103 protein-coding genes, 4 pseudogenes, 1 CRISPR repeat array and 1 riboswitch (2 of these 109 running past the window's edge) are annotated in these 115343 nt (G+C 42.7%); of the genes and pseudogenes, 22 read left to right on the plus strand and 85 right to left on the minus strand.

The features are described from left to right. The 7 genes from recR to CHF41_RS08915 all read right to left on the minus strand — a co-directional run. Positions 1 to 304 carry the 5' portion of a recombination mediator RecR gene (gene recR, locus CHF41_RS08885; protein WP_119876935.1) on the minus strand. The gene continues 293 nt to the left of window position 1, outside the view, so only the first 304 of its 597 coding nucleotides appear in the window; it begins with the start codon at positions 302 to 304; its stop codon lies beyond the left edge, outside the window. Positions 305 to 650: 346 nt separating this feature from the next. Further along, a complete protein-coding gene (gene pbp2b / locus CHF41_RS08890; RefSeq protein WP_162911940.1) occupies positions 651 to 2726 on the minus strand; it encodes a penicillin-binding protein PBP2B in 2076 nt (691 codons plus the stop codon). Between the two features lie 75 nt (positions 2727 to 2801). Next, on the minus strand, positions 2802 to 4196 hold the full coding sequence (gene abc-f, locus CHF41_RS08895; protein ID WP_119876936.1) for a ribosomal protection-like ABC-F family protein: 1395 nt from the start codon (positions 4194 to 4196) through the stop codon (positions 2802 to 2804). A 583-nt stretch (positions 4197 to 4779) separates the two neighbouring features. Continuing rightward, the gene (locus tag CHF41_RS08900; protein WP_119876937.1) at positions 4780 to 5583 is read right to left on the minus strand and encodes an MBL fold metallo-hydrolase; all 804 of its coding nucleotides are present in this window, start codon (positions 5581 to 5583) and stop codon (positions 4780 to 4782) included. A gap of 6 nt (positions 5584 to 5589) precedes the next feature. Beyond that, on the minus strand, positions 5590 to 6942 hold the full coding sequence (gene vicK / locus CHF41_RS08905) for a cell wall metabolism sensor histidine kinase VicK (protein WP_119876938.1): 1353 nt from the start codon (positions 6940 to 6942) through the stop codon (positions 5590 to 5592). Beyond that, positions 6935 to 7639 carry a response regulator YycF gene (gene yycF, locus CHF41_RS08910; protein WP_119876939.1) on the minus strand — a complete coding sequence of 235 codons (705 nt, stop codon included), beginning with the start codon at positions 7637 to 7639 and terminating at the stop codon, positions 6935 to 6937. Before yycF ends, vicK begins: the two co-directional genes overlap by 8 nt. A gap of 627 nt (positions 7640 to 8266) precedes the next feature. Then, positions 8267 to 8890 carry a TetR/AcrR family transcriptional regulator gene (locus CHF41_RS08915; RefSeq protein ID WP_119876940.1) on the minus strand — a complete coding sequence of 208 codons (624 nt, stop codon included), beginning with the start codon at positions 8888 to 8890 and terminating at the stop codon, positions 8267 to 8269. Positions 8891 to 8990: 100 nt separating this feature from the next. Between CHF41_RS08915 and CHF41_RS08920 the strand changes: the two genes are divergently transcribed. After that, positions 8991 to 9623, plus strand: coding sequence for an HXXEE domain-containing protein (locus tag CHF41_RS08920; protein WP_119876941.1), 633 nt, complete (start codon positions 8991 to 8993; stop codon positions 9621 to 9623). A gap of 1083 nt (positions 9624 to 10706) precedes the next feature. Then, positions 10707 to 11723, plus strand: a complete 1017-nt coding sequence (adhP, locus tag CHF41_RS08925; RefSeq protein ID WP_119876942.1) for an alcohol dehydrogenase AdhP — start codon at positions 10707 to 10709, stop codon at positions 11721 to 11723. Positions 11724 to 11782: 59 nt separating this feature from the next. On the opposite strand, the gene CHF41_RS08930 is transcribed toward adhP, so the two are convergent. The 9 genes from CHF41_RS08930 to ccpA all read right to left on the minus strand — a co-directional run bounded on the left by CHF41_RS08930 (position 11783) and on the right by ccpA (position 20761). Further along, positions 11783 to 12151 (minus strand): nuclear transport factor 2 family protein, encoded by a 369-nt coding sequence (locus tag CHF41_RS08930; protein ID WP_119876943.1) that lies wholly within the window; start codon positions 12149 to 12151, stop codon positions 11783 to 11785. A gap of 70 nt (positions 12152 to 12221) precedes the next feature. Continuing rightward, the gene (locus CHF41_RS08935) at positions 12222 to 13226 is read right to left on the minus strand and encodes a DUF3114 domain-containing protein (RefSeq protein ID WP_119876944.1); all 1005 of its coding nucleotides are present in this window, start codon (positions 13224 to 13226) and stop codon (positions 12222 to 12224) included. 292 nt (positions 13227 to 13518) lie between these two features. Then, complete coding sequence (thrS, locus tag CHF41_RS08940) at positions 13519 to 15468, minus strand: threonine--tRNA ligase (protein ID WP_119876945.1); 1950 nt, start codon at positions 15466 to 15468, stop codon at positions 13519 to 13521. A gap of 28 nt (positions 15469 to 15496) precedes the next feature. Beyond that, entirely contained in the window at positions 15497 to 16111 is a 615-nt protein-coding gene (locus tag CHF41_RS08945; RefSeq protein ID WP_119876946.1) for a DUF1349 domain-containing protein, read from the minus strand. Positions 16112 to 16176: 65 nt separating this feature from the next. After that, entirely contained in the window at positions 16177 to 16542 is a 366-nt protein-coding gene (locus CHF41_RS08950) for a hypothetical protein (RefSeq protein ID WP_119876947.1), read from the minus strand. A gap of 417 nt (positions 16543 to 16959) precedes the next feature. Continuing rightward, positions 16960 to 17307 carry a hypothetical protein gene (locus tag CHF41_RS08955; RefSeq protein WP_119876948.1) on the minus strand — a complete coding sequence of 116 codons (348 nt, stop codon included), beginning with the start codon at positions 17305 to 17307 and terminating at the stop codon, positions 16960 to 16962. Positions 17308 to 17342: 35 nt separating this feature from the next. Continuing rightward, the gene (locus tag CHF41_RS08960) at positions 17343 to 18659 is read right to left on the minus strand and encodes a glycosyltransferase family 4 protein (RefSeq protein WP_119876949.1); all 1317 of its coding nucleotides are present in this window, start codon (positions 18657 to 18659) and stop codon (positions 17343 to 17345) included. Next, complete coding sequence (locus CHF41_RS08965) at positions 18660 to 19658, minus strand: LTA glycolipid anchor biosynthesis glycosyltransferase, IagA/BgsA family (RefSeq protein ID WP_119876950.1); 999 nt, start codon at positions 19656 to 19658, stop codon at positions 18660 to 18662. It lies immediately after the preceding gene. A 101-nt stretch (positions 19659 to 19759) separates the two neighbouring features. Next, the gene (ccpA, locus tag CHF41_RS08970) at positions 19760 to 20761 is read right to left on the minus strand and encodes a catabolite control protein A (RefSeq protein ID WP_162911963.1); all 1002 of its coding nucleotides are present in this window, start codon (positions 20759 to 20761) and stop codon (positions 19760 to 19762) included. Between the two features lie 299 nt (positions 20762 to 21060). Between ccpA and CHF41_RS08975 the strand changes: the two genes are divergently transcribed. Together CHF41_RS08975 and CHF41_RS08980 are read left to right on the plus strand one after the other, a co-directional pair. Further along, the gene (locus tag CHF41_RS08975) at positions 21061 to 22143 is read left to right on the plus strand and encodes a M24 family metallopeptidase (protein ID WP_119876952.1); all 1083 of its coding nucleotides are present in this window, start codon (positions 21061 to 21063) and stop codon (positions 22141 to 22143) included. Next, positions 22136 to 22660 carry a GNAT family N-acetyltransferase gene (locus tag CHF41_RS08980; protein ID WP_162911941.1) on the plus strand — a complete coding sequence of 175 codons (525 nt, stop codon included), beginning with the start codon at positions 22136 to 22138 and terminating at the stop codon, positions 22658 to 22660. The genes CHF41_RS08975 and CHF41_RS08980 overlap by 8 nt, the downstream gene beginning before the upstream one ends. A gap of 100 nt (positions 22661 to 22760) precedes the next feature. Here CHF41_RS08980 and CHF41_RS08985 read toward each other — a convergent pair whose 3' ends face one another. The 7 genes from CHF41_RS08985 to CHF41_RS09015 form a co-directional block, all read right to left on the minus strand. Continuing rightward, positions 22761 to 23597 (minus strand): alpha/beta fold hydrolase, encoded by an 837-nt coding sequence (locus CHF41_RS08985; RefSeq protein WP_119876954.1) that lies wholly within the window; start codon positions 23595 to 23597, stop codon positions 22761 to 22763. A gap of 59 nt (positions 23598 to 23656) precedes the next feature. Continuing rightward, positions 23657 to 24670 (minus strand): NADP-dependent oxidoreductase, encoded by a 1014-nt coding sequence (locus CHF41_RS08990; protein ID WP_119876955.1) that lies wholly within the window; start codon positions 24668 to 24670, stop codon positions 23657 to 23659. A 196-nt stretch (positions 24671 to 24866) separates the two neighbouring features. Then, positions 24867 to 25286: an Rrf2 family transcriptional regulator gene (locus tag CHF41_RS08995; RefSeq protein ID WP_119876956.1), complete on the minus strand. Its 420-nt coding sequence runs from the start codon at positions 25284 to 25286 to the stop codon at positions 24867 to 24869. 213 nt (positions 25287 to 25499) lie between these two features. Further along, positions 25500 to 26345 (minus strand): VOC family protein, encoded by an 846-nt coding sequence (locus CHF41_RS09000; protein ID WP_119876957.1) that lies wholly within the window; start codon positions 26343 to 26345, stop codon positions 25500 to 25502. A gap of 6 nt (positions 26346 to 26351) precedes the next feature. Further along, a complete protein-coding gene (locus CHF41_RS09005; RefSeq protein ID WP_119876958.1) occupies positions 26352 to 26981 on the minus strand; it encodes an NAD(P)-dependent oxidoreductase in 630 nt (209 codons plus the stop codon). A 302-nt stretch (positions 26982 to 27283) separates the two neighbouring features. Beyond that, on the minus strand, positions 27284 to 27493 hold the full coding sequence (locus CHF41_RS09010; protein ID WP_119876959.1) for a glycine zipper domain-containing protein: 210 nt from the start codon (positions 27491 to 27493) through the stop codon (positions 27284 to 27286). Then, complete coding sequence (locus CHF41_RS09015) at positions 27490 to 27942, minus strand: Rrf2 family transcriptional regulator (protein WP_119876960.1); 453 nt, start codon at positions 27940 to 27942, stop codon at positions 27490 to 27492. Before CHF41_RS09015 ends, CHF41_RS09010 begins: the two co-directional genes overlap by 4 nt. Before the next feature lie 246 nt (positions 27943 to 28188). Here CHF41_RS09015 and acnA point away from each other — a divergent pair, with 246 nt between their 5' ends. From acnA to CHF41_RS09035, 4 genes are all read left to right on the plus strand, one after another. Then, positions 28189 to 30855 (plus strand): aconitate hydratase AcnA, encoded by a 2667-nt coding sequence (acnA, locus tag CHF41_RS09020; RefSeq protein WP_119876961.1) that lies wholly within the window; start codon positions 28189 to 28191, stop codon positions 30853 to 30855. A gap of 16 nt (positions 30856 to 30871) precedes the next feature. Then, complete coding sequence (locus CHF41_RS09025) at positions 30872 to 31999, plus strand: citrate synthase (protein ID WP_119876962.1); 1128 nt, start codon at positions 30872 to 30874, stop codon at positions 31997 to 31999. After that, positions 31992 to 33173: an NADP-dependent isocitrate dehydrogenase gene (gene icd, locus CHF41_RS09030; protein WP_119876963.1), complete on the plus strand. Its 1182-nt coding sequence runs from the start codon at positions 31992 to 31994 to the stop codon at positions 33171 to 33173. The genes CHF41_RS09025 and icd overlap by 8 nt, the downstream gene beginning before the upstream one ends. 172 nt (positions 33174 to 33345) lie before the next feature. Next, positions 33346 to 34113: a MerR family transcriptional regulator gene (locus CHF41_RS09035; protein WP_119876964.1), complete on the plus strand. Its 768-nt coding sequence runs from the start codon at positions 33346 to 33348 to the stop codon at positions 34111 to 34113. 171 nt (positions 34114 to 34284) lie between these two features. Here CHF41_RS09035 and tgt read toward each other — a convergent pair whose 3' ends face one another. Continuing rightward, the gene (gene tgt / locus CHF41_RS09040) at positions 34285 to 35424 is read right to left on the minus strand and encodes a tRNA guanosine(34) transglycosylase Tgt (protein WP_119876965.1); all 1140 of its coding nucleotides are present in this window, start codon (positions 35422 to 35424) and stop codon (positions 34285 to 34287) included. A 233-nt stretch (positions 35425 to 35657) separates the two neighbouring features. Between tgt and CHF41_RS09045 the strand changes: the two genes are divergently transcribed. Beyond that, entirely contained in the window at positions 35658 to 36506 is an 849-nt protein-coding gene (locus CHF41_RS09045; protein WP_162911942.1) for a DUF975 family protein, read from the plus strand. A 62-nt stretch (positions 36507 to 36568) separates the two neighbouring features. On the opposite strand, the gene CHF41_RS09050 is transcribed toward CHF41_RS09045, so the two are convergent. Beyond that, positions 36569 to 37603: a M42 family metallopeptidase gene (locus CHF41_RS09050; protein ID WP_119876967.1), complete on the minus strand. Its 1035-nt coding sequence runs from the start codon at positions 37601 to 37603 to the stop codon at positions 36569 to 36571. 79 nt (positions 37604 to 37682) lie between these two features. Here CHF41_RS09050 and birA point away from each other — a divergent pair, with 79 nt between their 5' ends. Beyond that, entirely contained in the window at positions 37683 to 38618 is a 936-nt protein-coding gene (birA, locus tag CHF41_RS09055) for a bifunctional biotin--[acetyl-CoA-carboxylase] ligase/biotin operon repressor BirA (protein WP_119876968.1), read from the plus strand. Here birA and CHF41_RS09060 read toward each other — a convergent pair. The 10 genes from CHF41_RS09060 to udk form a co-directional block, all read right to left on the minus strand. Beyond that, entirely contained in the window at positions 38599 to 38793 is a 195-nt protein-coding gene (locus CHF41_RS09060) for a DUF3272 family protein (RefSeq protein ID WP_119876969.1), read from the minus strand. The genes birA and CHF41_RS09060 overlap by 20 nt on opposite strands. Before the next feature lie 64 nt (positions 38794 to 38857). Beyond that, the gene (locus tag CHF41_RS09065; protein ID WP_119876970.1) at positions 38858 to 39535 is read right to left on the minus strand and encodes an MgtC/SapB family protein; all 678 of its coding nucleotides are present in this window, start codon (positions 39533 to 39535) and stop codon (positions 38858 to 38860) included. An 88-nt stretch (positions 39536 to 39623) separates the two neighbouring features. Beyond that, entirely contained in the window at positions 39624 to 41303 is a 1680-nt protein-coding gene (dnaX, locus tag CHF41_RS09070; protein ID WP_119876971.1) for a DNA polymerase III subunit gamma/tau, read from the minus strand. Beyond that, the gene (locus CHF41_RS09075) at positions 41303 to 41800 is read right to left on the minus strand and encodes a GAF domain-containing protein (RefSeq protein ID WP_119876972.1); all 498 of its coding nucleotides are present in this window, start codon (positions 41798 to 41800) and stop codon (positions 41303 to 41305) included. Before CHF41_RS09075 ends, dnaX begins: the two co-directional genes overlap by 1 nt. Before the next feature lie 85 nt (positions 41801 to 41885). Continuing rightward, the gene (gene leuD / locus CHF41_RS09080; RefSeq protein WP_119876973.1) at positions 41886 to 42491 is read right to left on the minus strand and encodes a 3-isopropylmalate dehydratase small subunit; all 606 of its coding nucleotides are present in this window, start codon (positions 42489 to 42491) and stop codon (positions 41886 to 41888) included. A 2-nt stretch (positions 42492 to 42493) separates the two neighbouring features. Further along, positions 42494 to 43876 carry a 3-isopropylmalate dehydratase large subunit gene (leuC, locus tag CHF41_RS09085; protein ID WP_119876974.1) on the minus strand — a complete coding sequence of 461 codons (1383 nt, stop codon included), beginning with the start codon at positions 43874 to 43876 and terminating at the stop codon, positions 42494 to 42496. A 1-nt stretch (position 43877) separates the two neighbouring features. Continuing rightward, a complete protein-coding gene (locus tag CHF41_RS09090) occupies positions 43878 to 44147 on the minus strand; it encodes a DUF1294 domain-containing protein (RefSeq protein ID WP_119876975.1) in 270 nt (89 codons plus the stop codon). After that, a complete protein-coding gene (gene leuB / locus CHF41_RS09095; protein WP_119876976.1) occupies positions 44144 to 45178 on the minus strand; it encodes a 3-isopropylmalate dehydrogenase in 1035 nt (344 codons plus the stop codon). The genes CHF41_RS09090 and leuB overlap by 4 nt, the downstream gene beginning before the upstream one ends. A gap of 10 nt (positions 45179 to 45188) precedes the next feature. Then, positions 45189 to 46748 (minus strand): 2-isopropylmalate synthase, encoded by a 1560-nt coding sequence (locus CHF41_RS09100; RefSeq protein WP_119876977.1) that lies wholly within the window; start codon positions 46746 to 46748, stop codon positions 45189 to 45191. Positions 46749 to 47035: 287 nt separating this feature from the next. Further along, the gene (gene udk, locus CHF41_RS09110; protein WP_119876979.1) at positions 47036 to 47665 is read right to left on the minus strand and encodes a uridine kinase; all 630 of its coding nucleotides are present in this window, start codon (positions 47663 to 47665) and stop codon (positions 47036 to 47038) included. A gap of 224 nt (positions 47666 to 47889) precedes the next feature. On the opposite strand from udk, the gene CHF41_RS09115 reads away from it, so the two are divergent. After that, positions 47890 to 48891: a Gfo/Idh/MocA family protein gene (locus CHF41_RS09115; protein WP_119876980.1), complete on the plus strand. Its 1002-nt coding sequence runs from the start codon at positions 47890 to 47892 to the stop codon at positions 48889 to 48891. Further along, positions 48869 to 49951, plus strand: coding sequence for a DEAD/DEAH box helicase (locus CHF41_RS09120; RefSeq protein WP_119876981.1), 1083 nt, complete (start codon positions 48869 to 48871; stop codon positions 49949 to 49951). Before CHF41_RS09115 ends, CHF41_RS09120 begins: the two co-directional genes overlap by 23 nt. A 144-nt stretch (positions 49952 to 50095) precedes the next feature. On the opposite strand, the pseudogene CHF41_RS10350 reads toward CHF41_RS09120, so the two are convergent. From CHF41_RS10350 to CHF41_RS09170, 9 genes and pseudogenes are all read right to left on the minus strand, one after another. Then, positions 50096 to 50320, minus strand: a pseudogene (locus CHF41_RS10350) (transposase); the annotation flags it as partial. A 56-nt stretch (positions 50321 to 50376) separates the two neighbouring features. Next, positions 50377 to 51633, minus strand: a pseudogene (locus CHF41_RS09130) (ISL3 family transposase). A 152-nt stretch (positions 51634 to 51785) separates the two neighbouring features. Next, entirely contained in the window at positions 51786 to 53138 is a 1353-nt protein-coding gene (tnpC, locus tag CHF41_RS09140; protein WP_119876983.1) for an IS66 family transposase, read from the minus strand. Next, entirely contained in the window at positions 53092 to 53298 is a 207-nt protein-coding gene (locus CHF41_RS09145; protein ID WP_119876984.1) for an IS66 family transposase, read from the minus strand. The genes tnpC and CHF41_RS09145 overlap by 47 nt, the downstream gene beginning before the upstream one ends. A 53-nt stretch (positions 53299 to 53351) precedes the next feature. Continuing rightward, entirely contained in the window at positions 53352 to 53702 is a 351-nt protein-coding gene (gene tnpB / locus CHF41_RS09150; RefSeq protein ID WP_119876985.1) for an IS66 family insertion sequence element accessory protein TnpB, read from the minus strand. Next, positions 53683 to 53868 carry a hypothetical protein gene (locus tag CHF41_RS09155; protein WP_119876986.1) on the minus strand — a complete coding sequence of 62 codons (186 nt, stop codon included), beginning with the start codon at positions 53866 to 53868 and terminating at the stop codon, positions 53683 to 53685. The genes tnpB and CHF41_RS09155 overlap by 20 nt, the downstream gene beginning before the upstream one ends. A 112-nt stretch (positions 53869 to 53980) precedes the next feature. Continuing rightward, on the minus strand, positions 53981 to 54307 hold the full coding sequence (locus CHF41_RS09160) for a hypothetical protein (protein WP_119876987.1): 327 nt from the start codon (positions 54305 to 54307) through the stop codon (positions 53981 to 53983). A 2-nt stretch (positions 54308 to 54309) separates the two neighbouring features. Further along, positions 54310 to 54990: a PoNe immunity protein domain-containing protein gene (locus CHF41_RS09165; RefSeq protein WP_162911943.1), complete on the minus strand. Its 681-nt coding sequence runs from the start codon at positions 54988 to 54990 to the stop codon at positions 54310 to 54312. Positions 54991 to 55001: 11 nt separating this feature from the next. Next, positions 55002 to 58082 (minus strand): RHS repeat-associated core domain-containing protein, encoded by a 3081-nt coding sequence (locus CHF41_RS09170; protein ID WP_240622955.1) that lies wholly within the window; start codon positions 58080 to 58082, stop codon positions 55002 to 55004. A 61-nt stretch (positions 58083 to 58143) separates the two neighbouring features. Between CHF41_RS09170 and CHF41_RS10240 the strand changes: the two are divergent. Then, a pseudogene (locus CHF41_RS10240) lies at positions 58144 to 58907 on the plus strand (transposase); the annotation flags it as partial. 150 nt (positions 58908 to 59057) lie between these two features. On the opposite strand, the gene CHF41_RS10110 reads toward CHF41_RS10240, so the two are convergent. From CHF41_RS10110 to CHF41_RS09230, 12 genes are all read right to left on the minus strand, one after another. Next, a complete protein-coding gene (locus CHF41_RS10110; protein WP_162911944.1) occupies positions 59058 to 59204 on the minus strand; it encodes a hypothetical protein in 147 nt (48 codons plus the stop codon). After that, entirely contained in the window at positions 59204 to 59704 is a 501-nt protein-coding gene (locus CHF41_RS09185; protein ID WP_119876991.1) for a hypothetical protein, read from the minus strand. Before CHF41_RS09185 ends, CHF41_RS10110 begins: the two co-directional genes overlap by 1 nt. A gap of 122 nt (positions 59705 to 59826) precedes the next feature. Beyond that, a complete protein-coding gene (locus CHF41_RS09190; protein WP_119876992.1) occupies positions 59827 to 60180 on the minus strand; it encodes a hypothetical protein in 354 nt (117 codons plus the stop codon). 12 nt (positions 60181 to 60192) lie between these two features. Continuing rightward, a complete protein-coding gene (locus CHF41_RS09195; protein WP_119876993.1) occupies positions 60193 to 69483 on the minus strand; it encodes a DNRLRE domain-containing protein in 9291 nt (3096 codons plus the stop codon). 47 nt (positions 69484 to 69530) lie between these two features. Beyond that, positions 69531 to 70136: a hypothetical protein gene (locus CHF41_RS09200; protein WP_119876994.1), complete on the minus strand. Its 606-nt coding sequence runs from the start codon at positions 70134 to 70136 to the stop codon at positions 69531 to 69533. Next, a complete protein-coding gene (gene srtB / locus CHF41_RS09205) occupies positions 70133 to 70804 on the minus strand; it encodes a class B sortase (RefSeq protein ID WP_119876995.1) in 672 nt (223 codons plus the stop codon). The genes CHF41_RS09200 and srtB overlap by 4 nt, the downstream gene beginning before the upstream one ends. Next, on the minus strand, positions 70782 to 72038 hold the full coding sequence (locus CHF41_RS09210) for an ISL3 family transposase (RefSeq protein ID WP_119875513.1): 1257 nt from the start codon (positions 72036 to 72038) through the stop codon (positions 70782 to 70784). The genes srtB and CHF41_RS09210 overlap by 23 nt, the downstream gene beginning before the upstream one ends. A gap of 451 nt (positions 72039 to 72489) precedes the next feature. Next, positions 72490 to 73692 carry an IS110 family RNA-guided transposase gene (locus CHF41_RS09215; protein WP_119876996.1) on the minus strand — a complete coding sequence of 401 codons (1203 nt, stop codon included), beginning with the start codon at positions 73690 to 73692 and terminating at the stop codon, positions 72490 to 72492. Between the two features lie 244 nt (positions 73693 to 73936). After that, entirely contained in the window at positions 73937 to 75334 is a 1398-nt protein-coding gene (locus tag CHF41_RS09220; RefSeq protein WP_119876997.1) for a polysaccharide deacetylase family protein, read from the minus strand. 92 nt (positions 75335 to 75426) lie between these two features. Then, the gene (gene gloA, locus CHF41_RS09225) at positions 75427 to 75810 is read right to left on the minus strand and encodes a lactoylglutathione lyase (protein ID WP_119876998.1); all 384 of its coding nucleotides are present in this window, start codon (positions 75808 to 75810) and stop codon (positions 75427 to 75429) included. Between the two features lie 229 nt (positions 75811 to 76039). After that, positions 76040 to 76120 carry a putative holin-like toxin gene (locus CHF41_RS10335; protein WP_420852862.1) on the minus strand — a complete coding sequence of 27 codons (81 nt, stop codon included), beginning with the start codon at positions 76118 to 76120 and terminating at the stop codon, positions 76040 to 76042. 227 nt (positions 76121 to 76347) lie between these two features. Further along, positions 76348 to 77040: a phosphoglycerate mutase gene (locus CHF41_RS09230; RefSeq protein ID WP_119876999.1), complete on the minus strand. Its 693-nt coding sequence runs from the start codon at positions 77038 to 77040 to the stop codon at positions 76348 to 76350. A gap of 299 nt (positions 77041 to 77339) precedes the next feature. Here CHF41_RS09230 and CHF41_RS09235 point away from each other — a divergent pair, with 299 nt between their 5' ends. Genes CHF41_RS09235 through CHF41_RS09245 form a run of 3 tightly spaced genes read left to right on the plus strand, consistent with a single transcriptional unit; the run spans position 77340 to position 81034 of the window. Further along, positions 77340 to 78524 (plus strand): acetyl-CoA C-acetyltransferase, encoded by a 1185-nt coding sequence (locus CHF41_RS09235; protein ID WP_119877000.1) that lies wholly within the window; start codon positions 77340 to 77342, stop codon positions 78522 to 78524. Positions 78525 to 78527: 3 nt separating this feature from the next. Next, positions 78528 to 79688, plus strand: a complete 1161-nt coding sequence (locus tag CHF41_RS09240) for a hydroxymethylglutaryl-CoA synthase (RefSeq protein WP_119877001.1) — start codon at positions 78528 to 78530, stop codon at positions 79686 to 79688. Between the two features lie 56 nt (positions 79689 to 79744). Then, positions 79745 to 81034 carry a hydroxymethylglutaryl-CoA reductase, degradative gene (locus CHF41_RS09245; protein WP_119877002.1) on the plus strand — a complete coding sequence of 430 codons (1290 nt, stop codon included), beginning with the start codon at positions 79745 to 79747 and terminating at the stop codon, positions 81032 to 81034. 200 nt (positions 81035 to 81234) lie between these two features. On the opposite strand, the gene CHF41_RS09250 is transcribed toward CHF41_RS09245, so the two are convergent. After that, positions 81235 to 81696, minus strand: coding sequence for a GNAT family N-acetyltransferase (locus CHF41_RS09250; RefSeq protein WP_119877003.1), 462 nt, complete (start codon positions 81694 to 81696; stop codon positions 81235 to 81237). A gap of 198 nt (positions 81697 to 81894) precedes the next feature. Here CHF41_RS09250 and CHF41_RS09255 point away from each other — a divergent pair, with 198 nt between their 5' ends. Beyond that, positions 81895 to 82167, plus strand: coding sequence for a YiaA/YiaB family inner membrane protein (locus CHF41_RS09255; RefSeq protein ID WP_119877004.1), 273 nt, complete (start codon positions 81895 to 81897; stop codon positions 82165 to 82167). 144 nt (positions 82168 to 82311) lie between these two features. Here the strand turns inward: CHF41_RS09255 and CHF41_RS09260 are convergent, their stop codons facing one another. The 17 genes from CHF41_RS09260 to CHF41_RS09340 form a co-directional block, all read right to left on the minus strand. Next, positions 82312 to 82587, minus strand: a complete 276-nt coding sequence (locus CHF41_RS09260) for an HU family DNA-binding protein (RefSeq protein ID WP_067086181.1) — start codon at positions 82585 to 82587, stop codon at positions 82312 to 82314. Between the two features lie 93 nt (positions 82588 to 82680). After that, positions 82681 to 83280, minus strand: a complete 600-nt coding sequence (locus CHF41_RS09265) for a YpmS family protein (RefSeq protein ID WP_119877005.1) — start codon at positions 83278 to 83280, stop codon at positions 82681 to 82683. After that, positions 83249 to 84091 (minus strand): SGNH/GDSL hydrolase family protein, encoded by an 843-nt coding sequence (locus CHF41_RS09270; RefSeq protein ID WP_119877006.1) that lies wholly within the window; start codon positions 84089 to 84091, stop codon positions 83249 to 83251. Before CHF41_RS09270 ends, CHF41_RS09265 begins: the two co-directional genes overlap by 32 nt. Continuing rightward, positions 84084 to 84917: a DegV family protein gene (locus CHF41_RS09275; protein WP_119877007.1), complete on the minus strand. Its 834-nt coding sequence runs from the start codon at positions 84915 to 84917 to the stop codon at positions 84084 to 84086. Before CHF41_RS09275 ends, CHF41_RS09270 begins: the two co-directional genes overlap by 8 nt. Before the next feature lie 124 nt (positions 84918 to 85041). Continuing rightward, positions 85042 to 85773: a metallophosphoesterase gene (locus tag CHF41_RS09280; protein WP_119877008.1), complete on the minus strand. Its 732-nt coding sequence runs from the start codon at positions 85771 to 85773 to the stop codon at positions 85042 to 85044. Between the two features lie 8 nt (positions 85774 to 85781). Further along, positions 85782 to 87443, minus strand: a complete 1662-nt coding sequence (gene recN, locus CHF41_RS09285) for a DNA repair protein RecN (RefSeq protein WP_119877009.1) — start codon at positions 87441 to 87443, stop codon at positions 85782 to 85784. A gap of 6 nt (positions 87444 to 87449) precedes the next feature. Beyond that, entirely contained in the window at positions 87450 to 87881 is a 432-nt protein-coding gene (locus tag CHF41_RS09290) for an arginine repressor (protein WP_119877010.1), read from the minus strand. Further along, positions 87874 to 88689 (minus strand): TlyA family RNA methyltransferase, encoded by an 816-nt coding sequence (locus CHF41_RS09295; RefSeq protein ID WP_119877011.1) that lies wholly within the window; start codon positions 88687 to 88689, stop codon positions 87874 to 87876. Before CHF41_RS09295 ends, CHF41_RS09290 begins: the two co-directional genes overlap by 8 nt. Next, the gene (locus CHF41_RS09300; RefSeq protein WP_119877012.1) at positions 88682 to 89557 is read right to left on the minus strand and encodes a polyprenyl synthetase family protein; all 876 of its coding nucleotides are present in this window, start codon (positions 89555 to 89557) and stop codon (positions 88682 to 88684) included. Before CHF41_RS09300 ends, CHF41_RS09295 begins: the two co-directional genes overlap by 8 nt. Next, on the minus strand, positions 89554 to 89766 hold the full coding sequence (locus CHF41_RS09305) for an exodeoxyribonuclease VII small subunit (protein WP_119877013.1): 213 nt from the start codon (positions 89764 to 89766) through the stop codon (positions 89554 to 89556). Before CHF41_RS09305 ends, CHF41_RS09300 begins: the two co-directional genes overlap by 4 nt. Beyond that, entirely contained in the window at positions 89744 to 91084 is a 1341-nt protein-coding gene (gene xseA / locus CHF41_RS09310) for an exodeoxyribonuclease VII large subunit (RefSeq protein WP_119877014.1), read from the minus strand. The genes CHF41_RS09305 and xseA overlap by 23 nt, the downstream gene beginning before the upstream one ends. Positions 91085 to 91560: 476 nt before the next feature. Beyond that, the gene (locus CHF41_RS09315) at positions 91561 to 92160 is read right to left on the minus strand and encodes a response regulator transcription factor (RefSeq protein WP_119877015.1); all 600 of its coding nucleotides are present in this window, start codon (positions 92158 to 92160) and stop codon (positions 91561 to 91563) included. After that, entirely contained in the window at positions 92141 to 93247 is a 1107-nt protein-coding gene (locus CHF41_RS09320; protein WP_162911945.1) for a sensor histidine kinase, read from the minus strand. The genes CHF41_RS09315 and CHF41_RS09320 overlap by 20 nt, the downstream gene beginning before the upstream one ends. Before the next feature lies 1 nt (position 93248). Beyond that, entirely contained in the window at positions 93249 to 93977 is a 729-nt protein-coding gene (locus tag CHF41_RS09325) for an ABC transporter permease (protein WP_119877017.1), read from the minus strand. Continuing rightward, positions 93977 to 94858: an ABC transporter ATP-binding protein gene (locus tag CHF41_RS09330; RefSeq protein ID WP_119877018.1), complete on the minus strand. Its 882-nt coding sequence runs from the start codon at positions 94856 to 94858 to the stop codon at positions 93977 to 93979. The genes CHF41_RS09325 and CHF41_RS09330 overlap by 1 nt, the downstream gene beginning before the upstream one ends. Then, positions 94855 to 95049, minus strand: coding sequence for a hypothetical protein (locus tag CHF41_RS09335; protein ID WP_119877019.1), 195 nt, complete (start codon positions 95047 to 95049; stop codon positions 94855 to 94857). The genes CHF41_RS09330 and CHF41_RS09335 overlap by 4 nt, the downstream gene beginning before the upstream one ends. Before the next feature lie 344 nt (positions 95050 to 95393). Continuing rightward, positions 95394 to 95906 carry a Dps family protein gene (locus tag CHF41_RS09340; protein WP_420852863.1) on the minus strand — a complete coding sequence of 171 codons (513 nt, stop codon included), beginning with the start codon at positions 95904 to 95906 and terminating at the stop codon, positions 95394 to 95396. 171 nt (positions 95907 to 96077) lie between these two features. On the opposite strand from CHF41_RS09340, the gene CHF41_RS09345 reads away from it, so the two are divergent. The 3 genes from CHF41_RS09345 (at position 96078) to CHF41_RS09355 (ending at position 98801) form a co-directional block, all read left to right on the plus strand. Further along, positions 96078 to 96497 carry a low molecular weight protein-tyrosine-phosphatase gene (locus CHF41_RS09345; protein WP_119877021.1) on the plus strand — a complete coding sequence of 140 codons (420 nt, stop codon included), beginning with the start codon at positions 96078 to 96080 and terminating at the stop codon, positions 96495 to 96497. Between the two features lie 83 nt (positions 96498 to 96580). Continuing rightward, complete coding sequence (locus CHF41_RS09350) at positions 96581 to 97009, plus strand: MORN repeat-containing protein (protein ID WP_119877181.1); 429 nt, start codon at positions 96581 to 96583, stop codon at positions 97007 to 97009. Further along, a complete protein-coding gene (locus CHF41_RS09355; protein WP_119877022.1) occupies positions 96999 to 98801 on the plus strand; it encodes an acyltransferase family protein in 1803 nt (600 codons plus the stop codon). The genes CHF41_RS09350 and CHF41_RS09355 overlap by 11 nt, the downstream gene beginning before the upstream one ends. 39 nt (positions 98802 to 98840) lie before the next feature. On the opposite strand, the gene CHF41_RS09360 is transcribed toward CHF41_RS09355, so the two are convergent. Then, positions 98841 to 99491 (minus strand): phosphatase PAP2 family protein, encoded by a 651-nt coding sequence (locus tag CHF41_RS09360; protein WP_119877023.1) that lies wholly within the window; start codon positions 99489 to 99491, stop codon positions 98841 to 98843. Between the two features lie 21 nt (positions 99492 to 99512). Then, a pseudogene (locus tag CHF41_RS09365) lies at positions 99513 to 100079 on the minus strand (ECF transporter S component); the annotation flags it as partial. Positions 100080 to 100185: 106 nt separating this feature from the next. Then, a riboswitch (FMN riboswitch) is annotated at positions 100186 to 100299 on the minus strand. 287 nt (positions 100300 to 100586) lie between these two features. Here CHF41_RS09365 and CHF41_RS09370 point away from each other — a divergent pair. Beyond that, positions 100587 to 101552, plus strand: a complete 966-nt coding sequence (locus CHF41_RS09370; RefSeq protein WP_119875892.1) for a DDE-type integrase/transposase/recombinase — start codon at positions 100587 to 100589, stop codon at positions 101550 to 101552. An 84-nt stretch (positions 101553 to 101636) separates the two neighbouring features. On the opposite strand, the gene CHF41_RS09375 is transcribed toward CHF41_RS09370, so the two are convergent. The 9 genes from CHF41_RS09375 to CHF41_RS09420 form a co-directional block, all read right to left on the minus strand. Further along, the gene (locus tag CHF41_RS09375) at positions 101637 to 102179 is read right to left on the minus strand and encodes a tRNA (cytidine(34)-2'-O)-methyltransferase (RefSeq protein WP_119877025.1); all 543 of its coding nucleotides are present in this window, start codon (positions 102177 to 102179) and stop codon (positions 101637 to 101639) included. Positions 102180 to 102586: 407 nt separating this feature from the next. Next, complete coding sequence (gene csn2, locus CHF41_RS09385) at positions 102587 to 103252, minus strand: type II-A CRISPR-associated protein Csn2 (RefSeq protein WP_119877027.1); 666 nt, start codon at positions 103250 to 103252, stop codon at positions 102587 to 102589. After that, on the minus strand, positions 103239 to 103583 hold the full coding sequence (gene cas2 / locus CHF41_RS09390; protein WP_119877028.1) for a CRISPR-associated endonuclease Cas2: 345 nt from the start codon (positions 103581 to 103583) through the stop codon (positions 103239 to 103241). The genes csn2 and cas2 overlap by 14 nt, the downstream gene beginning before the upstream one ends. Next, entirely contained in the window at positions 103580 to 104446 is an 867-nt protein-coding gene (gene cas1 / locus CHF41_RS09395; RefSeq protein ID WP_119877029.1) for a type II CRISPR-associated endonuclease Cas1, read from the minus strand. Before cas1 ends, cas2 begins: the two co-directional genes overlap by 4 nt. Further along, positions 104446 to 108558, minus strand: a complete 4113-nt coding sequence (gene cas9 / locus CHF41_RS09400; protein ID WP_119877030.1) for a type II CRISPR RNA-guided endonuclease Cas9 — start codon at positions 108556 to 108558, stop codon at positions 104446 to 104448. The genes cas1 and cas9 overlap by 1 nt, the downstream gene beginning before the upstream one ends. A gap of 713 nt (positions 108559 to 109271) precedes the next feature. Next, positions 109272 to 110431: a CRISPR direct-repeat array (repeat unit 36 nt; unit sequence GTTTTAGAGCTGTGCTGTTTCAACTGATTCCAAAAC). Positions 110432 to 110599: 168 nt separating this feature from the next. Beyond that, positions 110600 to 111466 (minus strand): bifunctional methylenetetrahydrofolate dehydrogenase/methenyltetrahydrofolate cyclohydrolase, encoded by an 867-nt coding sequence (locus tag CHF41_RS09405; protein WP_420852852.1) that lies wholly within the window; start codon positions 111464 to 111466, stop codon positions 110600 to 110602. A 229-nt stretch (positions 111467 to 111695) separates the two neighbouring features. Next, complete coding sequence (locus CHF41_RS09410; RefSeq protein WP_119877032.1) at positions 111696 to 112430, minus strand: amino acid ABC transporter ATP-binding protein; 735 nt, start codon at positions 112428 to 112430, stop codon at positions 111696 to 111698. Then, on the minus strand, positions 112423 to 113112 hold the full coding sequence (locus CHF41_RS09415) for an amino acid ABC transporter permease (RefSeq protein ID WP_119877033.1): 690 nt from the start codon (positions 113110 to 113112) through the stop codon (positions 112423 to 112425). Before CHF41_RS09415 ends, CHF41_RS09410 begins: the two co-directional genes overlap by 8 nt. 136 nt (positions 113113 to 113248) lie before the next feature. After that, positions 113249 to 113479: a DUF1797 family protein gene (locus CHF41_RS09420; RefSeq protein ID WP_075099328.1), complete on the minus strand. Its 231-nt coding sequence runs from the start codon at positions 113477 to 113479 to the stop codon at positions 113249 to 113251. A gap of 284 nt (positions 113480 to 113763) precedes the next feature. Here CHF41_RS09420 and CHF41_RS09425 point away from each other — a divergent pair, with 284 nt between their 5' ends. Further along, a protein-coding gene (locus CHF41_RS09425; RefSeq protein WP_119877034.1) for an ATP-dependent Clp protease ATP-binding subunit crosses the window boundary here: on the plus strand, positions 113764 to 115343 show its 5' portion. It continues 634 nt past the right edge of the window; only the first 1580 of its 2214 coding nucleotides appear in the window; the start codon lies at positions 113764 to 113766; the stop codon falls past the right edge of the window.

Consider the following 115343-nt stretch of genomic DNA (forward strand, 5'->3'; position numbering starts at 1 on the left):
CATGGTATTCCTGAATATTTTCCATGGCTGAGACATCCCTGCTATCTTCTACTACTAAAATCGTCGATAAATCCCGCGTCTGATCCTGACAAATTGCACAGGTCTCATCTTCCGCAAGATTGCCACAAATCTGACAGTAGGCCAAATCACGCTTGGCTGCTAGAAGATTTTTCGCAAATTCATTGACCACATCTTCTTCCATACCAATCGTATAAAAGGCCAGACGAGTCGCCGTTTTAATACCAATTCCAGGGAGCTTTGAGTAACTCTCAATCAATTTTGCAATGGGTGTAGGATATAACAATGCTGGTTTCTAACTTTCTGTAAAATTCTATAGATGTTGATTTCAAGGGCTTTTTAGTCATCTACTTTTTGTGAAACTCTATATTTCTTTGTAATTTTATAGAATTTCTGCCCCTTTTTGGTGCAAAAATCTTTTCCAAGACTTTATCTATTTCGTCTGTATTAGTATACCACAAAAAGAGGTTTAGGTGGAATTCTTTTTATTCGCAAAAAACAACCAGCCCTGTCAGAGCTGGTTATTTTCGGAGATTATGAAAAATTTTAGGATTGACTATAGTATACAGAAAATCTGTCAGACAGACATCGGTCCTGAGATGGATTTTTCATCAAGCTTTTTTCTCCAATTGCTAATTCATCGGATGTAGCGATTGATAGAGATTGATAATTTCTGTTGTGATGCGCTTACTAGTAGACGAATCAATATCCGTCAAATTCGGTAGAATAACCGCCACTGCGATTTTAGGATTGGAGCTTGGTGCATAAGAAACAATATTGGTGTTGACTGCGTTTAAGACTTGTCCTGACTCTGTTGTGACAAAGGTTTCGGCCGTACCAGTCTTGGCACTGATGGACACACTGGCACCTTCTGCAATGCCTCTTCCTGTTGTAAGGCCACTTCCACCATTGACCACCATGTAAAATCCTTGCTGGATCAGCGCCATCTCTTCTGCTGAGAGATTGACCTGATTTAATTCTTTTCCAGAAACAGCCTCAATCTTCTCTCCGAGACCACCCTCTGCATTGTTGGCATAGATTCCTTCTGCTATATGCGGACTAACTCGCCGACCACCATTTGCCACTGTAGCTACATATTGAGCCATCTGCATTGGCGTATAATTGTCAAACTGTCCGAAAGAATTGGTCAAATAGTTTGCAATTGAATACTCTTTCGGAATAAAACCAGTTGATTCAAGCGGTAGGTCAATTCCTGTTGGTGCACCGAGGCCATATTCTCCAAAGATTGTGCGCAATTTTTCCATAGAAGTATTGAGGGATTCATTTTCCTTTAAAATCATTCCAGGAACATAGGGTTGTCCTAGCATATCAAGAGCAATCTGAACCATATAGGTATTGGATGAATATTGCAGGGCTTCGACTGCGTTAATGTTCCGGTTGCCATACAGGGTAAACCAAGAAGTAATTGGAGCAGAGCCTGCAAATTGAATCGGCTGATCAAGTAGAACCTGATTGCCTGCAATCACTCCTTCCTCCCATCCTGCTGTCAGGGTTGCGCCCTTAATAATAGACCCCGGAACAAAGGTGTTGGTGATAGTACCTAAGGCATTTTCCTTGACTTCATTGGTCTTGGTATCATGACTATAGCCTGCCATGGCAAGAACTGCCCCTGTCTCGGGCTCAAGCGCCACGGCATAGACTCCTTCTGAATAGCGAGCGCTACCTGTCGCTAGTTCACTATCAAAATAACGCTTCAAAATAGCATTGACTCCGTCTTGGAAGGCTAAATCAATCGTTAATTTGATATTTTTCCCCTTGCTGCCTTCCTGAATAGTCGTGATGCTTTCGACCGTTCCATTGCGGTCGAGGTTGATTTCCTTCTTCTCCCGCTGACCTTGTAGAACTTCTTCATACTGCTTTTCTAGATACGCTGTTCCCACACGGTCATTGAGCGAATAGCCCTTGGCCAAGTAATCCTCGGCATCTTCTTCTGGTAGACCTACTTGTTGGGTCGTCACCGTACCGATAATGGAAGCTAGTGAAGTCGGGGCTACAACCCGCTTCCAACTACTTGCCGTAGAAATCCCTGACAACTCAGCTTCATTTGCGGCAATCATGGCAATCTGCTCAGCCGTTAGCGGGTCTGTCACCAGATGAACCGTTTCAAAATAAGCTGCGGCATTCATTTGCGAAAAGAGTTCTACCGCTTTTAATTCCTCATCAGAATAGGCGGTCTGTTCTTCGGTCAAACTGGCAACAGCATTGTTATAGACAACTGCCTCATCCAGGCTATTACCGTCTGTATCCAGGCGCTGGTCTTTGGGCAATTTTTTCACAACTTCCGCATAGACTTCTGGATCAGCCAGATAATAATCCGCACGCTCCCGCGGTGTTACATCGGCATCAGTCACAGCCAGCCACTGCAGGAGCTTGGCTGCAACTTCTTTCATCTGGCGGGCGGTCATTTTATTGGAACGGGTAAAGGTTGCGACCTGCTCGACCTGATTTTCCACCAAGGCAAGGCCCTTGGCATCATAAATCTGCCCACGAACCGAGCTATTGGTAATCACTTTTTGACTGGCTTTAGCGAGTTTATCAGTGTAGAAATCTTTGTTGATAATCTGCATATAGGCCAAGCGTGCAATCAAAACGGAAAACAGAACAATGACAATGGCAAATAAAATATTCAATCGTCGAGGAATAACCGCATCCTCGCGCCCCTTGCGGGAAGGTACATGTTTTGTCACATTCAAAACCTCATTCTAGAAAATTCTTTTCTATTATACCACATTGCACTTGTTTTTTCTGTTAAAACCAATCTGTTACTCTCCGAATTTTGTTTGGCACAAGATACCATTTTCAATCTGCCAAGTCTGATTGGTCACATTTTTAACAAAGTCTTTATCGTGTGAAATCAGGAGTAAGCTTCCTTTGTACTCTGTTAAAAATCGTTCTAGAGCTAAAAGGGTAGTCAAGTCTAAGAAATTTGTCGGCTCATCCAAGACCAAGAGGTTATGGTCACTCAGCAGGGCTTTTGCTAAGGAGAGTCGAACTCGCTCACCGCCTGATAAAACAGCCACCTTCTGTCTTGCTTTCTCATAGCGAATGCCAAGCATTGCCAGTAGATTTAAAATCGTTACCTTATCTTGGACTGAACAACTAGCGGCATTTTCAAAGGCTGATTGTGTTTCATCAAGATCCTGCAAATCCTGAGCAAAATAGGCTATGGCTAGTTTTTCTGAAAAATAACCTGCAAGTTCTTTTCTCACCAACTGACGAATAAAAGTCGTTTTACCAGATCCATTTCTCCCTGTAAGTGCGAGACGATCTCCTTTTTGCATCGAAAATGAAGGATAGTCAAATAACCACTGACCGTCTATCCTAATCTGACCTGCTTCTAAACGAAATAAGGTATGAATGTCTTGTTCGATTACTCCTTTCATTTCCAATTTTACCCAAGGTTCTTTGCGGGGCTGCCTAATCTTTTCTAAGCGTTCTATTCGCTTCTCAATCGCTTTTGCTCCCTTGCCCATAGCCTTTGCCTGACTGTCGTAACTTCCCATTTTGGATTGGACTTTCCACTCCGAACTCGATCGCCCTTTTTTGCGTTTGGTTAGCTTATCTGCTCTTTGTTTTCGCGTTTGTGCAATATCACGCAAGTGATTGACCGTCTGCTGGTAGTGGCGATAAGCCTGTTCTTGCTGCTCACGCTCCTTTCTTCTCGCTTCTTCAAAGGCCTGATAGTTGCCTACGTAGGACGTAATTGTTTGTTCGGCTAATAGCCAAATATGGTCAACAACTTGATTCAAAAAATAGCGATCATGGCTCACGACAATAACTGTTCCTCGATACCGTCTTAATTGATGAATCAACCACTGACGATTTTCTTGATCCATATTAGCCGTCGGCTCATCCAAAAAGAGGATACCTGCCCGTTGAGACAAGGCTTTTTTGATAGCCTTCAAGGTCTGTTCACCACCCGATAAACTACTCGCCTCCTTCAGCTGGGGTACATAAGCCCAATCCGAGTGTATCCATACCTGTCCACGGTATTCTTCATCTGCTCCGATAAATATGTTTAACAAACTAGACTTTCCTATCCCATTTTCACCTATGATGCCAATTCTTTGTCCTGATTGAACTTCCAAATGAGGAATAGTGACTAACTTTCTGCCTTCCACTTCCTTTTGAAGATTGATACAGCTGATAACTTCCATACTTCGTCTCCTTCTGATGCTTGCAAAAAGATTTAGAAGGGTACATAAAAAGCCATGCTAAAGTAGCAATCTCTAACATAGCCTTCCTTTGCTGTGACAGTCAAAGAAAAACCAATGACTACTCATGAACATCCAAGCGAGACACATCAATTCATCACCTCACCATGTTCATCAAGTAAAACTTCTAAATCTCAACAGTACAGTCTTGCCCCTTGTATCAGCACTATCCTCAGTGCACAGAAATAATACTCATCAAAAATCAGCTGCTTCTATCGTTAACTCACCTGCGGAAGTGGGACTCAATCGTGATTTCGAAGAAATCGATTATCCTTACTCCTGTATTTCTAGGTTCAGGCTAGGTTTGTCTCAGCCTACTACCTTCGATTTCATCGGCTAATCAGATGTTGATTTTATAGAGTATAAGGGGTAAAACAAACAGTCGATTTAGTTGTTATTCATGGTTTTTCGAACCTCTTTTCATTTATTAAGCATACTATACCACACTTTTTAACCACTGACAAGGAGATTTCTCTTACAGACAAAAACCATACAGACGGTAAACGTCCATATGGCTCTGATGTGATTATATCTCCGTTAAGGGTGTAGCAGTGTCTGGCGATGTATCATATATTTGGAAGTCAACGCCAACTCCCAAATCCGCTTGAGCCAGCTGATTGACCATGGTCATGTGGGCTAGTTCCTTGATGTTGTTCTCCTTGCTGAGGTGACCAAGGTAAATCTTCTTGGTCCGATTTCCAAGTGAGCGAATCATGGCATCTGCGCCGTCCTCGTTACAAAGGTGTCCCTTATCGGACAAAATACGCTGCTTGAGATTCCATGAATAAGAACCCGCCCGCAAGATTTCCACATCGTGGTTGGACTCAATCAGGTACCCGTCCGCATTTTCCACAATCCCTGCCAGGCGGTCACTGACATAGCCCGTATCCGTCAACATGACAAAGCTCTTGTCATCTTTCATAAAGCGGTAAAATTGTGGACAAGCCGCATCATGGCTGACCCCGAAACTTTCAATGTCCAAGTCCCCAAAGGTCTTGGTCACACCCAACTCAAAAATATGCTTTTGCTCAAGGGAAATCTTTCCTAGCTTTCCCTCCATAGCCTGCCAGGTCGCTTCGTTAGCATAAATGTCCATGCCATATTTACGAGCTAGAACGCCAATCCCGTGAATATGATCGCTATGCTCGTGCGTAACTAAAATGGCATCCAAATCCTCCGGTCTGCGGCCAATTTCTGCCAGCAAACTGGTGATTTTCTTGCCCGACAAGCCTGCGTCCACCAAAATCTTTTTCTTCTCTGTTTCTAAATAGAAGGAATTTCCACTCGAACCAGAGGCTAAAATACTATATCGAAAACCTGTTTCTCCCATACACTCCTATTCTTCCTCTTCTGCATCCTCCCACTCATCAGCTGTCATATCTTTACTGTATGGTAGCACAATGGTGAAGGTGGAACCATGTCCATATTCACTCTTAGCCCAGATGAAGCCCTTGTGTTGCTTGACAATTTCCTTTGCAATGGCAAGACCAAGCCCTGTACCACCTTGCGCCCGTGAACGGGCCTTATCCACCCGATAAAAGCGGTCAAAAATCCGTGGTAAATCAGCCTTGGGAATGCCCAAGCCCTCATCAGAAATGGAAACAATCAACTGAGTATCTGTCGTTTTCATGCTAAAGGTGATTTTCCCACCGTCTGGTGAATACTTAATGGCATTGTTCAAAATATTATCCATGACCTGGGTCATCTTATCCGTATCAATTTCAATCCAAATCGGTATAATCTGGTAATCACGGACAATAGTATATTCCTTACCGTTTTCCTGCTGACTCTTCATCTGATCAAAGCGGTTTAAGATAAAGGTCACAAAGGCTGTAAAGTTAATCAACTCCACATCCGCTGAACTGACTTGATTATCAATACGTGACAGGCTCAACAAGTCTGAAATCATCCGCATCATGCGGTTGGTCTCATCGAGCGACACCTTAACAAAGCTCGGTGCGACGGATTCGGTCAAAGCCCCGTCATCAAGGGCTTCCAGATAGGATTTGACCGAAGTCAGTGGTGTCCGCAACTCGTGACTGACATTTGAAACAAACAAGCGCCGCTCCCGCTCTTCCTTGGCCTGCTCGGTCATATCGTGCAAAACGACAACCAGACCAGAAATCAAACCACTCTCACTCCGAATAGTCGCAAAATTAGCCCGCAAGGTCAGAAATTCACCATTTTCATTATCATGTTCGATGACAATTTCAGGTGTCTGCGCTAGCAAATCCCGAAAACTGTAGTCCTCACGAATGCCCAAGATTTCTAATAAATCCCGCTGTTCCGTTGTTTTAGAAGTAAGTCCCAACTGCTTTTGCGCGGTTTCATTGACCACGATAACCCGACCCATGCGGTCTGCGGCCATTACTCCGTCACTCATATAAGCGAGAATCGAAGACAGACGTGTCTTTTCCTGCTCCAAATGATCATGGGTCAGCCTAATGACTTCTGACAAATCATTGAGCGAATTCGCCATTTCTGTAATTTCAGGACTGCCCCGCATATCAAGAACATCTGAGTAGTCTAGTTCAATCAAGCGTTTGACCTTTTTATTGAGTTCCTTGATTTGCTGATTATCCCGGTGATTTTCAATCAGTAAGACTGTCAATGCAATGACAAAACCAATCAAGATGACTACAAACCAAAACTCAGGTGTCGTTATTAAATACCGTAATTGATTAATCATTTCCCTTTATATAATAGCCTACACCACGCCGTGTTAAGATGTATTCTGGTCGGCTCGGTGTATCTTCAATCTTCTCACGCAAACGACGCACGGTTACATCCACCGTCCGCACATCTCCGAAGTAATCATAACCCCAGACAGTCTCAAGCAAGTGCTCCCGCGTCATGACCTGACCCAAGTGCTTAGCCAAATGGTGGAGCAACTCGAATTCGCGGTGGGTCAACTCCAACTCCTTGCCGTGCTTTTTAGCTACAAAGGCATCTGGAAGAATGACCAAATCCCGAATGGTCAACTCAGGAGTCCCTGTCGTATCAATCTCTACATGGGTCTCAGCTAATTCACTGCGGCGCAACAAGGCCTTGACCCGCGCCTGCAACTCGCGATTGGAAAAGGGCTTGGTCACATAATCGTCAGCCCCAATTTCAAGACCGATGACCTTATCAAACTCACTGTCTTTTGCAGACAGCATCAAAATCGGAACATTGCTGGTCTTACGAATCGTGCGTGCCACTTCAAGTCCGTCAATCTCTGGCAACATCAAGTCCAAAATCACGATGTCTGGAAACTCCGCTTCAAAGACCGCCAAGGCTTCTCGACCGTCAAAGGCCGTTACCACCTCGTAACCCTCCCGTGTCATATTAAATTTGATAATATCCGAAATCGGCTTTTCATCATCTACAATCAAGATTTTTTTCATCTTTTCTCACCTCGTCATTCTTATGCTATTATACCAAATCTCCTTCAAATTCGCATGGAGGAAGTGTAGAGGGAAATTTTCTAGCTACTAAAAAGAAAGAAGGCAGTCTATATTAAAAGTCAAGAAATAATCTAAGAATCCGTATACGCAACATCATAAGACCCTTAAAATCCGACTAATATGTGATCATTTCACAAAAGCAACCTCTGAAGATACTGATTTTTCAACATCCTTAGCTAATGATCTAGAGTGATTCAACCAAGAGAAAGTCCAACCGACACCCCCTCATTTGGGAGTGATTTGCCCGCTTCATTTGACTTTTTTAGAAATATCGACTGGACACTGGAACTCCTCAGTCATCATTTCTTCAAAATTTTTGCAATAATCAATGTCGGCTGAAAAAGTCTTAATTGAGGAGCAGCGTTTGAGAAATAGGACCCAAGTTTACCCCATTCTTGAACAGTTAAACCTCTATCATATCTTTTTCGTATCATACCTTTAGTTTAACATCTTTTGTGAATACAAGTTCTAAGTCATTGTGCGTGAGTGATTGGAGCAATAAGACATAATGAATAAAGACTGTAACTAGAAATTAAGATTTACTATCGTTATGAAAATTGGAATTTATCATCCCTGTAAATTCTGCTTAGTTTCTAGAAAACGATTATTTTGCGCTACTGATATCTTCTTCATCGTTAAAAGCATCGATTTTCCTATTTCTGACAACACAAGTTTTAACATCAAAAGCGGATTATTCTCAATCTCTTGACTTCCCAGAGTAGTTACAATCCCTGCAAAAATAAAATCAAGTTGTAATTTCTCCTCTGTTGTCAAACACTCTTCATTAATCGAAAAAGAATCTAACCATATCTCCTTTAAAAAGTCATTCACCAGTTGTTTCAGGTATGTTGACTCACTTCTAGCACACAACATGATACGCCTCGAATTTGGTAAAATAGACATATCAATATCTGAATTTTTTTCATCATCTTGCAATGTTAAGACAGTTAAAATTGACGAAATCATCATTCTCGAGGCATCGTTCCTTGTATTATTCTTAAAAGCTTGATAAGCCAAATCATCCATACCTTTATAATGATAATAAAAAGAATTACGATTAACCCCAGAATCTTGAACAATCCTAAGAACAGTAATATCCGTATATTTCTCCGTCTCTAAAAGTTTCCAAAAAGCATTTTCTATTTTTACTACAGCCCTATTAGCATATTCCGTTTTCCTTGGACGCGCCATATTGCCCCCTATAATTAGACATTTTACACTCTACTGCCTGTTTTATTTTACACTGTGTCGTATTATAATTTAATTATAATCTAATTGAGAGGTAATTTCTATGAAAAAAATGATAAATAATTGGTATAACATTTCTATCTATCTCGCTGGTCTAACTGCTCTGCTTGCAGTCTTTGTACCAGTAACCGAGGTGCAAAAATGTCTTTTGGCTTCCATTTGTATTTTGTTTCTACATTTTTTCGAGGAATTCGGTTATCCAGGAGGATTTCCTCTACTCGGAGTAAAACTACTTCTCGGCACCAATGAGATGGATAAAACCAAGTGGGATTGCAACAATCTCAGTTCTATGTTTGGAAACTGGACATTCCTAATTTTAGTTTATGTATTCCCACTTTTACTACCTAATGTGCGTTTTCTAACATTATCTGCCATGTTGTTTCTGTTAATGGAAGTCATTATGCATTCAATATTTAATTTAAGGTTAAAAAGCATTTACAATGCCGGCTTAATTACCGCAATTTTAGGACTAGGTCCTATTGGCATGTACTATTTCATCAATGTATTTGATAGCAAAATGTATATCTGGTATGACTATGCTCTTGCCGTACTTTGGTTCATTATCGTATTTATATTCTGTTTTCGCTCTAAAATCTATTGGGGACTTGGCAAGAAAGATGGATATGTACTTACTGATCAAACAGCATTTGGTATAAATCATTTAACAAAAAACTAATCTGAAATACATAAAAAGACTTCTTTCTGGTAGGACAAGAATACTCGGAAGAAGTCTTCATTTTAGAACCTGTATTCACAACATCATAAGGCCCTTAAAATCCGATTAATATGTGATCATTTCACAAAAGCAACCTCTGAAGATACTGATTTTTCAACATCCTTAGCTAGTGATCTAGAGTGATTCAACCAAGAAAAAGTCCAAACGACACCCCCTCGCTTGAGAGTGATTTGCCCGCTTTCTTTGATTTTTTTAGAAATATCGACTGGATACTGAATCTCCTCAGTCATCATTTCTTCAAAATTTTTGCAATAATCAATATCGGCTGAAAAAGTCTTTTGATAAAAAATAATGCGATAAAAACCGAATGATTAGTACTTTCTCAAAAGAGACTAAGTGTCAATCACTCGGCTTTTCATTTTTGGATTAGATTATTCGTTTCATTTTCAGTCACTCTGACTTTTTTAGTGACTTCATTTGTCGGTGTTGCTTTTAACATGATATAAGAGCGTTAAAAAATCGACAGAAAACGAGGGAGACCGACGAAGAAATCGTATTTCTAGGAAGGCGCGTCTATTTTCCGAGATTTTAGCTCGCATTCAAATAACATGATATAAGAGCGTTAAAAAATCGACAGAAAATGAGGGGGACTGACGAAGAAATCGTATTTCAAGGGAGGCACGTCTATTTTCCGAGATTTTAGCTCGCATTCAAATAACATGATATAAGGGCGCAAAAAAATCGACAGAAAATAAGGGAGACTGACGAAGAAATCGTATTTCTAGAAAGGCTCATCTATTTTCCGAGATTTTAGCTCGCATTCAAATAACATGATATAAGAGCGTTAAAAAATCGACAGAAAATTAGGGGGACTGACGAAGAAATCGTATTTCTAGGAAGGCACGTCTATTTTCCGAGATTTTAGCTCGCATTCAAATAAGTATGCGCAAGACTCGTACTGTTGAAGTGCTCGATTTCGTCTTTTCTAGCATCACAAGAATTTTTAAAATGTAATCAGTTGATTTGTTTTTCTGTGACATTTGTGAGATAATGAATGTGAAAAAACATTATAGGAGGCAGTTTATGAAAGCTGTTGTTGTAAATTCTGAATCTACTGGTGTAGAAGTAGTCGAAAAAGAGCTACGTCCGCTTGAAACAGGGGAAGCTCTCGTTGAAATTGAGTATTGTGGTGTCTGCCATACAGACCTACACGTAGCTCATGGTGATTTCGGTCAGGTTCCTGGTCGTATCCTTGGACATGAAGGAATTGGGATTGTCAAAGAAATCGCCCCAGATGTAAAAAGTTTGAAAGTCGGCGATCGTGTCAGTGTAGCTTGGTTCTTCGAAGGCTGTGGCGCTTGTGAATACTGCAATACAGGTCGTGAAACACTCTGCCGTACGGTAAAAAATGCTGGTTACTCTGTTGATGGAGGAATGGCAGAGCAATGTATTGTAACTGCCGACTATGCTGTCAAAGTTCCTGAAAATCTTGACCCAGCACAGGCTAGTTCCATTACTTGTGCCGGTGTAACTACTTACAAAGCTATCAAAGAAGCTCAGCTAAAACCAGGTCAATGGATTGCCCTTTTTGGTGCTGGTGGACTTGGAAACTTGGCTGTTCAGTATGCAAAGAAAGTCTTCAATGCCCATGTTATTGCTATTGATATCAATAATGATAAATTGGAATTAGCCAAACAGGTTGGTGCCGATATTGTCATCAATGGACATGAGGTGGAAGATGTAGCTGGTCTGATTCAAGAAAAAACTGGTGGTGCGCACTCTGCTGTTGTAACAGCTGTCTCAAAAGTTGCCTTTAACCAAGCAGTAGACAGTGTCCGTGCTGGTGGTCGTGTCGTTGCCGTCGGTCTTCCTTCTGAAATGATGGACCTCAGCATTGTCAAGACCGTTCTTGATGGTATTCAAGTGGTCGGTTCTCTAGTAGGAACTCGCAAAGATCTTGAAGAAGCCTTTCAATTTGGAGCTGAAGGCTTAGTAGTACCAGTTGTGCAAACTCGTTCAGTAGAGGATGCTCCTGCTGTATTTGACGAAATGGCTGCTGGAACCATTCAAGGACGTATGGTACTTGATTTTACCCATTAATCTATTTTTCACTAACTATCATCAAACCGCTGAGGTCCTCTCAGCGGTTTCTTTCATCACTACATAATTGGTCTGCCAATCCCCATCGCTTTTCTCCAGTCAGGAATGTCTCCATCGTCTGCCCAGTATTCGTCTAACTCCACAATCACGTTCTCTTGCGTTTTGATAAAGCTAACAGCATGAACAGAAAAGCATTTATCCACAGGAAAGACTCGGAGCACCACAATGATAGTATCTCCTGCTTCCTCTATACGCTCAATCTCCCCATCCCAATCTCCAGGATAGTCACAATTGGCTCGAAGATACTCGTCTACAGAAAAGCACTCATTGGTGCAGGGCCAGCGAATCACGGCATTCTCGGCAAAAAAGGTTCTCAGCTTTCCTTCATCCTGCGTCAAGACAGCATGTACAAATGATGTAACCTCCATTTTCATGACCTCACAGACTTTTATATAGCTTGATTTTACAGGAATTCATTCTGATTTACAAGTACTTTTTCTACCGCAGGCGCTTAAAGTCCCGCACCACTCGCTTGGTCTGTTGGTAATTGGACAAACCGTTTTCGGCATACAGTCCCTGCGAGTTAAAATAGCTGCGCTCATAATCCGCTTCTGTCTTGCCACTGCGATTTGGAGCTCGAAACCCCTTAGTCGCTCGGTTGCGAAAGGCAGGATCATGCGGACCAACGGTATCTACATCCAAGTCCCAGTGGCGTTTGCCTGCTTTGCCATAGTTAAAGCTCGCTCCATTGACAATGCCAATTTCAGTAACTTCTTGAGCATCCATTTCATTGAGAAAATTGCCCCGACTGTCGAGGATAAATTCCGTATGAAAATGAAGCAAAATTTTGATATTAAAAGACGGATAGCCTGACGGATAGAATTTTTGCCCCTTTTCAAACCTAAGCTTGTTATGAAGACGGGCTGAAGTGCCAATTGTATAGTCTTTTTTCCAGCACCACCAAGGATAGGTTTTCCTTAGATAACGAGCAAGTGCCTGACTGTCTGTCTCATCAGCTTCTTTAAAATGCTTGCGGACATACTCTGCCTGCTGGCTAGAGATGACGTAGCGCAGCTGGTGGAGTTGCCGTGCCAGCAAGTCTTTTTCTGCCATAGTGTCCTTTGGAAAGGCTTGATTAACAACATCAGAAAGTTCCCACCAGAAAGGATCATGTGGTGCAAGATCTGGGTGAAACCGTGCAACGAATGCCTGATTTTCTACTAATTCTCCCGAGACATCCTCTGGCATGCCTACAATTGTAACTAAAACTTGCAAGAGCTGACGCGGCGTTTTGGACATTTTTTCCAGCCACCAAAGCTCACGAAATAAGCTGGAGCCAATCCGACTATCACCCAAGTCTAGCTGTCGCTCTACTGTCCTTTCTAGTGTCTCATCTGACCAGCCTTGCTCTTTTAATGCAAGCACTTGTTCCGCTATACGATAGCGTTCTGCTAGTCCTTTTTGGCTAAAAGACCAGTTGCCTTTTGCTAGAATGTGCCACATGATTTCCTCCTTTCCAAAATACCAAATAATGAGGCTGGGACAAAAATCCTTAACCTCATTATTTTTGTATATTTAACAGATTAGCACAGTAGTTGTCTGGTCTGTAAAATGTTGATAAATCAACATTCTATTAAAGAGGCTAGCTAACTATTCTTCGCTAGCCTTATTTCCAACCTTCAACAGTCCCCCAGACTAATGCTAGCTGAGGATAAGGTGAGTTAACGACGTCAAACTTTGATTTTTGACGAGTATAAGCTCCCGATTAGAATTACTTCGCTTATGGATACAAGGCCTAAGCGTCTTTTTTCGCACGAGAGTAGTTTGCGATGTCAGCAAGGATTTGCTCGGTAAAATCAGTAAGGCTAACGGTCTGTGTTTCCTTGTGTCCATAGCGACGAACGTTAACCGCTCGGTCTTCCATTTCCTTGTCTCCGACGATTAATTGATATGGAATTTTACCTGTTTGACTTTGGCGAATCTTGTACTGCATTTTTTCATTGCGCTCATCAACAACGGCACGTACTCCACGGTTTTGCAATTCTTTTGCAACTTCCCAGGCATAGTCCACGTGTTTTTCATTTGAAACGGGGATAAGGGTTACCTGAGTTGGGGCAAGCCATGTTGGAAATGCTCCTTTGTACGTTTCAATCAGGATAGCCGTAAAGCGCTCCATGGTTGAAATCACTCCACGGTGAATCATGACTGGACGGTGCTCTTCCCCATCTGCTCCGATATAGTGGAGGTCAAAGCGCTCTGGAAGCAAGAAGTCAAGCTGAATAGTTGACAATGTTTCTTCATTTCCAAGGGCTGTTTTTACTTGAATATCCAGTTTTGGACCGTAGAAGGCAGCTTCTCCCTCTGCTTCAAAGTAATTCAAGCCCATGTCGTCCATAGCACCTTTCAGCATAGCTTGAGCATTTTCCCACATCTCGTCATTGTCATAATATTTATGCTTATCTTCTGGATCACGATAAGACAGGCGGAAGCGATAGTCAGTCAAGTTGAAATCTTCATAGACATCGATAATCAACTGAAGAGCCCGTTTGAACTCCTCTTGGATTTGCTCTGGTGCAACGAAGATATGTCCGTCATTCAAGGTCATTTCACGCACACGTTGGAGCCCTGAAAGTGCGCCTGATTTTTCATAACGGTGCATCATACCGAGCTCAGCGATACGAACCGGCAATTCGCGGTACGAACGCACGTGGTTTTTGTAGACTTGGATATGGTGCGGACAGTTCATTGGACGTAGAACAAATTCTTCCCCGTCTCCCATGTCCATCGGTGGGAACATGTCTTCTTGGTAATGCTCCCAGTGACCGGAAGTCTTGTAAAGCTCAACAGAAGCAAGCGGTGGAGTGTAGACGTGTTGGTAGCCAGACGCCAATTCCTTATCAGTGATGTAGCGCTCCAAGGTACGGCGGATTGTCGCTCCATTTGGCAACCAGAATGGCAGCCCCTGTCCTACTTCTTGGCTAATCATGAACAAATCAAGCTCTTTACCAAGCTTTCTGTGGTCACGTTCTTTGGCTTCTTCCCGCATTTGAATGTAGTTTTTCAAATCTTTTTTATCAAACCAAGCCGTACCATAGACCCGTTGCATCATGGCATTGTCGCTATTTCCACGCCAGTAAGCCCCTGCCACGTTGAGCAATTGGAAGACCTGAATGCGACCAGTTGACGGCACATGAGGGCCTCGGCAAAGATCCACATATTCGCCCTGACGGTAAATGGTCAAGCCACCCTCGTCCTCAGAATGCTCCTCAATCAACTCCAATTTGTAAGGATCGTTTTTGAAAATCTCACGCGCTTCATCTTTTGACACTTCCTCACGGATGCTTGGGAAATTCTCTTTGACGATTTTTCTCATCTCGTCTTCAATAACTGCCAAATCTTCATTTGAAATCTGACCCGCTTCATTGTCAGTATCATAGTAGAAACCGTCTTGAATCGCAGGACCAACTCCCAAGTGAATGTCTGGGAAATGGCGGCGAGCCGCTTGTGCAAACAAGTGGGCAGCTGAGTGGCGCAAGATATCAAGCGCATCTTCGTGGTCTGGAGTGACGATTTCAAGCGAACCATCTTCAACAATCGCACGAGTGGTATCGATCAATTTGCCATTGAATTTACCAGCGAGCGCCTTTTTAGCTAGAGAATTGCTAATTGATTGTGCAATCTCAAAGGTTGTAACACCAGACTCAAATTCGCGCACAGCGCCATCTGGAAATGTAATCTTAATCATATCTTTCTCCTTATTTTTTATCATTCATTTAAACAAAGTCATCCGGTACCTGACCATCGTGAGCCTGCCAGGCGCATTCCCCAAAGAACAGGTTGGTAAAGCGAGCAGTGAAAGATGAATCTTCTGGACTGCAAGCATAGATACCAAAAGAAATCCTACCCGAAGCCTCATGCAAGTGGCAAATCCGCATCTGTTCAAAGTGCTTTCCGTCTCTTGAACATTCAACACGAAAATCCTGTCCCCTGCGGCTAAGTCGGTACCACATTTCTCTTACATCTGCTTCAATCTCCGTCGTTGCCCAGTCTGAATAGCCGTGATTAGTCACGACACTACCCAAATGCTGCATGGTCTCATTTTCATACTCAATCGAGGCCTTAAGCCAGTTTTCACTATCTAGATAAACCACAACGCCACATTGATCAAATCGGTGCTTGCTATCAAACTGCGTCTTTACGACAAAAGAGAAAAATTCCTCGTCTGTCTCCATTTGTAGCACCGGGGCATTGTCGTTACGGAAATGGTAATAGGTCCGCTGCCAGAGATCCGTATGTGGAAGCGTTGTAATCGTGATTTCCTCATCTGATAGACTATAAGCCGCAGGCTTTCTTGTCCACTTGAGCTTATCAGCTGTAAAATTTTCCATTATCTCCTCCTTGTTTCATCACATCGCAAAGCGCTTTTTTCTCCTTCTACACCAAAGAAACGAATTCAATCCTCAAGGGGAATCACTCGCTGAACGGGGTCTTGCTCACCGAAAAAAGTGATGGCCACCTCATCTTCTTTCCAATATATCGAATAATGATACTCGTTAAAGTGTACCCCATCAGTTGCAACGTCCTCATCAAATCGTTCAATGACTTGAGAACCCTCATAGAGAATCACCCTAGCATGAGCTGACCCAAATGGCCAATCGGGTGCCTCTCTCTCCTGAAAGACTACACGATACTTATCATCGGGAGAAGTTTCCTCGGCAACATCTACAGTCCACTTTATCTTACAAAAAATACTAAGCAACCACTGATAAGCCAACAAAGAAGTATACTGCTGCAGATTAGGAGAAATTGCATCATCCATTTTATACTCTATAAAAATCAAAATCTGACTAGGCAACGAAATCGTAGCTAGAACTAAAGTTCAGCAAGATGAGTTAACGACGTCAGACTTTGATTTTTGACGAGTATTAAAATAGTTTTCAATATATTCTCTCATCAAAAAATAAAAACGACATCCCGAAAAGGACGTCGTAACGTGGTTCCACCTTCATTCGTGCTGACCAACTATTCACCTCATGTCAATAGGGCTAGCACCTCGAATTAGCTATATCGTAGCAACCGTTTTATGTTTTCATAAAAGCTAGGAGAGGAGTATCTCATTAGGCTTTTTATGCGTTTGCAGCAACCACGCACTCTCTTGAAAAAAGTTCCTAATAGACTTGTCTCTGATTGTTATTATAGCACCTTTAGGTAAAATTTCAAGTATTTTTTCTGATTTTCATTGTCCTTTTCGCAAGCGATACATCAGATGTCCAACGCCACCCCCCAAAAGAGCCAAAAAACTGTAGATCATTTGGTAGATGAAAATCCATTCTTGAAAAATGACTACGGTCAAGGGAAAGAGCAAAAATACGTAGAGGACATGGCAAAGCTTAAAGCCGTATAGCAAGCTGTAGATGAGACTCGTTAGCAACAACACAACAGGAATATAGATAATCACATGATTCACATAGAGAGCTTTTTGAAACATGGTATCGCTACTAAAAAAGGGAATCAACGTCGGAAATCCTATGTACATAAAGATGACGACAAGGAGAAATATCCCCTCTCTCTTAACGACTTTCATAGTCCCTCCTTCTATCACACCAGTGAATGAAACCATTAGTCTTCAAAATAATCTCGGATAGACTTCACCTGCTCGACTGACTTTTTAAAGATAGCTGCTGTTGTATCAGATGATTTGACAAAGGCCCGTTTGGGCAAACTCATCGCCTCCTTGAATAGACTTTCAGCTGTACTATCCTCATTGATATGCTCTTTTCTGAAATCATAGGAAATCTTCAAATCTAGATAGTATTCATAGACTCTTCTACCAAAGTTTTCCGCAGAAATATCGTACAATTTTTTCGCGAGATGATGCGGACTCATGCGTGGTGTTACCAAAATAGCATCCAACACCGCATCCGCCAATTCTGCTTCATGCCTGTATAAGGTACCAAACATCTTGTCCGTCACGACATTTTCCAAATAAGGATTCCACTCGGCAATAACAGGCGTCCCCGAAGCGAGACTCTCCAGATAGGTTAAGCCCTGCGTTTCGCTGGTTGATGCTGAAATGAAGAAATCTGCCGCCTTATAATAGAGGGCCGTTTCGCTCGGCGCAATCATGCCCGTCATCAAGACTTGCTCCGTGAGCTGTAAGGCCTCAATCTGTTGCTCCAAATCCTTGGCGTAAGGTCCACCACCTGCAATGACCAGCTTGACTTTTTCATTTTCTGAAAGAATGCGCGGCATCGCTTCGATAATGGCTTGAATATTTTTCTCATAAGAAATCCGTGATAGGCTGAGCAACATGGTCTCATCTGGCGCAATGCCCAATTGCTCCCGTAATTCAGCTGTCGCTTCTGCCGTAATCTCTGGGCGGTCAAACTTGGCCAACTCAATCCCGGTCGGAATAACCCGTTTTGAAATCAAAACATTGTACTCTGTTAAGAGATTTTCCACAATTTCACTGGGACAAATCACCCCGTCTAAATCGCTCAAAAAAGCCCGCACCAAGTACTTGACCATGCTGGGACGAATCAACTTCCCCTTGGCAATATAGCGAACATAATCCTCATACTGGGTATGATAGGTATGAACAACTGGAATATCCAGCTCTCGTGCAATCATTTTCCCCAAAATCCCCAAGGAAAATTCCGTCTGGGTATGGATGATGTCAAGGTCATAACGCCCCGCAATCTTTAGGGCATCTGTAAAACCACGATAGGCGACCCGCCGATCCTTGAACGCAAAGAAGGGCACACTTGGAATCCGAATAATATCCCAATCTTCATAACGATTGACATCCTTATCTGTTGTCGTAAAGATAAAAACACGGTGTCCCTGCTTTTCAAGCTCGGTCTTTAGGGTCTTGATTGACGTTGCGACCCCTGATACCTGTGGAAAATAGGTATCTGTAAATAGTCCAATTCTCATCTATAACTCCATTACTTGACGATAGGCAGACGCCAGTTGATGTGATACCTTCTCCATTGAACGACTTTCTGCTACACGATAACCCGCCTCACGTTTATCCACTTGTTTATCCAAGATTTTCTGGATAGAGGCTACAAAATCGTCAACTGTATTGCCCAATTCAGCGCTATTTTCATCAATCCAGCCCTCATAGACTGGAATATCCCGCAAGACTACCTGCTGGTGACTGGCAAGGGCTTCTAAGACAACGATTCCTTCGGTCTCCTCATAAGATGGGAAGAAAAAGGCATCCGCACCGCTCATAGCCCCTTGAAAGACAGCACCCTTGAAATAACCAGGAAAAGATACATTTGCCGGATGATTGCCTTCGACAATCTTGCGAATGTAGGAAGGAATAATCCACTTGTTGACACTCCCTAGCCAAATAAAGCGGACATGGGGCAGCCGTTCTGCCACTTTAACAAAATCTTCAATCCCCTTGCGACGGAAATAAAGTCCGGCACAAACCACGACTGGCTGGTCTTCAGCAAGGTCAAAATGCTTACGAAACACTTCTTCCTTGTGGGAATCTTTTTGGTATTTGTCAAGATCAATCCCATTTGAAACAGCAACAATCGGGGTTGTCACGCCATAGCCCTGAATCAATTTCTTGGAGTATTCAGATGGTGTAATGACAAAATCAGCCTGCTGGTACATGCTAGCTAGGTATTTCCCGACAAAAGGAGCGAGGAGATTTGAACCAATAAAGGAATTTCTGAAATCTTCCATGGTCGAATGCCCATGCAAAATCACCTTTTTTCCTCGACGCTTGGCAGCCTTGAGCAAGAACCAACTGCGGGGACCGTAGGTATTGATATGGACCACATCGTAGTCCCCTAAGAGGTCTGTCGTGTAGGGAATACCAGCCAAATCAAGCGCCTCCATTTGATGATACAAGGCTCGCCCGATACCTGATTTTTCTAAAACTGTCTTTCCTTCTAAATACAATAGTACTTTCATGCCCTTATTATACCATAAAATCTATTTTTTCCATGCTCCTAAACTGTAGAGAGAGGATAGAAAAAGAAGCCAAGGTTCGCTTAGCTTCTCACTTCTGTATCTTATTTTGTTGATTTACGTTCTTTAATACCATGATTCAAGATGACTTCACGCGTATCCAATTCTTCCTTGTGCATGATTTTTGTCAACATTCGCATGGCAATCGCACCGATGTCGTACAAAGGCTGGCTGATAGAAGTCAAGTTTGGATTAGTAAATTTAGTGACTAGTGAGTCATCACTCGTGATAATCTCAAAGTCTTCTGGAACCTTAATCCCCTTATCGACAATCCCGTTTAACAAACCTGCCGCAATTTCATCTTCTGCGACATAAGCTGCTGTCGCTCCCGCATTCAAGATACGGTCCGCAAGTGCATAGCCTTCTTCGTACTTATATTTCGATTCAAAGACGAGTCCCTCGTTAAAGGTCAAGCCATTTTCTTTCAAGCCTTCTTTGTAGCCCGCAAAACGAACTTTACCATTGATGTCATCTACTAAGGGACCAGATACAAAGGCAATCTTTTCATTGTTTTTAGCTAACAAATCTACCGCATCCTTGCTCGCTTTTGCATAATCGATGTTAACACTTGGCAATTGATGTTCCAAATCAACCGTTCCTGCAAGTACAATCGGTGTCCGAGAACGAGAAAATTCTGCACGGATTTTATCTGTCAAATGGTAACCCATGAAAATAATACCGTCCACCTGTTTTGAAAACAAGGTATTAACCACATTGATTTCTTTTTCATCACTTTCATCGCTGTTTGCAAGAACAATATTGTACTTGTACATGTCTGCAATATCATCAATTCCTTTTGCCAAGGTCGCAAAATAGGCATTGGCAATATTTGGAATCACAACGCCGACTGTTGTTGTCTTCTTACTTGCGAGACCACGCGCCACCGCATTTGGTCGATAGTCCAAACGGTCAATCACTTCTAATACTTTTTTACGCGTGTTTTCCTTTACATTCTTATTACCATTCACCACTCGGCTAACGGTTGCCATTGAAACACCCGCTTCACGAGCAACGTCATAAATGGTGACTGTATCATCAGTATTCAACATAATCGTCAGTTCCTTTCGCTTTCTTTTTTATGAAAATTACGCTTTCACCCTCTTTATAGTGTATCATTTTTTGAAATCCCTTTCAAGAGATAGACCGCATTTTTTTGAAAAATTTTGAGAAATAAGGGAAAATGATTGCAAATTAGAAAAAATCAACACTCTCTTTGCTGGGCTTATATTCTGAGAGATTTTCCTAACCTCTATTTCTTTTTCTATTTCTTCACTTTTTCACAATAAATTCTTGATTTTTTCTCCCTTTTTTGACACAATGAAACAAATAGAAAGAAGGTACTCGTATGACCAAAATCTCTGATATTCTGACGCATTTACAAACATCTGACTTGGACATGGCTGTCTTTTCTGACCCTGTTTCCATTTCCTATCTCACAGGATTTTACAGCGACCCGCACGAACGCCAGATGTTCCTCTTTATCAGTCAAGATAGTACACCACTCCTCTTTGTCCCAGCACTTGATGCTGAACGTGCACGACAAACAGTCGACTTTGCAGTCATCGGCTATGTCGATTCAGAAAGCCCTTGGGAGAAAATCAAGGCTGCTCTTCCCGCCCAAAACCACAAACGCATTGGACTTGAGTTTGACAACCTCATCCTCACCAAGTACCACGGTTTGAAAACAGTATTTGAAAATGCTGAATTTGACAATCTCACACCTATCGTCAACCGGATGCGCTTGATTAAGTCCGCCGATGAAATTCAAAAAATGATGATTGCAGGAAAATGGGCAGACAAGGCTGTACAAATCGGATTTGATGCTATCTCGCTTGAAAAAACCGAAACTGACATCATCGCAGAGATTGAATTTGCTATGAAACGTGAAGGACTTGAAATGAGCTTTGAAACCATGGTATTGACAGGCAACAATGCGGCCAATCCCCACGGTATTCCTGGTCCTCATAAAATCGAAAAAGATGCTCTTCTCCTCTTTGACCTCGGGGTAATGGCAAATGGCTATGCCAGCGATATGACGAGAACTGTTGCGGTTGGGCAGCCTGACCAATTCAAAAAAGACATCTACTCCCTCACCCTTGATGCGCAACAAGCAGCGCTTGAGATGATTAAACCTGGTGTGACAGCTCATGAAGTTGACCGTGCAGCTCGTAAAGTGATTGAAAAAGCTGGCTACGGTGAGTATTTCAACCACCGCTTAGGACACGGCATTGGTATGGATGTTCACGAATTCCCATCCATCATGGAAGGTAATGACCTCGTGCTTGAAGAAGGTATGTGCTTCTCTGTTGAGCCAGGTATCTATATCCCAGGAAAAGTTGGCGTCCGCATTGAGGACTGTGGTGTCGTGACCGGAAACGGATTTGAAGTCTTTACAAGCACCAGCAAGGATTTGTTGTATTTTGAATAAACCTGTATTTGACACACTGGACTGTTCTAGACTTGGATCCGAGTTTTATATCACACGGGTCACCTTAGAGCAACTGAACGAAGTCTTCGCACTTTATCAGACCAATCCACTTTATTTTCAACATTGTCCACCAAAGCCTAGTCGAGAAAGTGTAAAAGATGATCTGACCAACTATCCCACCTCTAGTAGCCCAGATAAGAAATATTATCTTGGTTGCTGGAAGAAAAATGAGTTGGTTGCCGTAATCGATGTGGTGCTGGATTATCCAACAGACAAGATTGCCTGGATTGGCCTCTTTATGGTCCATGGTCAGCACCAGCAAAAAGAATTTGGCTCGAAACTGTTTCACCTCTTGGAGGATTTCCTCGCAAAAGCTCATTATCCTGAATTACAGCTCGCCTACGTCAAAACCTATCCAGAAGCCGCACATTTCTGGACTAAAATCGGCTTTCAGCCAACAGGCAATGAAATCCAGCAGGGACCACTTTGCTTAGTGATGGCTAGGAAAAGGATATAAAACAAAACTCCGAACGAGAACCATCTCATTCGGAGTTTTTTTCACCTTGTGGGATTCTCTCGCTCAAACCAAATAACGTTTTTCCCTCGTGAGTACCCATTTAAATCTCCAAAAAGGCGAGCAATTCTTCTGCAAATGCATCTGCATTCTGGAAAATGGAACCATGACCTGCATTGGGATAGATAATCAGTTTACTGCCCTTGATTTTCTCATGCATATCATAAGAATTTTCAGTTGGAACCTGCATATCCTTGTCGCCGTTGACAATCAAAGTCGATTGCGTGATATGATGCAAGTCATCCTCACGAGCTTTCCCCCAGCGCTTAATGGCCTTCAACTGGGTTAAGAAGCCTGGCACGTTCATCTCCTTATCTGCATGTTCTGCACTTCTCATGTCCATGCGTCCCAAGACTTTCTCGGCTTCGATTTTCCCCTGTTCATCATGATTATAGAAGATATAACGTTTCGGATCCACACGCTCAAAAGCAGCTCTTAGCATGTAGCGGAAGGTTTTTCCTGTCACCTTGTCCATTTCTTTCCCACCACGAGGACCTGTTCCTGCTAAAATCAGGCGCTGAACCATGTCAGGATTAAGGCGTACCATTTCCTGAGCAATCATGCCACCCATAGAAAGTCCAAGCAGATTGATTCGCTCATAGCCCAATACTTTAATGATACGGACTGCTTGCTCTGCCATACCAGGAATGGTCGCTGCAACCTTTCCTTGACTAGCTCCTACACCGGGCAAATCCAAGACAATCAAGTGTTGCTTTTCCGCAATCAAATCGAGAAATTTAGGATCCCAGTTGTCTAATGTTGCTGCTAAGTGCACCAACATGACGAGAGGCAAGTTTGATTTTCCTTTCCCAAGTTCTCGATAAGCAATCTTCTCACCAGCAACTTCTATATAGCGATTTTTCGTTGTGATATACGACATATTTTCTCCTTAATACTTCTTAGAGCCTGTAGTCACAGCTCAGCAACTCTATTCTGGACTTATGAATAAAGGTTCTTAAAACTGAGGACCGTTTTTCCACGTGAACGACCGTTTGCGATCTTATCAAGAGCAGCATTAACTTCTTCAAAGGCAAAGACAGTGTCAATTGACGGCTTGATTTCAAGCTTCGTGAAAATATCTGCTACTTCTTGTAATTGCTGACCGTTACTTTCCACAAAGATGAAATGGTAATGCACACCATATTTCGCAGCCATTTTATCAAACTTATGACCTGCTGCTTCAAACAAGAGTTGTTTTGCTATTGGTAACTTCATCCGTTTTGCAAACGCACCATTTGGCATGGCACGAAGGGATACCAAGTGCCCACCCTTTTTCATAATGGACATCTGTTTTTTAGTCTCTTCCCCACCAAGGGTATCTAAGACATAATCCACGCCTGTAAGAAGCTCCGTATAATCTTCTGTTTTATAGTCGATGAAGCGATCAGCCCCTAAAGCTAGGACACGCTCAGCATTAGCTCCGTCACCATTGGTAATAACTGTCAATCCTTTGGCTTTAGCAATTGGAATCGCCATTCCGCCGACACCACCAGTACCACCAGAGATGAAGATGGTCTGACCTGCTTGAGCCTGCATCAAATCAAGTGCCTGCATAATCGTAAGGGCTGTAAGGGGAACAGCAGCCGCTTCCACATCTGTTAAATAATCTGGAACCTTAGCAAGTGCCTCAGCATCCACTGCAACATACTCTGCAAAGGCACCGATATTGTCCAGCGGCAAACGACCAAAAACACGGTCTCCCTCTGCAAATTCTGTAACAGTTGAGCCAATTTGCTCAACCAAACCAACCACTTCATTTCCTGCTGTCTGTGGGAATTTGTAAGGGACAATCATCTTGACATCTCCACGAGAAATCATATTATCGAGCGGATTGACCCCAGCTGCCGTCACCTTAACCAACACTTGATGTGGCTTTAGCTCTGGCTTTGCGACCTCTACTATGGTCAGGGCGATATTCTTTTTATCATAACGTGTGTGTTGTGCTGCTTTCATCTTTTCTTCCTTTTCTTTTTGGTGTACTTGTATCTGAATCAAGTATAACTATGTGTTCAAAAAATCTGACTTTCTTTAGTGGATTGAGAAAAGAATAGGACAAGGCAAGGAGCTGCAGATAGAACTGACGTCCATCAAAGCGACTTAACGATGCCCTAACATTTATTCAATTCACTATAATTCGTCAGATAAGTGCCTACTTGGCAACTAGATAGAGATTTTCAATCACCTGCGCTAGCGTCTGCTCTGCCAAGTCTTTTTCCAATTGTTGCTCCACGCCTATAAAAATAGGAGCTACTGCTTCCTCGATATGCTTGCCAACAGGACAATCCTGATTGGCATTTTGATGAATCGGAAAGAGACGGATGTGGTCAATTTCCTGTGTCGCATAATAAATCTCTAGCAAGGATATTTCCTTAGGAGACTTACTGAGCTGGTAACCTGACTTCCCTTGTTGGGAGTCGATTAGGCCTGCGTTTTTCAACAGGGCAATGACTTTCCGAATATAGCTCGAATTTGTCCCAACGCTTGTCGCTAAGGCCTGCGAGCTTAACACTTTCTTACTTTCGCTAATCATCGTAAGGATATGAAGGGCAACTGAAAATTTTGTATCCATAAAGACTCCTTCTGTTCTTGTATCGAGAACAAGAACAAGTTTACCATAAAGAAATCCTCTTGGCAAGTCCTACGATTACATTTTTTAAAAATGGAGAACTGTTTTCCAAAATAATCAAAACTAGTCGGTCAAAAGCTACTACCATTCGTCTTCTGATAAAAAAGACAAGAACCTTCTCACCTGTTCTTGTCCTAATATTCTAGTGAATAACGGCTATCTCAAACCAACTCGTACCACAATTCCATCCCCATCCACTACTTCAAGCAGGCGGGAATGAATCCAGTTAGGGGTCATGCCTAAGCTTCTTGCTCGTTCGTGGATAGCTACTAAATCCGTCTTAGTCTTGACACATACAGTGAAATAGGCAAGGCCTGCCTGACCTGTTTCTCTACTTGCTGCCAACTTGCTATCCCACTCATTGACTGCCAAATGGTGGTGATAGTCGCCAGACGCTAGCCAACTGGCGTTTGAGATTGAGAACGTATCATTTAAGCCCAGCAGGTTTTGATAAAAAGCACTGGCAAACTGACTATCCTTGACCGACAGATGAACATGCCCCATACGTGTGCCAACAGCAAGCCTGAAAGGCTCCGCATAAGCTCCTTTGTCATACAAATCTTGCGCAGCTAACTCCTCAGTGATCCCTACGATTCGTCCATCCTCACGAATGTCCCAAGCAGAAACGTCTTTGTCATGGTAGATTTCAATTCCATTTCCTTCTGTATCTTCTAGGTAAATGGCTTCGCTATAGCCATGATCTGCACCACCAACCATGGGAATTCGATTTTCTGCTAGTCGCTTAAAGATAGTTGCCAAATCCTGCCGTGTAGGCACCAACAGCGCTAGATGATACAGCCCATGGGTCTTAGTTTTCCCATGACTAGCTGGAAGAAGGCGAACCAAGCCCTCATCGCCAACTCCCAATAAAACGTCTGTATCACTTTTATCGAGAATAGCAAGCCCTAGCATCTGCTGATAAAAGCGAGTCACGTTTTCCAGATTTTTCACATAAAGTGCGACTTCACCGAGAAAAATCTGACTGTTATAAGGGTAAACCATAAGAGCTTACTTTCTAAGGACTGAAATGCGTGCTTGAGGGTGGGTAGCCGCTTCAATCTCATCCACCATAGCAAGAGCATAGTCGGCATAGCTGATCTTGCTTTCGCCTGTTTCGTTTACCATAAAGACCTCGCCAGAAAGAAGGTACTCACCTGTTTTAGGATAGTCTACCTCAAAATCTGCTGCTGGGCTAATATAGGTCCAGTTGACATCCTTGACCTTGCGAAGAGCTGCCAAGCCCTTGCTCATGGCTTCTGCCAAGGGGAAATAGTCTGCTGGAAAGTCTGGTGTCTGATAGAGTTGAGTCGTTAAGCTCTCATCCACATACAAGCTACCTGCCCCACCAACGACCAATAGGCGTGTGTCACTTCCAGCTAAAATCGCGGTTAAATGCTCCAAAGAAGTCGTGTGTTGCGGAAACGTTTCGGGTGTGAATGCTCCAAAGGCACTAACTACCGCATCAAATCCTGCCAAGTCAGCTGCTTCCAAGGCAAATAAATCTTTTTGCAAGACTTCTTGCGCCTGCGATTGATTGCTGGAGCGAACAATGGCTGTCACCTCGTGGCCACGCGCCACCGCTTCTGCTACAATCGCTTGTCCTGCCTGTCCATTTGCACCAATTACTGCTAGTTTCATTTATTTTCTCCAATCGTTGTAATATTTTATGTTACAACAAAATTCTATCACTCCTTAGATGTAATGTCAATTATTACAACTTGAATGTTAGAACCTGTATTTATAAGCGAAGTGATCCTAATCGGGAGCTTATTTTACAACAATCTAGGCGCTTTTTTGAAGGAATACTGACTGTATTTCGAAAAAAAGTAGCGATGAGTAGCGTAAAATAAGCACTAAATAGAGTTGCTGAGCTGTGAATACAGGTTCTTAAAATACTCCTCTGAACAAAAAAGACTAGCTCAGCCAGTCCTTTCTATATACTACTCCTCCTCCTTCTCATTCCCATTCTGTTTTGACTCAGCAATGAGGCTAGTAACGATGATTCCAAGTAGCATGCCAAACCCTGGTCCCATTATAAGACCAACTGAAATATTACCTATCAAACTACCGATAACAAAGCCTAGAGAAGCCCCAAAAGACAAACCAAGGCTGATTCCGATAGCTAGGGAGTTGTCAGTTGTTTTTTTCAAATCCTATTTCCTCCTAAACGACTTTTTTCTTGTGCTTCACGGACTAAGTCAGCCAGTGTTGTTTGACGAAGTTGATGTTCCAAGGCTTTTTGAGCTTCCTCTAAGCGACCATCTAAGACAGCATGGATGCTTCGCCCCACATTGCAATCAGGATTAGGATTGTCATGAAAGCCAAAGAGCTGACCCGACTTGCCCAAACTATCGACCGCTTCATAGATATCATAGAGGCTAATCTGTTCAAATGCTTGGACAATCTTTGCTCCTCCTGTCCCCCTGGCAATCGCAACTAGCTTTGCTGCCTTAAGCTGAGACAGGACATTGCGAATAATTACAGGATTGACCCCTACGCTACCTGCTAAATAGTCACTCGTCACCTTGGTCGTCTCTCCCTCAAGACCCAAGAGTACCAAGATATGAGTTGCAATGGTAAAACGGCTTGAAATCTGCATGTCATCCTCCTTTTTCTTTAGTATAACGAATTTCCATTGTAACATCAACTCTTAGAATCTGTATTCACAGCTCAGCAACTCTATTTAGGAGCTTATAAATACAGGTTCTTACGTCAATCACTCTTTCATCCTTATCTCCAAATCTATGTCATAAAATATTACATGAAATTCTTTTTATCATTGACGAATCCTGTTAGCAGATGTATAATAATTGTCAAAATTGGAAAAATATACGGAGGTCTCGAGATGAACAAGACTAGTAAATCGTCGTTCAATCATCGTGAATTTGGCTATTACAGCATTCGAGATGCAATGGAGCAAGAAAACAAGGATATCACACACCTTCCCTATACCATCCGTATCTTGATTGAGAGTTTACTCAGGAACTACGACGAAGATAATGTCACAAAATGTCACATTTTAAATCTGATTAATTATAACGCACAAGCTCCTCGTGGTGAAGTTCCTTTCAAACCGAGCCGCGTGATTCTCCAAGATTTTACCGGTGTTCCTGTTGTGGTCGATCTTGCTTCTATGCGTGAAGCAATGATTGCTCACAGTGGAAATCCTGATTTGATTAACCCTGAAATTCCAGTTGATTTAGTCATTGACCATAGTGTACAGGTAGATGCCTATGGCTGCGATACAGCCTTGGAAGAGAATATCACATTAGAATTTGAGCGAAATAATGAACGCTATGAATTTCTCAAATGGGCTGAAAATTCCTTTGACAATTATCGTGCTGTTCCCCCTGCAACTGGGATTATTCATCAGGTCAATATTGAATTTTTAAGCGATGTCATCATTGAAAAAGACGGTCTCCTCTATCCTGATTCCATGTTTGGAACAGATAGTCATACCACGATGATCAACGGCATTGGGGTCCTTGGCTGGGGCGTTGGGGGGATTGAGGCTGAAGCTGCCATGCTGGGAGAGGCTTCTTATTTCCCTGTTCCAGAGGTCATAGGCGTGCGTTTCACAGGCCGTCTTCCCAAAATTGCAACAGCAACCGATTTGGCGCTCACTGTCACACAAGTCTTGCGCAAGGAGCAGGTGGTTGGGAAATTCGTCGAATACCTAGGACCTGGTCTTGCTCATCTGAGCCTAGCAGACCGAGCAACCATTGCCAATATGGCGCCTGAATATGGTGCTACCTGCGGTTATTTCCCCATTGATCAGGAAACCTTAAACTACATGCGCCTGACCAATCGAGACGAAGAACATATCGCCCTCACCGAACACTATGCTAAACTCAACGACCTTTTCTACAATCCAGATATCGAGCCTCGCTACAGCAAGGTTATCAATATTGACTTATCCAGTATCCGTCCTAGTATTGCAGGACCAAAACGACCACAAGATTTGATTGATTTGGCAGATGCCAAGTCCACCTTTGAAGCAAGTATCAGTCAAGAAACAGGAACCCAAGGCTTTGGCTTGACCTCAGAAGAGTTAGACAAGACCGCTACTGTTACGATTGATGGGCAGGTTTTTCCAATCAAAACAGGACATGTGGCAATCGCTGCGATTACCTCTTGCACCAACACCTCCAATCCCTATGTTCTCATGGCTGCAGGACTTCTTGCCCGCAATGCAGTCGAAAAAGGACTAAGTGTTGTGCCAACCGTCAAAACATCGCTCGCTCCAGGCTCCAAGGTCGTATCTGCTTATCTAAAAGAGTCAGGTCTTCAAGCCTATCTGGACAAACTAGGCTTTCAGGTTGTGGGCTACGGCTGTACCACTTGTATCGGAAACTCGGGAAATCTCCGGCCTGAAGTAGCACAGGCCATTACAGACAAGGACCTGCTCGCTTCTGCTGTCCTCTCTGGCAATCGCAACTTTGAAGGGCGTATCAATCCTCTAGTCAAGGCCAATTTCCTAGCGAGCCCGCCACTCGTTGTGGCCTACGCCCTTGCAGGAACGACCACTATTGACTTAACCCGTGACCCACTGGGATTTGACGCTAACAATCAGCCTGTTTATCTGGAGGATATCATGCCCAAAAGACAGGAAATCGAAGCCTACGTCGACCAGTATGTCACCCGAGACCTCTTTCAAAAAGAATACGAACATGTCTTTTCAGACAGCAAGAAGTGGAACCAGATTCCCGTCACCAAAAGTAAGAACTATCACTGGAATGCTCAATCTACCTACATTCAAAATCCCCCCTATTTTGACCAGTTAGATAACGACTTAGCGATTCGCCCTCTGCTCAATCTTCAGCCGCTTGCAAAATTTGGGGATAGTGTCACGACAGACCACATTTCACCAGCTGGAAACATTGCTCGAATCAGTCCTGCTGCCCGCTATTTAAGCGAACACGGTGTGGACTATATGAACTTTAATTCCTACGGCAGCCGCAGGGGAAATCACGAGGTCATGATGCGGGGCACCTTTGCCAATATCCGTATCAAAAATGAACTGGCAAACGGAAGAGTAGGTGGGTTTACTTCCTACAAAGGGGAGATTGTCCCGATTTATGATGCAGCCATGGCCTATCAGGCAGCAAATATCGGAACCTTGATTATCGCTGGAAAAGATTATGGTATGGGTTCAAGCCGTGACTGGGCTGCAAAAGGTTCTGCACTGCTCGGTGTTAAGGCAGTCTTGGCTGAGAGTTTTGAACGCATCCACCGCTCCAACCTCGTCATGATGGGCATTGCACCGCTTCAATTTTTAGAAGGGCAGACAGCAGACACTCTTGGTTTAACCGGCTTGGAACGCTATGATATTCACCTTCCTGAAGCGCCCACTATTCAAGAAATGGTGGACATTGTCGCACATGGAGAGCAAGGAGACATCGCTTTTCAAGCCTTGTTACGCTTTGATGCCGCCGCAGATATTCGTTACTACCAAAACGGCGGTATTCTCCCCATGGTCGTCCGCAAGAAACTGGCTGCATCTCAACCCTAGATAGAAAGGAAAGCCTATGGTAGAAGAAAATGGATTAAAGGATTTAATTGCTTGTCATACCCGTATCAGCTCGATTGTCGATGATCATCTAGCCTATGCAGGCTATGATATCGCAGAATTGATGAACAATCAGGCTACATTTGAAGAGACCATTTTTCTCCTTTGGAACTTGCGACTGCCGACTGCAAGCGAATACCAGAACTTCACAGACGAATTGCGGGCCAACTATGACATCAGCGATGCCGTCGAACAATGTATCCTCATTCAATCGCGCAAGCACCTCCACCCCATGAGTGTCCTACGCTCCACCGTTAGCCTCTTAGGTGTCTACAATGTCAATGCAGAAGAACAGTCGTTTGAGGCCACCTACGAGCAGTCGATTCAGTTAATGGCAAAGATTCCTACGATTATTGCGACCTTTGCTCGCTTGCGAAATGGGCAGACACCAATTGCGCCGCGCAAGGATTTGGGCTTTGCAGAAAATTTCCTCTATATGCTGACAGGAAAAGCACCTTCTGCACTTGAAATCGAAGCCCTTAACAAGGCCTTGATTTTACATGCTGATCACGAACTCAATGCTTCTACCTTTGCAGCCCGTGTCTGTGCTTCAACCCTGTCTGATATTTATTCCTGCGTTACGACCGCTATCGGTACCTTGAAAGGACCGCTCCACGGCGGAGCCAATGAACGCGTCTTTGATATGTTGCAGGAAATCCGCGCCTGTGGCGACACCAAAGCCTATCTCCAACAAAAATTAGATTCGCAGGAGAAAATCATGGGCTTTGGCCACCGCGTCTACAAACGACAAGACCCAAGAGAAAGCTACCTCCGCCAAATGGCCAAGGAATTGACCCAAGGAAGCGAACATGAAATTTGGTACCAGCTCTCTCGGGAAATCGAAGACTACATGAAACACACCAAGGGCTTGATTCCAAATGTCGATTTCTACTCGGCAACAGTCTACCATGTCCTTGGTATTGATAGCTCCATTTTTACACTGATTTTTGCCATGAGTCGGGTGGCCGGCTGGATTGCCCATATTCAGGAACAACAGCGGTTTAACAAACTGATGCGTCCTCGTTCCCGCTACCTCGGACCTGAAAAACTGACCTATGTCCCCCTAGAAAGGAGAAACCATGCCTAATACGATTTCCCTCAAAAATGGCAAGCTCGTCGTACCTGACCACCCTATTATCCCTTATATCGAGGGTGACGGAGTGGGACAAGACATCTGGCGACAAGCACAAGCTATCTTTGACCGTGCAGTGGAAGTAAGCTACCAAGGTCGCCGAAAAGTAAAATGGCGCGAAGTTTTGGCTGGTAAAAAAGCCTATGATACAACAGGACAGTGGCTACCAGAAGAAACCATGACCCGCATTAACGACCACTTGGTGGCGATCAAAGGACCGCTTGAAACACCTATCGGCGGTGGCATCCGTTCACTCAACGTTGCTCTCAGACAGGAGTTGGACCTCTATGCCTGCCTGCGACCGATTCGCTACTTTAAGGGAATCGATAGCCCCCTCAAAGCCCCTGAAAAGACCAATATCACCGTCTTTAGGGAAAATACCGAGGACATCTATGCAGGGATTGAATGGGAGGCAGGAACAATAGAAGCCAAACAGGTCATTGACTTCCTCCAGTCTGACATGCAGGTACAGAAGATTCGCTTTCCAGCAACCAGCAGCATCGGTATCAAGCCGATTTCAATCGAAGGAAGTGAACGGATTGTGCGTGCTGCAATCGACTATGCCCTTGCAAATAAGCTATCTCAGGTGACTCTCGTCCACAAGGGAAATATCCAGAAATTCACCGAAGGAGGCTTTCGCAAATGGGGCTACGAACTAGCCCAGCGCGAATATAGGGCATACTTAGAAAGTGGGCAACTGCAAATCAACGACATCATCGCAGATAATTTCTTCCAGCAAGCCCTGCTTCATCCTGAAACATTTGACGTGGTTGTCTTTACCAACCTTAATGGAGATTATGCAAGCGACGCCCTAGCCGCTCAAGTGGGCGGCATCGGAATTTCACCTGGTGCCAACATCAACTACCAGACGGGACACGCCATTTTTGAAGCTACTCATGGTACCGCACCAGATATTGCAGGGCAAGACAAGGCAAACCCCTGCTCCCTCCTTCTTTCTGGCGCTATGCTCTTTGCCTATATCGGCTGGCAGGAGGTGACCGACCGTATTCAAGGAGCGATTGAAAAGGCCCTAGAAAACCACGAAATGACTGCTGACCTAGCACAAGCGTCTAAGGTAAAAGCCCTCAGCACCAGCCAGTTTGCTGAGCATCTGGTGGCCTATCTCTAACAATGCCTGCCCAGCCTTCATGTCTGACGGATTAAAGTCTTTTTCCTATCCATACCCACATGCCCCTTGCGGGCATTTTTATACAATTTTCCAAAAAGTCTTGACAGTGACGCTACGTCAACTTGTATAATAGGCTTATCTTGCAAGATACATACCACACGAGGAACTAACTATGACTTATTCGATTCGCCAATTGGCAGAATTTTCAGGTGTCAGCACCCGTACACTGCGCTATTATGAAGAGATTGGCCTGCTACTATCTTCTCACAAGAACGACAGTGGCTACCGCTTTTACGGAGATGCAGAAGTTGACATCCTCCAGCAAATTCTTTTTTACAAGGAACGGGGCTTTGAACTTAAGCAAATCAAGACCTTTCTAACCCAAGAAAACTTTGACATCTTGAAGAGCTTAGAAGAGCATTTGGCAGATCTGCATGCAAAAAAACAAGGAATCGAAGCCATGATTGACAGCCTCGAACGCACGATTCAAGCACAGAGAGGAAAAACAACGATGACAACCCACGAAAAATTTCAAGCATTTAAAGACAAACAAATCCAAGAAAATGAAGCAAAATATGGAACTGAACTCCGCAAACGATATGGAGAAGAGACAATAAAAGAAGCCAACCAACGCTTTGCCAAGATGAGCGAAGAAACCTACCAACGCCAGCAAAAATTAGACCAAGAGATTAAAAGCTTGCTCAGTCAGGCTATTGCTGAAAACTGGAAACCAGAAGACGAGGCAAGCCAGCAAATCGTCCAACTCCACAAGGAATGGCTGAAAATCGCAGATAAAAATTACTCTGCTGAAAAGCACATCGGCATCGCTCAACTCTATACAGCTGATGAGCGCTTTACTGCCTACTACGATGCAGAAAGAGAAGGCTGCGCTGCCTTTCTCACAGCCAGCATCAACCACTGGGTAGCTGCTTTGTTGTAAGAACGAAGAGTTTGGGGCAAAGGTCTGATTAAAAAAGTAAAAAACGAACAAAGGAAGAGTTAAACTTTTAAAACTCTCTCTTTGTTCGCTTTTTATATATTTGAGTAAAAGAGACTATATAAAATTATAGAATTTCTAACGTGAAAATCTTTTTGTCCCAAGCCCCTGATTTTAAAAATTACGTTTTGAACTGTTATAGCCATAGCGCTCGACAAAGTCTTCACGGAACTCCAAAAGATTGTCATCCATAATGGCTTGGCGGACATTACGCATCAGTTTCAGCAAGAAGTACAGATTGTGGTAGCTAGTCAAGCGGATACCAAAGGTCTCATCAGCTTTTAGAAGATGACGGAGATAAGCCCGTGTATAGTTACGACAAGTGTAGCAATCACAATCATGATCAAGCGGTGTAAAGTCTTCAGCAAACTGGGCATTTTTTACCACCAAACGCCCCTCACTGGTCATACAGGTCCCGTTTCTTGCAATCCGCGTCGGCAAGACGCAGTCAAACATATCCACCCCGCGAATCACCCCGTCGATCAAGCTATCAGGCGCTCCCACTCCCATGAGGTAACGCGGCTTGTTTTCTGGCAGGAGCGGTGTTGTGAAGTCAAGAACGGCATTCATCTCTTCATGCGACTCCCCAACTGCTAGACCCCCGATAGAATAACCTGGGAAGTCCATGCTGACCAGGTCACGCGCTGACTGGCGACGTAAATCCTCAAAACCAGCCCCCTGCACAATACCAAACAAGCCTTGATCATGCGGACGGCGGTGAGCTTTCAAGCCACGTTCCGCCCAACGACTGGTGCGTTCAATTGATTTTTTAACATAGTCATAAGGCTGGTAGAACTGCGGACACTCATCAAAGCTCATCATAATATCACTACCTAGATTGTTCTGAATCGAAATCGCCTTTTCAGGTGATAGGAACATCTTTGAGCCATTAAGGTGATTTTTAAAGGTTACACCCTCTTCGGTGATGTTTCTGCTATCTGCTAAGGAATAAACTTGGAAACCGCCGCTATCTGTCAAAATCGCCTGATCCCAGTTCATGAATTTATGCAAACCACCTGCACGGGCAATCAGCTCATCTCCCGGACGAAGCCAGAGGTGATAAGTGTTGGACAAGATAATCCCAGAGCCCATTTCTTTCAATTCTTCAGGTGACTGAGTTTTAACCGTTGCCTGCGTTCCAACCGGCATAAACATAGGCGTTGGAAAAGTACCATGCGGCGTAATAATCTCGCCCAAACGTGCACCCGTGTGCTTTTCTTTTTTTATCAATCGATATTGAATCGGTGATGTCATCTTCTACCTCCCACTAGGAAAAACAGTCCTAGGTTTATTTGTCTTGACGAAAGGATTTCTCTTATAGCCAGTTCGTCCCTCTTCTTATCTAGTACGAATAAAAACTGAAAGACGATTATGCTCAATAAAATAAAGCATTTCTGCGAAAAGAAATCGTGCAAGCCTCTCTAGTCTATCAAAAAAAGACTGGCTTGTCACCTCATATTATGCTACACTATAGAAAGGAGGTTTTTATGTTTTCAATTCAACAACTTCGTGCTAAAGCACGCCAAAAACTTGCAGAAACACCAGGGGCTTATCTGATTGCCCTCATTCCCGTTATTATCGGTGTCGTGATTCAAACGATGAATTACGCACAATCAAATAACCTGGCACTTCAACTATTGAACAACCCTACCCCTGATACATCTTATCTTATCAACTCAACAGCCTTTCCGCTCGTCTATGGAATCTTGTCTGATTTAATGGGCTTATCTATCTCGTTTGCCCTCTTTCAAGCCATTTACCACTACCGTGAAAATGTCAGCTTCAAAGACGCCTTTAGCCTGTTTAACCACGGCCGTTTCGGCAGTATCTTTGCTACCTATCTCTTAAAAGAGTTCTTCCTCTTCCTTTGGGCCTTGCTTGCCATTGTCGGATTTTCCATCATGTTGGGTGGTGGTATGATGAGTGCTGTAGCAACTCTTTTGAATCAAGCAACCGAAGATATTATGGTCATAGCAGGTGTCATGATTCTTGTCGGACTCCTCCTTGGAATCGCAGGAATCGCGCTCTTACTTCCACAATACTTTGCCTACTTCCTCGTAGAGCCTCTTTTGTTTGAACAGCTAGCAAATGATACCTACACTGGACCATTTGCGGTCATTAAAGAAAGCCGCCGCTTAATGAAAGGTTATAAAATGAAAGGCTTTGTCCTTGATTTATCTTTCATCGGTTGGCATATTTTAACCATGATTAGTTTCGGCATTGTCGGAATTTATGTCATTCCTTACTACCGTGCTAGCCACATCTACTTCTATCAAGCCGTTCTTGAAGACCGAGCTATGAGAGAAAAGTTCTTCCAAGGTATGATGCAGTCATAATAGAAGAAAACGTATGAAAAAATTTTTTCATGCGTTTTTGTGTTATATAATTGCTCACCCTACTAGTCAATCATGTTTGATTTCAAATACACATCGACCATTTTCTCTGTTGCTTGAATGGAGTCGATATGAGTGCGCTCGTAGGAATGACTGGATTCGATTCCTGCTCCGAGTAGAGCGTGCTTCACATCTGCTCCTGCGTGCATGGCAGCTGAAGCGTCAGAGCCATAGTAGGGATAGATGTCTAACTTGTAGGGAATGGCATGCTCTTTTGCAAGGGCAACTAGATGCTGGCGCAATTCATAGTGGTAAGGGCCTGAGGCATCTTTGACACAGATTGACACCGTGTATTCATCGGTCTGCTGGTCATCTCCCATTGCTCCCATGTCCACCGCCAAGTATTCCACTACCTGTTCAGGCAAGCTGGAATTAGCACCGTAGCCGATTTCTTCGTTATTTGAAAAATAAAAATGTGTCGTATACGGCAGGACAATTCCTTCTTCCTTATAAACCTTGAGCAGATTAATCAAAATAGCTGCGGATACCTTATCATCCAAATGGCGGCTCTTGACAAAACCACTTTCGGTGATAACGGTCCGTGGGTCAAAGGAAATAAAATCGCCCACTTCAATCCCCAAGGCACGTGTTTCGTCGGCAGAAGTCACCTTTTCATCGAGGCGAATTTCCATGTTGGTCTGATTGCGCTCTGCTGTTTTGGCATCGGCATAGACATGGACAGACGTCTGGTGCATGAGAATCGTTCCTGTATAGGTCTTGCCATTTTTAGCGACATGAACCAGGCAGTTCTCTCCTTCAATCGAAGGATAGCCAAAACCACCGATGAGATCCATCTTCAAGCGACCGTCTGGCTTGATCGCCCGCACCATAGCTCCCAATGTATCCAAATGCGCTGTCACGACCCGATGTTTGCTCTCATCTGCTCCTACTACACTCACCATGATACCACCCTTAGCTGTTTTTAGTGTTTGGTAGCCAAAACCTGCAAGCTCAGACTGGATATAGTCCATAATCGCTTTTGTATAGCCCGTTGGTGACGGGGTGTTGGTCAACTTCACAAGATAATCAATTGTATTCATTTACTGCTCCTTTACTTTCTATCTTGTTTCCTTCCTTTATTATACCACGTTTGTCAGCTTTTTCTGTTATAATGAAAGCATGAAAACCTACGAAAAAATTTATATGATTCTCTTGAATGCAAGAGACTATGTTAGCGGGGAAGAATTGGCTCAAATATTAGGGATTTCAAGAACCTCTGTCTGGAAAGGTATCCAGCAGTTAGAAAAACAGGGACTTGTCATCAAAGCTGGAGCCAACCGTGGCTATCGCCTTGAACAAGGTGATTTGTTGCTGCCTAAGGACATCGAAGATAGCCTTCAAATCCCTGTTCATCTAACCAAAAATAGCACTTCGACCCAACTAGATGCCAAGCATGGAATCGAGCGCGGAGATTTGAGCCCAGCCCTTTATCTGGCAAATAGTCAAAGGCAAGCCCAGGGTCGATTTGGCAGAGCCTTTTTTGCGGCTGAAACAGGCGGTATTTACATGACCTTGCGTTTAAGACCTAAAGCCAGCTTTCAAGACTTGAAGCCCTATACTCTCCTTGTTGCGGCAGCCATTGTCAAAGCAATTGACCAGCTTACTGGTATTGCTGTCGAGATCAAATGGGTTAACGACATTTACCTCCATGGTAAGAAAATCGCAGGCATTTTAACGGAGGCTGTTTCTTCTATTGAAGCCCAAGTTGTGACGGACATGATGATTGGGGTAGGCTTGAACTTTCATCTACTTGATTTTCCGTCAGAGCTATCCGAAACCGCAAGCAGTCTCTTTGTGGAGAGTCCTCCTATCACGCGCAACCAGTTGATTACCGAAATCTGGCGTATCTTTTTTACAACCAGCGAGGAAGAATTGTTGGCTTTATATAAAGAAAAATCACTCGTCCTAGGAAAACAAGTGACCTTTTCACAACAACATCAGCACTATTGCGGAGTAGCTTACGCTATTACTGATAGTGGAGCCTTACAAGTCAAACTAGAAGACGGCTCGCTAAAAACCCTCTCAAGTGGGGAAATCAGTCTTTCTTCTTGGTAAGATTTTCAAAGACACGAATCACCTTGCTCACCCGATAGCTAAACCGGAGATTCCGTACGACAAAAAATCCATAAATGGTCGCCCAAAAATATTCACGTGCAAAAAGCGCCTCATTCATCCAGTAGGTCGCAAGGGCTGTGGTAATAGCAAGAAAGATAAATTGTGTTACTCTCATATTTCTAGTATATCAAAAAATCAGCTCCAAGGCTGATTTTTTGTGCCGTTGCTATGAAACCTCACTATTCAACAACTGAGATAAGACGAACTTTTAAAATATTGGAACGAACGGCCAATTCTTCAATAATCTCTACTAGCGAAACATCTTTAGGCAGTTGCAAGGTGAAGATATTACGATAAATCTTCCGTCCTTCTATATTTTGAACATCAAAGAGTACATTGGTCAACTCAATATGGTGTTCTGCAAAGAATTCTGTTAAAAATTCTTTTGTCTCTTGACGATGAATAAAGTGAATTTCTAAGCGTTTAATTTCTGGAGTAGGAATAATGTAGCTGACCAACATTAAGGAAAAGATAACCGCCAAAAAGGCTAGTAGAGCGATACTATAATAGCCCATCCCTAAAGCAATTCCAATACCCGCAACTGTCCAAAGTGAAGCTGCTGTTGTCAAACCGGCTACTCTATGCTTTGTCACTACAATTGTTCCCGCTCCTAAAAAACCAATTCCACTTACAATAGGCGCGAGAAGCCGTACCTGATCGACTTCAATCATTGGCTGGCTCTGCAACTTCTCGTAAAAGACTGCACTCTGAATCAAGGCAATCGTTGTCGCTCCAATGCACACTAACAGGTGAGTTCGAAGACCAGCTGGACGACTCTTACGCTGTCGATCATAGCCAATCAAGCCTGAACATAAAATCGCTAATACTAATCGAATGAATATATCTTGTATGGTCATAGGTTTTTCCTCAGGCTTTCGCCAATCATGAACACATTATCCTTATCCTTTTGCACAATACACATTCTGCCAAAGGGAAGGACTTACCTCAATCCTCCACAATCGTGACCGCATCTGCTAAGAATTGGAAGGCTTCTGGAACTAGGGATTCTTCTTCTGTTGCTTCTGGTACAGCTTCTTTCTGCCCTTTTGCCTTCGCTGAAAATTCTGCTCGAATAGCTAGCCAATCTTCGTGTGCAATGGCTAAAATATGAGGTGAAAAACCTGCCGCCTTACTGAGAATATTGCCAAACATGGCATCTAGGTTTTCCCGTTTCATGGTTTGTTCGGCATTAAAGGCTGATTCAAAGGCAAGAATGGCATGGTGTTCATTGGCCGCAACGGGCTGAGAGCCGACCAACAAGGCCTTGTCTGCCCCTGATAGACTTTCGATAATTTCTCCCCAAGCGTTTTGCAGGCGGGTTAAATTCTCCCGTGCTAGACTTGGATTTTCCATGGCTTCTTGTAAAATAGTTTGAACTCTATTGGTATCTGGACGGTATTTTTTATTGGCTTGCGGTTTGCGTGAAACTGGCTTGACCTCTAATGGTTGTTTACCTAGGCTTGCCAATTGTTGTTGCAGGGATTGAACCTGAGCTCGAAGGGCTTGAAGCTGTTCTTTCAGATTTTCTGGAATAACTGCTTGACCTTGCTTGAACTCTTGGCGCTTATCTTCTGCCAAGCGAATGGTCATCATTTCTGCATAAATCTTCGGCTGAGGACTAGTCTTGATATCTGATAGCGCGCGCGTGACTGTCTCAATCATGGCAAAAATCCGTTCCTGATCCATTTGGAGATTGTCTGCAAAAACCGTGCTGGTATGAGGATTTTCCCCGCCTGTCTGCACAATCAGCAAGTCGCGCAAATAATAGAGAACATCTGTCGTAAAGCGGATCATGCTCTTTCCATTATCAAAAATGGTCTGTAAATGCTGTAAGGCTGTCGGAGCATCCTTTTCACGGAGGCTTTCCATATAGGCGCCGAGGGCCTTGAGACCAATGGAACCTGTAATCTCTTCTGCCACCTCAAGGGTCAAATCGTGGTCTGCACTGAGGCTGAGAGCCTGATCCAAGATAGACAAGGCATCCCGCATGCCACCTTCAGCACGGCGGGCAATCATGGCAAGTGCTTGCTCATCAAAGCCGATTTCTTCTTGACTGAGGATATTGGCCAAGTGGCGCGTGATATCTCCTACCTTAATCGACTTAAACTCAAAGCGTTGTACCCGTGACAAGATAGTCGCTGGAATCTTATGGAGTTCTGTCGTCGCAAGAATAAAGACCACATTTTCGGTCGGCTCTTCCAAGGTTTTCAAGAGGGCGTTAAATGCCCCTGTTGAGAGCATGTGAACCTCATCAATAATGTAGACCTTGTAGCGGGCAAGGCTTGGGGCATAGGTTGATTTATCACGAATATCACGGATTTCGTCGACCCCATTATTTGAAGCTGCATCAATCTCAATCACATCTTCCAAACTGCCTTCCGTAACAGCTTTACAGATGTAACAGTCATTACAAGGTTCGCCGCCTACTTGATTGGGGCAGTTCATGGCCTTGGCAAAGATTTTTGCAGCGGATGTTTTCCCTGTTCCCCGAGGACCAGAAAAGAGATAGGCATGGCTGATTTTTTCTTGTTCAATGGCCTGCTTGAGGGTGGTTGCGACCACTTCTTGCCCGACCATTTCGCCAAAGGTTTGGCTACGGTATTTCCGATAAAGGGCTTGATACATTAGTTTCTCTCTCCAAACATGGCAAAATTCCAATCCGTCCCCTCAACCAACAAGGCAACGAAGCGTTCCAGATATTTTTGATCAATAGCATCGTAATCCGCCACCAAGCGAGAATCAAGGTCAAGAACTCCCAATAGTTGCCCATTTTTTATCATGGGAACGACAATCTCGGACAGGGCAGCCGCATCGCAAGAAATATAGTTGGCATGGGTCCGCACATCGTCTACGATGATGGTTCTTCTTTCTTGGGCAGACTGTCCGCAGACACCCTTTCCAAGTGCGATATGAACACAGGAAACGCCACCTTGAAAAGGCCCTAAAATCAATTCTGTCCCGTCAAAGAGATAATAGCCTGTAAAGACAGAATGAGGAAGAGCCTGATTCAGGAGAGCTGCGCTGTTGGACAGGTTAGCTAAAGCATTACGTTCGCCGTCAAGAAGCCCTGCTAATTGGGCTAAGAGTAATTCATAGGTTGATTTTTTTTCTTGTTCTAACATAGTTCATATTATAGCATAAAAGTGGGCAAAAAGAGGGAACGAGCCTTTCTTTTCGTGCGAAATTCTCTCTCCCTCTCTGTCTGCCTTATTCTTTTTCATCATTTCGCCAATAGGCTGGGCGATTACGCTCATAGGCTGCAATCAAATCCTCATATTGAAGAGTAATACCGATATCATCTAAGCCATTTAAGAGCTTGTATTTCCACTCACTATCAATGTCAAAGTGAAACTCTCCCACTGGTGAGATGATGAGTTGTTTTTCTAGATCAACGGTGATTTCATCCTCTGGGCTCAGCTCTGCCAATTTCTCACGGACACTTCTTGGCTGAACAATGGGCAACATGCCGTTGTTTAATTCGTTATTGTAGTGAATGTCCCCAAAAGACCCAGCAATGACGACCTTAAAGCCATAATCAGCTAGAGCCCAAGCAGCATGCTCCCGAGACGAGCCTGCTCCGAAATTGTCACCTGTCACTAAAATGGTGGCTTTACGGTACTCGTCCCTGTTAAAAACAAAATCAGGATTTTCTGTATAAGCATGGTCCAGATAACGCCAAGCATACATGAGATACTTGCCAAAGCCTTTCTTGTCAATCAGCTTCAAAAACTGCTTGGGTAAAATCTGGTCAGTATCAATATTGTCATTCATGAGAGGAACTGTTGTCCCTGTATAAATGGTGATTTTTTCCATATTTATCCTACCTCCACCAATTTTCTCACATCGACAAAGCGTCCAGCGATGGCAGCGGCCGCTGCCATGGCAGGGCTACACAAGTGGGTCTTTGCTCCAAATCCTTGACGGTCCTCAAAATTGCGATTGCTAGTTGAAGCACAATGGACACCGTCTGGCACCTTGTCTGGATTCATACCGAGACACATGGAACACCCCGGATCCCGCCATTCAAAGCCTGCTTCAAGAAAAATCTTGTCTAAACCCATTTTTTCGGCTGCTCGCTTGACAGGTCTGCTTCCCGGCACGACAATAGCGGTCAGATTTGGAGCAATTTTTTTGCCCTTAACAAACTTGGCCGCAAGTGCTAAATCGCTCAGGCGGGCATTTGTACAAGAACCGATAAAGATATACCCCAGCTCAATCTCCTCAATTTTCTGTCCTGGCCTAGTCCCCATGTACTGATAGGCCCGCTCATCGTTGATATCTTTGATATCTGGAAAGGCTTCATCAACAGCAACTCCCATAGACGGATTGGTTCCCCAGGTCACCATAGGTGCTAGATTTGACACATCCATGCGAATGACCTTATCATAGACCGCATCCTCATCTGAGACCAAGGTTTGCCAATCTGCAATCGCAGCTTCTATGTCACGAGGAGCATTCGCAGTTTCTCGTACATAGTCATAGGTCGTCTGGTCAGGATTCATCATGCCGATTTTTGAGCCAAATTCAATGGACATATTGCAAATGGTCATGCGTTCTTCCATACTGAGGCGCTCTACCGCACCCCCACGGTATTCCACCGCATACCCTACTCCCAAGCCAACTCCGTGCTTAGCAATCAGGGCTAGGATAAAATCTTTGGCATAGACTCCTTTTGGAGCTTGTCCAACAAATTCCACCAAGAGTTTCTTGGGCTTAACCTGCCAAATGGTTTGGGTGGCAAAGACATGTTCGACCTCGCTCGTACCAATACCAAAGGCTAAGGCACCAAAAGCCCCATGCGTTGCTGTATGGCTATCTCCACAGACGATAAATTTTCCCGGCTGTGTGCGACCTGTTTCTGGCCCAATCATGTGGACAATGCCTTGGAGTTCTGAGCCATGGTCGGCACAGTCAATGCCAAACTCGGCCACGTTTTCTGCTAATTTATCCATTTGCGCCTTTGAAATCACATCTCTGATATCATAGATATTGACGGTTGGCACATTGTGGTCAAAGGTGCCATAGGTCAAATCAGGTCTTCTCAGGCGTCTACCTGCCTCACGCAAGCCTTGAAAGGCCTGAGGACTGGTCACCTCATGGATATAATGTTGATCCACATACATGAGCTGGGGTTGCCCTTCATTACCTGTAATGACATGGCGCTCCCAGACCTTATCTAAAATTGATTTTCCAGCCATGCTACCTCCAAATCCAATACATAATAGCAACGTCTAGGATGAGCCCAAGCAGCCAAGCTACTTGAAAGTACCATTTTTTCGTCTTATGGTGAAAACGAGTTCCACCAGCCCATGCTCCAAGACCTCCTCCAAAAATGCTCATTGCTAGTAAAGTCTTTTCTGGAATGCGATAGACCTGTTTCCTCGCTTTTCCCTTATCCAACCCATAAGTCAAAAAGACAATTAAATTCCAGACCACGAGGGTCATACTCACCATTTGTTTGATTGTCATAAGTACCTGATAATCGCATCTACCGCTTCCTGGGTAGAGGCATTTCCTCCTAAATCTCTCGTCAAAATACCTTGTGTAAAACTGGCTGCAACAGCATCTTCTATTTGTCTTGCGACAGCTAGTTCACCAAAGGTCTCCCGCAACATCATCGCCACCGATAAAATCATGCTGACGGGATTGGCAATTCCTTGCCCTGCAATATCAGGAGCAGACCCATGAATTGGCTCATAAAGACTCGCTCCTGTTCCGTGACTGGCAGACGGCATAACTCCCAGCGTGCCTGATAAGACACTGGCCTCGTCTGACAAAATATCGCCGAATAGGTTTTCTGTTACCAACACGTCGAATCTAGCAGGATTAGTAATCATAATCATGGCTGCGCTATCGACCAATTGATGCTCCAAGGTCACATCAGGATAGTCTTGGGCAATACGATCCGCTACTTTTCGCCACAATTTTGAAGTAGCAAGGACATTTTGCTTGTCAATACTGGTCACTTTTTTCTTGCGCGTCCGAGCTAGTTCAAAGGCCTTGCGCAAAATCCGCTCGATTTCAAAAGTCTGATATTCGTTGACATCACGCGCGACCTCTTCTTCTAACTCATGCTCTCCGAAATAGATCCCCCCTGTCAGCTCACGTACCACCACAAAATCCACATCGGCAATTCGCTCCTCTTTTAAAGGCGAGAGATGCTTCAAAGCAGGGAAAATGGTAACAGGACGAATATTGGCATAGAGTCCTAGTTCCTTACGAAGTAAGAGCAGACCTTCTTCTGGTCGGACAGGAGCGCCATCGTACTGAGGACTGCCAATCGCAGCCAGCAAGACCGCATCGGCTTTTTGACAAGCCTCCAGAGTATCGGGAGGAAGCGGGTGTCCCTTGGAATCAATTCCTGCACCACCAAAGACTTTTTCGACCACTTCAACCTCAAAGGAAAGGCTTGTCTTGACTGCTTCTAAAACTGCTAAACCTGCCGCCATAATTTCAGGACCAATGCCATCTCCAGCAAGGGCAACGATTGTTTGTTTCATAGGCTCCTCCTTAATAGTCCATCATATCACGATAGGATACCGTATGCCCAATCGTTCCTTCATTTTCTTTTTGGACAAAGATATTGGCATGGATATAGGCAATGGCGCTAGCTTTCAAGACATCGAAATCGAGACCAGACGCATTGAAAATCGTCTCTGTCGCTTGATTTTCAACCGTCACAAGTACCCGCGCTTGCGAGTCAATACCGTCTGTCACCGCCTCAATATTGTAAGACAAGAGCTTGGCTTCTTGATGGAAAAATTCATCAATGGCATTAAAAATCGCCTCAACACTACCCTTACCAGTTGCCTGACATTCTACCTGCTCACCTTGGACATTGACCAAGCGAACCATAGCCACCATGTGCTCACCGTCGACTGCAAGGGTCAAGTCCTCAAAGTGGAAACCTTCTGGATTTTCCACAGTAACACCTGCAATCAAGGCCCGAATATCAGCGTCTGTGATTTCTTGTTTCTTATCTGCCAAGGCCTTGAACTTGCTGAAGAGTTCCGTGATTTCCACATCGTCAAATTCCAGTGCTAATTCCTTCAATTTCTCCACAAAGGCATGGCGACCAGACAATTTTCCTAGCGGTAAACTGTTGCTCTTGACACCGACTAATTCTGGCGTAATGATTTCATAGGTAAGAGGATTTTTAAGTACGCCGTCTTGGTGAATACCTGATTCGTGCGAGAAGGCGTTACCACCCACCACAGCCTTGTTCTTCGGAATGGTAATACCAGAAAAACGTGACACCATTTCAGAGGTGTTCATCGTTTCGTTGAGGACAATATCGGTCTTAACCTGATAATAGTCCGCACGAATATTGAGTGCAACGGCAACTTCTTCCAAAGCCGCATTTCCTGCTCGCTCACCGATGCCGTTAATCGTGCCTTCCACGCGCCCTGCCCCATTTTTAATAGCTGAAAGACTGTTTGCCACTGCCATACCAAGGTCATCGTGACAATGAGGACTAAAGATAATCTCATGATCTGACGTGACATGCTCAATTAGATACTGAAAGATCTGCCCGTATTCCTCAGGCGTAGTGAAGCCGACCGTATCAGGGATATTGATGTAGGTCGCACCCGCATCCACTGCCGTTTGCACAACTTCTAGGAGAAAATCAAGCTCTGTCCGCGTGCCGTCTTCAGGTGAAAACTCGACCACCTCGAATTTTGAACGAGCATAGCTGACATATTCTCTGATGTTAGTAAGAATTTCTTCCTTGGTCTTTTTCAGCTTAAACTCACGGTGAATAGGACTGGTTGCGATAAAGACATGGATTTGCGGATACTTAGCATCTTTTAGAGCCTCATAGCAAGCATCGATGTCTGATTTAACCAAACGAGCAAGACCTGTAACAGCAGTTGTTTTCATCGCTTTTGCGATTTCGTTAACTGCGGTAAAGGAATCAGGGCTAGCTGCAGGAAAACCTGCTTCAATAGCTGAAATCCCCCATTTTTCTAACTGCTTAGCAATGGCAATCTTTTCCTTAATCGAAAAATTCACTCCTGGTGTCTGCTCGCCATCACGAAGACTAGTATCAAGAAATTCAATTGTACGCATAATCTACTCCTCTTTCTTCATAAATAAAAACATCTCACTTGGCCAAGCGAGATGTTTGCCCGCTTGGTAAGCCAAACAGGACTAATGCTGGTATGCACTAGCCCCCTCGTCGCAACAATAGGTTCATAGACGAAACGAGTTTCATTTGACGTTCTCCTTGTAGATGAATGATACTATCATACCATTTTTCGACAGTTATTGCAACAATTTTCTGTATTGTTCCAATTATCTGATAATTTATTAAAAATAAAGAAGCGAAAACTCCGCCTCTTTTGTCCTGCTCTTTCCTAACCACGGCTGCGCAGGATACTGTCCACCTTGGTGTTGATTAGATCGATTGCGACGACATTAGACACTCCTTCTGGAATCACAATGTCAGCATAGCGCTTGGTTGGCTCGATAAACTGATGATACATGGGTTTTACCACACCTAGGTACTGCTCAATCACGCTATCTAGGCTACGCCCCCGCTCTTCCATATCCCGCTTAATCCGACGGATAATCCGCACATCATCATCGGTATCTACAAAAATCTTAATGTCCATTAAATCACGCAGGCGTTTATCTTCTAGGACAAGAATGCCCTCTACGATAAAGACGTCCTGCGGTTCTTGATGGTAGGTCTTGTCTGATCGAGTATGCTGGGTATAGTCATAAATCGGGATATCGACTCCACGACCTGCCAACAATTCACTGAGATGATAAATCATCAAATCTGTATCAAAGGCTAGGGGGTGGTCATAGTTGGTCAAAATCCGCTCTTCAAAAGTCAAATGCGATTGATTTTTGTAGTAGGAATCGTGTTCAATCATTGAAATGCGGGCATTGGGGAAATTATTCAAAATGGCGCGTGAAACACTGGTTTTTCCGCCTCCTGATCCACCAGTTACGCCAATAATAATCGGTTTTTGTGCCATGGGTCACTCCTCATTTGTATTCAACCTATTGTACCATAAAATGAGCTTCCCGTGTCAAACAATTTCTACGTCCAACATTCTCTCTTCATTCATGGTATAATAGTCTTATCAATGAATTGTATTTCAACAAAGTGAGTTCACGATGAGGCTGGGCAAAAAGTACCCAACCTCCTTAGTATGATAGTTTAAACAGCTTAACGCATACAGAAAAGAAAGGAAATCGTATGTTACAACTAGGCATTATTGGAACAGGAGCAATTGCACATCATTTTATCGCAGCAGCTCATGAAACAAAAAAATACCAACTCTCAGCCATCTATTCACGGACCATGGAAAGTGCACACGCATTTGCAGACCGCTATGACACAGATATTCAGCTTTACACAGATATGGAGGAATTTCTAACTAGCCCTATTGATATTCTTTATATCGCAAGTCCTAACTCTCTCCACTATGGGCAAGCCAAAGCTGCACTTCTAGCAGGAAAACACGTCATCATCGAAAAACCAGCAGTCACACGACCAGAAGAATGGGCTGATTTGGTGGCAATTTCCAAAGAAAAGCAAGTCTTTGTTTTTGAAGCCGCTCGCAATTACCACGAACAAGCTTTTACTACGATTTCTGATTTTTTAGCGGACAAGGATGTTTGGGGTGCGCATTTTAGCTATGCCAAGTACTCGTCAAAAATGCCTGACCTTCTCGCTGGAAAAACGCCAAATGTCTTCTCAAGTCAATTTGCAGGTGGTGCCCTCATGGACTTAGGGATTTATCCAGTTTATGCTAGTATCCGTCTCTTTGGTGCCCCTATTTCTTCTCACTATACAGCTCAACAATTACCAAATACGGTTGATTTAAATGGTTCTGGACAGCTCATTTATCCAAACTTTCAAGTAACCATTCAGACAGGAAAAAATACCAATAGTTCACTTCCTGCTGAAATTTATACCAATCAAGGTACGCTCGTCTTAGACACGATTGAACATATCAACTCTGCTATTTTCCATCCACTAGAAGGTGAGCCCGAAACACTTGCCATCACGCAAGCCCCACACACTATGCTAGAAGAGACAAGACAGTTCGCAGACATGATTAAGCAGCCTCAACCCGAGCTCTATGAAAATTGGCTAGCAGCTGCGCAGGCAGTCCACAACACGCTTTACCACATGCGGCAGACTGCCCATATCCATTTTGAAGGAGATATGAATGAAAACGACACTTCCCGCTAGTTGGCAAGACCAGCTAGACCAGGCTGGTTTTACCAGCTTTACCCCTATTCAAGAACAGCTATTTGAGCCGATTCGTGCAGGAGAAACCATCCTTGGTATCAGCCCGACAGGGACCGGAAAGACCCTAGCCTACCTACTGCCGACCCTATTGACTATTCAACCTAAAAAGGCGCAGCAATTGCTGATTCTAGCACCAAATACTGAACTGGCTGGGCAAATCTTTGACGTCTGCAAGACCTGGGCGGAGCTCATCGGTCTTCAGGCGCAACTATTCCTCTCTGGCTCTAGCCAAAAACGGCAAATCGAACGCTTGAAAAAAGGGCCTGAAATCTTGATTGGTACACCAGGGCGGATTTTTGAGCTGATTAAACTCAAGAAAATCAAAATGATGAATGTCAATACGATTGTCCTCGATGAATTTGACCAATTGCTCAGCGATTCTCAATATCCTTTTGTGGATAAAATTTGTCGCTACGCTCCACGCAATCACCAGTTGATTTACATGAGCGCAACCAGTCAAGTTGATCCAGACAAGCTCGCTCCCAATACCCGCACGATTGCCATTGATAATATGGAGTTGACCAATATCCAGCATTTCTACCTCGAAGTGGACAAACGAGAAAAAGTTGACCTACTTCGTAAACTTGCCCACGTTGAAGATTTTCGTGGTCTCGTATTTTTCAATTCGCTCTCTGACCTCGGAAGCGCCGAGGAAAAATTGCAATACCGTGGTATTGAAGCCATTTCTCTTGCCAGCGACGTCAATGTCAAATTCCGCAAGGTTATCTTGGAAAAATTTAAAGACCATGCCCTCACTCTTCTTCTTGCAACAGACTTGGTTGCGCGGGGGATTGATATTGAACGTCTTGAATGCGTGGTCAACTACGAAGTTCCACGAGACAAGGAAACCTATACTCACCGCGCAGGACGGACTGGTCGCATGGGGCAGGACGGATTCGTCATCACCCTCATCAGCCACCCTGAAGAGCTCAAATCGCTGAAAAAATACGCCTCCGTCCGACCAATGTTTCTCAAAAACCAGATGTTATATGTCGATTAGACAGTCATAACCACCCGTTTTCACGGGTGGTTATGACTTGTTGTGGATAGGTAAAGAAAGAATGCTCAAATGTAATAATTGACATAAACTAATTTCTCCGTTCTAAATTATGGCTTTTTGTCAACTGTAGTGGGTGACTTATAGCTACATACGAGAGGAGACGAATATGGTCTTCTCTTTTTCGATGTTCAAAGCGAGGTAGATGCGTTTTTTGAAATTGTCAAAGTTCCTGTAGCCAAAAGCATTGCGCTTGATGTCTTTGATGAGTTTGTTAGTGGCTTCTAGCTTGGCATTTGAATAAGGAAGTTCGATGGCATTGGTGATAGATTCCTGATAGCGTCTGAAAGTGTTCAAAGCTACCTTGAAGGTGAAAAAGTAATAACTGATAAAGGGCTCTTTGTCAACTGTAGTGGGTAGATGAAAAGCTAACATCTAGAGAGGATCAGCTTGGTCTTCTCTTTTTTGATGTTGATGGCAATCAAAATCCGCTTTTTGAAGTTTTCAAAGTTCCGAAATCCAAAGGCATTGCGTTTGATGACTTTGATGAGATTATTCGTCGCCTCAAGTTTGGCATTTGAGTAAGGCAATTCCATGGCGTTGAGAATCTTCTCCTTGTCCTTCAAAAAGGTATTAAATACGGTCTGGAAAATCGGGTCGACAGTCTGCCGAGCGTCTTGGATAAGTCCAAAAAACTGGTCAGCTTGCTACTCCTGGAAGTGAAAAAGCAGTAGTTGATAGAGCTCGTAGTGTTCTCTCAGTTCTTGAGAATAGCCGAGCAGTTTAGCGACAATCTCCTGGTTGGTTAAGTGCATGCGAAAAGTCGGGCGATAGAACCGCTTATAACTGAGTTTACGGCTATCCTGTTGTATCAATTTCCAGTAGCGTTTCAAGGCTCGATACTCAAGAGATTTTCTATCGAATTGATTCATGATTTGTATGCGGACACGATTCATAGCACGGCTGAGATGTTGCACAATGTGGAAACGATCAAGTACGATTTTGGCATTCGGAAATAGCTGTCTAGCTAATTTGTAGTAGGGGCTAAACATATCCATGGTAATGACTTTGACGCGGTTTCTAACCTGTCTAGGGTATCTCAGAAAGTGATTTCGGATGACCGCCTGCGTCCGCCCATCAAGGATAGCGATGATGTTATTTGTGTCAAAATCTTGAACAATAAAGCTCATTTTCCCTTTCTTGAAGGCATACTCATCCCAGGACATGACTTCTGGGAGCTTACCCCAATCCGTTTCAAACTTAAACTCATTTAGTTTTCGACTTACAGATGAAGCTGAAATGGAGAGTCTGTGTGCGATATGTGTCATTGCTTGATTTTCGATGAGTAATTGTGCGATTTTCTGGTTGACAGCGACAGAGATTTGATGGTTCTTCTTAACAAGAGGAGATTCAGCGACCGCCATTTTTCCACATTCCTTGCACTTGAAACGACGCTTTCGAAGGCGGATAAGTAGCGGGTAGCCAGCAGTTTCTAAGTAGGGGATTTTAGAGGCTTTCTGGAAATCGTACTTAGCCATTTGTCCCTTGCAGGAAGGGCATTTAGGGGCTGTGTAATCCAAGTGACCGTGGAGTTCTAAGTGAGTTCCCATGTCGGATTCATTAGTGATAGTGATATTTTTGTCTTTCATTCTGAGAAAATTTGTGATAAGATTTAGTTGTTCCATATGAGTCTTTCTAAAATGATAGTTTTGTCGCTTTTCATTATAGGTCATATGGGACTTTTTTTCTACACTCTAAAAGGCTCCATAATCTCTGCGGGGGGCGTACCCACTACAGATATTATAGAGCCAGTTATTTTGACTCTGGAACCTTTTTTCTATTTACAGTTGTTTTGGATACTTTCCGCCCATGGCAAATAGGCCTCTAGCACCTCCTTTTGGGCGAACGTCTCCTCGTTCGGTAGATTGTCTAGAAGATAAGTCATATATTTCTCTGAATCAAGGCCGTGTCGCTTAGCTGTTTCCAAAAGACTAAGGATGATAGCTGTCGCCTTGGCTCCCTCAAAGCTTTGTGAGAACAACCAATTTTTCCGCCCCATAACCAAAGTCTTCATAGCCCTCTCGGCTATGTTGTTAGACAAGACTAAGTTACCATCCGAGAGAACGGTTCGGAAGGTGGTTTCATATTTAAGGCTATACTCTAAGGCAGTACCCAATTTGGAACCTGGCAAGACAGCCTGCTCACGGCACCAGGAAAAGAACTCGTCCATCAAGGGCGCCAACTCTATCTGGCGTTTCTGCAGCCGTTCCTCAGTAGAAAGGTCAACCCAATCATTCTCCAAGGCAAACAGTCGGTCACAATACTTTAAACCCTTAGCACCTAAAGAAGTCTTGTCTGCCTTCTTAGGAGTTGCCTCGAAGAACTTCCGCCTGACATGTGCCCAACAGCCAACTAGCTGAGCTTTTTCTAATTGGCGATAAGCACCCCACATATCACAATGTACGTAGCCTGCGTAATCCCCAAGAAATTCCTCCACAACTAAACCACTCCGGCGCTTATCATGATGATATAGGGTAATTCCCTTTTTCTCATGCTTCCCAGACAAGAAGGTCCAGTAGAAGGTCAACTGGCTATCATTTTCCAAGACCTTATAGGAGGTTTCATCCGCATGGAGAATGGGCTGTTTCAGTAGTTTCTCGTGCAACAGGTCATAAATCGGTTCGAAATAATACTGACTAGACTTGATGTGCCAGTTAGCTATTTCCTTCCGACTAATTGGCAGGCCAAGCTTATGCCAGTCCTCTTCCTGTCGGTAATTTGGCACCTTCAGATTGAACTTCTGATGAATCGTATGGGCGATGATAGAAGCTGAACCTAAGCTATGGGCCAAAGGAGCCTTAGGAACAGGAGCCTTGATAATCTTATCGCTCAGATTCTTCTGACTACATGCCTGACACTTGTAAGCGTGTTGGACATGGTCAATCCGCTTTAATTGTGCAGGAATGAAGACCAATTCTTGTCGTTGAACAGTAGAACCAATCTCCTTCAACTGACCATGACAGTCTGGACAAGTGCAGTCTTCCCCCTGCAATTCGTGATGTACAATCTCTGGAGTGAACTGACTAAAAATAGCCTGACGAACTCCCTTAGCTTTCTTGCGTTTATAGGTAATAGTTTCTGTTTCAACTGGGTAAGTCAGAATCCTCTTCAGGAAGATTCTCCTCACCAAACAAACTCAACTGACCAGGTTGATACACAACCTTCTCGGATGATTTTCCGTAGAGTTTCTGAGTCAGATAATCAACCTGTTCACGAAGGAGGGTCAACTCGTTGGTAAGTTGTCCAATCGTTGAGGTCTGTTGTTTAATAATATCCAATAACTCTTCCATACTATCAATCCTCCTTCTTTTTATCTCATTATACCGAAAGAAAAGCTATAATTTCAATAGAAATCACGACTTTTTGAAACATTTATTTTTGGAGTGATCGAAAATCCTTTCATGAGCCAATCAACTTGTTCTGATGTTAAGGCTGTCACTTCATTTTCATCATTAGGCCAAGTCAATTTCCCATTCTCAAAACGCTTATAAAGCAACCAGAAACCTTGACCATCCCAGTAAAGTGCTTTGAAGCGGTCTTTACGTCCTCCACAGAAGAGAAAGACCTGTCCAGAAAAGGGATCCAACTCGAATTGAGTTTTAACGAGATAGGCCAGTGAATCAATGCCCTGTCTCATATCGGTTTTCCCACAGACAAGATAGACTTGCCCTAAATCATTGAGATGGATGGTCATAGAGCAATACCTTATCCAAGATTGTTTCTAATACCTCTTGGTTGATAGATTGGAAGAATGTGACTTCCACTTTTCCGAGACGAATTGTCATCAGAATATCGTTTCTGCTTTTCTTATCAAAGCGTCGAGATTGGGGAACAGTCAATGGGACGATGGGATGTGACATAAAAAATCCTCCAGTTTTGTTTTTTATAACAGTATACTGGAGGAGGGAGTGGTTGGATAGATACCTTGTTATGGGGCGGTTACGATATTCTCTCTAGTGACTCATTCAAGTGTCATGAAAAGAGAGCTATCAAATCATCAGTAGTCAGCGCAGGAACAATGATTGAGTCATCCGTTTCTTTTTGAACCTTACTGGATAGTTTTTTCAAACCATCTCTAAAAGCTATATCCGCAATCACTAAGTCTTGTGTTTCAGACATAACTAACAGGCGAAATTCCTCTATTGAATTCCCGTCTACTTGGTATTTCCTTTCAGGATATTTTGGGAAAGAGATTTTCTCATCACTATCCACTAAAGGAAATACACCTATGAATTCTGAACCATTTTCATAAAAATTAGGTTCTATATCTCTCGGTTTTTGAAATAATTTTTTAAACATATTTAACCTCCAAAATGTACTAAGTCATAAGGGTAATACTTATGATCTTTAAACGAATCATCAGGTATATCAAGTATTTTTACTAAAGCAGCGATTTCTAAAGCCCAATAGCCGAAATATAAACAACGATTAGTCGCTTTATGAGAATTATACCAGTAAGAACTTTTATTTCTTACATACCATTTTGAAAGTAACCTTTCAACTAATTCAATTCGAGAATCTGAATCTGCTTCTATAATATCTTTATATTTTTCTATAAATTTCCATTGTCTACCTTCAAATTCTCCAAATAATAGAAAGTTATAAAAAGCATCATCTGTTTTTTTGTCTAGCAAGATTGTATGAATTCTATTTCTTATGTTATCATCAACATTCAACAAAGTGCTCAATGCAATATATTGAAGATAAACTGAGTAATTTCCAGGCTCATACTTATTTTCAAAAGCTGATATACTTTGTAAAAAACTATTCTTTATTTCTGTAATACCTTCTCCTAACGAATACCTTGCTAACAGAATTTCAAATCGAGATTGAAAAGCTGTATCACGTAAAATAGAAAGATTGCCTCTAACTTCTTCTCCATTTAGCAAAGATAAAATTTTACCGTCCGCAGTATCAACCCTCATCTGAGACTCTAAGATAAATTGTTCAAAATATTCTTTTGTTTGTAGTCTATCTCTCATTTTTAACTCCTTCATGGCAATTGTTTAGATATCACATTGCCATTAGGCATTACCCTAACAAGCAACTTATCATATGAACTGATATTATCTTTAAGATTTCCTACACTATTGAATAATCTATTTTGAATCCACTGATCACTCATCTGCTTAGTCCCATCGGCCAAAGTTGCTAACTGCGCAGTATTATACTTGGCTTCTGCCACAACATAAGTATCTGTATTTTTATTGTAATAAACACCATCAATTCCCTGCTGCCCTTTATCATCTATACTTGATACCCTATCTTTACTTACTCTCGTAAAGCCTCTCTCTTCCATATAACGATCCATCTTCAGCTCTCCATAATTACCCTTTTGGTGATTATTTGTCAGAGGTGTTGTACCATTCTCAACATTTTGAATCGCTTTTATAGTCTGTTCACGACGAAGATGTTCATCAAAGTTTGAACTATTTCTTGCTTTTCTGCTATCTTCAACATTAGAAAGAACCCTACGTCTAATATCTTCAGCTGTTTCAGAAGAAACAGGCTTCGTTACTGTCCCAGCTGATACATCTGCCTTGGCGCCTTTAACTCCTCGGGCTGAAACTCCCTCAGAGACCGCATTAATGGCAAGGCTGGTCGCAATACTCGCTGGGGTAATCTTGCCACCTTGTGCCACATCAGTGATTGTATCAACCGCAGTTTCACCAAGGGTGTCAACCGCATAGCGTGCTACTGGGTTTGTCACAGATGAAGTTGCTGCACCAAACCCTCCAAGAAGACCACCTGTTGCTCCTCCTGAAACAAAACCATTCACTGCTCCATTCCAAGTATTCGCAAGAATATCTTTTGGTTTATCTCCTGAAAGAACGCTTGTGGTGAAACCGCTAACTGCTCCACCTGCTGCTCCTGATACAGCTCCTACGGCTGCCGCAGTCGCAATAGTTGCGGCGGTACCACTCAAACCAAGGCCACTGACTCCTGCCGCAATAAGCGGACCTGCAGCCCCTGCGGTTGCTACAGTGACTGCTACCGCTGCAACGGTGGCTACTACCGCAATACCGACTTTCTTCCAGTCTACTTTTTTCAGGAATTTAACAGTATCATTTTTTATCCGCTTCGCAGTTGTACAAACATGCTTGTACATCTTCTGGAGTGCTTTACCCCAGTTACGGAAGAGGTTGCCTCCTTCGCGGGTCTTAGGTGTTGTCTTAAGACCTGTTGCTTGAGTATATTCATCTCGAATATGCTGCTGACGGCGAGCCTCAGCCTGTGCTTGTGCTTGCGCTTGTTGCTGTGCAACATATTGTCTAGCACTTTGATAGGTTTGATGTGCCGTTTGCTGGAAGTTATTCCATTGCTGAACGACCCAATTTTTAGCCTTGTTAACCTGAGTACCAACCCAGTTAGCTGCTTGGCTTACCTTATTGCTGACCCAATTAACCGCATGAGAGGCTGCACTCTTAACCGCATTCCAAGTATTAGACGCAACTGTCTTGACTGTATTCCAAGAACTGCTTGCGGCTTTCTTAACCCCATTCCATGCGGCGCTTGCTGCTTTCTTAAGACTCTTCCAGAAATGTCCACTTGGGTCGGTGTAGTTAACTGGATTATTATGGACATAGGCATAGCGGTTCTGGCTAAGTGGATCTGTTGCCTCACCTTGGTAGCTGTCTTCTGTGAGGAAGGTGCCCGCATGACTATCATAATACCGTGCCCGTAAATAGTCAAGTCCTGTACTGTCTCGCGCCTCGCCATTGTAGGCATAAGGATTTCCTGTATCATCTGTGCTCTTATTCGTAGATCCATAGAGCTTGTAGCTACTTGAAGCAACGGCCTTACCGTCTTGAGTTAGACCTGTCACTGACCCTGACTGGTTGGTCAGATATTGGTAAGATTTGTTGGTCTGGTTGTTCAGGTACGAGGTTCGTCCATGACCATAGCTATAGGTCTCCCGAGCTTTCAGGTCATGGTCATAGGTTTGAAGAACCTCTGTATGTTTTCGATTGACATCGTTGACATAGTTGCGTTCTTCGTAGTATTTGTAGGTATCCTCCCGTGTGGTGTAGGGAATCAAGACATCCTTGACTTGGGAGGCGTAGGTCACATCACCCTCACCCGGTAGATTGCCAAGTGATGGTGGGTTAACGACAAGACCATCTTTCGTCGCTTTATCTTTAGCCACCTTTTGGTGATAAGCACTTGACACATCGTCAAAGATATGATGCCAGATAGAGCCAACCGTTTGTGGGAAGCTAGATAGAGCCTGAAGAACGTTTTGACTAAAGCCATACCAGAAGAGCGATGGCTCTTCCCCATTTGGAGAGGTTTGTGGCGATTTCTTCTTCTCTTTTCGTCTAAAGAGTTGATAGGTGTCCTTGCCTTCCTTACGACTCGCGGTAAAGACGCGGTTATCATCCCCATCATAGAGGGCTGCCATGAGAAGCCCATCCTTGTCTTTTACGGCAAGAAGGCGATTCTCTGTGTCATAGATATAAGCGAGCTTCTCATTCTTCGTCTCTTGAGAGATGCGATTGCCATTCTTGTCATAGGTATAGGTAATCGTACCTTCTGGACCTTCTAGCTTGGTCAAGCGGTTGTGATCATCGTAGCTAAAGCTGGTCTTCTCTTCTTTCCCATCCACCGTTTCAGTGCTGGTTAGTTTATTGCCCGCAAGGTCATAGGTGTAAGAAAGACGAGATAACTCCTTACCGTCCTTAGTAGCTACCGTCATGGTCTCTACTTGACCCAATGTATCGTAAGTGTAGCTATGGACAAGGGTTTCTCCTTCGTCATTATAGACATAATTGGTCGTTCCAGTCAAATCACTCATAGACACACGACGGCCATCTGAGTCATAGGTGTAGAGAACTTGACCATCTTGTTTTTCAGAATAGTCCACCTTAAGCAATTGGTCCAGTTTGTTGTAGTCATAGCTGATGGTCTTCCCATCTGCCTTTGTGACCTTCTCAAGCTGATTATTGATGTTATAGGTATAGGTTTCTGTATCCCCGAGACTCGTCATGCGTTTCACGACATTCGAGAGCTGGTCATAGGTGTACTTGGTAACCTTGCCATTTCCGTTTGTAATGGAACCACTTAATAATACCACAAATCTTATCGGAATAAAATCACCATTACTTCAGCTTACAAGCTCAAATCCTATATCCAACTTCAAGCAACAGTTCACACGATTGCTTAAAATCATTTCTTGGGATGAATCCTTACGAAATATTGGAGAACTTGCCTTTATCACTCAAGATTTTCAAAACCAAAAATTATCACCATCCTTGAGAATAATCATTAAACAATCATTAAAAACTACATTCCTATCATGAACCTCTTATGCCCGAAGGCTAAGATTGTCCTGAATCGTTTCCACATCATCCAGCACCTTAGCCGAGCCATGATGTCCTCTCGAATTGCCATTATGAAGAACTTTGACAAGCGCGCTGCTCTCCCTTATCAAGCTATGAAACATCATTGGAGAATCCTCTAAAAGGACAGTCGGAAACTCTCTAACAAGTCCTTTTATTCTCGAACCTTTAGACAAACAGTAACTCTTAGAGAAGTAGTTCAAATGACTTTAGACTTGTCAGGAGAACTAAGGCACTATTATAACATGTATCAGCTCTTGCTTTTCCATTTTCAGCAGAAGAACAGCGAAGCATTTTTCGAGCTAATAAAGGATTATTTACCTACTGTGAATACTACTTTCAAAATAGTCTTTATACCCTTTCTCAAATACAGACAATACATCATCAATGCACTTGAGTCACCTTATTCAAACGCTAAGCTAGAAGCCACTAACAAACTCATCAAAGACATCAAACGTAATGCATTCGGTTATCGGAACTTTGACAATTTCAAAAAATGCATCTACCTCGCTTTGAACATCGAAAAAGAGAAGACCAAGCTGGTCCTCTCTAGATGTTAGCTTTTCATCTACCCACTACAGTTGACGAAGAGCCATTTTTAGATGCTCGAACTGAAGCGCCTAATAATAACGAAATCTTACTGTTCAAACTTTCCAAAACTAATTTACATCTATCTGTGAGAAAGTTCCTCTAGCCCTATTAATAGAGCTTCATGAATATTTCTCTTGGTTAAGTTTATTCTTTAATATCTCTATAACATCTTTTAATTTTCCATCAACCAAAATCGTTATCCCCTCAATCTTATCACCTGTAATCTCATTTTCAAATTGTTCGATTAGCATTGATATTTTATCCATTATTTATTCCTTTCAAATATATTCATTCCATTATGTATCCAAAATCTTTGAGAAACTGGGATTAAATCCCAAAAACTACGATACATACCAGTCCAACCTAAAGGTACATAATCCTCAAATGATTCTGATTCAGAGTATTGACTATACAAACTATTGTCATCAAAATCTATAAATAAACTAGGTTGAAAATCATAATACCAAGAATCATCTAATTCATCTATTGATTCTAATAAATAGGTTTGTAAATCTTCTGAACTGACCTCGAACTCTGTCATTTTTTTAAGAAAATTTCCAGCGTTCTCTTTTACAAGAACCTCACTGTCACTTCTCTTCGAATCAATTGACAAGGCTTCTGTATTATATCCATATTGTACCAGATGAGAGTCTAAAATAGTATAATCTAAAATCCACAACTCTCTATCTGATACATACCACGAGAATTTACCATTATATTGTACACCACAAATGATTTCAGTCGGAAAATTAATTAGACTAGCCATTATTAATTCCCCCTTACGACCCTAGCATTTGTAGCATACTCCTCAATCCAACCAACCCAAGGTAATGGAAATTCAATGGAATAACCTGGGGTTGTTAAATCTGTTTCTTTAGGGTCCGTTCACTAAACTCTAATCTCAAATTTTAGATTTTCTAAGCTAATCTGATGTATGTCCAATGCATCTCCAGCAGCATTGTATAGTTCCAATTCAGCAACAAATCCGTCAACCATATGAAGCAAAAATTCAATAGGAATACCATTAAACTGGTAGGCTTGCATGATTAGTGGCACACGTTCACTAAGCGGATAAGGTTCAGGCGAGTCTGTCCTCAATATCAAAGAGTAGTTTGAAAAATTGATATCCTCATCTATTACCTTAGCAGAGGATAATTGATTTTTCAAAATATCCCTTCCCAAAAATTCTACATCAAGCATTAAATGGAGCCAAGTTTGTTCTAGTTTATTGAAATTTCTCATTAGTATTTCTTCCTATTCACCCTTTATAAAATACGTCCCTATATTATATTTGCCGTTCCCTCTATTAAAAATCCTATATTCTATAGTCTTACCTTCAATTTCAATAAATTGACTAACAGCACCTTCTCCTAATCTAGGCAAATTCTTATTCGCATGTTCGACAATTGCTCTCTGAACCTGTTCTATTGGTAAAGTTGTCCCATTAATATGTCTACCACCATGCCCAAATGTAAAAGTGTTTCCGCCCTTAAGAATCACATCACTTACTCCGCCTCCTCCTTTAGGTGGAGAATATACTTTTGGATTAGCCCCTACATCAAGCCCTCTCCGAACATCCCCAACATCATCAACAGTATCCGCAGTTTTCAGACCCTTAGAAGCTCTATAAGCTTTAGTTGCATCACTTACATCGTCTACTGTATCAATAGCTTTAGTTACTGTGGCAAATTTCCCTAATTTGACAACTGAAAATGCATAGGTTGCCACATCAAAGGCAAGTCCTACAGCTGCTACCAACCTATTGCTCTTATCTCCTGTAACAGGATCTTTCCCTGTCCAAAGACGCTTGGCGTTATACCAACCAGTTACTTCACCACCAAGTATCTTAAAGTCTCTAACTGTGTTATCCCAAACATGTTGATTATCAGCGGCTATCTGAGCTTTCGTCCGTTTAGAGGTTCCAACCCCATCACTGATATTAAAGTTCCCTGCTAAAGCATTTACCGCAGACATATCCCCTGCATGAGCTTTATTGACTAGGTCTTGAAGTTGACGAGACGTGAGTCTCTTCGTCTTGCCATCGTCTTTTCCTTTTGTACTCTTTGGACTACATACATGACGAAGCGTGTGACCCAAAGCCTTTGTCCAATTGACTGTGAGATTAGCTGCTTCACGAATCTTGAAAGCAGCTTTTGCTCCAACAGCTAGCATGTACTCACTTCTAATCTTCGCTTTTTGCGCATCTGTATAATGGTGTGGATGAGCTTTCACCATCGTATAGCGGACAGTGGCTGTCGCTGCTTTGATACTAACTGACGCAAACTGAACAGCTGTCCTAATTGGTGTCACAAGCATAGAGGTGAATTTCTTTATGCTAGCTGTGAAAGCAGAGGCAATCGGAGATTGTTTGCGTCCCCCTCCCATGGTGGTGAGTACAAGCCTATGCCCACTTGGGTCGGTGTAGTTGACTGGATTATTATGGACATAGGCATAGCGGTTCTGGCTAAGTGGGTCTGTTGCCTCACCTTGGTAGCTGTCTTCTGTTAGGAAGGTGCCCGCATGACTATCATAATACCTTGCCCGTAAATAGTCAAGCCCTGTACTGTCTCTCGCTTCGCCATTATAGGCATAAGGGTTACCTGTCTCATCTGTGCTCTTCTTAGTATATCCATAGAGCTTGTAGCTACTTGAAGCAACTGCCTCACCATCTTTCGTCAAGCCTGTGACAGAACCTGACTGGTTGGTCAGATACTGGTAAGTTTCATTTGTTTGGTGATTGAGGTAAGAGTTTCTACCATGGCCATAGCTATAGGTCTCGCGAGCTTTTAGGTCATGGTCGTAGGTTTGAAGGACTTCTGTATGTTTTCGATTGACATCATTGACATAGTTACGCTCTTCGTAGTATTTGTAGGTGTCCTCTCGTGTGGTATAGGGAATCAAGACATCCTTCACTTGTGAAGCGTAGGTCACATCACCCTCTCCTGGTAAATTACCAAGTGACGGCGGGTTAACGACAAGACCATCTTTCGTCGCTTTATCTTTAGCCACCTTTTGGTGATAAGCACTTGATACATCGTCAAAGATACGATGCCAGATCGAGCCAACCGTTTGTGGGAAGCTTGATAAAGCTTGAAGAACGTTTTGACTAAAGCCATACCAGAAGAGCGATGGCTCTTCCCCATTTGGAGAGGTTTGTGGCGATTTCTTCTTCTCTTTTCGTCTAAAGAGTTGATAGGTGTTCTTGCCTTCCTTACGGCTTGCGGTAAACACTCGGTTATCATCCCCATCATAGAGGGCTGCCATGAGAAGCCCCTCCTTGTCCTTCACGGCAAGGAGGCGGTTTTCTGTATCATAGATATACTGGAGCTTCTTATTCTTCGTCTCTTGAGAGATGCGATTGCCATTCTTGTCATAGGTATAGGTAATCGTACCTTCTGGACCTTCTAGCTTGGTTAAACGATTATTGTCATCGTAGCTAAAGGTGGTTTTCTCTTCTTTCCCGTCTACCGTTTCAGTACTTGTGAGTTTATTGCCTGCAAGGTCATAGGTGTAAGAAAGACGAGAGAGTTCCTTGCCATCCTTAGTAGATACCATCATGGTCTCTACTTGCCCTAAGCTATCGTAGGTATAGCTATGGACAAGGGTTTCTCCATCTTGGGTGATGGTTTCTTTGGTCACATAGCTCCCATCATCGTATTCATAGCCATAACTTGAAATCAGTTTGTTTTTCTTATCAGAGTGGCGTATTTCTGTAATACGGTGTGCCTTGTCATAGGTCAAGAAGCTCTTTGTACCATCTCCACGTTTGACTTCGGTCATATCGCCTGCGTCATTGTAGGTGTAGGTGGTCTTAAGTCCTTTGACATCTGTCACAGAGGTTAGTCTATCGAGTTCGTCATAGGTGTAGGAAACGGTGCTACCGTCTGGATAAGTCATTCGGCTGATATTGCCAAAGTCGTCATACTCATACTGGATGAGACTACCATCACCCTGACGGACACCTGTGATTTCTCCTTCGTCATTATAGACATAATTGGTCGTTCCAGTCAAATCACTCATAGACACACGACGGCCATCTGGGTCATAGGTGTAGAGAACTTGACCATCTTGTTTTTCAGAATAGTCCACCTTAAGCAATTGGTCCAGTTTGTTGTAGTCATAGCTGATGGTCTTCCCATCTGCCTTTGTGACCTTCTCAAGCTGATTATTAATGTTATAGGTATAGGTTTCCGCGTCCCCGAGACTCGTCATGCGTTTCACGACATTCGAGAGCTGGTCATAGGTGTACTTGATAACCTTGCCATTTCCGTTTGTAACAGAAGTGACATTCCCCACACTATCATAGGTATAAGTTGAGGTAGAGGCTTTCTCACCTGTCCCTTGAGTCGCTGTTAAGAGCTGATTTTCAAGGTCGTAAATATAGCTCTTCACTCGCTCACTACCTGAGAAGACGCTGGTTAAGTTCCCATTGCCATCATAGGCCATGGTTGCTTTTCCACCCTCATCATTTGTGACCTTGGTCAAGCGGTTGTCGTGGTCGTAGTGATACATAGTCCATTGGCCTGCTGTATCGCTTTCGCCTGTCAAACGATTAAGAGAATCATAGGTCCGCTTCATCACTTGTCCAAGTGGATTCTTTTCTTCAAGGATATTGCCATTCGGGTCGTAGGTATACGTGGTGTCACGCTTGCCGTTAATCGTCCGCTTGGTCACTTGACCGACTGGGTCATAGCTAGATGTGATTTCACGGCCAGTAGGAGTCTTGATGGTTTTCAACTGGTCAAGTGTTGTGTAATCAAAGCTTGTCGTAGCGCCTGTTGGACGTGTTACCTTCGCTAGGTTCCCAGCTTCATCATAGGCATACTTGGTCTCAAGGTCTAAGGCATTCTTAGCAGTCAAGAGACGACCAACCTTGTCATAGCTGTAGGTATTGCTTCGATTAGACTGGTCTGTTTCCTTTGTGAGATTACCAGCTACATCGTAGGTATAGGTTTTTGATAGCTCTTTAGGACCTGTTTGCTTTTCTAAGCGTCCAAGCGCATCATAGGCATAGGTATAGGTCGCTTTATTTGGCAAGGTCCGACTGGTCGTACGACCATATAAATCATTGACATAAGAGGTGGTATGGCCATTGGCATCTGTTTCTTTCGCGAGACTTCCTGTACCGTCATAAGCATAAGTCGTTTCACCACCTGTCGGACGTTTCATACTCGCTACACGATTGAGACTATCATAGGTGTAACTTATTGTATTGCCTTCACCTGTCGTTTCGCTCAAGCGGTTGCCTACTGCATCGTAGCTAAAGCTTTGTTTGGCTCCTGTTGGCGCAAGTGACTCTACCACACGACCGATCGGATCGTATTTAAAGGCTGTCGCTTGACCGTTCGGATCCGTATAGAGGACCAGTTGTTGGTTGGCATCATAGCCATAACTGCTGGAATGACCATTCGCATCCGTGACTTTAGCTAGATTTCCCAAGACATCATATTCATAGGTAGTCTGGTTCCCATCCGCATCTGTTTCGGTTACCACACGATTCAAAGCATCGTAATGATAGCCTATCTCGCGTTTCAAATGGTCTACAATCTTTGTCAGATTTCCATTGTCGTCATACTGATAGGTTTTGGTCTTGCCTTCTTGGTCCGTAGAGGTTGCGACATTGCCCATCACGTCATAGGTGAAGCTTTCACTGGTTCCATCTGGGTACGTAACCTTGGTCAGTTGGTTATCGCTGTCATAGCTGTACTTGGTCACTTCCCCAAGACTATTGGTTAGCGTTAAGCGATTGCCTGCCTTGTCATAGGTATAAGACTCATTTAAGTCTTGGTTGTCTTTCTTGGTAAGGACACGATTGGCCGCATCATAGGTATACTCTGTGACCAGACCACTCGAATGAGTTTGTTTCACAAGGCGGTCTAAAGCATCATATTCTTGGCTAACCGTTGTCCCATCTGGTAAGGTGACATCTTTCAACTGAGCAGTCGGCGTATAGCTCATCTTCGTGGTGTTGCCATTGGCGTCCACCATTTCAATCGGGTAGCCTAACGCGTCATAGGTGTAGGCTGTTTTCCCACCTAAGGCATCGACTTTTTCCGTCAACTGCTCCATTTGGTTGTAGGCAAAGTTGGTTGTATTGCCCAAGCCATCGGTGACAGATTTTACTTGGTTCTGGCCTGTAAAGGTACTAGAAGCTGTGTAGCCTGCCGCATCTGTCACGCTATTTTGATTTCCGTTCGCATCATAGGTCATGCTTGTGCGCTGACCTAAAGCATTGGTCGAAGCAAGCAAGCGTCCTGCAGAGCTGTACTCATAGGTGGTTTCCTTACCGAGCGCATCTGTCATCGACAGGATATTGCCCATCGTATCAAGAGTATACAACACCTTCGTGTCATCTGGATAGGTGATACTGGTGACATTTCCTGCCGCATCATAGGTATAGCTGGTGGTCTTATCTCCCTTCGTCTCGGTTAGCTTATTTCCAACTGGGTCATAGGTATAAGAGACCGTTTGACCAGCTTCATCGGTATAAGAGAGGACACGCCCCATCTTGTCATAAACAGTCTTCGTAGTCGTACCAATTGGATAAGAAACAGCTGTCCGATAGCCAGAATCATTATAGGTATTCTCAGTCACTTGACCGAGCGCATCTGTGATCGTTTGTACGGCTTGATTCCGGTCGTCATAGGTCAAGCTACTCGTATTGCCTGAAGCATTGGTTCGTGTCGCGACACGACCGAGGGCATCACGAGTATAGGTCACGGTTTGACCTGCCGCATCTGTCTCTGTTAAGAGACGACCTCTACTGTCATAGGTATAGGTGGTGGTGTTACCTTCTGCGTCTATCACAGAAAGCTGATTCCCGACACCGTCATAGGTATAGCGATAGTTTCCACCTTCACCATTTGAAGCCGCAATCTTATGACCAAAGCCATCGTAGGTAAAGGTCGTGGTATTGCCATTTCCTTCTGTTATAGCTGTCACTTGACCTGCTTGGTCAAAGCTGTAAGTAGAGCCAACACCGTCCGCATCTGTTTCGCTTACTTTCCGACCTTCTGCATCATAGGTGATGGTGGTGGTTCCGCCACGAGGATTCGTGATGCTCGTCACCTGATTGTGAGCGTTATAAGTGAAAGTTGATTCTCCACCGAGGGGATTGGTCATCTTGACGAGATTCGCCCCGTCATAAGCAAAGGCTGTTCGATTTCCCGAGGCATCCGTAGTAGATAACATACGACCTTGCCCATCCACTTCATACGAAATACTAGTGCCATCTGGAAGAGTTGTCTGCGTGAGATTTCCCTTCTCATCATAACTGTGCTTGGTTTCTTCTCCACCAAAGTCCGTGCTAGACAAGAGATGGTTCTTCTTGTCATAGGTAGAGGTTTTCACAGCACCATCAAAGCGGGTTTCAGTTACGACATTGCCATTTTCATCATAGCCATAACTTGTCGTTTGACCAGCTTCATTAGTGACGCTTGCCAAGCGATTATTCTCATCGTAGGTCTTAGAGATACTGGTCCCATCTGGATAGGCAATCCCTGTTGTCCGATACTGACTATCGTAGGTATAGACGGTTTGATGGCCGTTTGCGTCCGTTGTGACGGTCTGACCTTTGCTATACGCAAGGGTTGAGGTCGCACCTGCACCATCCATCTGCTTGGTGACCCGACCTTGGTCATCGTATTCATTTTGAACAACCTTTGTGCCATTTCCATCATACCAAGCCGTCATCAAGCCCTTATCATCATACTCATAGCGAGTGGGCACACCTGTCGCATCCGTATAGGTAACTAGATTGCCATTCTCATCATACTCATAAATGAGTGTGGCTCCATTTGGAATCTGCACAGCACCGATATAACCTGCCTCAGTATAAGTAATCGTATAGACAAGACCTGTTGGAGAGGTGATTTTTGTCAGCTGATAGTTCTCATTATAGTCAAACTGAGTTTTATTGCCTTTTTCATCTGTCTGACTGATAAGCAGTCCATGGAAGTTGAAGACCTTTTCTTGATTGTCGGTATCGGTAATATGATACTCTTTCACCTCATAGTCTTCTTTTTCCTCTCCGCCAAAGTCACCTTTCTTCTTCTCCTTGGTTTTCACCTCAAGCGTGAGATCATAACCTTCTGGAGAGTGATAGGTATCACCGTCTTTGGTAAAGGGGATGACAGAACCATCTGCACGTGTGTAGTAGAGATTTTGGTCTTCATCACTCGATAGTTGTTCGTTAAAGCCAAAGGACCACCCACGACCAAAGAGACTATTGATGCCTGCGACCTTGGAGTTATAGGAACGAGCAATCTCAAAATCACCATCGATGTCATGAATAGAGACATCGGTTCGCTCCAAATAGAAGTTCCCTGTATTTAAGTTAATCGGCTCAAAGCCAAACTCACAGTGGAGACCACGCCCCATCAAAAGCATATCCACATCTGCCTTGGTCTTATTGTTTAAAGCAGGTGGATTGTAGGGTTTGGTCGCATTTTTTCGTGGATTGCGGATAAAGAGGGTGTTGTTTTTCACCACCAACATATCTTGAATGCGGTTATCAAAGGCGATTTGCTTGAGGGGAACACCATAGTAAGAAGCGATTTTTGGAAGCGTATCGTATTGTGTCACCTTATAAATGAGGAAGGTGTCACTTGATTTCTTTCCACTGGTTTGATTGTCTTTTTGACTTTCCGCATCAATGGTATAGACCTTGTTCAACTCTGGGTCTGTAAAAGGCGTCAAGCTTTGCCAGTTGGCTAATTTGTCTTTATACCGTGTCGTGCCTTTTTCAAACGCAGCGTCAAAGGGACTACTGTCAGGATACTTATAAGAGAAGCTAGCGGGACTATCTCCCTTATAGTTCTTAGACGCATCGCTCAAGCCATAGGTCACTTGAGCGCCTGGTGTCGTCAAGCCATCCGCAAAGACACCCTGAAACTGGAGTTTTCCTTTCTTATCGGTCTTTACCATGGTTCGAAGGTTAATGGTGGTGTTGCCAATCGGATAATTGACATCCACAGGATCTGGCACAGACCAATTAATCGTCAAACTTGGTGCTTTATCAGGAGTAAATCCACCTTGTGCAACACTATTGACATCTGCTTCAGTGGTATAAAAACCTGCACCATTATCATTCTCGCGAGTCGCCTTCACAACCAAACCATAATTAGGTGCTAAGCCTTGAACCCAATTATTGACCGTCTCGCGAATATCAAATCGATGGAATCCATTGTGTTGCGGACTAAAGGCATTGGCTCCAGCAATCTCATCTTGTAGTTGAGAGGAGCTCAGCCAATCGATCGTATTGATGTTAAAGTCTTGTTTGAGATAATATACTCCAAAAGTTGCATTAGCAGTTCCTAGACCGTCCGAATACTGATACAAATTGAGCGTTGCACTATCAATTTTCGCTTCTGAAGGAATGTTCTTTTTAAAATCATAATTGATTTTAAAATACATACGACTCTTTCCGATGTCTGCCACACCTGGCATCCCCATATTAGCCGCTTCAATATAGCCTACAAATCCATAAGCCAAGCCTTGGAAAGTACCACGAACAGAGCTCGTTACCACATCGAGAATCTTTTCACGAGGTATTGTGACCGTAGGGTCAATCCGAACAGGGTACTGACGGTCAGAAGACTTCAGCCAGTCTTCACTTGCCGTTACACTGACTTCATAACCCTTACGAGACTCTTTCAAACCCAAGGTCAAATCTTGACTCGTTTCTCCAGCGCTATCCACCATCATTGGAGCAGTTAATACAAAAAGAATCTTAGACTCTCCCTTTGCACGAACGAGGACCTGATTATCTTCTAAGCGAACATCATACTTTCCAGCATCAAGACCATAAGTAAAGGTGTGTTTGCCTTCCCACTCGGCTAGAACGATTTCTTCTTTCACACCGTTTGCTTGAACCGTATATTGAACGTCTGTTTTTCCATCGACGTTGTTATATAAGACGGCATTTTGGTCAACAGTGGCTTGGCCATAGGTTTTTTCAAGTGGGTAGAGGGAAATCTTCTCATCCTTGTGAGTAATGTCAATTGGGGTCTCCTCCTTAACCTCACTTGGAAGGACCACTCCTACTGGAGATTCTTTCGGTAGATAGTAATGTTGGCCATCCGCATGATAAGAGTACAGAGACAAATCAACAGGTACTTCTGTCCCATTCTGGTCTACATAGGTCTTTACCTCACTACCGATATAGGTCACAAAATGAGTATCGTCAACACGAAAAAGCTGTTCCTGTCCACTGACCACAACTGGTTCTCCGTATTGACGTTTTAATTCTACTTCTGCCTCATCGGTTGTTTGCGAGACCTTCGGTTGTTGGATGGCATCTCCTTCTTCTTTCGTAGACGTAGACGGCGGAGGTACGTCTTCAGAAGAGCTTGAGCTAGATGCTGTATTCACATTAGCAGAGCCGACAGTCTGACTACTCGCCTTGGTCACGGCATCTTGGTAGGTCTGTTCATCTTTACTCTGCTGGAGGGCATCCGCAATGTCTTCCGCATAAATCAACGGACTGTTGGCAAGAAGTAAGGTACTCAATGCCAGCCAGTTGATGACTTTATGAAGCCGTTTCATAAATCTTCTCCTTTGTTTACAGATGATACGGGCGTGTCCCCAAACATTCAACGGACACGATACATAAAATAATAAAGCGTTGCCATGAGGATGATGGAATCAACGACAGATACCAGTACACCCCCAACAATGGGGAGCCATAAGGATAAGACGAGGGCCACCATAGTACAACAAGTTGCGATTAGAAGTGGTGGAATCATCTGTCTCCAGTCTTCTTTTAGCGGTAAGTCTCGATAAATCTGGGCAAGGCTATAGATTAAGATTACTTTAAGATTCGTTTGTATAATAGTGGTAAAGAACCAAATACCCGTTTTCACACTGCTGTAGGAAAATGGGGTATAATCATAGAGGACTTGTCCTACTCCCCCAATGATGAGGCCACACAAGAGAGTGCTTATTATATAACTGAAACAAACAGGATACAGGCGCTTGTCAGACTGGTAGCCCTTATAAAACCAAATGCCAATAGGAATAAAGAGGAATAGTCCTACTGCACAAAAAGCAAGGCTCACTAAGGGGAGTACGATAGATAGGGTCGTATCTGTCGCCCAAGGTGAAATCACACCCGTCAGTAGGAGACGTTGGCCCACTCCAACTAGCAATAAGCCAAGAGCTAGTCTCCAAAACTTGGAAAGAGTCGACTTTTTAATCATTCATTCTTCCTTTCTTTCACATCTGTTAAACGAGCAGTAACCACATAACGCTGGTTGTCATCTAGAGCATCACATGTCGAAAGTATTAAAAACCTGTCCTTGTCTTTTTCAATTGGCAAGGGGCGGTAAGCCCCACCATTTGCCAGAGCTCGCTCTTCTAAAGTAGCTAGATAGTGATGAATACCTGTTTGAGTCCCTAATTCAAAGGTAGAGAAAAGATGGTCATTTGTATAGCTGTGGGCTGCTAGTATCTCATAGTGATACTCCTTATCGACCGTATAAATGGTCACCATTCTATGTTCGTTAAAAAATGACGGGTCTGATAAATCCTGTAACGAACCAAACATCGTGCCATCCGTCATCGCATGACCATAGATGATGGTGATAGCATCGTTGAAGGTCTTGGTATTGACTAATTCTGTGAAGATAGCCCCATAATAAGTCTCTGCCCCATTTACATCATGAGATAAATAATACGAATCATCCCTTGGGTGTTGGACAACAGGATAATCAATCTTCGTACCATCCACCTTTAACCAAGCATACACATCTGGATTTTGATGGAAGAGTCGCTGTTTTTTTACCTCTCGTGAAGATATGCTAATATCTTCTGGCTCTTTGTCAACTGTAGTGGGTGACTTATAGCTACATACGAGAGGAGACGAAATTCGTCTTCTCTTTTTCGATGTTCAAAGCGAGGTAGATGCGTTTTTTGAAATTGTCAAAGTTCCGATAGCCGAATGCATTGCGCTTGATGTCTTTGATGAGTTTGTTAGTGGCTTCTAGCTTGGCATTAGAATAAGGAAGTTCGATGGCATTGGTGATATATTCCTGATAGCGTCTGAAAGTGTTCAAAGCTACCTTGAAGGTGTGATTGAGATGCGGTAAGGCATCGTGAATTAAGTTAAAGAAATGCTCGGAATTCTTCTCTTGGAGGTGAAAAAGTAATAACTGATAAAGGTCGTAATAGCCTTTTAACTCAGGGACCCGTTTGAACAACTTCTGGAGACATTCTCTAGGAGATAAGGTTTCTCTAAAGGTTCGGGAATAGAAAACATTTAGAGAGAGTTTTCGGCTATCTTTTTGAATTAGTTTCCAGTAGTATTTGAGGGCACGATACTCAATAGATTTTTTATCATATTGGTTCATGAGTTGGATACGCGTTTGGTTCAAAGCCCTACTCATGTGCTGAACGATATGAAAACGATCCAGAACAATTTTAGCTTTTGGGAATAAGCTCTTAATGAGAGGAATATAACTTCCAGACATATCAACCGTAACGACTTTTACCTTGTTTCTAGCTTCTTTAGAATACTTGAAGAAATGGTTTCGGATGGTCGTTTGTCTTCGATTATCGAGAATTGTTATGATTTTCCTTGTATTGAAATCTTGAGCAATAAAGGCTAGTTTTCCCTTCTGATAGGAGAATTCGTCCCAAGATAAAATTTCAGGTAGAGAAGAATAGTCCTCCTTGAACTGGAATTGCTTGAGTTTTCGATAGGCTGTGGAGATGGAGATAGCGAGCTTAGAAGCGATGTGAGATAGCGCTTCTCTATTGAGTAATAGTTGAGCAATCTTTTTCCAGACTAGTTCAGAGATTTGGCAGTTTTTCTTAACGAGACTAGTTTCAGAGACAGTCACTTTACGACAGGACTTACATTGAAACCGTCTCTTTTTCAAGCGAATAAGACTAGGGAAACCACCGATTTCAATGAAGGGGATTTTAGAAGGTTTTTGGAAGTCGTATTTGATTTGTTTCGCCTTGCAGTATTTACATTTGGGAGGGTGATAATCAAGTGTAGCGATGAGTTCGATATGGGTCTCGTGTTGAATGGCATGATTCAAGGTGATATTTTTATCTTTCATTCCGATGAGTAATGTGGTATTATTGAGGTGTTCCATAAGAGTCTTTCTAATGAGGGTTTGGTCGCTTTTCATTATAAGTCTTATGGGACTTTTTTGATACTCAAAAAGCTCTATAATCTCCATAGTGGAGTTACCCACTACAGAAATTATAGAGCCTATCTTCTTCAAACTGCGACAATAGCTGAAAACCATAGATGAACACTAAGAGGACAACTACGCCACTCATCAGCTGTAGTAGCTTTTTCATGAATCCCTCCTTTACATCAATAATTATAGCAAAAAGGAAGCTCCGTTGTAAATAGGCTTCTTTTCTACCATTTGTCAAGTATACCAAGGCTTTAAAGCGAAAATATTTTGAGGACAGTCGCTAAATGTCGGTTATTGTCCTCTTTTTCTGTGCTAAGGAGCGATAAAAGTGCACACAAAAGGCACACCTTATCTAGTCTTTTTAAAAATAAGGTGTTAGAATAGTATGGCATAGACGACTTTACTGATTTTGGGTTGAAGTATAATCGTAAAGTTTGTTATGCGTTATGAGGTAATACATTGTCCTGATGAGGCGATGTATAGAGGCAATCGTATGTGACTTAGTTGAAGTCATCTGCGATTGTCTTTTTCGTTTCTCATAAAAGTCTGCGATATGACAGGGATTAGTGTGACTAGCTGCAGCGATGTTGTGGATGCACTTGAATAGAATCTTTCTTGCGTAAGGATTGCCACGTTTGGTGATGTGTTCCTTGGCAAGGAAGTTCCCAGATTCATAATGTCTCAGGTCAATACCAATAAAAGCGTTGATTTGATTGGCAGACTGAAAACGGCGAATGTCCCCAAGCTCGCCAATGATACTTGTCGCTGTGGTTTCCGCTATTCCAGGAATAGAGAGAAGGATCTCATATTCTGGCAATGGCTGAGCGAATGAGACCATTTCATCCAAAACCGTTTGTCTCCGATTAGATAGCCTGAACAGTTCTTGTGCATAGTAACGGACCTCTTCCATCATTGGAGAGGATTTTTTGACCGCACAGTAGGACTGTTTAGCGAGTTCAGTAAGTTTGTCAGTTAGGGAAGCGACACGCTTGTCAGAGATACGTTTTGAAGTCGACTGACAGATACTATGCCTTAACTCACTGTTCGTTCGATCTAAGACAAATTCTTTACATGGAAAAGCGATCACCAAGTTCCAGTACTGTTGACCGCTTGGTGTTGATAAGAGGCTTTCTAACTCTGGAAAAGTGACCTGCAATACCTTGTGTAAACGGTTCTTTGTACGGACAATATCTTCTGTCAGATTCTGGTAAAAGCGACTTAAATCACGTAGATGTTGATAGATTTCTTGTTGTATATAGGTTGGTTTTCGATTCAGTACAAACTGAGACTGTGCTAACTTTTCAGCGTCAATTTTGTCGGTTTTACGGACACGTAGGCTGTCCAGTTGCTTCTTAGCTTCCAGCGGATTGAGTCGAGTATAGGCGTAGCCATTTTCCTCAAGAAAAGCCTGAAGACAACGAGAATAGACACCTGTCGCTTCAAAGACAATCTCAGGGGTGTGGACAGTTTTCAAATCGTCCAACAACCGATTAAAGCCGATGGCATCACTAGGCATGGTATAGCCATGAACCTTCTCACCGTTGACTAGAATTGCCACTTCTGAACTTGTTTTACTCACATCAATCCCAAATACTGTACGCATGATATTACCTCTTTGTCTTGTTTGGTTCCTTGTTTTAGTGATGTCATTTTCAATACTCGACGTCTAGCGTCCCACATACTTTGATAACATTCTCTCTAAAACAGGTGTCTTGCCAGTTTTTGATGCGACGTCTAGCGTCAAAAAGCCCTACGACTTCACAAGACACCTCTACTTTAACATAAAGAAAAAGTAGTGAGTACTATCTCCCGTCGGAGATTTTCTCACTACTAATCTTAGTATGTTTTTATTGTGCAGGTCGTGCTGACTGATGATCATAGTAAATCAATTGTGGGTCCAGATTTTTCCCGAGCAAATCACTCACGGTGACAGGCTGATAGCCTTGTCCCAAGAGATAATCTAGGACAGATGTTAGAGAATCAACCGTTGGCTGATGAATATCGTGCATCAAAATGATACTACCTGGGTAGGTGCAAGTCTTGACTTCGTTCAAGATAGCTGCAGGATTGCGACTTTGCCAGTCTTTTGAATCGACAGACCAGTAAATCACTGGCAACTGCATGACGGACATGACGGACTGATTAACCGAGCCATATGGTGGTCGCATCATGGTTGGGGCTTGTCCGGTCACATTTTTAATAACCTCTTGTGTTTTATCAATTTCTTGTTTGACTTGGTCAGCTGACAAGGTAACAAGGTTGGCATGATCCCAAGTATGGCTAGCCACTTCGTGTCCTTCTGCGACAATGCGTTTTAAGATTGCTTCATTACCTGGAACATTTTGCCCTAAAATAAAGAAAGTCGCTTTGACATTGTATTTTTTGAGAAGGTCAAGAACCTGCGGAGTAGTAGCTGCACTTGGGCCATCATCAAAAGTAAGAGCAATTCTCTTCTGATTTTTCTTCGCCTCTTCTTCCGCCTGATAAGCCGCATAGGCTTCCTGATCGCCACTCGCTAGATATTCCGCTTTTACAATTCCAAAAATCGAAGCGATTGGAATCGCAATCTGCTTGAGCTGAAACTCTTTTTCTAGCATGTCAATCTTTAACTGCCCTTGTTCATACACAAATGGGTAGTCTGTTAGATTTCTCGCTTCAAATTGACCGACAATTTTTTCAATATCTGCATCTGCCACTTGCTTAGCCGCCAAATCAGCCTTCAACTGTGTGCCAAATGCTGCTTTCAAAGCACTACTATCTGCCACAAACATCTCAAGTGTAAAAGGTTGCCCATCTTGAGTGACTAACAAGGTAGCTCCTGTTTCTTTTTCACCAGAAGACATCGAAAAAGTCTTTACTTGATAGCGTTCTGACTGAATTTGCTTGGCATGAACACCTGAAAAGTTGGTTACACCATCCTTAAGTGATACAAAAAAGAGTTCCTTGGTTTTGCCACTCGGCTTTTCAGTACCAACCTTCTCCCCAATGTAAGCTTCTATTTTTTCCTTAAAAACAGCATTTCCTTGACCGTTTTTATCCTTAGGAATCCCTGCTTCAACATGCGTCGATCCAATATTTCCTGTTTGGACTACCTGAGCTTGCTGATCAAATAATCGGCTCTGCTTTTCAGCAATAAAATTCGCGACCTTTTGATCTTGAAAATAGGCAAATGCTTTGACTCCTAAAATAATAGCAAGTCCTATTAGGACTACATTAACGACAACGAGAACAATCCTCTTTTTCATGTTTCACCTCATACTTTTCTTTTCTCAATCATGCATTTTTCGATAAAAAAAGGCAAGTCTCATCCATTCTATTCGATTCTTGCCCATACTTTCTAATCCGCGCGAATAACTTCCACCCTATAACCGTCTGGATCTGTTACAAAGTAATAACGTCCTGGATTACCTGGTAGACCTGATAAATCAGTCGTTGGATAGCCTAACGCCTTATGTTTAGCATTATCTCCTTCTAAATCATCCGAAGAAAGCGCCAAATGTGAAAAACCGTCTCCAACCACATACGGTCCGTGATCATAGTTATAAGTCAATTCAATCTCAAATTCGTCTCCGGGAAGCGCTAGATACACCAAGGTAAACTTGTGCTCTGGATAATCCTTACGGCGTGTTTCTTTAAAACCAAACGCCTTTTCATAAAACTCCTGAGATGCTTCTAAGTTCTCAACACGCAAACAAGCATGCAACATTCTTTTACTTGCCATTTCAAACTCCTTTTCCTACTAGATCATCAGTATTATACCATAAATTCTCCTTTTTTTCTTCTATAAATGGTATAAAATTCATATCATTTCAATTTAACAATTTCAAAAAAAGAACCATAATAAATATCCAAAAGAACTTCGCTAATAATCCCCAAGGTAACACCGTTTAAGACGGTAGCCGTTGCTTTTTTCGATTTATTTAGTGTATTAGCTAAAGTGTGGGACGTTTTTATTTGTCCCTGCGGTTTATACTGGCTACAATCAGATCACCAAAAGCAATCATAAAGGATAGCGCCTCATAAACTGACAAGTCCTGCCGACTCCTTTCCGTTGGATTTCGTGACTTACATACATGAGCACCACCTCAAGACTAGGCTACCAGCAACCATCTCAACTTTGTTGCTCGTTTATTATACCATTTTACAAATTGCATTATTTTTGTCTATTGTTTCAATAAGATACTCGTTTAAGACAAGACCATTCTAGCCAATATACATACGAATAAACGGCTAGACACAAGTCCAGCCGTTTTAAACTTTATTTTCCAAGGTAGTATTCAGCTACTACGTTCAATTTTTCATCAAATTCAAAGACAAGTGGTGGGAAGTTTGGAATTTCCACGTCCATGATTTCATCGTCTGACAAGCCTTTGATGTGTTTCACAAGAGCGCGGATTGAGTTCCCGTGTGCTCCAACAAATACGTTTTGACCTGACTTAAGTGCTGGCGCAATTTTATCTTCCCAGAATGGAAGAGCACGCTCAAGCGTTACTTTCAAGTTTTCAGCATCTGGAACAACTGAATCGTCAAGCAAAGCGTAACGACGGTCAGTGTGTGCTGAATACTCATCGTCTTTTGCCATATTTGGAGGCAATACATCGTAAGAACGACGCCAGATATGTACTTGCTCATCACCGAATTGCTCAGCTGCTTCTGCTTTATTTTTACCAGTCAAACCACCATAGTGACGCTCGTTCAAACGCCATGATTTTTCAACTGGAACCCACAATTGGTCTGCGGCTTCAAGAGCAAGGTTTGTTGTTTTAATCGCACGTTTCAAGACTGAAGTGTAGGCTTGGTCAAATTCGATACCAGCTTCTTTGATTAATTTACCAGCGTCGATTGCTTGTTGTGTTCCTTTTTCAGACAAGTCAACATCTGCCCAGCCTGTGAAAAGGTTGGCTTTGTTCCATTCAGACTCACCGTGGCGAGCAAACACTAATTTTACCATTGTTTGTTTCTCCTTTTATTTTCGAGGTTTTCCTCTCTTACCTTTCTATTCTACACAAAAAGCAGAAAAAAAGCTAGCCCCATCCAAATCTGTTTACGCTTACATTTTTATAGGCCGAAAAATCGGGCCTAAGACTGAGATTTATTGCTATTATTTAACTTAAAAAATGGTATAATAGTAAGGCTGAATACGACACATTCACGGTTGTATAGCTGTTTCATTGCTGGTTTATGGCAATGTGAGCGCGGCTCACTTCATTGCTAAACCTAATGAAAGACTATAGATGTATAGGAGTTCGCATGAAAAAAGTCGCAATCGTATCTGCCTACCGTTCTGCTATCGGTAGTTTTGGAGGCAGTCTAAAGGATATTCACATTGCAGATTTAGGGGCGCAAGTTTTACAGACCACCCTGACTAGCGCGAATATCCCCTATGAACAAATTGATGAAGTCATTATTGGAAATGTTTTAAGTAGCGGACATGGGCAAAATATCGCCCGTCAAATCGCTATTAGAACCGGTCTACCAGAGACGGTTTCTGCCTACACAGTCAACAAGGTCTGCGGTTCTGGACTCAAATCCGTCCTCCTAGCAGCCCAATCAATCTTGCTTGGTGACAATGACATCGTTGTCGCAGGTGGCATTGAAATCATGAGTCAGGCGCCATACCTGTCAAAAGGAAGTCGGTTTGGCGGTAAACTCGGACACCTGCAATTGGAAGATTCTCTTCTAATGGACGGTCTGACAGATGCCTTTAGCCAAGAACATATGGGCATCACCGCTGAAAATATCGCTGAAAAATACGGCATTAGCCGTGAAGCACAAGACCGTTTTGCGCTCTCCAGTCAAGAAAAGGCTGCTGCTGCGATTAAAGCAGGACGGTTTAAAGACGAGATTGTACCGATTCATCTGCAAACGCGCAAGGGTGAGGTCATCTTTGATGTCGATGAATACCCACGTCTTAGCCCGCTTGAAAAATTGGCTGCCTTACGCCCTTCTTTCAAAAAAGACGGAACGGTGACAGCCGCTAATGCCTCTGGTATCAATGATGGATGTGCCATGATGGTCTTAATGTCTGATGACAAGGCGCAAGAACTTGGTGTAACGCCTCTTGCCTACATTGAAAGTTATGCGACCAGCGGATTAGACCCTGATTACATGGGACTTGGTCCTATTCCAGCTAGTCAAAAAGCTCTGGCTAGAGCAAACAAAACAATCGCTGACATTGACTTATTCGAGCTTAACGAAGCCTTTGCTGCCCAATCCATTCCTGTCATTCAAGAATTAGAGATTGATGCTGACAAGGTAAACGTCAACGGAGGTGCACTTGCCCTTGGTCATCCAATCGGAGCCAGTGGTAGTCGCATTCTCGTCAGCCTCATCCACGAACTGCAAAAACGTGGTAACCACTTGGGACTTTGTTCTCTTTGTATCGGAGGAGGACAAGGAATTTCCCTAATTATTTCAACTGCACAAAAAGGATAAACTATGAATATTGGTATTGATAAAATCGGTTTTGCAGCGCCTAGCTATGTCCTAGACCTAGCTGACCTAGCGCTTGCGCGACAAATCGATCCTAATAAATTTAAAATTGGATTGCTCCAAAGTGAAATGGCTGTCGCTCCTGTTACCCAAGACATTGTGACCTTGGGAGCACAAGCTGCCGCAGCTATCTTATCAGACGATGATAAGGCTGCCATTGACATGATCATTGTAGGGACCGAATCAAGCATTGACCAAAGTAAAGCTGCCGCGGTCTTTATTCACCAGCTGTTGGACATTCAACCCTTTGCTCGTTCGATTGAAATAAAGGAAGCCTGTTACGGGGCAACTGCTGGCCTTAGCCTTGCTAAAAGTCACATCGCCCAGTTCCCTAACTCAAAAGTTCTCGTCATTGCAAGCGATATTGCCAAGTACGGCATTGCTTCAGGTGGTGAGCCAACTCAAGGAGCAGGAGCTGTTGCCATGCTCGTCTCTGCAAACCCACGTATCATGGTACTCAACAATGACAATGTCTGCCAGACCCGTGATATCATGGATTTCTGGCGTCCTAATTACGACAAATATCCACGAGTAGACGGCAAATTCTCAACAGAACAATACACTGAGTGCTTGACCACTACCTTTGACTACTATGTCACAAAAACTGGTAAGAAGCTAGCAGATTTTGCTGCTATGTGCCTCCATATTCCTTTTTCAAAACAAGGGTTGAAAGGCTTGCAAGCAATCTGCCAGAATGATGATGCAACTTTAAATCGTCTGACGGAGCGCTTCCATGAGGCAATTGTCTATAATCAAGTGGTCGGAAACATCTATACAGGATCAATTTTCTTGTCTCTTCTATCGCTTTTGGAAAATAGCCAAGCTTTAAAAGCTGGAGATTCTATCCTCTTTTATAGCTACGGTAGCGGGGCTGTTTGTGAAATTTTCAGCGGGACACTGGTTGAAGACTACCACAAGCAACTAGAAGAAAATCGCCTTGACCAGCTAAAAAAACGCAAACGTCTCAGCGTTGCAGAATACGAAGCCATTTTCTTTGAAGAAATTGCATTGGATGAAGCGGGTAACGCAATTGATTTACCAGCAGACGATTGTCCGTTTGCCCTTCAACAGGTTGACCAGCACAAACGTATTTACCGTAAAAATTAGAGGAAAAGGCATCCTCTTGGCAGGGCCAAGAGGTGTCTTTTTTATAAGGAGTTGACATGTCTCTTTTTTCAGGATTTTATAAAAAAACAAGGGAAGAACGAATCACTATTACAGCTGAAACTCGTCAGCTGTCCCAAGAAAGCAAGGATATCCTCTTAGCCGATCAGAATATCCCCGAAGCCATTGCGGGAAAAATGGCTGAAAATCACCTTGGAACCTTTGCCTTGCCCTTCTCTCTTGTTCCCCAACTAGTCGTGAATGGCGTGGAATACAGCATTCCCATGGTGACAGAAGAACCCTCTGTGGTTGCGGCATGCTCTTTCGGTGCTAAAATTATTGCAAAGGCTGGCGGATTTACCAGCCAGATTTCAGAGCGCCTCATGATTGGACAGGTAGCCCTCTACGATGTTCCTGATATGCTTGTAGCTCAAACTGCTATTCTCGCTCAACAGGATGGCCTTCTTGCGCATGCCAATAACGCACACCCGTCGATTGTCAAAAGAGGGGGCGGAGCACGTCATCTGACGGTCGAACAAAAAGAAGAGTTCCTCATCGTCTACCTCCATGTCGATGTCCAAGAAGCAATGGGAGCAAACATTCTCAACAATATGCTAGAAGCCATTAAGGATGAGTTAGCTGAATTGACAAAGGGCAAAGCGCTTATGGGAATTCTTTCCAACTACGCAACAGAATCCCTCGTAATGGCCAACTGCCGCATTCCAATCAAACAGCTCCACGTTGAGCCCCATATTGCCCTAGAAACCGCACAAAATCTTGTAAGAGCTAGCCAGCTTGCTCAGGTAGACCCCTACCGTGCTGCGACCCACAACAAGGGGATTTTCAATGGAATTGATGCCATTGTGCTTGCTACTGGGAACGATTGGCGCGCCATTGAAGCAGGGGCTCATGCCTATGCCAGTCAGGACGGTCACTACCGAGGTCTATCCACTTGGGAAATCGTTGACAATGACTTGGTCGGACAACTGACTCTGCCCCTTCCAATTGCAACTGTTGGCGGGTCAATCGGTCTCAATCCCAAGGTTCAAGTTGCCTTTGATATACTGGGTCAACCCCAGGCCAGAACACTGGCAGGCATTATCGTATCTGTCGGGCTCTGCCAGAACTTTGCGGCCCTCCGCGCCCTTGTAACTGCGGGAATCCAACAAGGACACATGAAACTCCATGCCAAGTCTCTTGCTATGCTAGCAGGCGCTCGTGAGCAGGAAATCGATCAGGTCGCACTTCTCCTGCGCCAAGCACCGCACACCAATTTAGAAAACGCCCAATCGATTCTAGCAAGCCTCCGAAAAGAAGCAGAAAAGAGGGACACCAAACCTGAAAAATAGCCCATTAAAGGCTAACTCGCCTTTCTATTTAGAAACTCGTTAGAAAGCAACCACTTGGATTGCCTCACTCTATAATGTCTTTTCTAAGAGTTTTTTGATTGAAAAGACAAAGAAAAAGATTGAAGAAAATGGATCAAAATAGACTTTTTCTTCAATCTGTAAGGGACGAGCTACTCTCTTTTTCTCTCGTAATCATAGCCCTATAAAATACGTTCCATCCGTAATTTCTGCGGAGTCATGCCTAGGCGCTGATAAAAAGCAAGCGCTTCTTGGTTAGCATTCCAGACATCAAGGCTCACATTGTAGCAGCCCTTTTCCTTGGCAAATTCAAGAGCGTAGGCATATAATTGCTGCCCGATAGACTGTCCTCTGAGAGCTTCCTTGACACACAAATCATCGATAAATAAGGTCTTTACTTTTTGTAAAACAGCATGTTCCTCTTCCACTAATTCACAGAATAAGTGACCGACAACCTGTCCCTCTAGTTCATAGACAAAAATCGGCTTGCAGGGATTATGGAGCAATTCTTCCAATTCCAGAACGGAAAATTTTTGTCCCCTAGCCTTAAATAAATCTGGTCGCACCTCATGGTGAACGCTCAAAATTTCTTGTAATAGATCATTTAAAGCTGGAATATCTGCTACAGTTGCTGGTCGAATCATCTCTATCTCCTCTCTATTTTTTCTATTATATCACAATCCTAATCCAACTTCAGACACTATCCCAATTAATATAAAAAGGAAAACGGACAATACTTTGATAGAGCTAGCCTTTTTTAGCTGTCACAAGTATTCCCTATTCTACAATTATTTTTTTGATTCTTGCCATGGTATAATAGTATAAAATTTAAGGGAACTCTTATGAACAAAGTGAAAAAGAAAATCTATCGTAACACACCTGCCTTCACCCTCATGGCTCAGGCTTCATTTGCCTTCTTCGCGACCTTGATTCTAATCGGTTTGTACACCTTGAAAGAGCCACTCATGGTAAAAGGCTACTACCTCATGGGATTTGTTGGCTTGATTTCCTCATCGTTTACCATTTCAAAAGTTGTGCGTGACAACCAAGAAGACGAAGACAACTATAATCTATTGCTACAAAAAGCAACAATCGATGAAGATACAGACAAATAACAAAGAGCACTCGTTGATATTCAGCGAGTGCTCTTTGTTATCCTCATACTTGAAAAATGCTTTGCCCCTTGCTTGCCCCTCAGACACAAAAAAGCCCCCTGCACAACGCAGAAACGTTGATACAGTAGGCTTTTTAAGTCAAGCTTATTTAACAGCGTCTTTAAGAGCTTTACCAGCTTTGAATGCTGGAACTTTAGAAGCTGCGATTGTAATTTCTTTACCAGTTTGTGGGTTGCGACCTTTACGTGCTGCACGCTCACGAACTTCAAAGTTACCAAAACCAATCAATTGAACTTTTTCACCAGCTGCAAGGTAGTCAGCTACTGCTGCAAATACTGCATCAACTGCTGCTGCTGAATCTTTCTTAGTCAATGAAGTTGCTTCTGCAACTTTTGCAATCAAATCTTGTTTATTAGCCATTTTGCTAAATCCTCCAATTAATTTTCTGAGTTACTACTCACCCTAATATAGTACCTAATTTTATCCATTTGGTCAAGCTTTTAGTACGATTTATTAGCTTTTTCTGTAAATATCGAAAATGAGCTGATTATTGTACAAATCAATGGTATTAGCCTTGACGTAAATCTTTTGCTCATTCTCAATTTCAGTGAGCTGAATCGTCACGGTAGCCTTTGAAGCATCAATCGTTACAAATGCTGGCAACTGCGACTGCTTCTTGATATAAGACAAAATTTCTTCCTTAGGGAGAGACAAGGTACCTGCTGAAATTTCTGATACCGTCAACAAGACACTGCCGTCTTTTAATTTGTTGGGTTGGAAATAAACATAAAGAGGAATATCTAGCCCCCAAATCTTGTACCTTCCCTCAAATAGGAGAAACTGATTGGTTGCCGTCACCTTATAAGAAAAGGTATCTGTTTGGTAGTCTTTCAAATAAGTCGCAAGCATCGTATTTAATTGTTCCTTAGTGGTCGTAAAGGTTCCTAGTTGTTCATCGCTTCTTGCATTATTTGAGGCAACAAGTGATGTCATGTCCTCACGGTTCGTCGTTACTCGCTCCACTAGAACTAAACTGAGTGCCACTAAAGCAGCAATCAAGGCTAGAAAAGCCCATTTCCATTTATTGATTGTTCCATTCTTTTTTGGTTTCACGAATCGCCTCCATAACTGCCTTGTTTATGATTTCATAGCCTGTATTGTTGGGATGAAAACTGTCTTCTTCAGCCAGCAAATTATTCGCTACCTTGCTCGGGGTGCTGTTTGACTGGCTGATGCCTGCTTCTCCGTCCAATCCCTTATAGAGCAAATCGTTAATCGACACAAAGTAGACACCGTCTACCTGCTCTATGGCAGAAGCTGTCACTTGATTCCAGTTGTCCACCACCGTCTGCATTTCCGTCAATTCAGGAAAATTGAGATAAAAAGGATTATAAATCCCAATAACATAAATCGGTAAATGAGGATTGTCCGCCCGTGCCTTATCAATAATCTTCAGCAAGCGTTGGCTGTAAGCTTGGGCAGGCTCATCAAAAACGGAGAGATTAAGGCTGGTAATATTGTCCAAAATAGTATAGCGAAGATCATTTCCCCCAACTGTTAAGGTCATCAGGTCAGCTTTTTTCAGGCTAGTTACAATTTCCGCCTCATCCATTCGCTTTAAAATCTGCTGACTGGTATTGCCAGAAACCCCGTAATTATCATAGGTCACTTGATAGCCATATTGATTCCCAATTCCTTGGGCAAGAAGAGGGACAAAGCCACCTTGTTCTGTCTTATCCCCTACCCCTTGGGTCAGTGAATCGCCCAGCGCGACATAGTAAAATTTTCTAACTTCTCCTGTCCCATTCTTACTCTGTTCCAGACGGGGTTGGGCTGTTGGAATCAGGAATTGAAAGAAAAATAGAAATCCCAGCAAGCTGAGAAAAAAGAATAATAAGTGATGTAAATATGTTCGACTATTCATAGCGTACTAGAACGGCCCAGGCATCTTCTCCTGTATGAGTTTGAATAATGGATCCTGTTTCCAAGACAGAAATGTCTTCTGCCACAAAAGGCTGTAAGGCTGCCTTCATTTCCTGAGCAAAATCAGGCGCCCCTGCATAGGAAATACCAATTTCTGCCACCTCTTTATCTACTAAACCTGCAGCAAATTCATCTAGCCATTTTTTAAAGGTCTTAGCTCCACGGCCTTTCGTTATCGGATGTAATTGATGGCCTGTCATCTCCATAATTACACGGATATTCAGAAGCGAGCTGAGTAAGCCTGTCACCCGACCGATACGGCCACCCTTGACTAGATTTTCTAAAGTTGAAATTCCAATGTAGAGTTCTGTCTTTTGCTGAACGTCTTCAATAGCCGCCAAGATTTCTTCCTTACTTGCGCCAGCTTGGGTAAGGCGAGCCGCAGTAACCACTTGAAATTTCGCTGCCTGATCGGTAAAACTAGAATCAATAATGGTCACATCCACTCCTGACAAGGTCGCTCCTTGACGAGCTGCTTCAACTGTCCCTGACAAGGCGTGCGATAAGAGAATGGCGATAATTTGGCTACCGTCTGCGGCTAGATTGGCAAAGGTTTCGGCAAATAATCCCACCGGAGGCTGACTGGTTTTGGGCAACTTTTTACTATTCCGCATCAATTGCAGGAATTGCCCTTCTCTCAAATCACTATCAGAATAGACCACCCCATCTACCATAACGGATAAGGGAACCACTGTAATACCTAGCTCTTCAACGAGTGAGGGTTCAATCGTTGTACTAGAATCTGTAACAATTTTTATCGTACTCATATCTCTTCCTATTCCTTCACATTTATTCCTTCAATTATACCAAATTTTTCCATTTTCATCTATCGGAAAGAGGTAGAAAAAAATGCTCCTAGTGGAACATTCTTTTCGTCTAAACGATCCATTCTTAGTCGTCACTAGCAATAAAACCGTCATTTGGAATCGCATAGTGCGCTGTGATTTCGCCATTTGTAAAGCGAATACCATGTAAGACACCGCCGTAAACAGCACCGCCGTCCATGCCAATTTTCCCATCAGCTGTCTGCCATAGTTTTGAGCTTCCCATAGGTTCTCCTGTCAGATAGGTCGTAGGGGTATGCCCAAAAACAATGCCTTTTCCTGTCTTATTTTCTGCTTCGTGAAAAGGTGACCGCAGCCAAACCTTTTGATAATCGGTCGTATCTTGCCAATTGTTCAAAGTTAAATCAAGCCCTGCATGGACAAAAATCAACTGTTCTGTCTCCACATGAAAGGGCATTTGACGGATAAAGGCAACCAAGTCGCCTGCTTCTGCCAGCACTCGTTTGGCATCACGAATCCCGTCCACAGGAGCATTCAAGGGACGTCCCAAAATCGAGTTAATCGTTGTATCGCCACCATTTCGTCTGTAATGGTCATATCGAGCTTCTGGGTCGTCTAGCCAGGCTAGAAACATGTATTCGTGATTACCAGATAAGCAAATAGCCTGTTTTTGCTCTACCAAATCTTTGACCCGTTCCAAAACAGCGCGACCATTTTCACCACGGTCAATCAAATCACCTAGAAAAATCAGCTGTTCTTCTTCATTCCAATGTTCGAGAAGCGTTTCAAGCATGCCTGCCTTTCCATGGACATCTCCGATGACAAAGTAATTGGACATCTTCTTTCTCATTTCTTCTTTAATAATTCCCTAGCCTGTGTCAATGCTGCTTCTGTCACATTTTCCCCAGCTAACATTTTCGCAACTTCTTCAATTCGCTCCTCAGTTGTCAAGAGTCGAACACGAGAAACAGTAGAGTGATCATCGCTTACTTTTTCAATGAAGAACTGGTAATCTGCAACCGCAATCACCTGCGGCAGATGAGAAATGGCTAAAACCTGCCCGTTAGAACCAATTTTGTAAATCTTCTGAGCTATAGCTTGCGCCACACGACCAGAAACTCCAGTGTCTACCTCGTCAAAGACGATACTGGTCTTACCTTCCTTGCGAGAAAATGCAGACTTAATGGCGAGCATTAGGCGGGATAATTCTCCCCCACTTGCTACCTTGACCAGAGGCTTGAAATTCTCACCCGGGTTGGTTGAAATGTAAAATTCCACCTGTTCATTTCCTTCACGACCGAACTTGGCCTTGCTAAAGCGGACCTGAAAATCAGCCTTTTCCATGTACAGGTCTTTTAATTCCTGCTTGATTTCTTGCTCCAAGCCTTCTGCCAACTGATGACGAGCAGTTGACAATTCACCTGCCAAGCGCACCAGGTCTTTTTCACGATGTTTTAGTTCTATCTCAAGATTGTCAGACGAAATATCTGAGCCTGTCAAGAGATGATATTCCTTAGTGATTTGGTCCAGATAATCCAAGACATCATCAACTGCGCCACCGTATTTTCGGGTGATACTATAAATCAAGTCCAGTCGACTTTCTACTTGCAACAGTCGATTACCGTCAAAATCAAGCCCATCAATAATCCCCTCAAGACGTTTGGTCACATCTTCTAAAACATAGTAGGTCTCAGAAAGACTAGATGCCAAATCCTTGTAGCTCGGATCAAATTCTTCAATTGATTCCAAATCATGCATGGCTGAGCGGACATTTCCTAGACTAGAAAAGTCTTCATTATCAAGCATAGCGTAGGCATTGGTCAAGGTATCGGCAATCTGCTTGTGATTGAGCAGGCGCTCTCGTTCTTGATGTAGCTCCTTGTCCTCGCCTGCTTTCAAATCTGCCGCCTCAATCTCAGCCATTTGGTACTCCAGCATCTCGATACGCGCCTTATTTTCTTCTTGATTTTTCTGAATGGTTAAGACTTGCTTACGCAGGGCTTTATAGGCTTCAAAAGCTGCCTTGTAGGCTACTTTTAAGCGACCAAAAGAATCGTCTCCAAACTCATCTAACATGGCGATATGATGCTGCGGTCGCATCAGCTCTTCCTGATCATGTTGCCCATGAATATCGACCAAATGTTGACCGACAGCTTTTAACACAGACAAATTAACCAACTGACCATTGAGGCGGCTGACACTACGCCCATTTTGCAGAATCTCACGGCGAATAATCAGCTCATCTGAGACTTCTAGGCCCTGTTCTTCCAAGAGCTCCCGCAGGTGCAGATTTTGCTCAATTGAAAACAAGCCTTCAATCTCAGCCTTTTGCATCCCATGTCGAATGACGTCAGTGGTCGCTCTGCTCCCCAACATCATATTCATGGCATCAATAATAATTGATTTCCCAGCCCCTGTTTCTCCTGTAAGAACGGTCATTCCCTGCTCAAAATGAAGGGAAATTTCCTCAATAATGGCAAAATTTTTAATGGAAATTTCAAGTAACATGACAACCTACCAATTTTTTATCGTTTCTAAGACCTCTGGTGCCTTATCCTTATCCCGTACAATCATCAAAATCGTATCATCATCTGAAACAATGCTAAAAATAACCTCTGAAAAAGCCTCAACAATCTGATTCTTCACAAAGGCTGTGCTTCCTGGCACCAACTTTAAATTCAGCATATTGTCCAAAATTTCAGATGACAAGACATTTTTTTCAACCAACTTTAGACCCGCACTCTTGGTTTTTGGTAGCTCATAAATATAACTATTGTCTTTCAACGGTGTTTTCACAATCCCTAATTCCTTGATGTCTCGGGAAACCGTTGCCTGAGTTGCCGTCAAGCCAGACTTCCGAAGATGCTCGACAATTTCTTCCTGCCTACCAATCTCAAAATCCGTTACAAATTTTCTAATTTTCTCTAAGCGTTCTTTTTTACTCATCCTTAAATTCCTTATGCGCTTGCTCTACAATGGTTTCAATAGCAGCTGCAACTTGATTTTCAGCTGAACTTTCCTTTTTCAAATAGCTTAAAAATTCCACATTGCCATGCCCACCTTGAATGGGTGAAAAATCAAGCGACTTGACCGTAAATCCTGCTTCCACCGCAAAAGCAGTTACCTTTTCCAAGACCATCCGATGAACAGCCTTGTCTTTAATGATACCGTTCTTGCCAATCTGCTCACGACCTGCCTCAAATTGTGGCTTGATCAAGGCAACAACCTCTCCCTCATCTGCTAAAATGCTTGATAAAGCTGGCAAAATCAGACTCAGCGAGATAAAGCTAACATCGATACTGGCAAACTGCGGTGTTCGTTCAAAATCACTTGGGGTCGCATAGCGGAAATTGAACTGCTCCATGCTGACCACACGCTCATCTTGACGAATTTTCCAAGCTAATTGATTGGTACCAACGTCTACTGCATAGACCAAATCAGCCCCATTTTGCAGCATGACATCGGTAAATCCACCTGTTGAAGCCCCGATATCGAGGGTCGTTTTCCCTTCAACAGACAAGTCAAATACCTGAAGAGCCTTCTCCAGTTTTAAACCGCCACGACTGACGTATTTCAACTTTTCACCCTTTAATTTTAATTCGGTGTTCTCATCAATTTTTTCACCCGGCTTATCATAGCGCTCGCCATTCACGACAGAAACCACTAGGCCTGCCATAACGCCGCGCTTAGCCTGCTCTCGTGTATCAAAGAGGCCTTGCTTGTAGGCCAACACATCTACTCTTTCCTTAGCCATGTAATCGTAAACTTTCTACTATTTCTCGAATCTTGTCTGCCTGAAAAGCGGATTGTTCTTCCAAGGCTGCAAGTCCCTCGTCTACCTTATCCAAGCTCATCGCTAAATAGGCTTTGGCTTCTTCTAAACCAAGCAGGGCAGGATAGGTGGACTTGTCTGCTACAAGATCTTTATTGGGTGTTTTTCCGATTTCCTCAAAGCTAGCCGTTACATCTAAAATATCATCTCGCACTTGAAAAGCAAGACCGAGCCATTCACCCGTTTCTTGCAAGATTTCCTGAACAGTACTGTCTGCTTCAACCATTACTCCTGCTGCTACAAAGGGATAGGCGAGGAGCTTTCCTGTTTTATGGGCATGAATCGTTTGCAATTCAGAAAGGTTCAAACTGCGTTTTTCGCCTTCCATATCCAGCACTTGTCCGCCAACCATACCAAAAGTTCCAGCAGCTTTAGACAAGGCAGCTATCAATTCCACCCGAATCTGGCTAGGAAGCTCTGCCATTGCCACCAGGGCATAGGAATCCAGAAAGAGGCTATCTCCCGCCAAAATAGCCATGTCCTCCCCAAATTTCTTATGGCTGGTCAGTTGACCACGGCGGTAATCATCGTTATCCATGGCAGGCAAATCATCGTGAATCAAGCTACCCGTGTGAATCATCTCAAGGGCAGCCGCCACCTGAACGTGAGCTTCTATCAGAGTGACACCAAATCCCTCCAAAAGCTCTAACAAAAGGAGTGGACGCAGGCGCTTGCCACCCGCTCGAATGGAGTAGAGAATGGTCTCGACCAAACGAGGCGCGACAGGATTTTCACCGTAAAACTCTAAAAAGACGTTCTCAATCCAATTCAATCGTTCCACTTGCTTCATTCCATGTCCGTTTCTGTTCCGTCTGCTTGCATGACCTTGACCAAGGTCTTTTCTGCCTTATTGAGAGTTTCTTGGAGTTCTTTTGAAAGTTTCATCCCCTTTTGAAACTCGGCAATTGCATCTTCTAGAGCCACATCACCACTCTCTAGGCGTTGCACAATCTGCTCCAAGTCTGCTAAATTTTCCTCAAATTTCTTTTGTTTTGACATCTTTTACCTCAACTTCTAAGTGACCGTCTCGTAGCTGAATGGTCACATTTTCTTCTGTTTGAACCTTGTGAATACTGTCAATCACCTGTCCATTTTGCTCCACAATCGCATAGCCCCGCGCTACAATACGGCTGGTATCGAGTAGCAAGAGACTATTTGCTAAGCGCTTGACTTCAGCGACCTTATGATCGTAAATCACTGTGGTGTTGTTGCGCAACAGGCGTTTTTGCTGGGCTACCTTTTCTTGATACAGGGCAATTTTTTGAAGTGGCGAATAAGCAAGTAAGCGCTGCTCCAAGACCTGAGCACGTTTTTGCCCTTCATTTCTATATCCGGAAATGGATTGTTTCATGCGCAACTGCAGCTGGTCTAATTTTTGTAAATAAGCATCGTAGAGCCGTTCTGGTTGTCTAAAAATCACGGAATGGGTCAACTTCTCTAAGCGTTCACGGTGATAAACCAGACGATTGCCTACAGCTTTACTCATCCGATTTTCCTGTTGTTTGAGATGAGCCAGCACATCTAATTTCGTTACAGGTGTTGCTAATTCTGCCGCAGCTGTCGGTGTTGCTGCCCGTCTGTCTGCCACAAAATCTGCTAGCGTTGTATCTGTCTCGTGCCCGACACTGGAAATAATTGGAATCCGTGATTCAAAAATTGCGCGGACCACCTCTTCCTCATTAAAGGCCCACAAATCCTCAATAGAGCCACCTCCACGACCGATAATCAGCACGTCAAGATCTTCTCGCTCATTCGCACGACGGATATTTTGTGCAATTTCAAGTGCCGCACCGTCTCCCTGCACCTTGGTCGGATAGAGCACGACTTCTCGACCCGGAAAACGCCTGCTAACTGTTGTGATAATATCACGAATGACCGCACCACTAGGGCTTGTCACCACGCCAATTTTTTGCGCAAATTGTGGCAAGGGCTGTTTAAATCGATCCTGAAAAAGCCCCTCGTCCCCCAATTTCTTTTTCAACTGCTCAAACTGAATCGCAAGTGCCCCAATCCCGTCTGGCTCAGCCTTTTCGATGATAATAGAGTAACTGCCACTCGGCTCATAAATCTGAATCCGTCCGATGACATTGACCTTCATCCCCTCTTCGAGTTCAAAGCCTAAAGACTTGTAAACTCCAGCCCAAACCGTCGCCTGAATCACTGCTTTTTCATCCTTGAGCGAAAAATACTGGTGACTCGGACGCTTACGAAAATTGGAGACTTGACCCGTCAAATAAACCCGTTCTAAATACGGATCTCGATCAAACTTCAACTTCAAGTACTTCGTCAACGACGACACCGACAAATAATTTGGCATACCACTCCTCACTCATTCGAACATGGCCTTTTCTGGCACAATCCTCAGCACAATGTAATACAAGGATTCTGTCTTTTCCGTCCTTTATTATACCAAAAAGAGCGCAAAAAGACTAGGAAAGCAACATCTCGTTCCTTTATAACTCGCTAATCAAGAAGCACTTCAAGCAAGAAGAAAGATAATCATAGCTAATATCTTTTCACCTTTTTGTTCAACAAAAAAACACCTAGTTCACTAAGTGTTTCGAATCACGAAAAGCCCTCATACGAGGCATTGGCTGCAAACGTCAAACTATATCTGGAGAGCAGTGACAAAAATGCAGTAGCCTTTTTCTTTATCTCCCACCTCCAATAAGCTCCCAGCTGCATTGACAGAAGCTACGGTTCTTTTATTTCCAGCTTGTAGCAGTCTACTAGACTGCATGGACAGAACCCTACGGTTCCGTTATTTCCAACTTGTAGCAGTCTACTAGACTGCTACAACCACCCATTTTCTTTGGCGGTGTTGGCGGCTTCGGTGCGGTTTTCGGCACCTAATTTGCTGAGGATGGTGGTCATGTAGTTGCGAATGGTTCCGTTTGAAAGGTACATTTGGTCGGCAATTTCTTTGTTGGATAGGCCTTGTGCGACTTTTTGGAGTAGGATTTGTTCCTGTTTGGTCAGGGGATTTTTCATGGTGAAAAAACTCTCCATGAGCTCTGGCGAGTACTCTTTTTGTCTTTGGAGCACGCGTTCAATGGTCCGCATCAATTCAGCAATGCTCCGTTCTTTCAAGACATAGGCATCCACATCTGCTCGAATTGCACGTTCAAAATAGCCCGGCCGTTTAAAGGTCGTCACCATAATCACTTTTAAGCTCGGGAGCTCCTCTTTTGCCCATTCAAGGACATCGAGACCCGTCATCTCAGGCATTTCAATGTCTAAAATGGCAACATCTACCTTTTCCTTTTGTAAAATAGCTTGCGCTTCTAAGCCATTTCTCGCTGGAAATACTTGGGCTATACCGTCCTGTAATTCCAAGAGCTGACAGAGGGCGTCCCGCAACATGCTTTGGTCTTCAGCAACGAGTATGTTCATCTTTGTCTCCTTTCGGAATCTCTAGCTGAATCTGTGTCGGCTGTTTTAGAGAAACAATCTCTACCCTACCTTGGTAGCGAATGATCCGGTCACGAATGGAGTGCAACTCCTCACCCGTCACCTGCTCAAAGCCAATCCCGTTATCTTCTACTAAAACTCGCACCCAGCCGTCTTTTTCACTCAACTGAATGCGACAACTGCTTGCTTGACTGTGCTTGATAAGGTTATTCCCCAATTCACGCAGGGCCATGGTCAAAGCAGCTTCTTGTTCTCGACCGATTATTAGTTCTTCTTTCTCAATGGTTAAGTCAATTCCTGCCAGCTCAAGCATATTTCCTAAAATCTGCAATTCTTCTTCAAGACTGTGTACTTTTACGGCTTGGACAATCTCTCTGACTTCCTGCATCGAATTTTTGGCAATATCCCGCAAGTCCTGTACTTCTTTTTGTGCCTTTTCATAGGCCCCATGTTCCATAAGGGTCAAGGCTAACTCACTCTTGACACTCAGCATGGCAAAGACATGCCCCAAGGTATCGTGTAAGTCTTGCCCAATCCGATTGCGTTCATTTTCTGCTAAAAGCAGGTTGATAGAGGCATTTTTTGCTGTTAATTCCTGTTCAATCTTTGTTTGCTTGATGATCTGCCTCATGGCATACAACATCCCTAGGCAGACCATATCCATAATTAAGAGAAAAATTTGTGTGGTAACATCTGTATCAGCCAGAACAGGGTAGAGGGTGACGAGCAATACAAGATAAAAGCTCATATAGCGAAACCCTATCAGCTTATCGTCCCCAAAACGCCAGACCAAAATATTCGATAGGAAAAAATTGAACATAGAAATATTGGGGCTTCCATTAAAGGTAACGAAAACCACATAAAAGCAGAGATAGAGCCAAAAGAGGTTGACTACTAGCGGATGTTCCATCATCACAATACCAAGATAAGCAACAATAAACAAAATCGTCAACCAAAAGATATAAAATGGATAGCCACCGCTTAGCGAATAATAAAAGGGAAAAACCAAGTACAGTAAGGATACATAGTACATGATATGGATTTGTTTGAACTTATGCAGTAATCTCACCTTATCTCACTTCCTGTTTCTTTTTTAGCACTAAGGCTAGACCTGCTATTATTATAGTATACAGCAAGACCATTAGTAAAGAGGTGACTTGCAGATGATGATCTTTGATATAGCGTAGGACTAGTTGATTGGCATAGTAAGATGGGGTAAAATGAGCCACCGACTGCATCCAGTCAGGAAGAGCTTCATAGGGCATCCAACTACCACCAAAAATAGCCAATATGAAGTAAAAAATATTGCCCAATACCGTCATCGTCTGCTTATTATCAATCAAGGTTAGGGCTAGACCAATAGCCAGATAGACCACACTCGTTGCTAAGAGTAGGATAGCAGACACAAACCACTCTCCTCCTGTCATTGTCACCCCTCGAAACACAAAGCCAACTGTAAAATTGATAATAATGGAAAGAATAAACGAAACAAAAACGTTTAGCACTTTGGCAAGGTAATACTGGGAAAGGGGGACGGGAGAATGCTGAATCTGCAAAAGCCAACGATTTCTCACATCCTCTTCCAGCATACTAGGAAAGCTAAATAATCCAAAACTACTCATGCTAAAAGCCGTCATCGTCAGCAAATAATTTCTCGTCAACGCTGCTGCATTTTCATAGGATGAGTCAAACATAGAAGAAAACAAGAGGAAAAAGAGGACAGGCATGCCAATTCCCATAATAAAGCCAAAGGCATTTCGTTTGGTTAAGAGGTATTCAATTCTTAATAGAGCTTTCATTATGCTTCCTCCTTGGTCGTATCAAATAGGGTATTGAGTAGAGTTTTATTGGTCATTTCAATCTCCATGATTGGGCAGTTGGCTTTCTGTAGCGCTTTCCAGACCACATCTGCTTCCTTGGTCATAAAACGGAGTCGATCATGACTTTCTTCCATACCATAGACATTCTCCCACGATTCCACCACCGCTCGATACTCTTTTGGAATAGTGAATTGCTTTTCCCGCTCCTCAGAGCGCATTTTAAAAGGAGTCGTATCCCGCAAAAGCTGTCCTTGGTGTAAAACTAAAATACGGTCTGCTGTATGCTCAACTTCTTCGATATAATGCGAAGAATACACAATGGTCACCCCCTTTTCTTTTAAGTCACGGACAATTTCCCAGAAACGCTGGCGGGTTGAGGTATCCATAGCCGTTGTTGGCTCATCTAAAAAGAGAATGGACGGACGACCAATTAAGACTAATACAAAGGACAATAAACGCTTCTGACCGCCAGATAATTTCTCAGCTAGCTGCTGTTTCTGCTCAGGAGAAAAATGTAATAGGGCATCAATTTCCTGATTCGACAAGGAATTTGGATAAATTTCCTGAAAAAAGGCTATCAATTCGCTGACCCTGAGATCGGTCGGAACAGCATTTTCCTGTGGCAAAATACCGACTACCTTTTTCAAAGCTAGATCTGCTACCTGACGTCCCTGAATGTAAATGCTACCACTTGTCACAAACCAATCTCCCAATAAGCAAGATAGCAATGTCGTCTTTCCAGCACCGTTTGGCCCAATAAGAGCGACACACTCACCCTCACCAATCTCAAAGGAAATATCTCGCAAAATCTGCTTTTCCTTTATCGTTTTTGACATGTTTTTGACTTCAATTATGCTCATCTGCGAACCTCCTTTTGTACCTTTATGAGTTTATCGATAAACCGACTCACCTGTCCTAAGACACCAATACCAAATCCTAGAACCGCATAGACTGCCCACGGGAAACCTCCTTCAAATTGTCGCCCTACAAAGTGATAAGTAGCAACTCCTGCAAGGGTTAGGGCAAGCACTTTTACAATCCACTGTTTCATAATATGCTCCTTTTCTCTTTATTGCTAGTATACTCCTTCTCCCTTTCCCTCACTAGATAGGTTTGTCACTAGAAGAAATGACAAATGTCATATTTAGAGGCATGTAAAAAGGGTTGAGACAAATCATGATGAGCTTCTCAGCCTGACATTTTTCAGTGAATCTGAGTTCCCTAGACTATCGGTCTCCTGTTTTAGTCTGACTATGGATTAGGCTATCCAAAAGGACAAAGAAAAAGGCTGGTTGCCCAGCCTTTTTCAGAATTTTATTGTTGATAGAGATTATATCGTCTTTCTGTTTTCATTTGGTACTACGTCACAGATAGAACTGAGACTAGACGACGCTATTACAAGCCCGGTGCTTGACCTAGCTCAGCCTGAAGCATCCAGATGTGTTTTTCAAGACTTGCTTTTGCTCCGTTGAAAATATCATTTGTCACATCATCTCCTTCTACATCGGTCACATCAAGCCCTTGTTGGAACAAGCCAACAAGGTAGCGAAAAACTTCTACGACACGACCCAATTGCACGTCCATTGACAAGCTATAATCACCCGGTACTTCTTTTAATTGACTATTATCACTAAATTCTTTCAAGGTAGAAAATGGTGCTCCACCCAAGGTAATCAAGCGCTCGCTCATCTCGTCAAGATAGCTGTCCAATTCTTCCATGTACTCATCCATTTTTGGATGCCATACAAGAAAGCCACGTCCACGCATATACCAGTGTACTTGGTGGAGAATGGAATGAGCAACTGACAAGTCAGCAACTGCCTGATTCAAAAGTGCTTTTGTTTCTGGTTCTGCTTGAGTTTTTGCAAAGCTCGCAATCTCTGCTGGTGATTGATAAAATTTGTTCATCATAAAGGGCTACCTTCTTTCTCTTATTTATAATCATTATAAATAAAGGCGGTGGAAATTGCAAGTTTTTAGGATTTTATGAGAAAAGTTTCAACATTCACATAAAATGAGAAGGTCATTTTACTCAAAATTAGGATATAATAGTAGGGAAGAAGATATAAGGAGAACCGTATGAAAAAAGTCGTCTTTGTTTGTCTTGGAAATATCTGTCGTAGTCCCATGGCTGAATTTGTCATGAAAGGACTAACGGACCAGTTAATCGTAGAAAGTCGGGCAACGTCCTCGTGGGAGCATGGCAATCCCATTCATCGAGGTACCCAGCAGATATTGCAGCAATACCAGATTCCCTATAATCCCCGCAAAACATCGCAGAAAATGAACCTTGAGACAGCTGAAGAATGTGATTATATCATCGGCATGGATAGCCAGAATGTGGCTGATTTGAAGAAGATGTTGCCTAGCAGACTCCATACTAAAATCTATCCTTTTGCTGAAGAAAGCGTGCCAGATCCTTGGTATACAGGTGACTTCGAAGAAACCTATCGCCTGGTCACTGAGGGCTGTCTTATCTGGAAAAATCGTCTATTATAGTCTTTCCATTTTTAAGGAAACTATCTTTGTCATCCCCCTGGAAAAATGATAAAATGAAAGGGACTACAAGAAAAGAGAAAAAGATGAACAAATTAATTCATTATCTGCAAACGATTAACTTAAAAGATCTCAAAACCTACCTGACACGTTCCACTATCGAAAAAGCCTGTATCGGCTTGATGGTTGTCTGCGCCCTATCCGTCTTTCTCGGTCGCATTCCAATCAAGCAGACGCTGAGCCTAGATAATGGAAAAATGACCTACCATGGTACTGTCACTGCCAATAAAATGTCTGGTCAAGGGAGCCTAACCTTTGAAAATGGTGACAAGTATGAGGGCCAGTTTCAAAATGGAATTTTTAACGGTAAGGGAACCTTTACCTCTACTAGTGGCTGGACCTATGAAGGGGAATTTAAAAATGGGATTGCTGACGGCAAGGGAAAACTGACCACCGAAGCAAAAGTCGTCTACGAAGGAACATTCAAACAAGGAATTTATCAACATGAGAATTAAATGGTTTTCAACAATACGAGTACTAGGAATGCTCTTTGTCCTGCTCTATCACTTCTACATCGCGGTTTTCCCCGGTGGATTTGTCGGAGTAGACCTCTTTTTCACCCTATCTGGCTATCTGACAACCGCCTTGTTTTTAGATGAATATGCCACACATCAAGCCATTGATTTCAAGCGGTTTTTCAATCGGCGTTTTTATCGGATTTTCCCACCTGTTGTCTTGACACTACTGGTTACGACACCGCTTGCCCTGCTAGTCCGTAATGATTTTATCGCTGGGATCGGTCGTCAAATCATGGCGGCACTCGGGTTCATGACCAACTTCTTTGAAATCCTGTCAGGCAATTCTTACGAAAATCAATTTACACCACACCTTTTTCTCCACACTTGGAGCCTTGCCATTGAAGTGCATTTTTATATCCTCTGGGCATTGGTCATCTGGGGCATAACGAGACGAATAAAAACGCTTGGTCAGCTCCGCGGAACAGTCTTTCTTACCTCTAGCGGTTTCTTTCTCATCAGTTTTCTTACTATGTTCGTCTCGAGTTTCTTTGTCAAGAGTTTCTCAACCATTTATTTTGCAACATGGACCCATATCTTTCCATTCTTCTTAGGAAGTATGCTTGCTAGCTTGACTGGTTTGAAAACCCTAACTCGACCGTTTAAAAAAGTGATGGCCAAATGGGACGTAAAACAAACCCTAGCTGTCATTGCAGGTGGCTTGGTCGTTGAACTTCTTCTCCTTTTCTTTTTTAAATTTGACAGCATCTGGACCTATCTTTTTGGTTTTCTCTTGTCAAGCATAGCAACAGCTGTCATGATTTATGGCGCCCGCGTCCTACATGAAAAGACAGAAAACATTCAAGAACCCGCTATTTTACTCTTTTTCTCGAATATTTCCTACGGAATTTACCTCTTCCACTGGCCACTTTACACCATCTTTTCACAGTTACTCAACCATACCTTAGCTGTCCTTTTTACCATTATCTTCTCTACGGTCTTTGCGACTCTTTCCTTCTATCTCATCGAGCCCTATCTGGCTGGAAGAACGGGTAAATTACTGGGACTTGAGATGGATCTCAAACCTTATGCAAAATGGATTTGGACTACTGCAGCTACTCTGATTATCGCTACCATCGGAATTAGCCTCTTTGCGCCACGCTTAGGAAATTTTGAGCGAGAATCACTAGTAAATAATTTATATCAGGCGGAACGCCAAATGACTGCCACCCGTTCTGCAGCTGAAAATGCACAAGCGACGAATTACAATGTCGAAAAAGGGACAACTATCATCGGTGATTCCGTCAGTGTGCGAGCTAGTGAGGGAATCCAAACACTCTTACCTACTGCCCACTTGGATGGAGCTATTAGTCGCAATCTATCCGAAGCAGATAACCTTGTACAACTTTATCAAAAGAGTCATTCTTTAAAAGAAAACGTCGTCATTGCACTTGGAACAAATACGAGCGAAAACTATCAAGAATTATTGAATGAGTTTATTGAAAACTTTCCAAAAGGTCATCGTTTGATTTTTGTTACACCTTATGACGGCAATCATGCTTCAGAACAAGCTCTAACTTACCAAATTGGGCAGTACGAACGTCAATTAGCCAAGAATTACGATTATATCAGTATCGCAGACTGGTATCAGGTCTCCAAAGAGAATCCACACATTTGGACTAATACAGACCTTGTTCATTTCAATCTTGCAACAGGTGGAGCAACACTTTTTGCTCAAACTATTCAATCTGCTCTGGAACAGGCAGATAACCAACCTGTAAAGACAAAATAAGAATAGGAGAAGCTGGATTGAATCCAGTTTCTCCTATTCTTATTTCTGTCTTCCTTGAAATCTCCATTGAAACCGCAGGCGGTCATAGAATGGGAAAAGGAGATGTAAGAGGACCGTGGCTAGTAACCAACCACCGATAATATCTGTTGGATAATGGACCCCAACGTAAATTCGTGAAATTCCTACCAGCATGGCAAGAACTACCAATCCTACCTGCACCAAACGCCTCATAGGAGAGGACTTCATGTGTTGCTGAATCAAAATGACCATGACACCTGCTATCATCAAGGTAGAGGCGGCATGCCAGCTGGGAAAGGAATAGCCGGTCGTGTGAATCAGCCACTCGATACGAGGTCTTGGGCGTTGGTAGACATATTTCAGGGCTGTCGATACGCCTCCCATCACCACAAAACTAAAGAGGATAAAGTAGCTTTCAATCTTCCACTTCTTCTGGTAGCAAAAAAATGCCACAACCAAACAAATAGGTAAGAGAACCGTCACATTCCCAAGTAGGGTAATCGTCGTCCAAAAAAGCGTTGCAAGCGCAGGAAAATCCCCACGAAGGGCTGTTTGAATGTTGCTATCAAAGCCCACCAATTGCTGAGGATAAAATTTTACCATATATCCTAAAATGACAAAGAAGAGGGCTGCAAACGAAGCATTTCGAAAGTAAATTTGTCTATTTTTCATACAAGCAGTATAATCTGATTTTTATAGTTTCTTTAAAATCGGTCGACCTGCACGATACATCACATAAAAGACGAGTGAGAAAATCACGCCTTCTAAGAGATTAAAAGGCAATACCATACCGAACAAATAATTGTTCACCCCTAGAATCTGTCTAATATCAAAATTCGCAAAAGTTGCATAGACTGGGATGGCATAAACATAGTTTAAAGCCAGCATCACAAAGGTCATACCAATTGTCCCCACAAAAGACCCAATGAAATAGGTTTTAAGCGTCTGTTTCTTGCTCCAAATCAGATACAGAGCCAGCATAAAGACGGCGAGGGCTGCAATATTCATCGGCAAGCCAATCACTGTTGACGGACCATTATTGTTTAATAAAAACTTGAGAACCGTCCGCAAAAAGAGAATGCTAAAAGCTGCTCCTAGGTCTAACATTAACATTCCGATTAAAATAGGAACAATCGAAAAATCAATTTCCAAGAAACTCGCTGCCGGAATCAAGGGAAATTTTAGGTACATGAGCAGAAAAGAAACTGCTGAGAGAATGGCAATCCAAGCCATTTTACGTGTATTTGTCATCTTCTTCCTCCAATTTTTAACAAATTAGAGAAGTGGGAAATTGATGTCATCGCACACCTCCACATGGGAAAACACTTGGAATACACCCCCTGTTCTCAGCTGCAAATCAATCTTTTTCCGTCTTCTCCCATCCAGACTATAACTGTCGGTTGTGGAATTGCACCACATCAGCTTGCGCTCGCGGACTATCACCGCCGGTAGGGAATTGCACCCTGCCCCGAAGACTCTTATAGCTATTCCATTTTCATTTTATACTCAGTAACGAATCACAAATCTAACTGTAACATTAGGTAAGTTCTGTTAACAACGTAATAAATACAAATTGAACAACTATGGTTAGTGAATATTTACACTAACCATTATTCATGATACCAAAAAAGACCTGCTCATGCAAGTCTCTGCTATGAAAGTGAGCAATTTACCCTGTTACCTTACAATAGATGTGAGACCTGAGTACAAAAAAGAAGAAACCTGATATGATAAAAGTAACCACACTTCTCATAAAGGAATCTTCTCATGACTAGTATACCACAAAACCTTCGTTATTTGCCACATACGCTCGACACACGTTACCACGCGGTGAAAACGTATCGTGGTGGGGCTTCTGTCGCCTTCATCTGCAGGCGGTATAAGGTCTCAAAAGCCTCTCTCATGCGCTGGAATAAGCGATTTGACGGAACCAAGGACTCTCTCAAAGATAAGTCCCACAGACCACACAAAACTCACCCCAAAGCTCATACTGAGCAAGAAATCAGGTGGATTAAAAACTGTATCCGCAGAAATCCAAATGCAACCCTCATCGAGATTTTCTACAAGCTAAGAGCCAACAAGGGATACGACAGACACCCTTGCTCTCTCTTTCGGGTCTTGAGAAAAATGGGATTCTTCAAGGCGGTTGAAACCAAGAAAGAGGCCTATGTTCCTAAACCCTATGATACACCCACGAAATTAGGAATCAAGTGGCAAATGGACGTGAAGTACGTCCCTAAGCACTGTTACACTGGCACGATGCCTGAAAAATTTTACCAGTACACTGTCATTGACGAAGCAAGCAGAGAGCGATTTATCTATCCCTTCAAGGAACAGTCCTCTTACTCCACTGTCCAGTTTGTCAAAATGGCCATCAAACACTTTCGCTACAAGCCACAAATTATTCAGACCGACAATGGATTTGAGTTTACTCACTTCAAGGAAACCAAGCAGATTCACCCCTTGGATGTGCTTTGTAAAGAGCTGGGCATAGTGCACAAGCTCATTCGACCGCGAACACCTAGACACAACGGCAAAGTGGAACGCAGCCACAGAAACGATAACAGACGCTTTTACCAACACTTGCGATTCTACTCCTACGATGACCTCATCAGGCAGATGAAACGATACCTCTACACCTCTAACAGACTCCCCATGCAGAGCCTAGGTTGGAAATCCCCTATTGAAACAAGAAAATTTCTCCAAGGAGCTAGCTCCTTGGAGATAGAATAGCATATCATGGTTTCTAAAAATAATAGTTTGGTCTCACATCATTGACAAAGGTACACTGCTATGAAAGTGAGCAATTTACCCATCTTATTTCAGCTTATCAGCCTCATACTGGTGGACTAGCTCTAACCCTGCAAATGACTGCTGGCGTAGGGCTTCGTAAATAATCATGCAGACAGTATTTGAGACATTTAAGCTACGGACATGCTCGTCATTCATCGGAATTCGCAACGCTTTTTCGGGATGACGTCGCATAAAATCTTCTGGCAGTCCCTTGTCTTCACGCCCAAAAATAAAGTAATGGTGGCAACCGTCATCGTAGGCTTCGTCTGAATAGGTCTTTTCCGCAAACTTAGAAATCAGATGCACCTTGCCTTCTCCGACCTGAGCCATGAAGTCGTCCAAGCTATCATAAAAACGGACATCGAGCTTATCCCAATAATCCAGACCTGCCCGTTTCATCTTGCGGTCATCAATGGGAAAGCCCATGGGCTTGATAATATGAAGCGGACTGTTGGTTGCTGCACAGGTCCGGGCGATATTCCCTGTATTTTGCGGTATTTGTGGTTCAAACAAAACCACGTGGTTGTGAGATTCTACTTCTTGGTAGGATAGTTCTTCAATGTTCATCAGTTTTCCTCATACTCTTTCAAGTCATACATTCAATGCAAAAAAATAGCCACACTGCCCGGAGTCAAGCTCAGCAAACAGCATGGTGAATGACGATTTCATTCACTTAAATCACAACAGGTTTGATTTAAATCAATGAAAATCTTGTTATTATTATAGCGCAAGCAGCTAGAAGCGTCAAGTAATATGGTTGAAAATTCCTGATTTTTTCAATTTTTTCTCATAATGATTTAATGATTGGAAGCAGATGGAATCACCTAGGTTTAAAACTCTGCACAATGTCTGATTCAGTAGTCGCAGTTTTGGAATCTGTTGAAACAATACAGCTCTAAAACGCAGAAATTTTTTTCTACAAGATTTCGTAATCGTGACAATCATCTCAGCTACTTCCTTATGTCTGTATCTGATTATACCATATGTTCGGTAGTTAAAAAGTAATCTTGGTCGAGGATATACTGGGGAAAATCGTATAATTTTCGTGGTTCTAAAAACAAGACGGTCTGATTCGATAAGCTAATATATTCTACCAACCGTGCCAGTTCTTTCCTCGTTAAATAGGCGCCAATATTGAAAAAGACGAGCAGACGTTTTTTCTGTAGATACTTGTAGATTTGTAACATTTCAAAACTTTTTTCAAAAATGGTATCACTTCTTGTCTCAATCTGAACCCCCAAAGCCTTGATTAGCTCTAAAATGGTAATCTCATCATATTCTAAATCCAATTCATTTTCCAAACATTCAAATACAATTAAATCTGTGATAGTCGATGCCAATTTTTCAATCATGGATTTCACTTCAGACTTTTCATTTAACTGATTTTCTATCGTTGCATGAATTAATTTCAGTAGGGCTGGAGAATTGATATCATAGCCTAAAATATCTGTCACAAGCATCAGTTCATTTCCTGATAATGCCTTGTTTCTCTCATCAAAAATCTTCAAATCATGATTTTCAGGATACTGATAAAAATTTCTAGTAATTGCCGCATAAAGCGCTGTATCCTCAACAGCTAGAATAGTAGGACTTTTAATAGAAAGAGCAGCATCAAAAATAGGCAGATTAATCTTCACCATGATAATCCTCCCCTAGAAAAACAATTCGATCTTCTGTATTTGCAATACTGCCATCCTTTTCTCCATGCAGGTAAATCATTCTCGCAAACTGTTTTTCTGTCACTGTCAATAAAGTAATATGCCCCTTTTGTGGATTATGTTCTCGCAACCGACCAATCATCGCTTGATTAGCTGTTCCATTTAGAAGAAGTTTGCTATAAATTGAAAACTGATGCATGAGGAATCCCTCTCTCAGCAAAAATTTTCGAAATTTACGATAGGCCTTTCGCTCATCGGCAGTATCTGTTGGCATATCAAACATTAATATCATCCGCATATATCGGTAACTCATATCCTAAACTCAGGAACTCCTTTCCCATCACTATTCAATGCTTTTACAACTTTCTTCGTATAATCACTGACAATATTGGAGAGATACATCTCTTTTCCCATATAGGCATAGGTTTCTGAAAAGATAGAAAACAGTTCCCGCTTTATTTTTACAAATGAAAATGTCCGATTCGTATAAACTATTCGATCAATAATGGGCCGAAACGGTTCCATAATATCGCTAGCAAAATTGAATTGGTTAAATTGATTGGCGTGTTTCAAGCCAAACTGGGTCATACAACCTGTCACCACCACTTCACGCGCAAATAAACTTAACAATAAGGTATAGCCGTAATCAAGTGCTGCATTGATATCATTATCCTCTTCCCTCGAAAAACTATTTCCAAACAAGCGATTAAAATAAATTCTCGCCGCATGTCCCTCTCGGTTAGTCGGATCAAAAACTTCCAACTCCCTATGCAATCTAATGAGTGATTCTGACTTCTCATAGAAACCATATTCTCCTAAAACATAACTCTGATTTAGAATTTTCTGGGAAATAATCTCTGTCCACACATACGCCTTCACTTCTTCGTCCCAAGCAACCTGCTTTGATAATTGCAAACTCGAATCATGCCGGCCATAGTAAGGCATGAGCATAGCTGTTGGTAAACGTTTATCATCGCAAAAAATCACTAAAATATTCTCATCTACCAAACGCTTTATCAGCATCGTTGATAACAAAATATCTGTTGTTTCTAACAACAAAATGTCAATCTCGGACAGATGAATCAACTCTGTCCGAGATGCATCTTTAAAAATCAAGTGATTATTCTGATAGGACAACTTCGAGTGAGTATTGACTACTACCGTTCGCCAACCCATTACTCTCCTCCCAACTTTCTCAAATCAATACGGGTTTCATAAAGCCCTGTAACGGACTGATGAATAAGAGTCGCATCTAAGCACTCTTTGGTAGAAGTGTATCGCTTTCTATCAACTGTCTGCTCAAAAAACTTAAAGGCTGCCGGCGCTCCAAAAGCTGTAAAAGCTAACAGATTGCTAAAAGACGAAGCAATTGTCTTAAGGTCTTGTCCATCAGCTTGATTATATAAAGTCTGGATTTGTCTCCATTTATCTTCTGCTAAAACGTATTTCCCTGCAAAATCACCTATGTAATCAAGTAAGTCTTTAAAGCGTTCCACGTTCTCTGTCACATACTCGAGATGATTTTCTTTATCATCGTGCTTTTCAATTCTTTGGGCGTGATAGAGTAAGGCTACCAGTTCTGACGGCAATACCATTTGATTGCCTTTTTGCAGTTCTTTTGCACTAGCTAATAGGCGCCTGCGACCATTCTCAAATTCAAATAAGCTAAACTTCGGCAGTTTCAAAATAGTATCTGCTTGGATATTGTGATATCCTTTCTTTTCCAAGAAAGCAATCGGATCTTGCTCAAAATCTAGTCGCTCCATGATGGTAATCCCAACTAATTCTTTGACGGTTTTTAGTTTCTTGGCCTTACCTTTTTCAATATTTGCAACTACAAAGACAGAATAAGCAATGGTTGGACTATCAAAACCACCGTATTTCTTTGGATCAAGGAAAATATGCTTGGTTTTTCTAGCAATGAGCTTGTCAGAATCCCCCTTCGGTAGAATGGATTCTTTAGAAAAGCCCCCCGTTTGAACCTCTACCTTTTTCACCACATTTACTTGCGGATAGGCGAGAACCTTCCGAATAGTTGCAAAGTCTTTTTTCTTATTCCAAATAATCTCACCTGTTTCGGAATAAACTTCAACAGTTGCTTGTTTAATCTCACTACCATCTGCTAACTTAATCTTCGTTTTAAAGAAATTCAGCAGATTTGAGTAAAATAATTTCTTGGCGGTCGCTTTTCCAAGCTCAGCCTGATGATTCGTTTTTGCAACCAATTTCCGAAGATCAGACTTTTTATATTCACCATAGACAAATTCTGGAGCTAATTTTGGATATTTTTTCAAGAGAGCTGTACCAACAACAGCATTTAAATAAGCATCGTGAGCATGATGATAATCATTGATTTCCCGCACCTTATAAAGCTGAAAGTCCCTTCGGAATTGTGATACGAGTTCAGACTTCAAAGTGACGATTTTAGTCGTTCGAATAACCTTACCCGCCTCATCTTTTTCCTTATTCCAACGACTGTCTAAGATTTGGGCAACGTGTTTGATAATTTGTCGTGTTTCTACTAGTTGGCGTTCAATAAAACCAGCTCTATCTGCTTCTGTTAAACTACCACGCTTTGCTTTTGTTAAATTGTCAAACTTACGTTTCGAAATTAAACCAGCTTTCTGCAGTTGTAACCAATAAGATTCCCTTGCACGAACCACTTCTATGCTTGGAACATTATCTGACTTTCCACGATTTGCTGCAGAACTTGTCAAAACTCGGTTATCCAGCGAATCATCCTTGATAAAACTTTGTGGAATAATGTGGTCAATATCATATTCACCCAACTTATCACGATCCAGCGGATTACCCGTATACATATCACGACCATTTTGAATGTAATAAAGGAACAGACGATCATTTTGAAGACTTTGATTATCTACATCCTTGATACTGATTTTTTCTCCACGAAAATTACCCATTGCATCTTGCAACCGTTTCAAGCGTAGTTGTGAATTTCGTCTTCCCCTGTTCGTCGTCTGATTCTCACGCGCCATTTCAATGACGATATTTTCTGGCGCATGCCCTCCCATCACTCGAACTAACTCATCTACAATTTTTATACTTTGGAGAATGCCTTTTTTTATGGCTGGACTACCTGCTAATCCACGCACGGTATGAGCTAAACTATCTTCTTCGCCAATCACTTGTGCCTTTTCAATGATTTCTTTAAAATCCAAACTATCGTCATGAATCAACTGCATAAAGTTACGATTAGCATGATCATACTTAAGATAATCTAGAATCGTTTGATTTGTTGCTTTATAGCGAATACCATTGATCAGCTTATGAGATAATTTCCCCCAGCCTGTATAATGCCTGCGTTCCAGCTTTTTCAGCTGGTCTTGCGTAAACATCTCACGATACTTCTCAAGACGCTTGCGAATCATCTCCCTATCTTCAAACAAGGTCAAGGTATGGATAATATCTTCAATCACATCTTGATTAGCTTCATCATCTAAAAAGGATTGGTCTAGAATCTTCTTCAAGTCATGATAGGTTCCTAAAGAGGCATTAAAGGCATTTTTTTCCTTGTCTAAACCAGTTAAATCCACAATTCTAAATTCATCAAACTCTTGCTGTAAGTAATTCAACAACTGCTGCTTGCTGACTTTCCGATATTTTTTGAAAACATGATCAAAAATTTCTTGTCGCATATTTGGACAAAAGAACTCTGTTTTGCCTTGCTCATTCACATATTTAACCTTGGTTAATTCATTGTAAACTGCAAAAGTTTCATAGACAAGACTGTGTTTTGGAAGCACTTTTTCAGCTGGTAAATACAGATCATTTGAAGTCATGCGTGTGATAAATTGCCCTGCGGACTCTTCTTTATCAATCACATCCTCAAAATTCCACGGAGTAATCGAATCAACCGAATGGTAAGAAGCCCATGCAAAGCGGCTTCCCTTGCGTGCCAAAGGTCCTACATAATAAGGAATTCTAAAAGTCAAGATTTTCTCAATTTTTTCCCTATGTATCTCTAAAAATGGATAGTACGCACCTTGACGGCGTAAAATCGCCTGCATTTCTCGTAAATGAATTTGGTGAGGAATAGAACCATTATCAAATGTACGCTGTTTTCGCAAAAAATCCTCACGGTCAATTTTATCGATAAAACATTCACTACCTTTGATTTTGGACAAGATGCTCTTGAGGTAACGATAGAAATCTTCCTGCTTCACACCATTTTCAATATAACCTGCATAGCCATTTTTGCTAGTATTTTTGAATATGTCTGAATAGCTATCTGGTGCATGACTCTTGATGAATTCCTTCAACTGAGCTAAGTCCTTCTGATGTTCTTCATACCGTTTGACCATAGAAGCTGATAAAGGTGCCTTGGTGGAGAGATCATTTACGGTTAAAATTCCTGACAATAAAATAGCGTCATATAGGCTCTTAGCAGCTGTAAATAGATCCGCGTACTCATCACCAATTTTACCTAGCAGCTCTTCCAAATCCTCTTCGTAAGTATCTTTTGAAAACTGCAACTTAGCATCTTCAGACAATTGGAAGTTAGATTTAAAATTAGGCTGTAAACCAAGGGATAGGGCAATCAGATTTCCAAAAAGCGTGTTTTTCTTCTCTGTCGGATAATGCTCCACTATATTTTCCAAACGACGAGATTTACTCACTTTTTCTGTTAGCAGCTCCTTGGCATCAATGAGAATTTCTGATAAATGACTTTTATCAAAAGTTCTATCATATTCTGCGACAAACGCTACATACAAACTCTGAATATCTATATTTTCTATCCCTAAATCATCCTCAAACAAAAAATGCCCACGAAACTTCATCATATGGGCCAAGGCCAGATAAACCAAGCGCAAGTCCGCTTTTTCAGTTGAATCAGCTAAGTGCTTTCTCAAATGGTAGATGGTTGGGTAAGTTTGGTGATAGTTCACTTCATCTGCTATATTGCCAAAAATTGGATGACTATCTGCTTCCTTATCTTCAGCTACGAAGAATGACTCTTCTAATCGATGGAAAAACGCACTATCCACTCTATTCATTTCCTCAACGAAAATCTCCTGCAAGTAGCGAAGACGATTTTTTCGACGAGTATACCGCCGTCTAGCAGTCCTTTTGAGACGTGTCGCTTCAGCGGTCTCTCCATTATCAAACAACAAGACCCCGAGCATGTTTTTCTTGATTGACTGCTTGTCAGTGTTTCCCAACACTTTCATCTTTTTAGCAGGAACCTTATAATCATCTGTGATCACGGCCCATCCAACACTATTGGTACCAATGTCTAAACCGATAGAGTATGATTTCTTGCTCATCTGATTTCCTCCTTCATCTGTAAGATGTATTTTTAAAAATGTAAACAAAAATATTAACCTATAAACACTTTCATGAACTCTGCGAAACTTTTTAAATATTTTAACAGTTCGGTTAGCAAAAGAACATCATCTTTTTTTAATTTATAGCGCTTATTTATTGTTATTCCTTAAAATATAATTTATTTATAATTATACCATAAATACTAATTATTTGAACTTTTTTTATGGAAATAAGGCAATAATTTTGATAGGATAAAAGTGGGTTATATTTTAGTTTTAGAGCTGTACCGTTTTAAATCATGAAAAATTAAACAATCCTCTGATAAAACGCTTGCAAAATTTGAGAAAATCTTGTATACTATAGTCATTGGAATTAGCTGAAACAGCACAGCATGTTAAAATAAGGCTTTGTCCGTATTCAACTTCGCAAGAGGTGGCACCGATTCGGTGCTTTTTTTGTTTCCGCTGTCAGTATACCTTATCTACAAAAGGTTTGATTGACTTGCACTGTACTATTTCCACTATCTATAGAAAGTACACTCATAGAGAAACTGTATTTTAGAACCTCGAAAATGATACAATTTCCTCAAATACATCGTTTCTTCACTACTAAAATATGATATAATAGGTTAAGAAAAGGAATCAGTTGGAACGAGAATCTAGCTGAGACGAATGGCGCGATTACGAAATCTTGTAGAAAAAAATTCTGCGAGGTTTTAGAGCTGTGCTGTTTCAACTGATTCCAAAACCCGGATGTTTGTTTGGAAATGTTTCGAGTAGTTTTAGAGCTGTGCTGTTTCAACTGATTCCAAAACTTTGTTCTGCGAGCTCAGCACGACCTTGTTGTTTTAGAGCTGTGCTGTTTCAACTGATTCCAAAACGCTAGATGTGTCTAAAAATGCCGTGTTCATGTTTTAGAGCTGTGCTGTTTCAACTGATTCCAAAACTATTATGATGATTATATCTTACAGGCAGATGTTTTAGAGCTGTGCTGTTTCAACTGATTCCAAAACAATTTACAACGAGGAGCTAAAAGCTCGATTTGTTTTAGAGCTGTGCTGTTTCAACTGATTCCAAAACTCGTTGAACGGTTAGAATTGCTTGAAAAATGTTTTAGAGCTGTGCTGTTTCAACTGATTCCAAAACCAGAAGATGATTTTCCGTTTTAAGAGGTGAGTTTTAGAGCTGTGCTGTTTCAACTGATTCCAAAACCAATACCTATGATTTGTTGTTGAAAAGCCAGTTTTAGAGCTGTGCTGTTTCAACTGATTCCAAAACACCATAAGGGTCAGTTGTAGTTATGGTGAAGTTTTAGAGCTGTGCTGTTTCAACTGATTCCAAAACCGTGATATTCAAAATACTGTCTCCTTGTTAAGTTTTAGAGCTGTGCTGTTTCAACTGATTCCAAAACATGGAAGTATGCAGGAGATGCGACAGAAATGTTTTAGAGCTGTGCTGTTTCAACTGATTCCAAAACACATCGGACGGTTAAGCCTGCTGGAAAGCAGTTTTAGAGCTGTGCTGTTTCAACTGATTCCAAAACCAAGGCAAGACCCTAAGTATCTGATGGATTGTTTTAGAGCTGTGCTGTTTCAACTGATTCCAAAACCAGACGGCAGACGGTAGAGTTAAAGATGTTGTTTTAGAGCTGTGCTGTTTCAACTGATTCCAAAACTTATCGACAGTCTAGTCGGTTTGACAGCGTGTTTTAGAGCTGTGCTGTTTCAACTGATTCCAAAACTCGCCTTGTGTCGCCTCCTTTTCGTCTTGCGTTTTAGAGCTGTGCTGTTTCAACTGATTCCAAAACAAGCTACAGAGTCATGTATAGGTGGCCAGTGTTTTAGAGCTGTGCTGTTTCAACTGATTCCAAAACGGTCACTAATAATCCCCATGTAGCAATCATGTTTTAGAGCTGTGCTGTTTCACTCACCATAGAAAAACCCAACCAGCTTTTCAAAAAGCTGGTTGGGTTTTTGGAGATTATGAAAAATATTTAGGATTGATAATAGTATATCCTATTCTTAACTTTCCGACATCGGTCTTAGGGCTGATTTGCTTGCGCATCAAGAAATCTTTTGCAAGCATAGTAGGTTTGTTCCATGAGCATGGTAATGGTCATAGGACCTACACCTCCAGGAACGGGTGTGATATAGCTTGCGATTTTGTTTACCTCATCAAAGGCCACATCGCCAATCAGCTTACCATTCTCATCACGGTTCATGCCGACATCAATGACGACAGCCCCTTCTTTGACGAAATCCTTGGTCACAAAATGTCCACGTCCGATAGCTACCACTAAAATATCCGCTTCTTGAGCAAGGGCTGGTAGGTTCTCCGTCCGCGAATGAGCAATAGTCACCGTTGCATTAGCATCCAGCAAGAGTTGAGCCATGGGCTTTCCGACAATGTTGCTACGACCAATCACAACAGCTTTTTTACCTTCTGGATTGATGCCATACTCACGTAAGAGCTCCATAATTCCTGCTGGAGTCGAAGGAATCATGACAGGATGTCCACTCCAGAATTTCCCCATGTTCATAGGATGAAAACCGTCTACATCTTTATCCGGATTAATCGCAAGTAAAATTACTTCCTCATCGATATGTGTAGGTAAGGGAAGCTGGACTAGGATACCGTGCCAAGCCGCATCCTGATTATAGCGGGCAATCATCGCTAAAAGTTCCTCTTGAGTGGTCGTATCAGGCAAGCGCACTACTTCGCTACGAAAACCTGCTGCCAAAGCTGAGCGTTCCTTGTTGCGAACATAGACCTGACTAGCAGGATTATCCCCAACCAAAATCACCACAAGCCCCGGTGCTACACCAGTCTTTTCTTTTAGCGCCGCTGTTTTTTCTGCCAACTGTCCCTGCATTTTTTCTGCTAAGGCTTTTCCATCCATTCGTATCATGCTCATCTCCTTTACGTTTTTTCCATTATACCAAAATCCCAGCCCTGCTCCTAGAAATTTTTTATTTCCAATTTCAATCGTTCGCATTTACCAGCAAAAACCGCTGAATAAATCCAGCGGTCATTTTTATATAGTCGTTTAGTTTTGATTTAGTACTAGGCAACGAGTCGCAGGCATAACTGAAGTTAGCTAAGACGAGTTAACGACGTAATAGATTAAAACGAAATGACTATAATACCTTCGACAAGAAATTTTTTGTCCGTTCTTCCTGAGTTTCTTCAAAGACCTGCTGCGGTGTACCGTCTTCTACAACAACACCACCGTCCATGAAGATGACGCGGTCGGCTACCTCACGTGCAAAGCCCATTTCATGGGTGACAATAACCATGGTCATTCCTGACTTGGCCAAGTCCTTCATAACACCTAACACCTCACCAACCATTTCAGGGTCAAGGGCAGAGGTCGGCTCATCAAAGAGTAACACGTCAGGATCCATTGCAAGACCACGCGCAATAGCAATCCGCTGCTGTTGCCCCCCTGATAAGCTCTGCGGATAAGCGTGAGCCTTGTCTGGCAATCCCACTTTTTCAAGTAAGTCATAGGCAATTTTTTCTGCCTCACTCTTTGCCAATCCCTTGGTCTTAATCGGTGACAAGGTGATATTGTCTAAAACGGACATATTTGGGAAAAGATTGAATTGCTGAAAGACCATGCCCATTTTTTCCCTCATTTTGAAAATATTATTCGACTTGTCGGTAATATCCACACCCTCAAAGGTCACCGTACCCTTGGTGGGCACTTCAAGCAAATTCATGGTGCGCAAGAAGGTTGACTTCCCACTACCAGACGGTCCGATAATCACGACCACCTGCCCCTTTTCAATCTCGAGGTCAATTCCCTTTAAGACCTCATTTTTACCGAATGATTTATGAAGATTTTTAATCGAAATAATGGTCTCACGCATGTGTCTGTCCTCCTTTGTTCAACCGTTTCTCAAATGCCTGAATCGCTAAGGTCAAGACACTGGTCATAACCAAATAATAAGCCGCCGCAAACAAGAGAGGAGTCAAGGTCAAGTAAGTCGTTGACGCAACGGTCGTTGCACTGTTCCAAAGCTCGATGACACCAATAGTAGATAAGAGCGAGCTGTCTTTTAAAATGGTCACAAATTCATTTCCTAAGGCTGGCAAAATATTTTTCACCGCTTGAGGCATGATGACCGATTTCATGGCTTCAAAAGGGCGAATCCCGAGAGAATAGGCGGCTTCTAATTGCCCTTTGGGAACAGCGTTAATCCCTGCTCGTACAGTCTCAGATACGTAAGCCCCGCTGTTCATCGAAATCACGATAATCCCTGGTAAGAGGCGTGACAAATCCACAGATAAAATCCCCAACTCAAAGGTCGGTGCTGAGATATTCATAACCGCAAAGGCAATCATGATTTGCACCACCATGGGGGTTCCGCGGAAAATCCAAACATAGATATTAGCCAACCAAGCCAAGGGACGAAATTTGCTGCGTTGGGCAAAAGCCAAAATGATTCCCAAGATACTTCCGAAAAAAACCACTAAGGCTGCAATCATTAAGGTTACAATCGCTCCATAATTAAAATAATCCCAATATTTAGGAAGGAATGAAAAATCCATTTGTTTACCTCTTTTCAAACTGTATGGGTTATATTATATCATTTTTGAATAAAAATACAATAGTTACGACTAAATATTCAATCCATAAAAAAAGCACCGAAGTGCTTTGAAGTGCTTTTTTCATTCTTAGTCAGAATTAGTACAATAATTCATAAATTTCCATTGCAATCAAGTCAATGCTGTCAAATGTGTATGTCTCACGCGCTTGAACATCGCGAAGCGTAAAGACCGAACCATTTTCCTCATCGAAGCTATAAGCAACCTCTGCAACGACAACGCCGTCACGCTCAAAATTACGTTTTAAGGTTCCACCGTCAGTCGCCATAGCTTCCAAACGGTTAATAATTCGCACTAAATGTGATTCCATATCACTTCTCCTAATTTCTTATTATAGAAGTATTTTACCATATTTCCTGCAAAAAGTCTTGATTTATCCATTTTTCTTCTGCTTTCTACTGATTCTCTCGTTATATTTCTGCCTTCATCTGTTCAATTTAGGTAGCAAATTCTTGCAATTTCACTGAATCTTGATATAATAAACCTATATTTGACCTTTATTGACTATTTGGCTGTCCATGACTGAACAATGAGTGATGTAGAGATGTCAAAAACCAATAAAGACTTACATTTCGATAGAAAAGAGGATTGCCCATGCTTTGTCATAACTGTAATATCAATGATGCAACCATTCATCTTTATACAAATCTTAACGGAAAACAACAACAAGTAGACCTCTGCCACAACTGCTACCAAATCATGAAAACAGATCCTAACAATGCTATTTTAAAAGGCTTGGGCGACCTTGCCAATCCAAATAGCATGGATCCCTTTAGCGAATTTTTCAATAATATCGGAGGCATCCCAGGACACACGCCTGCTGGAAAACCGCGCAACCAAACTCCGCCAACCCAAGCAGGGGGAGGCAACCGTGGAAACAACGGAGGTCCAACTCCTCCACCACAACAACCAAAAGGCTTGCTAGACGAATTTGGTATCAACGTGACAGAAATTGCTCGCCGTGGAGACATCGACCCTGTCATCGGACGCGACGAGGAAATCAAGCGTGTCATCGAAATCCTCAACCGCAGAACTAAGAACAATCCTGTCCTTATCGGGGAACCCGGTGTCGGAAAAACAGCTGTTGTCGAAGGCCTAGCCCAAAAAATTGTCGACGGGGATGTCCCACAAAAACTCCAAGGACGTGAAGTCATCCGCCTTGATGTAGTCAGCCTCGTTCAAGGTACTGGTATCCGCGGTCAATTTGAAGAACGCATGCAAAAACTCATGGAAGAAATCCGCAATCGCAAGGAAATCATTCTCTTTATTGATGAAATTCATGAGATTGTAGGTGCTGGCTCTGCTGGTGATGGCAACATGGATGCGGGGAATATTTTGAAACCCGCTCTTGCTCGTGGGGAAATGCAGCTGGTCGGTGCGACTACGCTCAACGAATACCGCATTATTGAAAAAGATGCAGCCTTGGAGCGGCGCATGCAGCCTGTAAAGGTCGATGAGCCAAGTGTGGACGAGACCATTACTATTCTAAAAGGAATCCAAAGTAAGTACCAAGACTATCATCATGTCAAATACACCGATGAAGCCATTGAAGCAGCTGCTATCTTGTCCAACCGCTACATTCAAGATCGCTTCTTGCCAGACAAGGCTATTGACTTGCTGGACGAAGCCGGTTCTAAGATGAACTTGACCTTGAATTTCGTTGATCCAAAAGAGATTGACCAACGCTTGATTGACGCTGAAAATCGCAAGGCCCAGGCCACTCGTGATGAGGACTTTGAAAAAGCAGCCTACTACCGCGACCAAATCGCCAAATACAAGGAAATGCAAAAAGCAACGATTAGCGAAGAAGATATTCCCGTCATTACGGAAAAAGAAATCGAAGCCATTATCGAGCAAAAAACCAATATTCCTGTTGGAGATTTGAAAGAAAAAGAACAGTCACAATTGATCAACCTAGCCAGCGACTTAAAAGCCCATGTCATCGGTCAAGATGAAGCTGTTGATAAGATTTCTAAGGCTATTCGTCGCAATCGGGTCGGTCTCGGCGCACCGAACCGTCCAATCGGAAGTTTCCTTTTCGTTGGACCAACAGGGGTCGGAAAAACCGAGCTATCAAAACAACTAGCCATTGAACTGTTCGGTTCTGCCGATAGCATGATTCGCTTTGACATGTCTGAGTACATGGAAAAACACGCCGTCGCAAAATTAGTCGG

The organism is Streptococcus respiraculi, from assembly GCF_003595525.1.
In the GTDB taxonomy this organism is placed as follows: Bacteria; Bacillota; Bacilli; order Lactobacillales; family Streptococcaceae; genus Streptococcus; species Streptococcus respiraculi.

Coding starts and splice junctions, on each gene's coding strand:
- CHF41_RS09075 (WP_119876972.1), bottom strand. CDS start 41,800: ATGTTAGAACAAGAAAAAAAATCAACCTATGAATTACTCTTAGCCCAA.
- CHF41_RS09100 (WP_119876977.1), bottom strand. CDS start 46,748: ATGCGTACAATTGAATTTCTTGATACTAGTCTTCGTGATGGCGAGCAG.
- CHF41_RS08915 (WP_119876940.1), bottom strand. CDS start 8,890: ATGGCGCGTCCAAGGAAAACGGAATATGCTAATAGGGCTGTAGTAAAA.
- CHF41_RS09090 (WP_119876975.1), bottom strand. CDS start 44,147: ATGACAATCAAACAAATGGTGAGTATGACCCTCGTGGTCTGGAATTTA.
- acnA (WP_119876961.1), top strand. CDS start 28,189: ATGAACAAGACTAGTAAATCGTCGTTCAATCATCGTGAATTTGGCTAT.
- CHF41_RS09005 (WP_119876958.1), bottom strand. CDS start 26,981: ATGAAACTAGCAGTAATTGGTGCAAATGGACAGGCAGGACAAGCGATT.
- CHF41_RS09200 (WP_119876994.1), bottom strand. CDS start 70,136: ATGATTAAAAAGTCGACTCTTTCCAAGTTTTGGAGACTAGCTCTTGGC.
- csn2 (WP_119877027.1), bottom strand. CDS start 103,252: ATGGTGAAGATTAATCTGCCTATTTTTGATGCTGCTCTTTCTATTAAA.
- leuC (WP_119876974.1), bottom strand. CDS start 43,876: ATGGCTGGAAAATCAATTTTAGATAAGGTCTGGGAGCGCCATGTCATT.
- CHF41_RS09295 (WP_119877011.1), bottom strand. CDS start 88,689: ATGGCTAAGGAAAGAGTAGATGTGTTGGCCTACAAGCAAGGCCTCTTT.
- adhP (WP_119876942.1), top strand. CDS start 10,707: ATGAAAGCTGTTGTTGTAAATTCTGAATCTACTGGTGTAGAAGTAGTC.
- abc-f (WP_119876936.1), bottom strand. CDS start 4,196: ATGGAAGTTATCAGCTGTATCAATCTTCAAAAGGAAGTGGAAGGCAGA.
- CHF41_RS09415 (WP_119877033.1), bottom strand. CDS start 113,112: ATGGATTTTTCATTCCTTCCTAAATATTGGGATTATTTTAATTATGGA.
- CHF41_RS09355 (WP_119877022.1), top strand. CDS start 96,999: ATGAGAATTAAATGGTTTTCAACAATACGAGTACTAGGAATGCTCTTT.
- CHF41_RS09220 (WP_119876997.1), bottom strand. CDS start 75,334: ATGAAAAAGAGGATTGTTCTCGTTGTCGTTAATGTAGTCCTAATAGGA.
- xseA (WP_119877014.1), bottom strand. CDS start 91,084: ATGCCAAATTATTTGTCGGTGTCGTCGTTGACGAAGTACTTGAAGTTG.
- CHF41_RS08975 (WP_119876952.1), top strand. CDS start 21,061: ATGACCAAAATCTCTGATATTCTGACGCATTTACAAACATCTGACTTG.
- CHF41_RS09235 (WP_119877000.1), top strand. CDS start 77,340: ATGAAAAAAGTCGCAATCGTATCTGCCTACCGTTCTGCTATCGGTAGT.
- CHF41_RS09165 (WP_162911943.1), bottom strand. CDS start 54,990: ATGAGAGATAGACTACAAACAAAAGAATATTTTGAACAATTTATCTTA.
- CHF41_RS09315 (WP_119877015.1), bottom strand. CDS start 92,160: ATGAACATACTCGTTGCTGAAGACCAAAGCATGTTGCGGGACGCCCTC.
- CHF41_RS09375 (WP_119877025.1), bottom strand. CDS start 102,179: ATGAACATTGAAGAACTATCCTACCAAGAAGTAGAATCTCACAACCAC.
- birA (WP_119876968.1), top strand. CDS start 37,683: ATGAAAACCTACGAAAAAATTTATATGATTCTCTTGAATGCAAGAGAC.
- udk (WP_119876979.1), bottom strand. CDS start 47,665: ATGGCACAAAAACCGATTATTATTGGCGTAACTGGTGGATCAGGAGGC.
- CHF41_RS09410 (WP_119877032.1), bottom strand. CDS start 112,430: ATGCGTGAGACCATTATTTCGATTAAAAATCTTCATAAATCATTCGGT.
- CHF41_RS09160 (WP_119876987.1), bottom strand. CDS start 54,307: ATGTTTAAAAAATTATTTCAAAAACCGAGAGATATAGAACCTAATTTT.
- CHF41_RS09290 (WP_119877010.1), bottom strand. CDS start 87,881: ATGAGTAAAAAAGAACGCTTAGAGAAAATTAGAAAATTTGTAACGGAT.
- thrS (WP_119876945.1), bottom strand. CDS start 15,468: ATGATTAAGATTACATTTCCAGATGGCGCTGTGCGCGAATTTGAGTCT.
- CHF41_RS09255 (WP_119877004.1), top strand. CDS start 81,895: ATGAACAAAGTGAAAAAGAAAATCTATCGTAACACACCTGCCTTCACC.
- CHF41_RS09330 (WP_119877018.1), bottom strand. CDS start 94,858: ATGAGCATAATTGAAGTCAAAAACATGTCAAAAACGATAAAGGAAAAG.
- CHF41_RS09145 (WP_119876984.1), bottom strand. CDS start 53,298: ATGGAAGAGTTATTGGATATTATTAAACAACAGACCTCAACGATTGGA.
- CHF41_RS09275 (WP_119877007.1), bottom strand. CDS start 84,917: ATGAGTACGATAAAAATTGTTACAGATTCTAGTACAACGATTGAACCC.
- CHF41_RS09325 (WP_119877017.1), bottom strand. CDS start 93,977: ATGAAAGCTCTATTAAGAATTGAATACCTCTTAACCAAACGAAATGCC.
- cas2 (WP_119877028.1), bottom strand. CDS start 103,583: ATGAGTTACCGATATATGCGGATGATATTAATGTTTGATATGCCAACA.
- CHF41_RS09335 (WP_119877019.1), bottom strand. CDS start 95,049: ATGAAACAGTGGATTGTAAAAGTGCTTGCCCTAACCCTTGCAGGAGTT.
- CHF41_RS08985 (WP_119876954.1), bottom strand. CDS start 23,597: ATGTCGTATATCACAACGAAAAATCGCTATATAGAAGTTGCTGGTGAG.
- CHF41_RS09015 (WP_119876960.1), bottom strand. CDS start 27,942: ATGCAGATTTCAAGCCGTTTTACCATTGCAACTCATATCTTGGTACTC.
- CHF41_RS08920 (WP_119876941.1), top strand. CDS start 8,991: ATGAAAAAAATGATAAATAATTGGTATAACATTTCTATCTATCTCGCT.
- CHF41_RS10110 (WP_162911944.1), bottom strand. CDS start 59,204: ATGGATAAAATATCAATGCTAATCGAACAATTTGAAAATGAGATTACA.
- CHF41_RS08945 (WP_119876946.1), bottom strand. CDS start 16,111: ATGGAAAATTTTACAGCTGATAAGCTCAAGTGGACAAGAAAGCCTGCG.
- CHF41_RS09185 (WP_119876991.1), bottom strand. CDS start 59,704: ATGGCTAGTCTAATTAATTTTCCGACTGAAATCATTTGTGGTGTACAA.
- CHF41_RS08935 (WP_119876944.1), bottom strand. CDS start 13,226: ATGTGGCACATTCTAGCAAAAGGCAACTGGTCTTTTAGCCAAAAAGGA.
- CHF41_RS09190 (WP_119876992.1), bottom strand. CDS start 60,180: ATGAGAAATTTCAATAAACTAGAACAAACTTGGCTCCATTTAATGCTT.
- CHF41_RS09245 (WP_119877002.1), top strand. CDS start 79,745: ATGTCTCTTTTTTCAGGATTTTATAAAAAAACAAGGGAAGAACGAATC.
- leuD (WP_119876973.1), bottom strand. CDS start 42,491: ATGGAAAAAATCACCATTTATACAGGGACAACAGTTCCTCTCATGAAT.
- cas9 (WP_119877030.1), bottom strand. CDS start 108,558: ATGAGCAAGAAATCATACTCTATCGGTTTAGACATTGGTACCAATAGT.
- tgt (WP_119876965.1), bottom strand. CDS start 35,424: ATGACATCACCGATTCAATATCGATTGATAAAAAAAGAAAAGCACACG.
- CHF41_RS09260 (WP_067086181.1), bottom strand. CDS start 82,587: ATGGCTAATAAACAAGATTTGATTGCAAAAGTTGCAGAAGCAACTTCA.
- CHF41_RS08900 (WP_119876937.1), bottom strand. CDS start 5,583: ATGGGAGAAACAGGTTTTCGATATAGTATTTTAGCCTCTGGTTCGAGT.
- CHF41_RS09230 (WP_119876999.1), bottom strand. CDS start 77,040: ATGGTAAAATTAGTGTTTGCTCGCCACGGTGAGTCTGAATGGAACAAA.
- CHF41_RS09035 (WP_119876964.1), top strand. CDS start 33,346: ATGACTTATTCGATTCGCCAATTGGCAGAATTTTCAGGTGTCAGCACC.
- CHF41_RS09210 (WP_119875513.1), bottom strand. CDS start 72,038: ATGGAACACCTCAATAATACCACATTACTCATCGGAATGAAAGATAAA.
- vicK (WP_119876938.1), bottom strand. CDS start 6,942: ATGATTAATCAATTACGGTATTTAATAACGACACCTGAGTTTTGGTTT.
- CHF41_RS08990 (WP_119876955.1), bottom strand. CDS start 24,670: ATGAAAGCAGCACAACACACACGTTATGATAAAAAGAATATCGCCCTG.
- recN (WP_119877009.1), bottom strand. CDS start 87,443: ATGTTACTTGAAATTTCCATTAAAAATTTTGCCATTATTGAGGAAATT.
- CHF41_RS08930 (WP_119876943.1), bottom strand. CDS start 12,151: ATGGAGGTTACATCATTTGTACATGCTGTCTTGACGCAGGATGAAGGA.
- CHF41_RS09420 (WP_075099328.1), bottom strand. CDS start 113,479: ATGGAATCACATTTAGTGCGAATTATTAACCGTTTGGAAGCTATGGCG.
- CHF41_RS08950 (WP_119876947.1), bottom strand. CDS start 16,542: ATGGATGATGCAATTTCTCCTAATCTGCAGCAGTATACTTCTTTGTTG.
- CHF41_RS09340 (WP_420852863.1), bottom strand. CDS start 95,906: ATGAACAAATTTTATCAATCACCAGCAGAGATTGCGAGCTTTGCAAAA.
- CHF41_RS09240 (WP_119877001.1), top strand. CDS start 78,528: ATGAATATTGGTATTGATAAAATCGGTTTTGCAGCGCCTAGCTATGTC.
- CHF41_RS09115 (WP_119876980.1), top strand. CDS start 47,890: ATGTTACAACTAGGCATTATTGGAACAGGAGCAATTGCACATCATTTT.
- CHF41_RS09000 (WP_119876957.1), bottom strand. CDS start 26,345: ATGGTTTACCCTTATAACAGTCAGATTTTTCTCGGTGAAGTCGCACTT.
- CHF41_RS08955 (WP_119876948.1), bottom strand. CDS start 17,307: ATGAAAGTCGTTAAGAGAGAGGGGATATTTCTCCTTGTCGTCATCTTT.
- CHF41_RS09050 (WP_119876967.1), bottom strand. CDS start 37,603: ATGAATACAATTGATTATCTTGTGAAGTTGACCAACACCCCGTCACCA.
- CHF41_RS09155 (WP_119876986.1), bottom strand. CDS start 53,868: ATGTCACATCCCATCGTCCCATTGACTGTTCCCCAATCTCGACGCTTT.
- CHF41_RS08960 (WP_119876949.1), bottom strand. CDS start 18,659: ATGAGAATTGGACTATTTACAGATACCTATTTTCCACAGGTATCAGGG.
- CHF41_RS09195 (WP_119876993.1), bottom strand. CDS start 69,483: ATGAAACGGCTTCATAAAGTCATCAACTGGCTGGCATTGAGTACCTTA.
- CHF41_RS09360 (WP_119877023.1), bottom strand. CDS start 99,491: ATGAAAAATAGACAAATTTACTTTCGAAATGCTTCGTTTGCAGCCCTC.
- CHF41_RS09300 (WP_119877012.1), bottom strand. CDS start 89,557: ATGAAGCAAGTGGAACGATTGAATTGGATTGAGAACGTCTTTTTAGAG.
- CHF41_RS09270 (WP_119877006.1), bottom strand. CDS start 84,091: ATGAATAGTCGAACATATTTACATCACTTATTATTCTTTTTTCTCAGC.
- dnaX (WP_119876971.1), bottom strand. CDS start 41,303: ATGTATCAAGCCCTTTATCGGAAATACCGTAGCCAAACCTTTGGCGAA.
- CHF41_RS09305 (WP_119877013.1), bottom strand. CDS start 89,766: ATGTCAAAACAAAAGAAATTTGAGGAAAATTTAGCAGACTTGGAGCAG.
- CHF41_RS09215 (WP_119876996.1), bottom strand. CDS start 73,692: ATGCGTACAGTATTTGGGATTGATGTGAGTAAAACAAGTTCAGAAGTG.
- CHF41_RS09280 (WP_119877008.1), bottom strand. CDS start 85,773: ATGTCCAATTACTTTGTCATCGGAGATGTCCATGGAAAGGCAGGCATG.
- yycF (WP_119876939.1), bottom strand. CDS start 7,639: ATGAAAAAAATCTTGATTGTAGATGATGAAAAGCCGATTTCGGATATT.
- CHF41_RS09045 (WP_162911942.1), top strand. CDS start 35,658: ATGTTTTCAATTCAACAACTTCGTGCTAAAGCACGCCAAAAACTTGCA.
- CHF41_RS09250 (WP_119877003.1), bottom strand. CDS start 81,696: ATGATTCGACCAGCAACTGTAGCAGATATTCCAGCTTTAAATGATCTA.
- CHF41_RS09060 (WP_119876969.1), bottom strand. CDS start 38,793: ATGAGAGTAACACAATTTATCTTTCTTGCTATTACCACAGCCCTTGCG.
- leuB (WP_119876976.1), bottom strand. CDS start 45,178: ATGAAACAAACAATCGTTGCCCTTGCTGGAGATGGCATTGGTCCTGAA.
- tnpB (WP_119876985.1), bottom strand. CDS start 53,702: ATGACCATCCATCTCAATGATTTAGGGCAAGTCTATCTTGTCTGTGGG.
- CHF41_RS09065 (WP_119876970.1), bottom strand. CDS start 39,535: ATGACCATACAAGATATATTCATTCGATTAGTATTAGCGATTTTATGT.
- CHF41_RS09405 (WP_420852852.1), bottom strand. CDS start 111,466: ATGATACGAATGGATGGAAAAGCCTTAGCAGAAAAAATGCAGGGACAG.
- cas1 (WP_119877029.1), bottom strand. CDS start 104,446: ATGGGTTGGCGAACGGTAGTAGTCAATACTCACTCGAAGTTGTCCTAT.
- CHF41_RS09345 (WP_119877021.1), top strand. CDS start 96,078: ATGAAAAAAGTCGTCTTTGTTTGTCTTGGAAATATCTGTCGTAGTCCC.
- CHF41_RS09120 (WP_119876981.1), top strand. CDS start 48,869: ATGAAAACGACACTTCCCGCTAGTTGGCAAGACCAGCTAGACCAGGCT.
- CHF41_RS08995 (WP_119876956.1), bottom strand. CDS start 25,286: ATGGATACAAAATTTTCAGTTGCCCTTCATATCCTTACGATGATTAGC.
- CHF41_RS08965 (WP_119876950.1), bottom strand. CDS start 19,658: ATGAAAGTACTATTGTATTTAGAAGGAAAGACAGTTTTAGAAAAATCA.
- icd (WP_119876963.1), top strand. CDS start 31,992: ATGCCTAATACGATTTCCCTCAAAAATGGCAAGCTCGTCGTACCTGAC.
- CHF41_RS09025 (WP_119876962.1), top strand. CDS start 30,872: ATGGTAGAAGAAAATGGATTAAAGGATTTAATTGCTTGTCATACCCGT.
- CHF41_RS09350 (WP_119877181.1), top strand. CDS start 96,581: ATGAACAAATTAATTCATTATCTGCAAACGATTAACTTAAAAGATCTC.
- CHF41_RS09370 (WP_119875892.1), top strand. CDS start 100,587: ATGACTAGTATACCACAAAACCTTCGTTATTTGCCACATACGCTCGAC.
- gloA (WP_119876998.1), bottom strand. CDS start 75,810: ATGGCAAGTAAAAGAATGTTGCATGCTTGTTTGCGTGTTGAGAACTTA.